Origin of the sequence: Sphingobacterium prati, assembly GCF_013167215.1 — a bacterium.
GTDB classification, from domain to species: domain Bacteria; phylum Bacteroidota; class Bacteroidia; order Sphingobacteriales; family Sphingobacteriaceae; genus Sphingobacterium; species Sphingobacterium prati.
The window spans coordinates 57,672-150,714 of record NZ_JABJWY010000038.1 but is presented as its reverse complement, the minus strand read 5'-3'; the positions used below and the strand labels follow the sequence as shown (position 1 = coordinate 150,714).

The following is a 93,043-nucleotide window of genomic DNA, read 5'->3' as shown; positions in this document are numbered from 1 at the left end:
GTTAATATATAGATGAAATTCTAAAAAGTGGTTCTTGGAATCCGCTCCATACGGATTCCAGAGAGAATAGAGCCCCAAACCGCGCCTATAAAAAACACTGAAATAAACTAAAAATGTAGTAAAACTTACTGGAAAAGTATTTTTGAAGTTGAAAAGACTAACATTACGAATTAAGCTGTATATTCGAATAAAAGGAATATTTAATCACCATCACCGATTTTGAACGAACTTTTCAAAATTTACCAACTTGATGCGAATGAAGCACTACGCATCCAAGAATCGAAAAATGAAATACACCACCATGATTTCGAAGAACTGATTATTGGTGTAAAGGGACAATTAAAACATTTCATCGATTTTAAAGCAGAAACCTATACAGCTCCTTTCGTGAGTTTTGTTACGCAAGGAAAAAATCATCGGGTAATACCTCTCCTTCTGGATCAAGAGATCGACTTTTGGGTTATTAGATTTAAAAGCGAATTCATTCCCGAAACGACCTTCCAGCTCTATGCCCATTTTCATGAAAATGCAACATTGACTTTTTTCCAGCCCCTTTGCTTTTCCAGGCTAGTCGTACTGTGCCAAATGATACAACAGGAAACACAACAACCCGTAATTGATTATGCTGTGATCAAGCAGTTGTTGAGTACTATCTTTATTATGATCGAGTCAGAACGAAAAAAACAATTTCCCGCCACCCAGCAGCAATTAAAAAACCAAAGTACAACGTTCAGCAGTTTTTTATCCATATTGGAAGACAATTATCGACGGCCGGAGGGCGTTAACTTCTACGCAGAAAAACTTTTTATGTCTGCCCGAAATTTAAATCTGATCTGCCAAAACATACTACAACAAAGTGTATCGGAAATCATCGAGACAAGAAAACTGATAGAAGCCAAAAACCTTTTGTTAACAACGAATAAGACCATCTCAGAAATAGGCTTTGAACTGGGCTATCGGGAAAAAGCTTATTTCACCAATGTTTTTAAAAAGAAAGCTGGAATGACCCCATCTGAATTTAGAAATGAGATTCAGAAGCTGGTTTCCGAATAATACAACAAATTGGCAATAAAATATTACCTTGCTCCCCCCCACACTACTTAATTTTGCAAGAACAATTAACGCTATTCGTATCATTCAAATGCGTAGAAAGGAGTTTATCAAAATTATGGCAACACTACCGCTATCAGGAATCGCAAGCCCCGCAAGTTCATTACGTAAATTTTCTACTGAACTTACTGCTACAGACAAATTTCCGGCTCTTTTTTTAGGACACGGAAGCCCAATGAATGCCATTGAGGACAATGAATTTGTCCAAGGGTTCAGAAAAATAGGACAAACATTCGAAAAACCGAAAGCAATCTTAGTCATTTCGGCGCATTGGGAGACACGTGGAACATTTGTAACAGCCATGGAGCATCCGTCTACAATCCATGACTTTGGTGGTTTTCCCCAAGCTTTATTTGATGTACAATACCCAGCTCCCGGAAGCCCCTCCTTAGCGCAGGAAACACAGCGCATCGTTACGAAAACGAAAGTTCATCTTGACGATAAATGGGGTCTGGACCATGGCTCCTGGTCTGTTGTCAGGCATTTATACCCCAATGCTGACTTCCCAATCATTCAAATGAGTATAGACTATACCCAACCGGCTTCCTATCATTATGCAATTGCACAAGAGCTGGCTGAACTTCGGAAAAAAGGTGTCTTAATTATCGGAAGTGGAAATATGGTCCACAACCTCAGAATGGTCGCCTGGGATAAACTTAACACAACGGGATATGCTTACGAATGGGCTACCATTGCCAATGATAAGATGAAAACGCTTATCCAGGATGGCAACCATCAGGCTTTAATCAATTTCAGGCAACAAGGAAAAGAATTCGATCTGGCAATCCCTACGCCGGAACATTATCTTCCATTAATCTATAGCTTGGCTTTACAGGAAAAGAATGAAGATTTACTTTTGTTCAATGATAATGCTATAGCAGGATCCCTTACCATGACTTCAGTAAAAATCGGTTAATGGAAAAAACATAGGATCTCTTGGGGATACTTTGATGACAGCAAAGAGATAGTTACATTTGTTTTTAGAATGCATAATAGCTTAATTTAAATCATGGCAACAAAACCTGTTATCGAAATCGAATACTGTCCAAAATGCAATTGGATGTTACGTGCAGCCTATATGTCCCAGGAGATCCTGAGTTCGTTCACAGAAAATATCCATGGAGTCCTGCTTATTCCAAGTGAAATTTCAGGCCGCTATACCATACGCATAAACGGGGAAGAAATTTTTGATCGAAAAAGAGCCGGACGATTTCCTGAAATAAAGGAACTAAAACAATTGATCCGTGATATTGTTGCTCCTGAAAAGTCATTAGGACATTCGGATAAAACTTCTTAACGGTCGTTCAATATAGCATAAATCGGATTTTATAAACTTCTTCTTCTTAGCACCTTTGTATAAACTAAATGGACAATCATGACTATTCAACAAGAAGTAGATTTTCAACGTATTGCCAAGGCCATACATTTCTTACAGGAAAATTTCAGAACTCAACCCACATTAGGGCAGATCGCTTCTCATGTCTACATGAGTGAAGCTCATTTCCAACGCATGTTTACCTCTTGGGCAGGTACAAGCCCAAAGAAATTCTTGCAATATATCAGTTTAAATCACGCAAAATCATTATTGAAAGAAAACAATATTGCAGAAACCACATTTCAATTGGGTCTTTCAAGTAGCAGCAGGCTGCATGAGCTGTTTATTAATATTGAAGGAATGACGCCCGCTGAGTACAAGAACGAAGGTGCCAAATTGCTCATTTCTTATTACTATTATGAAACCCTTTTTGGTCCTATCATTATCGCTTCTACCTCAAAGGGCATCTGCCATATTGCTTATGAGGAAGATAAAGATTCCGCATTCAAAACACTTCAAAAGCGTTTTCCAAATGCTAGCTTTATACAACAAATAGACCTCATCCATGAAAACGCACTCAAAGCATTAAATCCACACAACAATGACATTGGTCAGGTGAAATTGCATCTCAAGGGGACAGCATTTCAATTGAAAGTATGGGAAGCATTGTTAAAAATCCCCATGGGTAATTTAAGTACTTATGGTTCAATTGCTGCTCAAATTGGAAATCCCAAAGCTTCACGCGCAGTAGGTACAGCCGTGGGTAGCAATCCGATTGCTTATCTGATTCCTTGCCATCGGGTTATTCAAAACAGTGGTATATTTGGCGGTTATCGTTGGGATCCAAAGCGGAAGACGGCGATGATTGGTTGGGAGAGTTTGCATACCGCAATATAACTAACAAAACAGCAAGCATAAGATGGAACTCTTCGACAATCTTTTTGATGGAAACAAAAACATACTGCCCTACGATGGTACAGTTAACTACTACGGTAAAATACTAGATCAGGTGCAAGCAAATCATTATTTCGTCCGGTTAATGGATTCCATCGAATGGGTAAATGATCGCGCTATTATTTTTGGAAACGAAATCATTACCAAACGTAAAGTTGCCTGGTACGGTGAGCAGCCTTTTGAATATAGCTATTCCAATACCACCAAAAGGGCTCTCCCCTGGACAAAAGAACTTCTCGAGCTAAAAGCACTTGCTGAATTGAAAACACAGGAAACCTATAACTCCTGTTTATTAAATCTATATCACAACGGTGACGAAGGTATGGCCTGGCATAGTGATGGCGAAAAAGACCTGAAGAAAAATGGCGCAATTGCTTCGCTGAGTTTTGGAGCCGAGAGAAAATTTGCGTTCAAGCATAAAACGACAAAGGAAAAGATAGAACTCGTTTTAGGAGACGGTAGTCTCCTAGTCATGAAAGATCTTACACAAACGTATTGGCTTCACCGTTTACCTCCGACAAAAAAAATTTTTAGACCACGTGTCAATCTAACCTTCAGAACAATTGATAATTTTAAATAACACAGGCTTACCTCTATCAAAAAACTAACGTTATATTATAATACCTGCCCCTGAATTCACCAGGGAAATCGTGGCAAATAGCATCATGGCGTTATATATGGTTTTATTTGAGGACCCGATCTAGACTCAGGTCTATTCAATCGTAGATCAATAATCACCGATAAACTTTATCTCAATTGTGTCAATCTCCTATGATCTGGAGATTGACACAATTGATTACATTATTTTACTGCTTCCCACACATTATCTTTGGCAGTGTAGTCCATAAAAACGCCGCCATCCAACCTTATTTTTTTCACCGTCTTTGACGATGCCCAGGTGACCGTTGACTGTTTTTCATTTTGTTGCCAAATTGAAGGCGTCTGATGTATTGTTTCCAAAGTTCCGTCTGCATAAGTGATCAAGACATCGAAAGGAATTGCAAATCCTCCAATATTTGCGATCGATAACGTATTTTTATTGCCAGACTGCATAAAGCTATCCACTTTCAAATCAATATAATTATTGGTAAAGTACCAGTTCTTCCAAAACCAATTTAAGTTTTGACCAGCTCCAGCATTGATACTATAAAAGAAATCCCATGGTGTCGGATGCTTACCATGCCATAGATCCATATAATGATGTAACGCTTTTTTGAAGCCTGTATCTCCTAGATAATCCCGCAGCGCGATATACGATAATGCGGCTTTGATATAGGCATTATTACCATACCCCAGACCATTCAATTGTGAAGTCATGGTAATCAATGGCTGATCTTCTTCGGTAGACGGATCAAAGATATATCGTTTCACACGCGAATCTTTAAATAGCTCTTTATTCTTTTCGGCACCAATCTCCGCGTTGCCGATCCAAAATTCGAGTGCAGTAGCCCAGCCTTCATCCATATACCCATATCGGGTCTCGTTGATTCCCATATAGAAAGGGAAATAAGTATGGGCAATTTCATGATCCGCCGTCTGCCGGGCGTCAACAAAATTATCAGGCACACTTGAATCATTGATCATCATCGGATATTCCATATCGGCAAATCCCTGCACTGCCGTCATCGTTGGATAGGGATAGGTTACTCCAGGCCAGTTTTTAGAAAACCAGTCAATGCAGTATTGTTGCCAGCCAATGTATTGTTCAAAATCGGGGGTACCAGCAACATAGCTGGATTGTATACTAACACGTTTAGTTCCCAAGTCCACGCTGGCAGCATCCCAAATATAATTGTCACTCACACTGAAACAAAAATCAGGTACATAGGTCGCTTTAAATTTCCATTTGTTCCATTCCTGTTGAGCCGTCACTTTTCCTTCCTTCATTTCGGATGCTGTAGCAACATGTATCGCTACATCGCTTTGTTTGGATTTCTCAAAACGCTCCAAGATAGGTTGTTGCAAGACTTCTGCTGCATTCTGAAGCTCTCCAGTGGCCCATACAACAAAATTTTTAGGAACAGCGATTTCAAACTGATAATCGTTAAAACCATTATAAAACTCCTGTCTACCATTATGCTCCAAAATATCCCAGCCATTGTAATCATCATAGACAGATACACGTGGATAGGAATAAGCGCAATAGAACGTAGACGCATTGAGCATGCCATCGCGGTCACTCTCAACCGATAAAGGATACTCCCAGCTGATCGTTAGGGTCGCCACTGTCCCCGGAAGAATTTTCTGTCCAAAATCACCAAGTTTGACCGTTCCCCAATCGCCACTATTTACTTCATAAACCTGTCCGTTGAGCGTAAATGATTTTATTTTCAACCCCGAGGTCAAATAATCATCCGAGGCATAGTTAGCACGTACTGCATTGGGCTTATGTACATTGTTCACAAATCGGATTGCTAATTGTTTAAGTGTATCGGGACTGTTGTTGGTATATAAAATTGTCTCATTTCCACGAACAGTCCTCGCCACGGGATCCAATTGTACCTTTACATCGTATTTTCCAAAGTTTTGCCAGTAATTTTTACCGGGTAGTCCGGTTGTCGTGCGTGTACCTTTTTCAATAGCTTGCTTAATATTTCTAGGTGTATAAAGCTCCTGCGCTTGTGTAAAGCCTGTCATCAATAGTAAAGCCAAACTGCAACGATATATATTTCGTGTTATCATATCTCCAAATTAAATAATCAAAACTAAGATAAATTTATGCTTACTTCCAAGTTTAATTACGTGATTCTAACCTGCCGTCAAAATTGCCCACTACACATATGCGTATGCAAACCCTAGAACTCAAAGTAGGCAAATGTCCCCTCCACGGATATTAATCCTACCGATATCAGTTCTATATGGAATTAGCTTTATCGATTTAGAAAACATTTTAATATTTTTGACGTTTAGATGTAAGATAAACCCGAAGGTATGCAGCGACCATTACGTAATCACTATTTGTTCACTTTCTGTCTTTTAATATCGTGCTTTGTACTGATATCCAATACACTCGTGGCTCAATCCAATACTGAGATAGATTCGGCTTTCTTATATAACAAACGGCGCGATTCGATTTTAGCAAGCCAATATGATATATCGGACTTAATCGGCCGCATTATTCACCCCAAACGTAAAAAGGAACGATCAAGCAAACGTTCTCCGATTACGCTAATGCCGAATATCGCCTATAACCCGACGATTGGTGGACAAATCGGTGTAAAAGCCGTTGCGGGGAAAGTATTGGGCGATCCGAAAACGACAACCATGTCAATCGCCGCAACATCAGCGTCCATCACGACCAAAAACATCATGGTTTTCTACATTAGCCACAATGTATTTACCCCAAACAATAAACTAAATTTTCAAGGAGCTTTCGCTTTGGTCAAAATGGTCGCATTGGATGCGGGTTTGGGTATGACCCCACATGGCAAATGGAACAATGAAGAAGAGGAAATACTTGCGAATCCCGAACATGAAAAATATGGGGCTAAATACAATGCCTTTACGTTTAATGAGAAGGTCTACAAAAAGGTTGCCGATGGTTTGTTTTTAGGAGCTGGATTAGCATTCGACCTTCGTCGAAAGATAACGAGCAGTGGTCCTAATGGGAATATTACACCAAATACCATTTACACGGAAAAACATGGTTTTGCCCCAGATAGCTACAATTCAAACGGACTGTTATTAAATATGCAATACACCACCCGGGATAATCCCAACAGACCTTATAAGGGAATCTACTCGGACATTGGCCTGCGATGGAATACAACCTTACTAGGCAGTAGCAAAAGTGCTGTCCAACTCACGACTGACTTTCGTAAATACTTTAGTGTATCGCAATCCGATCCGGCACATGTGCTTGCATTCTGGTATTGGGGATCCTATAAGCTGGGGGGTGTTCTCCCCTACTTCGATCTACCGGGAACAGGAAGGGATGCCGCGGTAAGAACAGGCCGAGGCTATACAATTGGTTATTTTAAGGGGATATCTTTTGCCTACGCAGAAACGGAGTATCGCTTCCCAATTTTAAAAAACCGCTTTTTGAGTGGTGCTGCATTTTTTAATCTCCAAAGTGCAAGTGACGAATTAGGGACAAAACTTTTCGAAAGATGGCAACCTGGAGGCGGCGCAGGATTACGCGTCCTGTTTAACAAAGCCACCCGAACAAATCTCTGTTTGGACTACGCCATAGGAAAATATGGATCCCGTGGATTCTTCCTCGGATTGAATGAAGCGTTTTAATTTAATGGAAACCGGCGAGACTTCTTTTCTATAAAATCATTAAATTAGCCGATATTGTGGCTTCGCCTAAAATACGATAGACGGAGTCTCCCATTGAAGATAATTACGCATGAATTTACAGTCAATTTTTCTATACTTTTTGCTTTTTGGCTTTGCTTCCTGTCAGCAGACAACACAATCTAATCCTCAAAATATCCCGACAAAAGATAGTGCGGTCAACGACCAAAATCAGCAGGTGGCTGAAAGCCCCCGTACAGTGAAACCTCTACTTGATACGTCCATCTATGCTAATCCTCGGACCGAAGAAACGGCTAATCAGCAACGACAACAGCTCGTCAAATTAGCTGATGAAGGACTCTTTGAAAAATTACACCTAAAGTTGCTTAAGGACCTCGTAGAAAACCAAAAAAAATATTTCGAAAGCCATACAAACCTCGATTTGCTGGCTTATACAAGTGGGGATATCTTTAGCAACAAGGAAAATGATTTTGCATATGTCGCCTATAATAAAGAAAAATATCAAATTGAAATCATTCTTTTTGACCAGAAGAACAAACGATTTAAAATATTGTACCGGGATGTACATGTTTCCAATTTATTGCGACAATCCGATTGTTACTATACCAATGGTACAATAGATTATAGCATTGCAGCCGAATTGATTTATCAGGAAGACTATATCCGATCAAGTCATTCGAATTATTTGATCGATGACAAAGCATTCTCGGTTGAGAATATCGCAACAAATCATATTTTCGATCTGAAACAGGGATGCCTAAGCAAAGATTTTCCTACAAAAGCCATGGCAAATAGCCTGTGTATTCCAACAAGTTCGGTATATGCAAACTATCAATGCCTAAAATACAATAAGACTAAGGAACTTTTTGAAATTTACTTTACCCAAGAATTTGCGGACTAAGCCGGATCTAACCATTAGCCATGAAAAGAAATTACCTACTTGCCACACTTTGTCTATGTGGCAAATTGTATGCACAGACCACTGACAGTACAAACAATAGGCTTGAACAAGTGGAAATTAAAGCTTATTTCAATAAACAGCCCTTATTAAAACTAACCTCATCCGCGGCTGTGTTAAGCCAACAACGCTTGCAATCACAGCAATCGCCAGCACTTGTCTCCATTATGAACACAGTGCCTGGACTACGTATGGAAGAGCGGTCCCCAGGGAGTTACCGCTTGGCCTTGCGTGGCAGCATGCTTCGTTCTCCATTTGGCATCCGAAACGTAAAGATCTATCTGGATGACTTTCCGCTTACGGATGCAGGTGGAAACACCTATTTAAATCTAATCGATCCCTACACCATAGACCAAATCAATATTTTGAAAGGTCCTGATGGATCTATATATGGAGCAAACGCAGGTGGTGTAATTTCACTCTACAGCAAAGGCTACAATACCTTGACCAAGCCCGAAGTCAACCTACAGCTAACAGGAGGTTCGTACGGATTATTTCAGCAGCAGCTCAGTGCTGTGCTGCCCATCAATCAGACACAGCAATTGGCCGTCAACCAAAGTTGGACACGAAGTGATGGGTATCGACAACATGCATCTCTGGACAAAAAGAACATTCAGCTAAACTACAATTGGCAATATGCAAAACATTCGGAACTGAAATTCACAGGATTCTACACTGATCTGGGATATCAAACTCCCGGCGGCCTGACAGCTGTACAAATGGAGGACAATCGACGGCAGTCCCGTCCCAAGGCTGGGCCCAACCCAAGTGCGGCGGAACAAAAAGCAGCAATCTATGATAAAACAGTTTTCGGGGGCCTGAGCAACCAAACAAATATCAGTTCCAAATTAATCCTGTTTGCCAACGTATTCGGTTCGACCAACCAAATCAAAAATCCTTTTATCACAAATTATGAAAAAAGGGATGAGAAAAATTTAGGGACACGACTCTATCTATCCTATGTCGACCGGCTAAGCAAACAATTAAAGTATGAGCTCCAATTTGGTTTAGAGGCACAAAAAGGTTGGTATGATATAGATAATTATGATAATAATCAGGGGAATATCGGCAAGCCGCAAGCTAAAGATAAGTTAGAAAATAGCCAGCAATCATTCTTTGCACGAACACAGCTGGCTTGGCTGGAACGTCTCCAAGTCGAATTATCTATGGGACTCAATGGGAATAAAATCTCCTATCAACAGCATTATCCAGCAACACAAGAGGACAAAGCACACATCAATTTTGGGAATGCGTGGATGCCTAGGGCCGCTGTCTCCTACCTGGCCACAGCAAGCTTCGCTCTACGCGCTTCTATTTCAAAGGGATTTTCTGCTCCCACGATTGCAGAAGTGCGCTCATCCGACAATATCATCAATAAGGACCTCAAACCTGAGACTGGTACCAACCATGAATTTGGCGTTCGATGGCATTTATGGAACCGCCGAATTATACTAGATGCTTCGGCATATACCTACCAAATGAATAATGCAATTATCCGACAGGTACGCGAGACTGGAGCAGAATATTTTCAGAATGCAGGAAAAATAGATCAAAAAGGAATTGAAGCATCGCTATTAACCTATCTGATAACCCCTAGGTCTTGGGGGCTTGTCCGTAGTTTACAGGTCGGAAGCAATTTCTCGCTAAATAATTATGCTTTCAAAAACTATAAGGTCGGAGATAAAGATTATAGCGGCAACAAACTAACGGCGGTACCAAAAACGGTTTGGGTCAATACCTTAAATGTCCTCTTCCCCTATCAACTTCGACTAGATCTTCTGTCAAATTTAACCGCTGCGATACCATTGGATGATGCCAATACAGTTTATGCAAACCGTTATCATCTTTTGCAAGGAAAAATATCCTGGGGTAAAGCTATAGGCCATGGACATAAACTTAATATCTTTGTTGGCGCCGACAATTTGTTGAACCAAAAATATAGTCTCGGCAATGATATCAATGCCTTTGGTGGTCGGTATTTCAACCCGGCGCCATTGCGAAATTATTATGGTGGCATGAATTTTAATTTCTAATATCCGGTAGTATGGATTTTCATCAATATACCCTGACAACAATAGATTTCGCCTCAGTAAGCCGTTATTCTTATTTTCCCTGGATGGATATAGCCCTGGCCAATATTCAAATCAGTGTCGTAGAGATGGAATTCAACCAAGCTACCTTTCAAGTTCTCGAAAATTACACGAATTTTCAGGTAGTGGTTATTTACAAATCGCCAGTAACTTCGCTTTTCTGTAATTGTACGCAAACTGGTTTCTGTAGTCACCAGAAAGCAACCTTGACAAAACTATTCGGGCAAGAAAGCTGGTTGTCTTTTTTTGACTTTAACCGGTATCGAAATCTTCTAAAAAAGGCTGCAGTGCAATATGGCTTAGAAAATGAACCATTGTTGGAAACCTACTTTTCTGCCCATATTAAAGATGCTGATCTACAATTTGTCCTCAAAGACAAACATCTAACTTCCATAGATGATTTTGATCTTTTGGAGCCTCAAAAAAAATCTTCTAAACTTCAGAGCGAACAACAGCATAGTTTCATTGTGCTTACACGTAATCGCTATTATAAGCAATTACAGGTCCTGTTATGCCAGGCACCACAATCAAAATCGGGCATGCCGAAAAACCCTATTTCCCCAGTGGAAAGTCAATCACGCATCTGGCACACAGATTCCGTTGAAGAAACTCAGTTTTTTGCGGCAGTCAGCCAATTGGCCCAACCCTTCCAACAAGCAGATGCAGCTATTGGCCGCAGTCTACGGGCAATAGCAAAAAACCCTTTAGGCTTGGATTTTTACCTTCATGACTACGAAAAAGCAGAAAATATAACGGCAGCTTCCTTATCTGCAACTCAAATCAGTTTGAATAAAGCTGAGATCAGATTGCTTGTCGAACAGAACGATCCGTTCTATCGCATTAAAGGGGACCTCTCCATTCATGGGATTACTTACGAATTGCAACATCTGACTATTCTTTTTGATCACTTCATCTCCATCAAAAAGCACCTCTACCTCATCGAGAATACACGTCATCTTAAACTGATTCGTTTGTTTGGAAATAAAGGAAAGGAGCTGCGCATACACCGTAATAAGTTTAAAGCGTTCAATGAACTATTTCTGGAGCCTCTGGCCAATTCTGTAGCGTTAAATTTCAAGGATATTCCCAAAGCGAGTAAACCGCAACTGAAAGAGAATCTTTATTATCAAGATATGCAGGCGTTCATATTTCTGGAAGAGTCTGAAGACTTCGTCAACATCATTCCTGTCATGCGTTATGGCGACGTCGAAGTTCCTATCTTAAGTAAAAGAAACATCTTTGGAACAGATGCGAAAGGAACCCAATTTTTGGTAGAACGAAAAAAAGAAGCCGAAACGAAAGTCATCTCACTGCTGCTTAAGCAGCATGCTTTTTTTCAAGAGCAATTAGATGATGATAGTTTTCAGCATCTTTACCTACACCGTAAATATTTTCTGGATAAAAACTGGTTTTTAAATGCATTCGACGAGTGGCACAACCAGGGAATCCAGATTATTGGATTCAATACAATTCGTGACAATAAACTGAATCAATTTAAAGGTAAAATACAAATTGAAGTATTGAGTGGACAAAATTGGTTTAATGCCAACATTCAAGTCAAATTTGGTCCTAAAAGTGTTTCGTTGAAGAAACTAGAGAAAGCTGTTCGCAATCGTTCTCAATTTATCAATCTAGACGATGGTACACTTGGTATATTACCCGAGGAGTGGCTGGAAAAATTTGAGTCTTATTTTAATGCTGCTGAAATCATCGAAGATGAACTCATTCAGATTCCAAAATACAAGTTTAATGAAATCGACCAGCTCTTTGCTAAAAAAGATATCGACCAAGCTGTTTCCGTTGAGATCAACTATTTAAGAAATCAACTCTCTTCATTGGCAACATGCCCGCCGGTACTGTTACCTAATATTTTTGTCGGAAATTTACGTAACTATCAGCAGCAGGGGCTTCAATGGCTCAACTTTTTAGACAAATTAAATTTCGGAGCCTGCCTGGCAGACGATATGGGACTGGGAAAGACAGTGCAGATTCTCGCCTTTCTGGCAACGCAAAAAGCAAAAGGTATATCTTCACCAACATTACTGGTTCTCCCTACAACGTTAATTTTTAATTGGAAACGTGAAATTCAGCAATTCTTACCATCTTTTAACATACTGATCCTAGAGGGGCCAAACCGAAGCAAAATAACTGACCAGTTTGAGAAAGCGGATATTGTGCTCATTTCCTACCATAACCTACTGACTGACATCAATCGATTAAAGAAGCTAACCTTTAATTATATTATACTCGACGAGTCTCAACACATAAAAAATCCAGATTCACAGCGGTACAAAGCAGTAAATTTATTACGATCAAGAAATCGCATCATTCTGACGGGAACACCTATTGAGAATAATACAATGGATTTGTTTGCACAGTTATCCTTTATCGTTCCGGGCTTATTGGGAAATAGAAAGTATTTTAAAGATGTATACACAACACCGATTGATGCTTTTCACGATCGTAAAAGAAAAAATATACTGAAGGAAAAAATAAAACCTTTTATCCTTCGAAGAACAAAACAAGATGTATTGGATGATCTTCCTGCAAAAAATGAATTGGTGCTCTATTGCGAAATGAAAACTGCACAGCGGCGGATCTATGATCTCTATGAAAAGGAATTTCGGGAATTTATTTCTGCTAAAGATGGTGATGAAATCAAAAAAAGTCCGATGCATGTCCTTAAAGGATTAACCAAACTACGTCAGATCTGCAACTCCAGTAAATTGCTCCAAAACGAAGACTTAACATCCGCTGAAGATTCAGCGAAGATCGAAATGCTGCTAGAACAGATTCAACATAAAAAAGATCAACATAAAATCATCGTGTTCTCGCAATTTGTCCGCATGTTGCTGTTGATTAAAGAAGCATTGGATAAAAATGAGATCCCTTCACTAATCCTCACTGGCCAGTCCAAAAACCGGGGACAACTAGTCAATGATTTCCAATCAGATCAAGATGTGCGTGTCTTTCTCATCAGTCTCAAGGCTGGTGGAACGGGACTTAATCTCACTGCGGCAGATGTTGTCTATCTGGTTGATCCCTGGTGGAATCCGGCAGTGGAACAACAAGCGATTGATCGGATCTATCGCATCGGGCAACAAAAAAATGTCACTGCAATACGCCTGATCAGCCCGAATACGGTTGAGGATAAAATCCAAACACTACAACAGCATAAAAAAGAAATCAGTAGTACTATTCTTGAAGATGGTGGAAGTTTAGATGCTTTTTACCTTGATAAAGATTATTTACTCCATATTTTACGCTAGGGATAGATTATTGGTTGCTGCTATTTACAACCGTCGATCATTTGATAAATTGCTTTCTGTATTTCGAATCAATGATATATTTTATCCCTTTAGCATCCACAAAAACAGGTTTCCCGTCATATCGCTCGTCTGTCTGCTTGTCCAGTGCAACGCGATACAATCCACTCGAACTAGAAGATGAGTACTTTATATCTCCTCTATGTCTACTATGCACAACGACGATATTGGAAATCTCAACGGCGTGCCCATCCACTTTATCCATAGTCTGTTCTCTTTGGATAACCTTTGTACTTTTATCAACAGGTTCTTGTTCTAAGTTAACGTTACTATGCTGTGTATTTAATGGAAAAAAAGGGTCTATCCAACGATTCACAATAGGAAAATTTTGCTCCCAATTATTAAGGGAAGTAAGCTGCTGACCATTTACTGTACCCGCAAATACAAAAATTGGCAGTAAAAATAAGCACCGTCTAAAGAATATCAATTCAACTCTAAGCATATCTTTTTTACTTATCCCTCATTCACTTCCAAATAAAATGCCATATACCTATTCAAGTCATATCTTTAACATTTCTTTAACTATCATAGCAAATTTAGTTTGATATTTAACTGTTTTATATTTAACTTTGTAGTATGGAAAATGAAATGCACAATCCGGTAAAACCATTAGTGGATAATATCATTGCCTTAAGAACAAGCTTAAAACAATATTATATCCAGAAGATCAAGGAGCAACATTTGGATATCACGTATGAGATGTTACAGGTATTGGCTGCCCTTTGGAAAAAAGAACGTATGAATCAACAGGATATAGCTGTTGCTATACAGAAAAACAAAGCGAGCGTCACTCCTCTTCTAGACAATCTTTGCAAACGTGACCTCGTTAAACGTGTAAATGATCCCAATGATCGTCGGAACAATTTGATTGAGCTAACCCTAAAGGGCGACGCGTATAGAGAATTACTCACCCCTGTGCAACAAGACCTTTATAAGGCTATACTCAAAGAAATCACAGAGCAAAAAGTCTTGGAGATCACGGAAATTTTGGAAAAATTGACGGTTATTATCGATAAACAGTAACAGAAATAAAAATGAACGTATGAAAAACAATATTTTTTAATACGGGATGAATAGTAAAATAAGTCATGAATAGTTCAACACTAAGTGAAAAAGAAATTAAGCGAAGAAGAAGAATATGGATAGTCAATATTGCATCAGTCTCAGTTATTGTCATTTCGATTATATGGGGAATTATGGTTTTCTTTCACATCAACGAATCTGTTTATACAGATGATGCCCAAGTTGATGCCCATATTACTCCAATTAATTCGAGAATCAGTGGTTATATTAAAGACATACGCTTTGATGAACACCAAAAAGTACACAAAGGAGACACACTTGTCATCTTAGACGATTCGGAATATCGCATCTTGCTCCAGAATGCAAAAGCGAGCTTAGCCGATGCAAAAGCCAACAAGACAATATCGCAGTCTGGAATCGCCATTGCCAGCAATGGTACGACCATCGCTAATGCCAATATTGAGGAGATGAAGGCCCGGCTCGACAATATGGAAACCAATTACAAAAGATACGCAAGTCTAGTCAAAGACGAGGCTGTGACCCTTTATCAATTTGATCAGGTAAAATCGGAATATGAAGCCATGTCCGCAAAATATAAAGCACTACTTGCGCAACAACAAAATTCCAGACTCAGCACCCACGAGTCTGAACAAAAAGTATCCGTTAACGACGCTTCATTGCTAAAAGCCAAATCTGCCATTGACCTAGCCAAATTGAATTTGTCATATACTATTATTACAGCTCCTTATGATGGTGTATTGGGTAGGAGAAATATCGAAGAGGGGCAACTTGTGCAAAATGGTACACCGTTGGTCAATATCGTACGTGATGAACAAAAATGGGTGACCGCAAACTATACGGAGAGCCAAATGAAAAACATCGTACTTGGAGGAAAAGTCAACATAGAAATTGATGCTTTACCGGGGAAAACATTTGAGGGCGAAGTGGCCGCAATATCGGAGGCCACAGGATCCAAATATTCTGCTGTTCCCGTTGATAACTCTACCGGAAACTTTGTCAAAGTACAGCAGCGGATTCCTGTCCGCATCAATTTTACAGCGTCGAATTCAAAACGGGATATCGATTTACTCCGTGTGGGTATGAACGCTATTATACGTGTTAAATAAGTCATGAAAGATCGTATTTTTAGGAACTGGTTAAACTCAAAATGGGAATTATTCTTTTTATTCCTGCTCAATATTATATATTCCTTCAATAACGGAATCCCATCGGCTGTCAATACCTATGTTGTAAATGGCTATGCAGGTATAAGTGCAGACCTAAGCATGGCAACGTACTGTTATTATGCAGGCATGGTCTGTGCGATACCACTGGTGTTTCGGTTAATTAAACTTTTTCCCAAAAAAACAATATTGATTGTTTTCACAATCGTCATCCTTTGCTCGAATGCAATTTTGGAACATGCCAGCAATGGTATCAATATCTGTATGGCTACATTTTTTATTGGAAGTGCCAAGATTATCGTGACCATGTCCATTATCGGTGAGATGATTCCTTTTCTAATGCCGCGCGGAGAACGTTATCAACTTTATGCCATCTATTATCCGATAACAATGATTATCCCCGCTATTGCGAATTACATCGCGACTATTTTTGCTGCAAAATTCTACTGGGAAACGGTATTTCTGTTTCAGAATATATTGTTGGGCATTGGTCTATTGATTTGCATTATCTTCATGAAATCCCCAGCATTTAAAAAAGTACCTCTTTATCAGTATGATTGGTTTGGAAGCATATTACTTTGTATTTCCCTGCTGAATTTAGCTTATTTCAGTACTTATGGGCTAACACAAAACTGGTTTCATTCAAGATTAATTCTTCTTACTGGAATAGCAACAATTTTCTTCTTTGTCCTTTTTGTAAATAGGAGTACGCTAATCAGAAAGTCGCTCATGAACTTTGATGCTTTTTCAACTCGAACCTTGCCCATATCTGTCGGAACGATCTTTCTATTTGGCATTTTCTACAGTTCCACTTCCTTATATACATCCCTATTGGGGACTACACTCGGTACAAACCCTTCGGAAACCGCAAAGGTAAATACCTACGTTATTCCGGGATACCTTATCGGAGCGCTGATTTCTTATGTATATTTTAAGCTGACCAAAAAATGTAAATTCATTTTGGCGTTTTCTGCCATTTGTTATGCGCTATCTTCTTTTTTCTTTGCACAGATTGTCGGCCTACAGGTACATCCCTCTCTATTTTATCTCCCGATGATCTTAAGAGGAATAGGTGTCATTACATCATACATTGGCATAGGTGTCTATATGGCAGGTAATATTCCAAACAAATATTACTTATCTGGATTGGTCTTTCTGATCTTGACACGTTCCTTCTTAGTCCCCGTTGTGTGGTCCAATACGATAGCCAATTGGTATTACCAACAACAGGTAATCAAGACAAGCGATCTCGCTAGCATAATAGATAAAACAAATAGCCTGGTTTTGCAATCAGCCAATATCGGTAAATCAGTACAAGCACAAGCTTCTTTGCTTGCCATTCGGGACAGTTATAACGGGTTGTTTATCGTAGGATTAATCTTGGTATTTTTAATTTTGGTTTTTCCTTATCACTCCTCTCCAACCAGACGTATTTTCAATTGGAAAAGAAAAAATGCCACAAAAGAAGCTTTACAGATTCCGGTTGCTTAATCTTAACTGATATAAATCTCTGTAATATATCTAAATACGACACGTTGCGAAATTGAATATTTATCAAACAAAGAACGTAGGTCATCATATAAATTTTTATTCTCCACTCTTTCTTTGGGAAAATAAGAGGATGATTTCACCCTTCCCAAGAACGATTTCAAATCGAATACTTGTTGGTTAGGCAAGCATACCTTGGTCATTGGTCTATCAGCGAAAAAACTTCGAAGGTCGTCTTCAGTTATATTTCTTTGGCTGACAGATTGATAGCTGGGAATATGATTAAGTAAAAACTGTTCATACTCCTTCTGGAAAGCATCTTCTGGGTCTCGTTGATTCCAAACCAATACAATATGACCATTTTTTGTAAGAATGCGCTTAAATTCCTTGTAACAGGCAGTTCGATCGAACCAATGAAAAGATTGCCCAGCAAAAATTAGATCCACACAATCTGATTCAATGGATGTGTCTTCAGCGGTGGCATTTAATGCGATTAAATTCCGGTATGTTTTAAAATGATGAACCAAAGATTCACGCATTTGACGATTGGGTTCGACAGCGAAGACATCATTTCCATTTTCTAAAAACAACTGGGTCGATAAACCTGTACCGCTACCGATATCGGCTATTAGCCATTTCTTATTCAAACCTATCCTTTCCTGAAGTATTCGAATAATCTCTTTTGGATAATTAGGTCTAAATTTTTCATAATCCACCACCCTGTCTGTGAATCTTTCAATACTATTTTTGTTCATATTAGATTGTATCATAACTAATCTATTATATCTTCATCTCTGAAACTATAATATCCATTATCTGTAAAAATCAGGTGATCATTCACCCTAATATCCATAATTCTTGAAGCTTCGACAATTTTTCTCGTCAGTATCCTGTCGGCATTACTGGGTTGTAAAGTACCGGACGGATGGTTGTGAATGAGTATGATGGCATTCGCTTTGACTGCGAGGGCATTTCTTAGAATGACCCGAACATCAACCGGCGTAAAATCATTTCCACCACGGCCAATAAGCTGTTGATCCAACAATTTGCATCCTGTGTTCAAATAAAGCGTCCAAAACTCTTCGTGTGGTAAATCCTGTAGGATTGGTTTCATAAAATCATATACTCGTTTACTGCTATTTAGAATTTTCTTTTCGTCTGTTGGAGATTCCTTCTTGCGCCGTGCTAACTCCAATGCTGCAATGATAGCTATCGCCTTAGCTTCTCCAATACCTTTATATCTGCTCAATTCATTGACATCCATCTTTGAGAGTGTATCCAAGCTATTGTTGGCATCCGCTAAAATACGTCGGCATAGTGCCACTGCGCTTTCTTCCATAGAACCTGACCCAATCAAAATCGCCAATAATTCTGCATCTGAAAGGGCCCTTCGTCCTTGATGTAATAATTTCTCGCGGGGACGATCCGCCTCGGACCACTCCCGGATAACTAATTTATGTAAATTTGACATTGTAGTTAACTATAATCGGCTCGCTCACATAAATATAGAAAATATTTCGCATTATTTTTCAGCTCATAGCAGTACAAATTGCCAATATGGAAAAAATGGAGAATGCGAAGTACTTCACATTTCAGTCTGAAACCTTATCTTTGTATTTCATAAAAATTTTTGAAACATGAGTAAAGCGATTATTAAAACAGAAAAAGGCGACATGACTGTGCAATTCTACACAGCTGATGCTCCAAATACAGTAGCAAATTTTATTAAACTTGCTAAATCAGGCTATTATGATGGTTTGGCTTTCCACCGTGTTATTCCTGATTTTGTTATTCAAGGTGGTTGTCCAAATTCACGTGAAGGTGCTGCAGGTATCCCTGGAACTGGTGGCCCTGGCTATAAAATTGATTGTGAGTTAACTGGTGAAAATCAATACCATGACAGAGGTGTATTGTCAATGGCACACGCTGGTCGCAATACAGGAGGGTCTCAATTTTTCATTTGCCACAGCCGTAATAACACAGCTCACTTAGACCGTAATCATACCTGTTTCGGAAAGGTAGTCGAAAATGTTGATGTGGTAGACGATATCAGACAAGGCGACCGCATTTTATCAATTGAAGTAATCGAAGATTAATTCTTGGAGATTTAAAAAAAATTAAAATGAATTTAAGAGCATTAGTATCTGTAACTGGCAAACCAGGATTGTTCAAATTGGTTGGACAAAACAAGGGTGGTTTTATTTTAGAAACCCTTGATCAAGCAAAAATTAAGACAGTAGTAAGTTTGTCTTCGACAAAAATGGCAACATTGGAGGATATCACTATTTATGGTGAAGAAGAAGAGATCCGTCTTTTAGATATATTCGAAACAATTAAAACGAAAGGATTGACGCTACCTGACACGAAATCAGATGGCGCTACCTTGAGAGATTTCTTCCGTGAAGTTGCTCCGGGCCATGATGAATCTCGTGTATATACGTCAGACATTAAAAAAGTGATTACGTGGTATAACATTATCAAGGAATTTCCTTTATTTGAAGAAGAAGCACCGGCACCTTTGGTATAACCTAATATAACCAAAGTAGCTAAAAAAAAGGAGTTGATACGATCAACTCCTTTTTTTTAGCTACTTTGGTAAAGCGTAATTTCGTAAAAAAGCCCCGGACTTTGTCTCCGAGGCATACAATTTAAAATTATCTTCAAGTAATTTTCTAACAGTTGACTAGTGCCCTCTCGGCTCAACGTCAACACGCTTGATATCCGCACCTAATTTACGTAAACGTTCTTCAATATCTTGATATCCACGTTCAATCTGTTCAATATTATGGATTACTGATTTTCCTTTCGCAGATAATGCAGCGATCAATAAGGATACTCCAGCTCTGATATCAGGAGACGTCATTTCGATACCTCGCAAAGAATGGGATTTATTCATACCGATTACTGTAGCTCGATGTGGATCACACAAAATGATCTGTGCGCCCATATCTATTAATTTATCGACAAAGAACAACCTACTTTCAAACATCTTTTGGTGAATTAACACATTGCCCTTCGCTTGTGTGGCTACGACTAGAATGATACTCAATAGATCTGGTGTAAATCCCGGCCATGGGGCATCCGAGATTGTTAAGATCGAACCATCAATAAAGGTATCAATTTCGTAAGAATCCTGTGCGGGAATAAAAATATCATCCCCTCTCAATTCAAATTGAATACCCAAACGGGAAAATACCGAAGGTATTACGCCCAATTCCTGAAAACAAACATCTTTAATAGTAATTTCTGAACCAGTCATTGCCGCCAATCCTATAAAAGAACCGATCTCAATCATATCGGGCAACATACGATGCGATGTCCCACCAAGGCGTTGTACACCCTCAATGGTCAGTAAATTAGATCCAATGCCTGATATCTTAGCCCCCATACGATTCAACATTTTACAGAGTTGCTGCAAATAAGGTTCACAGGCCGCATTGTAAATTGTTGTTGTTCCTTTGGCCAATACAGCAGCCATAACAATATTTGCCGTACCAGTTACGGAAGCTTCGTCCAATAAGATATAATTACCTTTTAGTTCGGTAGCATCAACATTAAAGAAGTGCGTAGATGCATCATAGACAAATTTAGCCCCCAGTTTTTCGAAACCCAAAAAGTGTGTATCCAAACGTCTACGTCCAATTTTATCACCTCCTGGTTTTGGAATAGCTGCCTTGCCAAAGCGAGCCAACAATGGGCCTACAATCATGATCGAACCCCGTAAGCCTCCCCCTTTTTCTCTAAATTCTGAAGATTGAAAATATTCTATATTAATATCTTTCGCTTCGAATACGTATGTATCCTTATCTATACGATCAATTTTAACACCCAATGCGGCCAATAGGTCAATTAACTTATTGACATCTTTAATATCGGGAATATTACTGATAGTCATTGGTTCCTCAGTCAGCAAAACTGCCGACAGAATCTGTAAAGCTTCATTTTTTGCTCCCTGTGGAATAATCTCTCCCTTTAACGGTTTTCCACCGATTATTTCAAATGCATTCATTTATATAACTAAATCTTTATTACAACAAAACCCGCTTCACCTTTGGGTTTCCCAATAGTATGGAAGACAGTTCGGGCGTTTTAAAATCAACAAAAATGTATCGTAAAAAAATTGATGGAACTATCTGGTTAACACTATCCGATCAGGTCGGATCCGACTGACTGATCGCACAAACTGTTACCGATAAGCAGCTCCATACCATAAATAAAGAAGGCAATTGTAAAGAAATCTATGAATCACTTCGCAATTGCCTGCTTCTTAATTTAAGAAATTAAAGAACTAGCCCCTTTTATTATTATTGTAATTATTTTGAGGTTTTCTATTTCTATTGTTGTTATTATTGTTATTGCTATTGCTACCAAAATTATTACGCTTCATGTTGTTATTGTTATTTGACATTCGAGGTTTGCCACTACCTCCGCCTCTTGACTGATAACCTGAAGAGTTACTGTTGTTATTGCTATTATTATTGTTATTTCCACTTGAGTTGCCTGATGTAGGACCTTTGACACGGTTTCCTGGAGGCGGAGTTTTAAAATCAAGTTTGGTCAATACCGTACCTTCAGGTAGGGTTAATTGATATCCCGACAATTCTTTCAAATCCTGAATAATCAACTCATCGGATACTGAATCTTTATTCCAAGTGACATAAGCCATTTTCATAAAATTGGCAATACCAATCACCATCTGTTCACGCCTAGGCTCGTCCGTCACCTTCAACGCCTTGTCAATCATTTTTTCAACCGTAAATCCATAATGCTTGAATTTGATTGAATGTTGTGGATAGCCTAAGTGCTCAACTTCATGTTTAACACTTTTGGCTGTGGCGATCGGATATGGCGAGTCAATATCAAGCTTAAAATCAGAGATAATCTGAAGGTGATCCCAAAGTTTGTGCTTAAAATCAGAAACGTCTCTTAAATGTGGATTTAACACCCCCATCATGTCAATCACGATTTGAGCATGTTGATTTCTTTCTTCCTTTGTGGGTAAAGTACAGATGTAATCTACCATATTTTGCACATTGCGGCCATATTCTGCAAGGATCAATTTTGGCCTAGTGCTGTTGTAGTCAAAGTTCATATAGCTAATATAAGTACCTATTTAAACGGTTAAGATCTCGTTTTGGTATTTTATTATTGAATTATTCTAAGTTTTGCAAATTTAAGCAACAATTGTTTCTGTCCCAACTCCTTAAAGAAAATAGTTGCTTTTATATCTCCTTTGTTCCCCTCTAGATTGACAACCTTACCAAATCCAAAGCGTTCATGTTCAACTTCCATGCCGACTTGAAGATTTGACGTGTCAGAAGGAGCAAAACCCGCAGTAGGTTTGTGGGCTTTGGGCAGTATAGACGTTGTTTTAACCATTGCTTTTGGCTTAGGTTTAGAAAACGTATCATCACTGTCCTTTTGTTGCCATGCAATTCGTTCGCCTTGAAAACTGCCGGCTGAGGCGGAAGTTTGTCGTGGTTTAAAATCCAGGGCAAGACAAGCAGGATTCAATTCATCCAAAAAACGACTGGGTTCGCAATTATTCAACGTTCCCCAACGATATCGCGAAGTAGCATACGAAAGTAGTAATTTTTTTTCAGCTCTGGTAACAGCAACGTAAAAAAGTCTTCGTTCCTCTTCTAATTCTGATCTAGAATTCAAGGATAACTGAGATGGAAAAAGGTTTTCTTCCAAACCTACGATAAAAACTACCGGAAATTCAAGCCCTTTGGATGAGTGTATGGTCATCAACGAAACCGTATCTGCATTTGGGTCCTTATCGTTATCATCATTGGTCAATAATGCAATGTCCTGCATATAAATATCAAGACCGCGGTCTTCAATATCTTCCCGCTCAGAAAATTCTTTGATACCATTGAGTAGCTCCTGAATATTTTCATAACGAGCCAATCCTTCGACAGATTTATCCTCGTAGAGTTCTTTCAAGATACCACAATGCTGCGCAATATGCATAGCCGTATCAAATGCATTATTATTCTTTGCCAAGGCCTGAAAACTTTGTACCATTTGAGCAAATCCACCAACGGAAGTCGCACTGCGCCCGTCCAAAAACTGAGCAGCATTTGCGACAACATCCCAAATACGGTATTGATTCTGATCAGCAGCAATCATAATCTTTTCTATGGTCGTGTCTCCGATCCCCCGACGAGGGTAATTAATAACACGTTTTAAGGCTTCTTCATCATTGGGATTAAAGGTTAGCCGAAAATAAGCGATCAAATCTTTAATTTCCTTTCTTTGATAGAAAGAGGTACCACCATAGATTTTATAAGGTATATTGATCTTGCGCAAGGCTTCCTCCATGGCCCTTGATTGGGCATTCGTACGATAAAGAATAGCAAAATCTTTGTAATTGAGTCCTTTTAACGATTTTTCTTCAATAATCTGATCCGCAACGATCTTTCCTTCTTCATTATCTGAAAAAGCACGTGAAACCTTAATTTTTTCACCTTCTTCGTTATCCGAAAAAACATTCTTTTCGAGCTGGTTCTGATTATTGGCGATCACCGAGTTTGCCGCGTTGACAATCATTTTGGTGGATCTATAATTTTGCTCTAATTTGAAGATCTTCACATCTGGGTAATCCTTCTGGAAATTCAGGATATTCTGAATATTGGCTCCCCGAAAAGCATAAATTGACTGTGCATCATCACCAACCACACAGATATTTTCATTGACAGCGGCCAATCGTTTTACGATTAGATACTGGGAAAAGTTAGTATCCTGATACTCATCGACCATCAGGTAACGAAATTGATGTTGGTATTTGTGCAATACCTCCGGATGCTTGTTCAATAAAACGTTAGTCTTGAACAGGAGATCATCAAAATCCATGGCACCAGCGCGATAACAGCGTTGTGCGTAAGTCATGTAAATCTGTCCCAATTGCCCACGTCCATTTGAAATATCCTCAGCTAATATCGCCTCATTTTTATTGTATTCCTGGGGTGATATCAGGTTATTCTTCGCTTGTGATATCCGTCCGTAGACATGATTGACATTGTATAATTTATCATCCAGGTTCATCTCCTTTAGGATGGCACGCAGCAAACTTTTGGTATCGTCAGTATCGTAGATGGTAAAATTCCGGGGGTATCCTATCATTTCCGCTTCTACCCGAAGTATTTTTGCGAATACGGAGTGGAATGTTCCCATCCAAATATTTTTCGCTTCGCTTCCTACAACAGAAACAATACGCGCGCGCATCTCCTTGGCCGCTTTATTCGTAAATGTCAATACCAAGATATTGAATGGATCAACGCCTTTTTGAATCAAATGTGCGACACGATAAGTAATCACCCGTGTTTTTCCTGAACCAGCACCTGCAACAATCATGACAGGGCCTTCTGTTTGCTCTACGGCTCCTCGTTGTGAAGGGTTTAAACCCGCTAAATAATCCAAATTAACTCCTTAAATTTTAAAACCTGAGAATAGGGTATAAAAGTACAAATTTCCTCCCGATCACTAGGGCTATCACGCCAATATTTTTGCACAAAAAAATCCGACAATTCAAAATCATCGGATTTTTTTGCTATTCACTTATGTTTAATTTCTACTATTATAGTTTGGAGACTCTTTCGTAATAGAGATATTATGTGGATGAGATTCCCTCAAGCCAGCACCTGTAATACGAACAAATTGGGCTTCCTGTAGTTTTTCAATTGTAGCAGCACCGCAATAACCCATTGATGCACGCAATCCACCGATATACTGATATACGACTTCAGCTAATGTGCCTTTGTAAGGAACACGCCCTACAATTCCTTCTGGAACCAACTTTTTGATATCATCTTCTACATCTTGGAAATAGCGGTCCTTAGAACCTTTTTCCATCGCTTCAATAGATCCCATACCACGATATGATTTAAATTTACGGCCTTCGTAAATAATCGTCTCGCCCGGAGCCTCTTCTACTCCAGCAAATAAAGAACCTGCCATAATTGTGCTTGCTCCAGCAGCAATAGCCTTTGCGATATCACCAGTTTGTTTGATACCACCATCAGCGATCAATGGCACTCCAGTTCCCTTAAGCGCTTTAGCAACTTCATACACCGCATAAAGTTGTGGAACCCCTACACCAGCAATAATACGGGTTGTACAGATCGATCCAGGCCCGATACCTACTTTTACGGCATCGGCACCAGCTTCGGCCAAGGCCGTTGCAGCTGCACCGGTTGCGATATTCCCAACAATCACTTGCAATTCAGGAAAGGTGGATTTCACCAATTTCAATTTGTCAATAACGCCTTTAGAATGTCCGTGTGCTGTATCAATAGTGACAACATCTACGCCCGCTTTTACCAAAGCTTCAACGCGGTCCAAGGTATCTGGCGTAACGCCTACCGCCGCTCCTACCAATAAACGACCGTGACTATCTTTGGCTGCATTTGGATAATGCTTATATTTTTGGATATCCTTAAAGGTGATTAAACCCTTCAGAATTCCTTCATTGTTGACAACTGGAAGTTTTTCGATTTTCTCATTCTGAAGAATTTCCTCCGCTTTCACCAAATCCGTTCCTTCGGGGGCAACGACAAGATTATCTTTTGTCATGAGCTCATTGATCGGACGGCGCATATCTTTTTGAAAACGAAGATCACGGTTGGTTACGATACCCACTAATTGACCTTTTTCATTGACCACTGGAATCCCTCCGATCTTATGTTCCTTCATAATATTAAAGGCATCACCAACGGTAGCAGAGGCTAACAATGTAACCGGATCTTGGATCATACCGCTTTCTGAACGCTTCACTTTGCGTACTTCAGCAGCTTGTTCTGCAATCGTCATGTTCTTATGTAACATACCAATACCGCCCGCTTGCGCGATCGCAATTGCTAAATCAGCACCAGTTACCGTATCCATTGCTGCTGAAACCAATGGAATATTTAATTTGATTTTTTTTGTCAGTGCGGTACTCGTATCAACGTCACGTGGTAAAATTTCAGAATAAGCTGGAATTAATAAGACGTCATCGTAAGTGAGACCTTCTGCTACGAATTTTTGTGGATCTAATTGCATGGCAAATATGTATTGGGTTTTCTATTTGCCAGGCAAATTTAAGAAAAATAAGCAATATTAAAAAATAAAATACACAAATTACAATCCATAGACAAATTAGAACAATTATGAATTGCTGCCATTGTCTATTTTAGTGTGTTGCGCATTTTTTTTGGCAAGCTATTTGCTTTTGATAACACGAAAAGTTATTTTAATTAATGAAAATATAAAGAAAAGATAATTATGAAAAAGACATTACTCTCATTAGCTGCTGTTGCAGCATTAGCTTTCGGCGCGAACGAAGCAAAAGCACAATCACCACAACGCGCTGCTATCGGTGTTGTTTTTGATGGTACTGGTGGTGACCTGTGGGGGGTTCAATACAAGCAATCTTTTGGCGGAACAAACAATGGTCAAGCGCAAGTGATGTTTGATGACAACGTTGTTGCTGTAGGTGCTGACTATCAATATGCTAGACCATTCCGTGGTGTAAATGGACTAGGATGGTATGCAGGTATTGGTGCGCAATTGACATTTCTTGATGCTGGAAATGACGATATGACGCTTGTTGGTTTGAGACCACAATTGGGTTTGGAATTTAAAATCCCTGCTGCCCCTATCGGATTTCACGCAGACTGGAAACCAGACTGGAGATTGAATCATGGCAATGATTTCGATGCTTCAACTTTCACTTTCGGTATTAAATATACATTGAGATAGTATAAAAGAATTATAAAAAAAGGCCCTGCTCAGATTTGAGCAGGGCCTTTTTTTATAAAATAAATCCATTAAAAAATTTCTTTTTTTCAGCATTTCTTCTAATTTTATGCCTTTGACCTAAATGGCATAAATAAAGCTTTTCATTCTACAAAAATTTTATACCTTTGCCATTCTTGGTAAAGTGTGATTAAACAAGAACTAATTATCAATTACATAAACAGTATTTAACATTAAAATTAATACAATTAATAACAGACGATGCAAGGTAAAGGGCTGATTAAACTTTTAGTGATAGTGGTGTCATTAGCGTGTCTATACTCCCTATCATTTACTTGGGTGACCCGCAAGGTGGAGCAAGATGCTGAGAATTTTGCCAAAGGAGATTTGGCAAAAGAAAAGAGCTATCTAGACTCTATGGCAGGTGAAGTGGTGTACAATTTAGGTTTTGCGAAATACACCTATAGGGAAGCAAAAGCGAATGAACTGGCTTTAGGATTGGATTTAAAAGGTGGTATGAATGTTACCATGGAGATCTCATTGGATGAGTTGATCCGTAATCTAGCCAACAATCCAAAAGATGAGAAATTCAACAAAGCGTTGGAACAAGCGGTAGCAAAAAGCAAAACCAGTCAAAAAACGGTCGTAGCTTTATTTATGGAAGAATATAAATCCATTGGAGCTTCTACCCCACTTTCGACGTTCTTTTCTACAAAAGACAATGCTTCATTAATTAAACCAGGTGATTCTGATTCAAAAGTTGAATCATTCCTTCAAAAAGAAGCTGACAACGCCATTCAAAATTCGTACAAAGTACTACGTACACGTATTGATAAATTCGGTGTTGCTTCACCAAACATCCAGATTCAACAAGGTACAAACCGTATCTTAGTGGAATTGCCAGGTGTAAAAGACGAGAGCCGTGTTCGTAACCTACTTCAAGGTTCGGCGAAATTAGAGTTCTATGAGACTTACACCAATCAAGAAGTTTACCCTGTATTAGAAAATATTGACAGAACATTAGCAACTACTTTAAAAGCTGCGCCAGCTGCAAATAATAAAACCGCTGCTGACACAACGAAAAAGGCAGACGATTTATTGTCCAACTTAACCGGTGGTCAAAAAGACACGAAAGCTAAGAAAGACAGTGCAGCACTTAATCTAGGTCAGAAAAACCCATTATTTGAAATTTTACGCCCAGCTGTTTATATGGGCGAAAACCAGCAGATGGCACTTATGCCCGGTGCTATGGTTGGTATTGCTTCATTGAAAGATACCGCTAAAGTAAATGCTTATTTGCAACGCCCAGAAGTAAAATCAATTCTTCCAGGTAACTTAAAGCTCTTATGGGCTGTAAAACCAGAGCAAAAAACACCAGAGCAACTTTCCCTATATGCGATCAAAGCCGTCGGGGCGGATAATGGTGCTGTATTGACAGGTGACGTCATCACTGATGCGAATGCCAACTTTGATGAGAAAAACCAACCTGTTGTTGGGATGCAAATGAATAATGAAGGTGCACGTGAATGGAAGAAAATCACGGCAAAAGCTGCTCAAAACAGAGACGCCATTGCAATTGTCTTAGATAACGTAGTTTATTCCGCTCCATCTGTTAATGGTGAAATTCCAAATGGAAGCTCATCCATCTCAGGTTCGTTTACTGTAGAGGACACAAAAGATTTAGCAAACGTATTGAAAGCTGGCCGTCTTCCGACTACAGCTAAAATCGTTGAAGAAGCAGTTGTTGGTCCGACATTAGGGCAAGCAGCAATTGACGCAGGTATCAACTCCGCGGTCATCGGTATTATCGTTGTGATGATCTTCATGATTGCGTACTACAACACTGCAGGTATTGTGGCTAACATTGCTGTCTTGTTGAACGTATTTATTATCATGGGGGTATTAGCCTCACTCAATGCCGTACTCACGTTACCCGGTATTGCTGGTATCGTATTGACAATGGGTACCGCCGTCGATGCAAACGTACTGATCTATGAACGTATCCGTGAGGAATTGGGCCTAGGAAAATCAATTCGTCAGGCGGTTGCCGATGGTTATAAACACGCTTTACCTTCGATCTTAGATTCACAGATCACGACCTTCTTGATCGGTATCATCTTATTCTTGTTTGGTAGTGGTCCAATTTTAGGTTTCGCAACAACATTGATGGTGGGTATTATCACATCATTGTTTACGGCAATACTTGTCACACGTGTTATTTTCGAATGGATGCTGGAAAAAGATATCAAAATTAAAGTGTCTTTCCCTTGGTCTGCAAACACCTTGCATAATGCAAACTTCAAATTCGTTCAAAAACGCAAAGTATTCTATGCGATCTCTGTTGTAGCGGTCTTAATTTCCGCAGCTTCAATTTTCACAAAAGGTTTCAGTTTAGGTGTAGATTTCCAAGGTGGACGTACCTATACCGTTCGTTACGATAAACCAGTTGATCCGGAAGCTGTACGTAGCAATTTGGATGATATCTTCCAAAAAACAACGGAAGTCAAAGTATTTGGTGCATCAAACCAACTTCGTGTGACAACAACATATCATATCGAAGAAACTTCCGATGCGGCTGATAAAGAAGTATTGGATAAATTGAATCAGGGGCTATCTAAAGTAGATGCTTCCAACAAACATGAAATCCTGTCCTCACAAAAAGTAGGACCGAGTATCGCGTCTGATATCAAATCAAGAGCAACTAGCTCAGCAATCTTCTCTATTATCATCGTAGCGGCTTATATCTTAATCCGTTTCCGCAAATGGGAATACTCTGTGGGTGCAGCTATTGCAACCATACACGATGCCATTATTCTATTAGGTTTATTCTCCTTATTGGATGGTATTGTCCCATTCTCATTGGATATTGACCAACACTTTGTGGCGGCCATCTTAACGGTAATCGCATACTCGGTGAATGATACCGTGGTTGTATTTGACCGCTTAAGAGAGTTCGTATCCAAACCGAACGCGCACAATGAAGATCTTGGTGATGTAGTCAATCATGCCATCAACTCGACATTGAGTAGAACAATTATTACCTCATTGACGATCATTTTCGTTCTTGCAGTCTTATTTATCTTTGGTGGTGAGGTTATCCGTGGATTCTCTTTTGCCATCTTGATTGGTGTCATCGTAGGTACCTATTCTTCTATTATCCTGGCTGCGCCTTCTGTTTACGATTTGCGTAAAGGAAAACATTTAGCTGAGGGTAACACGGCTAAAAAAGCTGAAGTAGTAAGACCATAATAAAATTAAAATAGTATAGAAAGGCGTTCAATATTTGAACGCCTTTTTTTATTGCATTCAAATTACTTGTTGTACTAAATATTTTAAATATATTTGTCATACTAAATATTTGTATGCTAAACGAAAAATTCGACCGTTATTCCTTCATCCTGGATCAAACCGCCAAGAAGGTTAAACAATTTGCACAATCGTCTTTTACGGAAAAGGGATTTGACATTACAGTGGATCAATGGGCTGTCTTAAAGGTACTCTACGAAACCGAACAACTATCGCAGAAAGAATTAGCCAGACGATGTGGCAAAGACCAGCCCACATTGACGCGTATCGTGGATATTCTACTGAAGAAAGGTTTGGCCGAGCGTGTCATTGATGAGACAGACCGCCGGAGTCTCTATCTGCATTTGACGGAAGAGGGGAAACTTAAGGTTGCATCCCTGTCCCCTATCGTTGCAGAAATCAGGATGAAAGCATGGGAGAAACTGACGGAAAAAGATTTCGAGGATTTTACGAGAATATTAAATACGATTTATAACAATTTAAATATATCATAGCTATGACAAATACTGATATTTGCATCATTGGTGCTGGACCAGTAGGATTATTTGCTGTATTTGAAGCTGGACTTCTAAAAATGAGGTGCCACCTGATTGATGTGTTACCTCAAGTTGGCGGCCAATTATCCGAAATATATCCCCATAAGCCAATTTATGATATACCAGGCTACCCGAGCATTACAGCGCAGGAGCTCATCGATAATCAACTTGAACAAATAAAGCCCTTTGCACCTACATTTACGTTAGGTGAGCGTGTCGAACAAATCGAAAAACAGGATGATGGCTCTTTTATTATTTCCACAGGTGACAATACGGAAGTGCATGCACAAGTGATTGTCATTGCAGGGGGACTTGGTTGCTTTGAGCCCCGTAAACCCGAAATCCACGACCTGCATCTTTATGAAGGCAAAGGCGTAGATTATATGGTTAAAGATCCTGCAAAATACAAGAACAAACGGATTGTTATTGCTGGCGGCGGTGATTCCGCACTGGATTGGACTTATCATTTGGCTGATATTGCACAACAAGTTACACTTATTCACCGGAGCGACTCTTTCCGCGGTGCACCGGATTCTGCAGAAAAAGTTTTTAAATTGGCGCAAGAAGGAAAGATCAATTTACTCCTGTCTCATAATTTGAGCAATATACACGGCAATGGAACCCTCACTGCGATCGAAACAGTAAATAAAGAGAAAGAAACGACAGCAGTCGAAGCCGATTATTTTATTCCATTATATGGCTTGACGCCCAAACTTGGACCAATTGCTGACTGGGGACTAAATATCGATAAAAACGCGATTGAAGTAAATACCTTTGATTATTCGACCAACATTGAGCGCATCTACGCTATTGGTGATATCAACACCTACCCGGGCAAGCTTAAACTCATCTTATGTGGATATCACGAAGCCGCATTGATGTGCCAAAGTGCTTTTAAGTTTGTTTATCCTGATCAAAAATTGAGCTTTAAATATACAACCGTTAACGGTATAAATACATTTTAGTGATGGAAGATAATTTGATACAAGTAACCGTTATCGATCGTGATGGCACAGAAAACAGAATTGATGTCCCGACAGATATCAATCTATCACTAATGGAAATTCTAAAAGCATCTGAATACGACATACTGGCTACCTGCGGTGGTATGGCACTCTGCGCCACATGCCATATTGAAGTCGTTGAAGGCATAGAAAATCTTTCGGAAGCCAGCGATCAGGAATTGGATATGCTCGACACCTTACCTGATGCTGACGAGCAAAGTCGACTGGCCTGCCAACTTCGTCTTCATCCGAATAACAACGGTATGAAAATCAGACTAAAAGGTTCGTTGCAATAACAAAGTCATTGTGTATAAAATACACAATGACTTTGTTCGCTATACAAGTTTTTTTAGATCACCTTTTGAGCCGTAAAAGACTTAAAACCAAAACACTACAAAATATTTTATTAAAGGAATTAGCCTTATAACGATAAATTTCACAATGTATTGCCATAATAAATAAATATTTTTTAGCTTTTTGGTTCAAAATTTAAGATATTTGCAGCTTAATTCGATTGTACGAATTTTTACAACAAACTATTAAAAATATGCCAAGCAATAGTTCAAATAGAAAATTCCCCAGAGTAATCATTATTGGTGCTGGATTTGGAGGAATTGAAGTTGCTAAAAAGCTTAAAAATAAGGAAGTTGAAGTTCTCTTATTGGATAGAAACAATTTTCACACCTTCCAACCATTAATGTACCAAGTTGCTACGGGTACGCTTTCCGCGGACTCCATTTCCTTCCCGGTCCGAAAAATGTTCAAAAATCAGGATAACTTCCATTTTAGACTTGCCGACGTAAAAAGCATCGACAATGAGGCTAAAGTTGTTAAGACTGATATTGGAGATTTCGACTATGACTATTTGGTTGTGGCCACGGGTGCAACGACAAATTTTTTCGGCAATCAGCAGATCACCAAATATGCCCTGCCAATGAAAAACATTCAAGAGGCACTTAATATAAGAAGTTACGTTCTTCAAAACCTTGAAGAGGCTGTCATGATCGCGAATCCCGAAGATCGTAAGCCAAATTTAAACTTTGTAATCGTTGGCGGTGGCCCTACAGGGGTAGAACTTTCTGGTGCTATTGCAGAAATTAAGAATAATGTTTTGGAAAAAGACTATCCTGAATTGAATAAATCAGAAATGTCTGTTTACCTTGTAGAAGGTCTACCAAAAGTATTGGCCAACCTATCCGAAAAAGCGTCAAAAAACTCCGAGAAATATCTGAAAGATTTAGGCGTTGAAGTATTATTAAATGTACAGGTAACTGGGTACGACGGTAAAGCCATTACTTTCGCTGACGGCAGAAGCATTGAAACAAAAACAGTTATTTGGGGTGCCGGCGTTGCTGGCCAATATCCGGATGGATTCAAAAAAGAGGTCATCCAACGTGGCAATCGCATTCAAACAGATGATCAATGTCGCGTAATTGACATGCCAGGTGTGTATGCCATTGGTGACGTATCTGCATTTATTACAGAAGACCTACCGCGTGGCCTACCGGGTGTAGCACCAGTAGCACAGCAGCAGGGCGGATATGTAGCGAAACATATCCTTCAAACAATGTCCAATCAACCTACTGAAAAATTCAGTTATTTTGACAAGGGATCAATGGCTACCGTAGGACGTAACAAGGCGGTTGTAGACATGGGTAAGATTCATTTCAGTGGTTTCTTTGGATGGATGACTTGGATGTTTGTTCACTTAATGTCTATTTATGGGTTTAGAAATAAGTTGATCACATTTGTCAACTGGTCGGTCAAGTTTTTCACTAAAAACAGTGGTGTCCGTTTAATCTTCCATAAATTCAACAAACCGGCTCCAGAAGAACAAGCAAAAACGGTACAATAGAGACCAATAAATAAATTTGTAAAAACAGGATTAATCTGTTCTTCAATCAAAAACGAATGCCATTATTTTATTTAATAATGGCATTCGTTTTTCTTCCTTATCCCACTTCCAAGCAATGGAAACTTGATCGAAAAAAAAATTCGCATTCATCCCTTGGCTGTTTCCTTTCGTAGGACCGCCACCTATCATCCACAACATGCAAGCGCTTATATCAGCTGGCAAAGATTTCAAAAACACATGTTTATTTCACCTCGCAAATCGCAGCTAACAAAAAATAAGTTGAAGCAAGAAGTAACAATTCTAGATTATATTCGTTAAATTTAAGAACAGTTTTTTCCAGATAGAATTTACTTGCAGAATATAGTTTTTTTTGATGTAGAACCTCAAAAAGATTAATTTTTTTTGTGTAGGTTTGCATATTATTTTAAAATAGCTTAAGGATTAGCAAATGGGCTTATTTAATTGGTTTACGCAAGAAGTTGCGATTGACTTGGGTACTGCGAACACCCTGATAATTCATAATGACAAGGTAGTAGTGGATGAGCCTTCTATTGTTGCATTTGACCGCACCACTAACAAAGTGATTGCCATCGGTCGACAGGCCATGCAAATGGAAGGTAAAACACACGACAATATAAAAACAGTAAGACCTTTACGTGATGGAGTAATTGCTGATTTTACAGCTGCTGAACATTTGATCAGAGGCATGGTAAAATTAGTTAACAATGGTAAGAGTTGGTTTTTCCCATCGCTACGTATGGTTGTTTGTATTCCATCAGGCATCACGGAAGTAGAAAAAAGAGCTGTACGTGATTCTGCAGAAATTGCGGGTGCGAAAGAAGTCTATTTAATTCATGAACCAATGGCTGCTGCTGTAGGTATCGGTATTGATGTAGAAGAACCAATGGGGAACATGATTATAGATATCGGAGGGGGTACAACAGAAATTGCTGTCATCGCGCTGTCTGGTATTGTATGTGATCAATCCATCCGTGTGGCAGGTGATAACTTTGACTCCGACATTGTTCAATACATCCGTAGACAACATAACATTATGATCGGTGAACGTACAGCAGAGAAGATCAAGATTGAAGTAGGTGCTGCACTTCCGGAGTTGCAGGAACCTCCTGCTGATTTTGCCGTACAGGGTCGTGACTTGATGACCGGTGTTCCTAAACAGATCACTGTTTCATATACAGAAATTGCCCATTGTTTGGACAAATCAATTTCTAAAATCGAAGAAGCTATCTTAAAAGCACTTGAAATTACTCCACCGGAGCTATCTGCCGATATTTACCAAACAGGCATCTACCTTACAGGGGGTGGTGCCTTATTACGTGGTTTAGATCGTCGTATTCAAGCAAAAACGAAGCTTCCTGTCCATATCGCCGAAGATCCACTTCGTGCCGTTGTCAGGGGTACTGGTATTGCGCTTAAAAATATTGGCCGATTCAAATTCTTGATGCAGTAATTAACGTTCGATAATTAACAAGATTTTATTAAAGAGCGATATAATATGCAAAATTATTATATCGCTTGCTTATTATAAATACCCACGATAAAAAATGAGAAACCTTTGGTTATTCCTGAGACGATACAATGCATTCTTTTGGTTTATCCTATTTTTTGGATTCTCGTTATTTTTGATTATTACCAACAATTCGTTTCAACGCAATTCTGTATTAAACTCTTCCAACCGTGTGATCGGTAGCTTATATGCAAAAGTAAACTCCTGGAAAAGTTATTTACATCTGGATGAGACTAATGATGCTTTGGCCAAAGAAAATGCGCAATTGCGGAAAGACCTTCAGGCTTACAAATCGACAGATAGTATCAAAATTGGCCCCGTACCAGTCATAGATAGTAGCGAATTTGGGCGTTATCAATTTATTGTTGCGAATGTAATTAACAATAGTATTCATCAGAAAGCCAATACGATTACATTGGGTAAGGGCAGCAAAGATGGTATAGAGAAAGGAATGGGGGTCATTGCCCCGAATGGCGTTGTTGGTATTGTATTAAACGTTTCCCCAAATTTTTCTACGGTACAATCATTATTACATCCTGACACTCGTATTTCTGTCACCTTGGGGCATAGTGAAGTTTTTGGATCGCTGGTCTGGGGCAACAATATCGATTATCGCGCAGCAACAGTTAAAGAAATCCCTAATCATATTAAAGTAAACAAAGGAGATAAAGTCTATACCTCAGGCTATTCCGGCCATTTTCCGAAAGGTATTTTTGTCGGAACGGTTATTCAAACGGGGATCTCTTCTGGAGATGCATTTTTGGATCTACGCCTGCTTTTAAGCACCAATTTTTCTAATCTACAACACGTATATGTAGTAAAGGATTTATTAAGTAAAGAATTAAAAACTTTGGAGGAATCGACTAAGGACAATGGCTAGGATTCTAATATTTAATATCATTCGATTTATCGTCCTGATCGGGATGCAAGTATTTTTATTCCAAAATATTGGTTATTACAATCTGGCTGCGGCATTTCCCTATATTCTATTTATCTTTTTACTGCCAACAGGGACACCTAATTTTCTAGTTTACCTGATTGCTTTTTTAACGGGACTGACCGTAGATTCGTTTTACGATACACTTGGCGTCAATACTGCCGCTTGTGTGGCGTTGGCAGCCTTCCGCATTTTCTTTATGAAGATTACACTCGAAGTAGAGGAACGTGAATCTTTTCTTACACCAATGCTGGGATTGATGAATGTGAGGTGGTTTTTTTCCTTTATCTTTTTTGGTACATTGATTCATCATACATTCCTGTATCTACTGGAATCTTTCTCACTTCAGCATATTCAATATACATTACTTAGCATTGTTTTAAGTTGTATATTTACCGTAATTATCATGCTGTTATTTAGTATTTTATTCTACAAAAAGAAAGATCGGTTGTAGTAGATCGATGGATAGAAATTTATTTCTATGAATAGTTTTTTTGCTCGCAAGTACGTTGTTTCCGGAATCTTTGTCGCCATCGTCCTGACTTTGATTGCCCGTCTATTTTATTTACAGATTATCGACGACTCCTACATACATTCGGCGAATAGCAATGTCATGCGGAAGGTAATTGTATACCCCGCAAGAGGTGTTATTTTGGACCGTAAGGGGAAAGTACTGGTACAAAATGAACCTGTTTATGACCTGATGGTCACGCCCCGTGAAGTCAAAGAAATCGATACTGCCTTGTTTTGTAGATTAGTTGAGATTGATAAAGAAGGCTTTATCAAACGTATGGAAAAAGCCAGGGCCCATTCCCCATATAGAGCATCGATTTTTGAAAAACAATTATCCGTACGGACATGGGCACAGTACCAAGAATATCAATACCAATTTCGTGGATTTTATGTACAAAAACGAACTATCAGAAGCTATCCAGATAGTATTGCCGCTCAATTTTTAGGTTATGTCAGTGAGGTAAATGACAAAGACATTGAACGGTCTAATGGATTCTACCGTAGTGGCGACTATATCGGAAGGAGTGGTGTCGAACGATCCTACGAAGATCTCATTCGGGGGAAAAGAGGCGTTAACAATTTAATGGTCGATGCGCTGAACCGTCCAAAAGGTATATTTATGGAAGGGAAGTACGATACCCTAGCCGTTGCGGGTGAAGGCTTAGTCTCCTCCCTAGATAAGGATCTTCAAATTTTAGGTGAAAACCTCATGAAAAATAAGCTAGGATCCATTGTTGCCATTGAACCAGCAACTGGAGAAATATTAGCCTATGTGAGCAGTCCAAGTTATGATCCGAATCTTATGGTAGGTCGTCAGGTCGGCAATAATTACATGAAGCTACTGAATGATGAAACCAAACCTCTTTTTAACCGGCCAATTCAAGCGTCATATCCCCCAGGGTCAGTATTTAAAGTTGTTTCGGCATTAACTGCACAGCAGGCCGGGGTGATTGACCGCAATACCGTATTTTTCTGCCCACATGGCTATAGTTATGGTGGTGGACGAGGTTGGATGGGATGTACCCACTATCATGGATCAACGACCTTACAACGTTCTGTAGCCGTATCCTGTAATACATATTATGGATTTACCTACGCTAAAATGATCGATGGCCGCGGCCTTTCCGGACCTAAAGCCTATGATTTATGGCGAAATGCAGTTACACAATTCGGAATCGGACATAAATTAGGGATTGATCTTCCTGGAGAAAAAGCAGGTTTATTACCCACATCGGAATTTTATACAAAACGTTACGGCAATGACAAGTGGCGCTCAAGCTTCAATATCTCTTTGTCCATTGGGCAAGGTGAGATGGGTATCACGCCATTGCAGATGGCCAATATCATGGCCATCGTAGCCAACAAAGGTTTTTACTATAGACCGCATCTCATCAAAGGTATTGGCACGCAAAAAATTGCAAAAAAAGAATTTACCGAAAAGATCAGTGCTGGTGTAGATGAACGATATTATCCTGTGGTTATACAGGGAATGAGCGATGCCGTAAACACGCCCGAAGGAACAGCTTGGGCGAACCGTATACCCGGTATTGAAATGTGCGGAAAGACAGGTACCGCTCAAAATCCACATGGCGAAAATCACGCCGTATTTTTCGCATTTGCACCCAGGGAAAATCCAAAAATTGCGATAGCAGTATTTGTGGAAAATGCGGGTTATGGTGGAACATGGGCTGGTCCGATTGCCAGTATGATGGTCGAAAAATATTTGAAAGACACGATTACAGCACCAAAGTATATTCAGGACCGTATTTATAAGGCAAACTTCCTTCCCGCACCAAAGAAAATAGTGGATTCCAAAAATAAGGATGCCAAGAAAACGGATTCGGTCAAATCAAAAACAGATACGATTAAATCGAAACGTCAGACGGCAGCTTTAATAAAACCAAAGGAAACAATTGTTCACCATAGTGAGGTAAAAAGAAGATATGAATAATCAAAAAAATAGTTTCTTTGGAAAAATAGATTGGTTAACAATCATATTATGGTTATCACTATGCCTAATAGGACTTTTCAATATCCGTGCAGCTGTTTTTAATCCGGAGATGCCAGGTTTTTTCATGTTAGGAACCAATTATGGAAAGCAATCTTTGTATCTGATCTCCGCAATCATCCTCGGTATATCTATTCTGATAATCGACGCTAAGTTTTTCAGTTCTGCTTCACCAATATTCTATGGGATCACAGCCATACTCCTCGTCGTTGTGTTGGTTGTTGGACGAAATGTGGGTGGAAACCAGGCTTGGATTGATTTGGGTTTCTTCCGATTGCAACCGTCAGAGTTTGCCAAGCTCTCCACCTGTTTACTGTTGGCCAACTTTTTAAGTGCGCAGAGCAATAAAGCGCCCACCATGCAGACCTTGGCAATGGGTGCTGGAATTGTACTTTTTCCTGTATTCTTGGTTATGCTACAGCCCGATACTGGTTCAGCACTTGCTTTCTTTTCGTTGATTTTTGTATTTTACCGCGAAGGTTATGTCAACAATGAATTACTGATATTCGGAGGGCTATGTATCCTACTTTTTGTTTTATCCCTTCTATTCAATCCTTGGATCCTAATATTGATACTAGCTGCTATTATCGGTTTTTTCATGTGGAGCTTCCGGAAAAAGAGAAAGTATATCATCAATTTGAGTATTCTCTTCGCTGCCTGTACCGCATTTATATTATGCGTTGACTTAGTTTATGACCACGTACTACAGCCCCACCAACGTGACCGGATCGATATCATTCTAGGCAAGACCCAAGATCTTAAAGATAAAGGATATAATTTGAATCAGTCCAAAATCGCCATTGGATCCGGACAATTCTGGGGAAAAGGTTATTTACAAGGGACGCAAACAAAATATAACTTTGTACCTGAGCAAAGTACCGATTTTATTTTCTGCACCGTAGGCGAAGAATGGGGCTTTGTTGGTTCGGTAACATTGCTTGCCATTTACCTCACCTTACTTTTACGCATTATTCATATTGCGGAACGACAGCGCTCGGCCTTCGCGAGGATTTATGCATATGGTGTAGCTTCTATCCTATTTTTCCACTTATTTATCAATATAGGAATGACAATAGGTATTGTCCCGGTTATCGGGATTCCGCTCCCTTTTGTCAGCTACGGCGGATCCTCATTATGGAGCTTTACGATACTACTCTTTATTATGCTAAAATTTGATTCTAACAGAAAAGGAGTCGTTTAACTCGCCTGCGTTAGTGGATATTTTTTTAAATCCTTTCCAGTACCAGCTGAATAGCTTTTTCAACGACCGCTTCGGGATCCGATGAGAATTTTCCTGCTACCCTACTTGCTAAAATGGCGTTTATGGATACTGCCTGATGGCCAAGCATACTAGCCAGCGCATAGATCCCGGCGGTTTCCATTTCTAGGTTAGTCAAGCGGAGGCCGTTGTACTTAAATGAATTTATCAAGGGAATGAGATCCGGAATCGTGTTATCTGATCTTAGGGAGCGTCCTTGCGGCCCGTAAAACCCCGGCGCAGTCAGAGTCATTCCTTTTTGCAGGTCAAAAGCAATACGTTCTAATAAGCCCTTACCCGCACGTGCTACGTAAGGTTTTAAATTCAATTGGGGGAAATGTCGAATCAAAGAACTTTGTATATTTAGTTCAACCTCGTCATAAGGTTTTTGATAGTATTGCATCAGTGCATCAAACCCTATCCCATACGTGGAGGCGAGTATGCTTCCCATTTCGATATCCGCTTGTACAGCGCCTGAGGTACCGATTCGCACGATATCCAAAACTGTGAGCTCGCTCTTCAGCGTCTTATTCTGAAAATCGATATTGACCAATGCGTCCAATTCATTCAAAACAATATCAATATTGTCTGTTCCGATACCTGTCGAAATCACGCTCAGTCGTTTAGTGCCGATATATCCTGTATGGGTAATAAACTCACGTTTCCCTTTTTTGAGTTCTATACGATCAAAATATTTCGAAACCTTCGCGACACGGTCGGGGTCCCCTACCGTAATAATTGTTGTGGCTAAATCCGCTGGCAATAAATTTAAATGATAAATACTTCCATCTGGATTTAAAATAAGTTCGGCATTATTCATTATATTGTTCTTAAATAATTCAATTCACAACCTTCTATTTTTGAAAAACGTTCGACAACCCGGTTAACTTGCATTTTGCGTACCTCAAATTCCAGGTAACAATTATTGTCAAATTGTTGCTTTTCAATTTCCAGCCCCTCCTCTTTAATAATACGCATGACATCATTCATATTCAGGTAGTCAAAAGTTATCCCGTAGCTATCGTTAACTGTCCGTTCGATGATCTTAGCTTGATCCAATGCATCCTGAGTTGCCGATTTATATGCATTGATCAAACCTGGTACGCCTAACAGGGTTCCACCAAAATAGCGGACAACAACGACCATTACATTGGTGATATCTACTGAGAGCAGGGCATTCAATATTGGACGACCCGCAGTCCCAGAAGGCTCGCCATCATCGTTTACCCGAAACACATTACGATCTGGACTCAGTCGATAGGCCCAACAATGATGCCTTGCTTTCGGATGTAGGACTTTCACATCCTGTAATACCTCTTTTAATGTTTCCTCAGACCTAAATGGAAATGCATAAGCAATAAATTTGCTCCCTTTATCACGAAAAATTCCTTCGTAATTTGTATCGATCGTTCGATAAGTATCTTCAAATAAGCTCACAGATATGCGATAATTAAAACTGAAACAATGGAAAGAGCGATACCTAGGTAATTCAACCCAGATAGTCTCTCTTTAAAAAATACCACACCAACCAAAGCGCCCAGAGAAATTACCCCAATGTTCATTCCTGTAAAAACAATGGAAGGGTTTTCGGGTAGCGCCCGATGCGCTTTCATATAAAATAATATATTGCAAAAGTTGAAAGCACCCAAAATCAGGCCATAAGCTATGGCTTTGAAAGAAAAGAACTGCTTTTCAATCCAGATAAAATAGCCTAGTAATCCAAATGCAATCAGCATAGCCATGACAAATATAATAAACATCGAACTGACATAGGGAATCGTGACATGCAAAGCAACTTGCTTAAAGAGGATATCAATAATCCCCATCCCGATAAAAACAAGCAATGGATAGAGACTTCTATAGCGCATATCGGGCAAGTTTGTTATTGAAGCTGATTTGCGCCAACCAATGGAACATACGATCGCTAATAGGCCAAGCCCTATACCTAGTAATTTATTCCCTTGCAATCTTTCATCGAATACAAAAAATGATGCCAGTAGCGGTATAAACAAAGACAAGCGCTGCGCAACTTCTGTTTTTACCAAACCACTATAACGGATGGATAAAGCTATAAATACAAACATTCCAGGTAACAGTACCGCTAATGCTGTATAAAGCGGAAGCGGTAAGCTCGTCCAGCTCATTGACTCTATTTCGGGCTGCAGTATAAAATAAGTCAAAACAACTGCCATGGGATAATTCCATACGATCACTTGTTTTGTTTCTACGCCATCCTGTTTGGCCAATTTCAACAATACTGCTACAGTGACACTGCAAATAACACTAATTAGGACAAAAAACATCGTTCAGCTATTAATTAATTCCAAAGTCCACGCTTTGCTACCCGGGCCCTACGCTCTAATTTTATAAAAAAATCTGCATATTGCACATTAGGAGCTAAGGAATACGTTACGGCGTACCCCTGTTCCACCAGATCCGCGTTTACAAATTTCCCTCCAATATACACATAAGCCAGTAGTCTTCCATAACGATCCTTTTTCCCAACATCAAACACCAACTTAACATTTTTTCCGGTCAACATGGATCGCAGGTATTCTTTTGCCTCCTGCCCATAATAACCAACTTCTTTTCGGGCTGTTTTTCGTGTTTCGGGTGCATCAATTCCGATCAGTCGCACCCGCTCTCCCTTTTTACCACCACTTTCAATGACAAAGGTGTCGCCGTCAATGACGCGTTGCACTTTCACGTAGCGCTCCTCCCCTTTGTAAGAAAAACTTAAAAACAAGAAACAGATGATCGTAGCTGGTACCAAAAAATTCAATCGCTTTAGCATAAAATTCATATTTGAGCAAAGGTAATAAAATACTTTTTCAGCAAAAAACCTATAAAAAAGGCAATATTTTAACCATAAAATCGGCAATTTTTCATTAAAAAAAATACTAATAAAAAGACCAATTTTTCACCTATTTTTATCGTTAAAAAACCATGAAAAATACACACAAAAAACACATAATTAAATTATAACAATTTGAATATAAAATAATTAAATAATAAAACATCACAAAATACATTAAAAAAACATCTATTTTTAACACTAAAAAAAACGATAAAAAAACACTGTAAATGAGTTGTTTTTTTTATAAAAAATTATTTTTTTCTTTGATATTTCAAAAACATTCGTACATTTGAAATGTCAAAACAACAAAAGGATGAAGAGATCATATACATATTTCTATTTTAACTTCTTTTATTTTAAAAATAAGAGCCGGGATTAGATTGTGTATACATTAAAAATATAACAAGAAAGAGTCCCGGTTTAGATCACCGGGACTCTTTCTTGTTTAAGGGCAAAATAGCAACAAAAAAATGAGTTTAAAAATTGCGATACAAGGAGCAAAAGCTTCATTTCACGAGGAAGCCGCATTTAAATACTTTGGACGGGAAGTCGAGATTGTAGAATGTGATTCATTCAAAAAAACCTGTGAATTGCTTAAGCAAAGAAAAGTGGATTATATCGTTATGGCGATCGAAAATTCAATTGCCGGTAGCCTGCTACCAAACTATAATCTGCTTCGGGATTACAAATTCCATATCACAGGTGAAGTTTATCTCAATATTCAACAGAATTTGATGGTATTGCCAGGTGTTAAACTAAAGGATATCAAGCATATTGAATCACATCCGATAGCGATCCGTCAATGTGAGGAATTTCTTTCAGAGCTGGAAGGTGTACGTATTACAGAAGGATCCGACACTGCAGCTACTGCAAAAATGATCGCTGAACGAAAATTGACTGATACAGCTGCAATTGCAGGTACTTTAGCCGCTGAAATTTATGGGCTTGAGATTTTAGAGAAAAGAATCGAAACCAATAAAAAGAATGCAACGCGTTTTTTGGTTCTCTCAAATGAAGTGGTTGAGTACAAAAATGCGAATAAAGCATCTTTATCGTTCCAAACTGGAAATACGGTTGGATCACTAGCGACTATTTTACAATGTTTTGCCGAGCAAAACATTAACCTGAGCAAGATTCAGTCCATGCCTGTTATCGGAAAACGCAACGAGTATGACTTTTTTGTGGACGTTGAATGGAAGAAACAATCAGACTATGAAGCCGCAATCAGGAAAGTACTCAAACATAGTATCAATTTTAATATTATGGGCGAATACATCAAAAATGAGAAACTATAATCAACAATTTAATATTAGAAAATAATCAAACTTACCTGAATCTGCTGACAGGACAAATGACTTGCAGAACAAGCATGACGGCTTAACAGATTCAAATACCTTTAAAAATTTATTCGGATGAAAAATACATTAGAAATCACTCCTTTGAAATCATGGTTAGATACTGGAGACAAACCCTTAATTATTGCAGGCCCTTGTAGTGCAGAAACTGAAGAGCAATTGGTATCTACAGCGCATCTATTGGCAAATACTGGAAAAGTAAATATCTTACGTGCTGGTATCTGGAAACCACGCACACGTCCGGGTGAATTTGAAGGGATTGGTTCCATTGGTTTGGAGTGGTTGAAGAGAGCAAAAGAAGAGACCGGTTTATTAACAGCTACCGAAGTTGCTACAGCCAAGCACGTAGAGGAAGCTTTAGCTGCTGGTGTTGACGTACTTTGGGTAGGTGCGCGTTCGACGGCTAATCCCTTCACAGTACAAGAAATTGCTGACGCCCTACAGGGAGTAGATGTACCAGTTTTCGTAAAAAATCCGGTTAACCCAGATTTATCTTTGTGGATCGGCGCTTTGGAGCGTATCAATCGCGCTGGCATCAAAAAATTAGGTGCTATCCACCGGGGCTTCTCTTCTTACGAGAAAACAGCTTTCCGTAATGAACCGATGTGGGATCTTGCGATCCAATTAAAGACGGCTTGTCCTAATTTACCGATCATCAATGATCCAAGCCATATCTGTGGAAATCGTGAATTATTACCTTACATTGCACAAAAAGCAATGGACATGGACATGCAAGGTTTAATTATCGAATCACATATTGACCCCTCTGTTGCCTGGACGGATGCCAAACAACAGGTTACTCCAGCGGCTCTGGCGGAATTGATCGATCATTTAACATTACGTAAAGCGGATTCTGACAATCCTTCATTCGAGGACAAATTAGCAGAATTACGTAGCAACATCGATAAATTGGATGATTTAATTATTCAAAAAATCGGAGAACGTATGAAGATTGCTGAGAAAATTGGTGAATACAAACGTGATAACAACGTAACGATCTTACAGGTAAACCGTTGGGATGAGATTGTTCAAAAACGCACAAAACTTGCTGAAGCACTTTCTTTGGGCAGTGAGTTTGCAACAAAATTCCTAGAATTAATTCACAACGAATCTATCCGTAAACAAAATGCGGTCATGAATTCACAAGAACAACCTACAGCTGAAGCATAATGAAACAAGTCATCAAGCTGACGCATCCATCAAAAAAGATTAAAGGCACGGTTCAACTGACAGGATCAAAATCCGAGAGCAACCGTGCTCTTATTATCCAATCCTTGAGTAAAGGACAAGTTGATATCGCAAATCTTTCCGAAGCTGCCGACACAGTTACATTAAACCGTGTATTACAGATCGCTTCCAACCCGCAAGCAGGCTACAATACAATTGACATTGGTCCTGCAGGCACGGCAATGCGTTTTCTGACAGCCTATTTGAACCTTGTTCCCGGAAACTTTATTCTAACGGGAACCGAACGCATGCAACAGCGGCCAATTGGTATATTGGTTGATGCGATGAAAGAAATAGGCGCAGACATTCATTATGAAAAAAAAGCTGGCTACCCGCCACTAAAAATAGAAGGCGGATTGTTTCAGGGCAAGGACCGTGTCCGGATAAAAGGAAATATTAGCAGCCAGTATATCTCTGCGCTACTTTTAATCGCTCCAGCACTGAAAAAGGGGCTTACATTGGAAATCGAAGGCGAACTGACTTCCAGACCTTATGTATCCATGACCTTGGATATGCTAAAAAGTGTTGGTATACAGCACGAGTGGACAGCAAATGAAATTCATATTGCCCCACAAAGCTTTTCAAAAAGCACCATTTATGTGGAGCCAGATTGGAGTGCAGCCTCATATTGGTACGCTATTGTAGCCTTGGCAGAAGATGGCGCATCTATTGTCTTACCGGGACTAAAAAAAGACAGTTTGCAAGGCGATATTGCCATTGTTGATATTATGACGCATTTTGGTGTCCAATCCAGTTTTGAAGCCGATGGTCTACATCTTCAGAAAACGGCAATAGATTCGAAAAAAATAGTATTTGATTTCAAAGAATGTCCGGATCTCGCCCAGACGGTTGTTGTGGTTGCTGCCGCTTTAGGTCGCGACGTTTCTTTTACGGGTCTGGAGACATTAAAGATCAAAGAAACTGACCGAATTGCTGCACTACAGACTGAAATAGCAAAATTTGGCGCTGATTTGATCGAAGACAACGAAACCTATCACCTAAAAACAGCGCAAGTGTACCAGCCAACAGCGGTGACATTTGACACCTATGAAGACCACCGTATGGCAATGGCATTTGCTCCCCTTGCATTGGTTTTTGACCAGATCAGGATTGCGGAGCCACAGGTTGTCGAAAAATCGTATCCAGATTTCTGGAAACACCTACAGTCTCAATCTTTTATTATTGACTAATATTAAAAACCAGGAGAATACAACGATATGTCCCTGGTTTTTTCAACCTATATATACGTACTATTGACAGCCTTAATGACAACGAGGTGAACGCGATCACCGTAAAGGGCTTATACATAGTTTTACACGATCAAAATTGATAAAGTTGTATTTTACAACAGCGTTGTCATTGCATTTAAATGCAAATTTATCTAAGTTTATTGAAATTTAATTTTTATGGCAGGAAATTCATTTGGCGATTTATTCAGAATCAGCACTTTTGGCGAATCACACGGTAAAGCTATCGGTGTAATTATTGATGGTTGCCCCTCAAATATAACGATAGACGAAGAGTTTATACAATCTGAGCTGGATAAACGCAAACCGGGACAATCCCGGATTACCACACAACGAAAAGAAAGTGATACCGCCCAGATATTATCGGGTGTATTCGAAGGCAAATCGACCGGCACACCGATTGCCGTTGTCATACCAAATGAAGACCAACGTTCGAAAGATTATACGCACATCAAAGACATCTTTAGACCCTCTCATGCAGACTTCACCTACCAGATGAAATACGGCATACGTGACTATCGTGGCGGTGGTCGTTCTTCAGCCCGTGAGACAGCTGCAAGGGTTGCGGCAGGTGCAGTTGCAAAAAGCTTTTTAAAGCAATTTGGTATTCAAATTTTTGCCCATGTCTCTGGTGTGGGTACGATTGAAGCACCCAATTTAGATACAAAAGATCTTAACGCTTTACTTGATCTACGTGAATCCAATATCGCACGCTGTGCTGATCCGGCAACAGCCAATGAGATGGTCGAATTTATAGATTCGATCCGTAAAGCGGGTGATACGGTAGGAGGGCGTATTTCAGCAGTGATAAGGCATGTTCCCGTGGGCCTCGGAGAACCGGTATTTGATAAACTCCATGCTGACCTTGCAAAAGCCATGATGAGCATCAATGCTGTTCACGGTTTTGAATATGGGTCAGGTTTTGCAGGTTCAGAGTTGCGAGGTTCCGAACATAATGATATATTTGTAGCAGATGACCATGATTTAAATCAAGTGCATACACATACCAATTTCTCTGGGGGAATACAGGGCGGTATATCAAACGGTATGGATATTACCTTTAAAGTAGCATTCAAACCTGTTGCCACCATCATGAGAGACCAAGAAACAGTCGATATCCATGGCAATCCGGCCATCGCAAGTGGTAAGGGAAGACATGATCCTTGTGTTGTTTCGAGAGCGGTAATAATTGTAGAAGCCATGGCGGCACTTGTGATTGCGGATCATCTACTTAAACATCAAAGTTACAAACATGCTGCAAGATAATTATGTCGTAGGTGTTGACATTGGAGGCACTCATATTTCCGCCTGTATCATTGACACCAAACAATGGAATATACATTTAGAGAACGTGGTCAGAAACCACGTTTTTTCTCAAGGAGATGCTAAAACGATTTTACACACCTGGGCTTCCACAATACAGGAGATTATCCGTACCTCACCCACTGCTATTCAGTTCATTGGCATAGCAATGCCGGGACCATTTGACTATGAAAATGGTATTTCTAAAATGTTAGGTCAAAGCAAGTACGACAACTTGTATGATAAAGACATTAAAACCTTATTGTCTGCAGAGCTGGGTTTACCCCCTAATGCTGTTCATTTTATTAATGACGCTGCTGCTTTTTTACAGGGAGAAATATTTGTACAGAAACTACAAACTAATGCAAGAATACTTGGCATTACTTTGGGAACGGGATTGGGATCTGCAGTCTGGAACAAAGGCGAAAAGGCTTTCGATGCAGATCTATGGAATACACCTTACGAGGAAAGTATTTTTGAAGAATATTTGGTAACAAGATGGTTTGTCAAACGATTCAAAGAGGTCACAGGTAAGGATGTTACTGGATTAAAGGAAATTCTCGACAATCACCGTGAAACAACCGCATTCGCGACAATCAAAGATGAATATGCGAAGCATCTATTTGATTTTATGCGATTTTTCGAAGAAAAATACCAGACGAATATCTTTATTATTGGTGGCAACATCGCAAAAGCACTTCCTATCTTTATTGCGGATCGGGAAGAATTCAATAGATTTATCATCTACACAGCAATACTGGGTGAGAAGGCCGCAATGATTGGCGCTGCAAGTATATTCAGTTAGCGAACGAAGAGTAGGGTTACGAAAAGAACTAAATACCCATTCATTTAATGAATCGGGATATTGAAGTGGTAAAAATTAGAAGCTATCACTCTTAACGAGCACAATTAAAGAAATCACATCCGGAGAAATATCCATCTATTAAAACATAGATGGATATTTCTCCGGATTAGCTTCATGCATGATTGCATAAACAGATTCTACAACATCATCTGAGGATGGTTTGGAAAAATAATCTCCGTCCGAACCATAGGGTGGACGATGCGCTTTTGCTGTCAATGTCCGGGGCTGGCTATCAAGCAAATAATAACCGTTTTGTTTTTCAAGTATTTCTTGTAATATGAATGCGGAAGCTCCTCCTGGTACATCCTCGTCTACAATCAGCAACTTATTCGTTTTTTTCAGGGACTCGCTACAAAGCTGCCCCTTATCAAATGGTTGTAAGGTCTGTGCATCAATAATTTCAATAAATATCCCCAAACGCTCCAATTCGACCGCTGCTTCTTCAACAACGCGTAAAGTTGATCCATAGGAAACTACCGTAATGTCCTGCCCTTCTTTAATACATTCTGCATAACCAATTGGCACTGTAAATTCGCCCACATTCTCAGGCAAGCGCTCTTTGAGGCGATAGCCGTTAAGACATTCGACAACAATAGCGGGTTCATCTGAACGGAAAAGTGTATTATACATCCCTGCGGCTTGTGTCATATTACGTGGCACGCAGATATGTAGCCCTCTTAATGAGCCCAATAACACAGACATAGGGGAGCCAGAATGCCATATCCCTTCCAGACGGTGCCCGCGGGTACGGATAATCACTGGTGCTTTTTGCCCTGCAAACGTACGATAACTTAAACTTGCTAGATCATCACTGGCAACGGTGATACCGTAAATCAAATAGTCTAAGTATTGGATTTCAGCGATCGGTCTCAATCCACGAATAGCCAATCCTATACCTTTACCGATGATCGAATTTTCGCGGATACCAGTATCAAATACACGATGGGCACCGAGCTTATCTTGTAAACCAGCAAATCCCTGATTGACATCTCCTATCTTTCCAACATCTTCTCCGAATGCCAATAGGCGTTCATCCCGTTGAAAATTTTCCTCAAAACAGAGATTCAATACTTCTCGACCGTCTACTATTTTGGAGTCTTCTTTATAAATCGGCCCTACCGCTGGCACATTATAGGGAGAATCAATGCCATCCGTAAATAATTTTGAATTGTACCGCTTCTCGTTGACGTCCTGTTTAACTTTATACCAGTTTAAAAGTTCCTGGCGGCCTTCTATATGTCTCCCTTTCAACTCATGCAATACCTTCCGGACTTGTCCGTATACCTCTTTCAACGAAGGTTCTACCATCGACTGCAGTTTTTTTGCTGCAAAGTCTGCTTTTTCATTCGGAATTCGTAACAATAAATCTATTGCTTCTTTTGCTTCGATCCCTAGCGTCTTGATATAATCTGCCCATGCTCGTTTTTGTTCTTGACGAACAAAGTCTTTGGTTTCGCGATCAAGCTGATCTAACTCTTCATCTGTAGCAATACCCGAGCTTTGCATCCATTCTTTCATCTTCGCGATACAATCGAAATCTACCTCCCATTGAAGGCGCTCCTGGGATTTATAACGCTCATGGGATCCCGAGGATGAGTGCCCCTGTGGTTGTGTCAATTCGGTCACATGGATTAGACATGGAACATGTTTTTCTCTTGCAATATTTGCAGCTTGTTCGTATGTCTCACACAAGCCTGCATAATCCCATCCTCTGACCTTAAAAATTTCAATTCCATTTGTCAGCTGCTCCTTTTGGAAACCTTTCAGTATTTCAGAAATATCACCTTTTGTGGTCTGGGTCTCGTTAGAAACAGAAATGCCGTATCCATCATCCCAAATCGAAATAATTGCTGGAATCTGATGCACGCCTACAGCATTGACTACTTCAAAGAATACTCCCTCTGATGTTGCAGCATTTCCGATCGTACAAAAAACAACTTCATTTCCTTTATCAGAGAAATAGGATAAATAATCCAAATTTCTATTTTGTTTATATAATTTAGATGCCAGTCCTAGGCCCAATACCCGCGCCATCTGTCCACCTGTTGTGGATATATCCGAAAAGGAGTTCTTCTGAACGGTTTGATCAAGCCAACTCCCCTGGTCGTCCAAAACCCGTGTAGAGAAATGACAGTTCATTTGTCTACCAGCGGAAGAAGGGTCCGCTTCAACATCGGGGTGTGCATACAATTGAGAGAAAAAATGATAGACATCACTGATGCCAGAAGCAAATATAAATGTTTGGTCACGGTAATATCCCGACCGCCAATCTCCATTTCTGAAGACTTTAGCCATCGCAATTTGTGCCAATTCTTTTCCATCGCCAAAAATACCAAACTTCGCCTTACCGGTAAGCACTTCTTTACGTCCCAATAAACTCACGTAACGACTCTCCAAGGCAGTTCGATAATCATTCACAATAATCTTTTTGAACTCGTCAAAGCTCAAAGTGGAAATAGATTCATTGTTTTGGTCAAATGCAGTATCAAGCATATTCTTTTTTGTTTCAACAAATTTAACAAAAATATTATTCTATATAATTGGTGTTTGTCAAATAAATTGACAATCAATAGTTCGAATTTGAAATACAATATTCTAATTTCTCAAATTAGTACTTTTTGATAAAAATTCCTAATTTTTGCGGATTTTTAATTATTATAGCAGGAGATTAACATATAACGTTATAAAACTATAGTTCAGTAAACCGTCTGATGTTAGCTATAGGATCCTGACAGATCTCCGTTTTAATTTAATTTTTATTGTGAACTTTTCATCCCTACAACTCAACAAGCATCTTGCTTCCAATCTTGAAAAACAAAAGCTAAATACGCTTACTGCTGTCCAAGAACTGGCGATTCCTGCTATATTAAATGGCAATGATTGCTTAGCTATTGCACCTACGGGAACCGGAAAAACGGAAGCTTTTGCTATTCCCCTTGTGCAACGGTTATTAGAAAAAGAGCAAAACGAACACCCTTCCGTCCTCATTCTACTTCCGACACGTGAGCTATGTATCCAAACAAAAACTAGAATTGTTAAATTGATCGAAGGGACCAACATTAGCGTCGCTTGCTTTTATGGTGGTGGAACCTACGAAAGCCAGCTCGCAGCCTACCCTAGCGCTCAGCTAATTCTGGCAACTCCGGGCAGGCTCCTTGACTTTCTGGAACGGCAAGTTATTTATCTGAAAGCGATAAACACCTTGGTTATTGATGAATTTGATCAATTACTCGACTTGGGATTCGAAATGGAAATCAATAAAATTCTGCATATGCTCCCAGCGAAGAAGCAGACTATTTTTGTCTCTGCGACGCGCACATCAGAAATGGATAAAATAATCCACAAACGGCTCAACAATCCAATAGAGATCGTGGTAAAAGATCATATAATAAAAGGGAAAATAAGTGAATATGTTTTATATGTTGATAAAAATGACAAAAAAAATCTTATTCGCTACCTCCTTGAAAACAGGATCAAATCACAGGCTATTGTCTTCACACGAACAGTACATGCTGTAGAGCGAATCGAAACAGACCTGAATCGAAATGGCATTTCGGCTCTCGCGCTATATGGCGACAAGTCACAACAACAACGGGAAGAGATTGTCAACAAATTTAGGAACAAAGAAAATAGGGTATTGATTGCAACCGATTTACTGGCAAGAGGTATAGATTTCCCAAATCTGGAAGCGATTATTAATTATGAAGTGCCCGATTCTCCGGAATTATATACGCATCGGATCGGAAGAACGGGGCGTTCCGATATGGACGGTACCGCCTTTACACTGTGTGATGCCGAGGATAATGAAAAATGGATCAAGCTACAGCTATCCTTAAATAAACAGATTCAGATTGACGATCAACACCCTTTTTTATTGAGCTGGGAAAAAATGCTGTCTAGCAGTCAGCACAACAACCGAAAAGGGCAATCAAAATCAAGAAAACGTCGTTAAATTATAATTATTCTTTTACTTTTACCTGCAATTAACAAAATCACAGTCCAAAATGAGTACAATACATTTATTTGACGATAGTAATAACGCGAATGACAACCGGTTAGGAGATCTAGAAAAAACCATCATCATTAATAACCTAATGGAAGTTCCTTTTGGAGAGCGGGACGAAGTATGGCGCGATACCTTCTTAAGCAACATAGCGGAGTGTACCTTAAAGCTTGCGGAAACCGAAGTTGTGATCGGTCCCGACGGATTTCCTTATTTTCAGTTAGAAAGTGTGCCCAAAGACCAAAATTTCCAAGCGTTTGTTATCAAAAATCGTTTAAAAGACTTTGTATTACCTAAAGGTTTTGGTATTGCCATCAATACGCAAAATGAAAATCCTGATTGGATCTTTACATATGGCGATTTAGTCAATTATTTTTTGAATGAAGAGTTTTACACGGACGAGAGCATCTTTTCACAAAAAAATGAACAAACTACAATTGGTACAGACGAAGAAATATTAGTGGGTCAACCATCAGAAATCATCCTACCACAGCATGTCCGCACACAACTCCGTGATTTTTTGGATTATTATGGCGTAAAGAATGCAAAAATTATGCTGATCGCACGTAATTATAAAGACGAGGAAAAAGTGTCTCAAGATTTGGTCTTTAATATTGTCGCTAACCAATTTAGGACCGAAAAAGAATTCACAAATATCATGGAAGCAATCGGCTGGTTCTTACCAAGACATTATTCCTATATCGGATTGGATGAGTTTGCTATTGAGAATGGCTTCATGCCGCTATAAAGAAAAATTTCATTTATATAACTACAGAATAATAATGTTTCCATTTAACGTAAGAGTGTACGGAATATTGATTAACGAAAAGCAGGAAGTGTTGATCAGTGACGAAAGAACGGAAAATGTTTCATTTACCAAATTTCCGGGCGGAGGACTAGAGTACGGAGAAGGTCTATTGGAGGCTCTAATTAGAGAATATCAAGAAGAATGCGCATTTGACATCGCCGTTGTTAAACATATTTACACAACTGATTTTTACGAAAAATCGAGCTTCAACGATAGTCAGATTATATCAATTTACTATCAGGTCAAAAACACGTCAGCCATTCAGATCCGAACGACCTCTAAGGCTTTCGACTTTGATCTGGATCAGAAAGCTGAAGATAATAAACGTCAATCTTTCCGATGGGTCTCGTTGCATACACTATCGATAGAAGATCTAACTTTTAAAACAGATCAAGTTGCTTGGACAGAATTTTTGAAAACAATCAAATGATAATAATTTTTTAATTTTCGTCAATTTTATTTGTATTTAAAAAATAAACACATATCTTTACGTAAACCAATGGAAATACTTTGTTTTTTTGAAGTATTGACCTTAATAATTACATTTTATTATTTTTTTGATATCTCGCCAAGACGAGATAAGTGAAAGGGAAAGTGATATCAAACAGACATTGGTTTATTGAATTTGTAAATTCCTAGTCCTATAGGTTTTTTAATAGTTAGTGTGATTTTATGGCGATACTCCCCGTATCGCCTTATTTTTTGTCTTTTTATTCATCATTTTGCACGCTTTGACCGCCATCATCGAGGAGAATAGCTATGATTCCTATTTGAAAGCAACAAAAGAGGCAAAACATAAATTTTTATGCAATACATCGATATCTCTAAATCCGACTTTTGCCAATAAGTCAAGCTGATAAACCAACGGCCTTGGCGTGTCTTCATGTTCGATATAGGCAAAAACATGATCGCGATACGTTTCGTTTTGCAAGTTGGTTAAATATGCTCCATATTTTTCCCGATAGATCAATTGTTGGAGCGGTGCACTATTTTGTTCGATTAAATCGAAAATCCATACACTTCCTCCTTTTTTGAGTAGTCTAAAAAGCTTGCGGAATGCATTCTCCCAATCTTGATCGTCTCTCAAATGGTGTAAAACCGCTGTAGCAATGATAACGTCAAATTTCCCCTCGGAAAGATTGGCTTCCCGAAAATCCCCTTTGATCTGATGCACTACCCCATTTGTAAGTGCCCCAACACGTGCTTTAGCGCGATCTAACATAGGCCAACTCAGATCAACCAGGGTTATCGCTGGATTGGTACTGACTTTCTGCAGCAACTTCACATCGTAATTACCTGCACCGCAACCGATATCCAATACTTGTTCGAGATTCGGATAAAGAGATGAAATTGCATCTGTTATAAGTTCCATATTCCATACAGCATCCAAGGTTGTCGCCTGACCTGTGTCTAAATTAGAGAAACGTTCGACATCCTTGTCAAATCGCGTTTCAATTTCCTGTAACGTTGCCTTTTTCATAGCTAAATAGTAATTTTTTGAGCGCAAATGCGCACTCTGTTTTGATGAATACATAGCATATCCGGATTGTTTTTGTAAAACGCCTCAGGCTTTCCTGATAGGATATCATATATAAATTTTTAATTATTTAAAGGTAGGATTAACTCGAATTCATTAAAAATATTTATTTTGTCATCGATTCATACCAAAAAAGTATTAATGGAAATCCGACACCTTATATATTTCAAAACAGTAGCCGAGGAGCTTCACTTTGGAAGGGCCGCCGAGCGTTTATTTATGTCCCAACCCCCCTTAAGTAGACAAATTAAAGACCTTGAAGATGAGCTGGGTGTCATTCTTTTCTTTCGAACGAACAAAAGAGTGGAACTTACTGAAGCCGGCAAATATTTTTTGGAAGAGGTCGTCGAAATACTCCAAAATTTGGAACACAGCAAAACGATCACCAAACAGATTCATAATAATATTTCAGGAGAATTTAAATTAGGCTACATCAGTTCTACCCCCAAACAAATGTTGGCGACGGTATTAAAACAGATCCAGCAAAAGTTCCCCTATCTTAGGGTTAGTTTGTTTGAAACATCCACACAAAAACAAAAAGCCGCTTTGGAAAACGGGAAATTAGATCTCGGAATTATGCGCGCACCGATATACGCAAGCGAACTCCTTGTCACTCCCCTGTTTGAAGACCCCATGGTCATTGCTGGATCCACAGCAATAGACTTTAAGGATATCAATTTTTTTAACGAAAATTTCATCTCCTTCAACCAAAAATATGCTTCTGAATACCATCGCTTGACCATCAATACCTGTAACCGTATGGGATTTGAGCCCAAGATTGTGCACCAGAGCAACTCAATGTCTTCCATACTCGAACTGGTATCACAGGGATTAGGACTGGCTGTTGTCCCGGCATCTACGATAAAACAATACCCTCATCTGAAATTAAAGATCATGAAACTGGACGATATAGATAGCAAAACTGAAGTCGTTCTGGTTTCCAATATAAAAAGCAAGAACAGCGCTCTCGGAGAATTTATACAATGTATTCAAAAAGAATACCTTAAATTTAATAAAGCATAATAACTTAACCGAACTACCTTATCTAGATTCAGTCAATGAAAAAGATCATCATTTCCCTTCTGCAATTAACGTTATTGCTCCCCGTACTATTGTTCGGACAGCAGTCTTCAGCAATTGATCAACGATTACAAGCAATAATGCAACGCTATCAAGCGGTAGGATTGAGTGTTGTACTGGTCAAAAATAACCAGATTGACTTTCATAAGAACTATGGGTACAAAAACATAAAAGACAAAACCCCGTTGCAGGACAACGATGTTTTCAGGATCGCTTCTATATCGAAGTCATTTACCGCCACCTCATTTATGCAGCTCTTAAAGCAAGGCAGCTGTTCTTTAGACGATGATTTTGGCGACCTAATTGGTTTTCCGGTTAGAAATCCAAACTATCCTGAAGTAAAAATTACCCTGCGGATGATACTTTCCCATACTTCAAGCATTAATGATAAAAACGGTTATTTTAATCTTGATGTGATCAATCCCTCCAAAAATCCGAACTGGAAAAACTCATACAATAGTTATACGCCGGGCAGTCAATATCAATATTGTAATCTAAATTTTAATATGGCAGGAGCAGTACTAGAAAAATTGACACAGATACGTTTTGACAACTATATTTTCAAAAACATCCTACAACCCTTACATCTTTATGGAGGCTATTGTGTGGACTCGCTGGATCATTCGAAATTAGTTCCCCTGTATTCTTTCGACGAAAACGGTAATTTTATGGAAGAAGTAAACGCTTATGCTCCGAGGCGCGATGAACTTGCTACTTATCATTTGGGGGCTAGCACCCCTATACTCTCGCCAACTGGGGGGATGAAAATATCAGCGCTTGACCTAGCCAAATATATGCTCATGCATATGAACTATGGCACGCGTGGCACAAAAAAAATAATAGATAAAAAGTATGCAAAGATCATGCAAACAGCTGTTAACCAAGAATCAGGCTATGGTCTTGCGATCATGAACAATAGCAAAATTATTCCCGGTATCACATTAACAGGGCATACAGGGTCAGCATATGGTTTATACAGTGCCATGTTTTTCAATCCAGCAAAAAAATATGGATTCGTAGTGATCACCAATGGCTGTAATGTCCCAGATAATGAAGATTTTAACCCGCTGCTCAAAGACTGTATCCGGGCCTTATATGATTATTCTCGAACGCCTGGCACATGAGATATAAAAATACCCCCAAAAAGTCTCTAATTTTTTGGGGGTATCAAATTGCTTAGCTCTTGATTTATTTTTTCTTCTCAACCCAGTTTACAATTGCTGGATCCAAAGGATTGGTTGCTGAGCGAAAACGATGGGCCAATTTGCCATCTTCATCTATCAAAAACTTTTCAAAATTCCATTTGATATCACCGGTAAAATCCGGATTATCCTGTGTAGTCAGATATTTAAATAAAGGCGAAATCTCGTCCCCCTTGACGTCAATTTTTTCTGCCATTAAAAAATCTACACCATAATTCTGCTCACAGAACTCCTGAATCTCAGTATTCGAACCCGGCTCCTGTTGGCCAAAATTATTTGCCGGAAAACCAATGATGACCAATTTATCACCGAAAGTCTTATGTAACTCTTCCAAGTCCTTATACTGTTTCGTAAAACCGCATTTAGAAGCTGTATTCACAATCAGTATCTTTTTACCTTTGAAATCAGACATTTTCACTTCCTGTCCATCCAATGTCTTAAAGGTGAAATTATAAATTTCGGGATTGCCAAATAGCATTGACATATACACCATAATAGTCGCTATAATCATATTTATCTATATTTAAAGACTCAACAATGAGTTACTCTCTCTTTCCAATACTGCATGGAACAATTCGTTAATCGGTGATTTTAAGATTGTTCCCACCTTAATCTGATGCGTTTCGCACACTTCACGTAATAATAGGTCGAAACTGTAGGCAATAGAACCAACAAAGTGGCACTCGTACTGATTGTAATCAGCGTAAGTCAAAATAGATGCCTGAACGAACTCTTCAAAACCACCTTTTACCAGGTCAATGATAAATGGATGGGTAATATTATCTGACATAAATGGCGCAAAAGATGCTAAAAAAGCGTTTGGCCGTTCTTTCTGATAAACGTTTTTTATAACTATCTCCTTATTTATACGGTATTTCACAGCAAACTTCTCATTCAAATCTTTTGGCATCCGCCCGTATAGAAATAAACGCAGCAGTTTTTTACCAAAGTAAGCACCGGAACCTTCGTCACCCAGAACGTAACCATTACCATTATGCGAAGTCATTAGCTCCTCCCCATCGAAAAAGCTCAGGTCTGATCCTGTCCCCAATGTAGCTACATAGCCTTTTTTATTACCACAGGTTGCCAAAGCACAGCCGAAAAGATCATTCTCAACAGCGATATAGGCATTTTCAAATAAAGGAGTCAATGCGTTTGAAACCATTTCACGGCGATCAGGGGTAATACAGCCCGCTCCAAAAAAATAAAGCTCTGTAACCTCGTCTGCATAGGGTATTATTTCTGGTATTTCTTTAATAACCCGCGTGATTTCTTTTTCATTAACGAAAAAAGGATTAAGTCCATTTGTACTGAAGGAAATAGGTGCACTATCTGGCAATTCCAATTTCCAATCTGACTTTGACGAGCCACTATCAACAACTAAGATCATACAAATTCCTGATTATTTTCCCTTATAAACTAGTGTATCAAATATACAAAAATTACGTCCAAACTGAAACGGCGATTCTTAAAGAAAATACGTATCTTGGATTCCTTATGTAATATCTTACAATCCAATGATTTTTTTTTTATTCAATCAAGATAGGAGGATTTAATGAACTATTAAAGGACCAACAATACATTTTTTGTTTGATTAAGCATAAGATACTTTTAATTTTGTAAAGCGCATACTAAAATCATCTTTCATGGATAGTGACCATTTAAATATACCCACAATAAACTTTGAGGTATCATTTCCAGAAGTACAAGCTCATTACATCAACGTAAAAATGAGCATTAAAAAACTAAATCAACCCTATGTTGATCTAAAAATGCCAGTTTGGTCGCCAGGCTCCTATCTAATTCGCGAATATGCAAAACATGTAGAGCGATTTAAACCTGTCGACACCAATGGAATCCCGATTGCTTTCCGCAAAATTTCAAAAAACACCTGGCGCGTTACAACAGACGCATTGAACCAAATAGATATTTGCTATGCTGTATATGGTTTTGAGGTCTCGGTTCGTACAAACTTTTTTGACAGTGACCATGCATTTATTGTTCCAACAGCTACCTTCCTTTATATGGATGGTTATATCAACATTCCTTCCAGTATCACTATCGTACCAAAGGAGGCATGGAAAAATATATCAACTGGACTGGAACAACTGACACAGCATACGTTTCATGCACCAAATTTCGATGTTTTATACGATAGCCCGATTGAGGTAGGAAACCATGATAGCTGGAAGTTTCAAGCTGCTGGAGTAGAACATGAGTGTGCCATGGTAGGCGGAGGATCGTACGATAAAGCGCGTCTTACAAAGGACATTACACGTATTGTGGAAGAAGAAACCCGTATTTGGGGATCAAATCCCAACAAACGTTATGTCATCATCACCCACAATTATCAATCCGGTGGTGGCGGTCTTGAACATCTCAATTCTACTGTCCTAGGGGCAGCAAGAAACGCTTATCGAAATGAAAACAGCTACAAAACATATCTTAGCCTCGTCGCCCATGAATATTTCCACTTATGGAATGTAAAGCGATTGCGTCCCAAAGCATTGGGGCCATTTGACTATGATACCGAAAACTATACCACTGGTTTATGGATCATGGAAGGGTTCACCTCTTATTATGACAATTTAATCATTAAACGATGTGGATTCTACGACGAGAAGGAATACCTTGCATTGTTGGCAAATGATTTCAATATTGTGCTAAATCGCCCAGGACATGAGATACAGTCTGCGGCAGCCGCTAGCTTTGATACCTGGATTAAATATTATAGACCCGATGAAAATGCCATTAATTCATCCATTTCCTATTATAACAAAGGGGCAATGCTTACAGCCTTATTGGATATCAAGATAATAGCGGCCACAGATGGCAAGATAAAATTGGATGATATCATCCGCGCGGCTTACGAAGAGTTTTTCCTAAAACTCGATCGTGGGTTTGAAGAAAACGAGTTCCAGAGTCTTGCGGAACGTATCGCAGACACTTCGCTGCAGGATATATTCCAAGCGGCTCACGAGGATGGCGAACTCGATTACAACGCTTATTTTAATTTGGTGGGATACGAAATTGTGGACACCAACAAAGATAATGATACATTAACTTTGGGCTTCACGACCAACAAAACAGATGGCTTAATCAGCGTTGCAACTGTTGAAAAAGGAACTGGCGCATATGATGCTGGCCTAAATGTCAGAGATGAGCTAATTGCGATCAACAACATCAGACTCGACTTAAAGGACAAAGAGATCGATTTCGTCACGCAACATGCTGCAGAAGGAGACATGTTGAATTTCCTGATCGCAAGAGATGGGCTCATCCGGGAAATACCAGTCCAAATTAGAAGAAATAATAAAAAAATCTATGAGATCCGCCAACTGAAGGATCAAACATTCTTACAGGAACTGTTGGGAAAAATTTGGATGGCATAATTTGAATAACTACAGACTATTGCACAGTAAATATGACCCTATTTATGGCTTAAACAGAAAGAGCAGAACTATAGTTCTGCTCTTTCTGCAATTTAGAATTTATATCTTACCGAAAATCCTATCGGATCGAATATTTTGATGCTCGACTCATTCAAAAAGTCAAAATAGGGTTTTACATCCAATGAAATCTGAAATGGGGCCTGCGGGATATTATATTCAATTCCCAAAATACCATCTATACTTAAATTAAGATGCGAATCAAATGAATGACGTTGACCATCTATAATTTTATCTTTTTCTTTATAAGACCCGATACTTCCACCAAAGCCATAGTACCAATTTAAACCGGCTGTTAAAGGTTTGTAAATCTCATACAATCCAACGACACGAAATCGACGGAAATCGGAATTGCTTTGAATACTCATTATACCTTCCAAGGCATGATTCGAATTAAGGGTATGACGATAAGTAATGCCTTGAGCAGAACCAAACCGCCCACCAATCGCACCTCTATTATCCAACTGAGCTACAGCTTTATTGGATAGCGCACCAAACATCAGCATTCCACCGATAGCCAAAAATATTTTCTTCATAAAAATTGTATGCGTTATATTCTCCTTTTATATTATCAAAAGTAATAATTACAGCTATAACGACACAATGTTTAATTTGTTATGACATTAATCCCAATATCTCCAAATTATTCTGATATTTTTTTTATATTTAAGTCAATAGTGGTAACCAATAAACTCAAGTGATATGGGCAGAATTTTTGACTTTATAACCTTATATAAAGAAAAATACGCAAAGGACATTATGGTGGCCGGGAGAGACTCTAATGGCGACTGGAAAACTTACTCCACCAAAGAATATACAGAGGCAATCGACACCTTGAGTAGGGCACTCCTCAAATTGGATCTTAAGAAGGGCGATCGTGTGGGGATAATGTCCGGTAACAGACCAGAATGGAATTTGGTTGATTTTGCCTGCAACCAAATAGGACTTGCAACCGTCCCGCTCTATCCGACCTTATCCGCTCAAGATCTGTCATTTATTGTCAACGATTCGGACGTCAAAGTATTATTTGTAAGCAGCAAGGAATTGACGGACCGGATTGAGCAAGCGATTAGGGAACATGGCATACAACCGCGTGTGTATACCTTCGACCGGATTGAACACCACATTACATTGGCCGACTTAATTGCTAGCGCAACAGAAGACAAGACCGATCTATCATCCCATCGCGATAATGTCAATGAAGAAGATCTTTTGACGTTGATTTATACCTCCGGTACCACTGGCCGTCCTAAAGGCGTTTACTTATCGCATAAAAATGTCTATAGCAATGTCACGGCCTGTAATTATTTGATACGGGAGGATTTCAAGACGGCACTTAGTTTTCTTCCACTATGCCATATTTTTGAACGTATGGTCGTGTATATGTACTATTCAAAAGGTATCAAAATTTACTTTTCAGAAAACTTAGACAATGTGGTAGCAGATATCAATGATGTAAAACCAGATGTCTTTACCACGGTACCACGTGTACTTGAAAAGGTTTATGACAAGATTATTGAAAAAGGTAAAGCGCTAACTGGGATCAAAAAGAAGCTATTCTTCTGGGCAGTAGATTTGGGGTTAAAATTCCAGGAGCCCGAAAAAAACGGTGTATTCTACAACTTTAAGCTGGGTATCGCTCGCAAACTGATCTTTTCCAAATGGCAAGAGGCATTAGGGGGGAATATTAAAATTATCGTTTCTGGTGGAGCAGCTCTTCAAGAGCGCCTGGCGCGTATTTTTTGGGCTGCTGACCTGAAAGTGCTTGAAGGTTACGGTTTGACCGAAACATCCCCAGTGATCGCCGTAAACTCTTATTTACCAAATGGACTGAAGTTTGGCACAGTCGGAAAACCCCTTAAAAACCTTGACGTAAAAATTGCATCAGATGGTGAGATCCTTGTAAAGGGACCAAGTATCACAACGGGATATTATAAAAACGAGGAAGCGACTAGAGATGCTTTTGATGGGGATGGTTTTTTTAAAACTGGTGACATTGGAGAAATTACCTCGGATGGTTTCTTAAAGATCACAGATCGAAAAAAAGAGATGTTTAAAACTGCTGGCGGAAAATACATAGCGCCACAGTCCATTGAAAATAAATTGATGGAATCTACTTTGATTGGTCAGGTGATGGTAATCGGTGAAAATCGCAAGTTTCCGAGCGCATTAATTGTACCTGCCTTTGATGTGCTTTCGAAATGGGCTACTCAGAAAGGAATATCAGCGAGTACAAACGAAGAAATCATTAAAAACTCCGAAGTCATTCAAAAATATCAGGAGGAAATAAATCGCTTATCAGCTAACTTTGGCCATTGGGAAGTCATCAAGAAATTTATTCTTCTTCCAAAAGAATGGACGATTAGTGAAGGTCAATTGACGCCCAAATTAAGTTTAAAACGAAAAATCATTTTAAAAGAGAATGAAGTTGCCATCGACAGATTGTATATGGATCAGCATCAGGAATAACAATTTGCACGATTATTGGAGCGGATAATCTTATTATGAAGCACGTAACACTAAAGGATCTATTTACATTCGTATACTGGAAAAATATTTGGCAAGTCATGATTGACGCCTTCAATGGTTTCAATGACGACAAATGCATGAAGAAAAGTGCATCCCTGGCCTATTACACGATCTTCTCGATAGGCCCGTTGCTTATGATTGTCATTTGGTGTATCGGTTTCTTTTATGGTGAACACCTTCAAAGCGGCTCCTCTGCCCAGGATGAGGTGCTCGGAGAAGTCATGGTCCTTTTCGGGCAAGATGTGACCACCCAAATTCAATCTTATCTTCAGAAAATTACTTTTGAAAATAAATCCAACATGGGTATTACAATCGGTATCGTCACGCTGGTTCTTTCCTCGACGACTTTGTTTGTCGATATCCAAGATTCCATTAACAACATCTGGAGAGTCAAGCCCAAACCTAAGAAAGGATGGTTAAAATTGATCATCAATAGACTAATTTCCTTTTCCATCATTCTTGCTTTAGGCTTTTTGTTAATTGCTTCGTTAATGATAAATGGAGTTATCGTCGCAGTAACCAATTTGGTCATGACCTATTTCCCCATCATACCAATTGCCCTGATATCTTGGGTAAATACAGGTATTACATTTTCCATTATCGTTATTCTTTTCGGATTTATCTTTTCGTTTTTACCTGATGCCAAGGTAAAATTGCGTGATATACTAGGTGGTGCTATTTTCACCGGTCTCCTTTTTATGTTGGGGCGCTACGGTATATCGCTTTATCTTAGTCTTTCTGCTACAGCTAGTTTTTACGGAGCTGCGGGGTCTATTATCGTGATGTTGCTATGGATCTATTATTCAGCTGCGATACTTTATTTTGGCGCAGAGTTCACTAAATTTTATGCCATTAAATTTGGGTCAGGTATCGTTCCATCTGCGTTTGCTGTCGCGATTGAACAAACTGAAAAAGTAAAGAAAATGGGCCCGGACGCAGAAGCACATATAGGCGACACGATCCAAGTATTAAAATAAAACTATGGTCTTTTATCCTTTTTCCCGCTAATAGAGCCATCTATACCAATTACATCAATCACTTTATCACCAATCTGGGTGATGTCTGATTTTAGTCCAATCATCACCGTAAAAATATTGACTGGCGTATCCTGTATCTTTCTAAAATTGTGCAGATAACCTAACTCCAAGCCAAGGAAAAAGCCATTGAATTTATAGTCCGCTCCTGCACCGAGTTTACTTGAGAGGTTAAAATGATTTTTATTTTCCATTTTAACTACTTTCTCATCGATCATAACAGTGGCACGCGGTTCGCTGGTCAACCCTACTCCTGGACCAATAAAACCGTAGACATTTAATCGCCGCATCTGTTTTCGCAAACCACCCGAAAATGCCAATGTATAGAAATTCGTATTCGCATCTTCAATGCGATAGGCAAAATTCGGATCAGGCAGACGCTGTTTGTATTTGAATGACAATGTATACAGGGTCGGGGATACAAAAAACATAGAATTTTTAAGGGAAATATCCAAGCCAATACTACCCGAAAATTTGGGAGATAATATATCTTTGGTTTTACCTATCGGAAACCCCATTCCAGTTGTCCCCCAATAGTAAACTTTCCGATAATGTATCGTGTCTACCCCATCCTGAGCATACGTGTTAATGCTAAACAGAGAAAGAAGAATGACAGCAAGAAAAAATCTTTTCATTAATAAGCGTTTAATACTGAATAAGAACAATATTAAACGCATAATGTTCAAGGAATTTAAAATATTCTAAAGATAGCTTTTGGATTGCGGACCTTGATTAAATAATAAGTCGATGATGCTCAAATCCGGATAAAAACCGTTTTTATCCAAAAAAACCTGATAATATTCTTTCGGAGCCAGCAATACACTTTCCTTTTTTGGATGTATCGCCTCTCTATAATCAATTAAAGAAGAACCACTTACAGCATATTCCTCTGTAAAAGAAAGTGTTCTTTTTAGTTTAATGGATTTTAATATAAGTTCCAACTGTGCGACATTAAAGTCAAGCAGATAATCAAACTTTTCATGATAAAAGCGACTAAAATCATCTTCATAATATTCAAAATACGCTGAGCTTCTATAGGCTGTCTGAATACTTAACCAATGCAAGCGTTGCCAGTCAAATTCATAACTTATCCGGATATCCTTCATTGGAACCCGATCCTTGTTGCCGTGTTGGATCGGAACGATTAAATCCTGCACTCCGTTTGCAGAAGCAATGCGCGCCCGTGTACGATAGCTCTGCTTTTGAAAATGTTCATATTTTTCGATGACAACAGGGAGATTATTCTCCTGTATGGTATGAAAATACGATATCGGCGGAAGATAACATGCTGGAAGTAATAACTGCGATTCCATAAAAACTGATGATTTTTGTTATAAGTGACGCAAAAATAACTTAAATTAAGGATATTTGTAAAATACTACTGGGAATTTTAGCTATAGCATGAAACAAAAAGCGTTAAACGCATTAATCTATATTATCTCTCTTCTTCCCTATTGGTTTCTATATTTGATTTCCGATGGGCTGTATTATATTCTTTATTACATCATTGGATATAGAAAGAATATTGTATTTCAAAATTTAGCGAATGCTTTTCCTGAAAAGAACGAGGCCGAACGACTAGCAATCGCAAAGAAATTCTATCGTTTTTTTCCAGACCTACTTGTGGAATCCATCAAATTAAAGACGATTACAGCGAACGAAGTCAGAAAGAAGATGACTTTGGATAATGAGGAAGAATTAACGCGTCATCTTGATGCTGGAAAAAATGTCATTGGTGTCACTTCTCATTATGCTAATTGGGAACTGGGAATTCACCGTTTGAGTTTGATTACGAATTTCCCGACATTGATTGTTTATAAGCCGTTAAATAACAAAGATATTGACACTGTATACAATACAATGCGAAGTCGCTTTGGGGCTGAAATGGTTCCGATGAAACAAATTCTCAGGCATATTGTAAAATTGAAAGGACAACCTAATGTTAGCATACTGGTAGCCGATCAAACGCCGCTGTATTCTGATTCTGATTATTTTATCAATTGGTTGAATCAAGAAACACTGGTTTACACCGGAGCCGAACGCTTATCAAGAATAAGCAAAGCTCCTATCGTATATTGTCATATTGGACGGAAGAAAAAAAGGGGCCAATATTCTTGTCAGTTTTTTACGTTGGTAGAAGACCCTTCGGAATTTACCGAACATGAAATAACCGATTTGCACAATAGATTTGCAGAACAAATGATTCGTAAAAACCCCGAATATTGGCTTTGGTCACATAATCGCTGGAAAAGGAAACGCAGAAAATGAGTAAATTACCAAAAGTAGCTGTTGTTATATTAAACTGGAATGGCCGTTTCTTCCTGGAGAAATTCCTGCCTTCCGTGTACAACAGTTCTTATCCAAATATTGAGTTTGTTATCGGTGACAATGCGTCGGATGATGATTCTGTACTATTTGTCAAACAATACTACCCTGCCATTACTATCCTTGAAAACGACAGGAATTATGGTTTCGCTGGTGGCTATAACAAAGTCTTGGAACGCGTGGATGCAGATTATTACGTTTTGTTGAATTCGGATGTAGAAGTATCGCAAAACTGGATAGAGCCCGTCGTTAGTTACATGGAAAGCAATCCGATTATCGCTGCTGCACAACCCAAGATCCTTTCCTATCATAACAAAGACAACTTTGAACATGCCGGTGCAGCTGGTGGCTATATCGACTATTTTGGTTTCCCATTCTGTAGAGGAAGAATTTTGCATGAAGTGGAAGAAGATCATGGTCAATACAATCAGGAATCCGAGATTTTCTGGGCTTCCGGAGCAGCACTTTTTATCCGGGAAAAAGCATGGAAACAAGCAAATGGTCTAGACGAAGATTTCTTTGCCCATATGGAAGAGATAGACCTATGTTGGCGCTTGAAAAAGATGGGCTATGCGATAGGTTATTGTCCAACATCGGTTGTTTACCACGTCGGTGGAGGCACGCTAAATGCTAGCAATCCTAAGAAGACTTATCTGAATTTTAGGAATAATCTGGTCATGCTGCAAAAGAATCTGCCTTTAGGACGGGCCATTTGGATAATTTTTCTACGCTTTTGGTTCGATTTTGCTGCGCTGATAAAATTTCTAATTGATCGCAAGCCGAAAGATGCATGGGCGATCAGTCGCGCGCATCAGTATTTCTTCCTAAATATTTTTAAAAATGCTAGAAAACGAAAGAAATACATGGCTATAGAAAATCAGAAAGGACAATACGACAACTCCATCATTATTGATTTTTACACAAATAATAAACATAAATTTTCGCAATTGAACCCTAAGGATTTCAAATAAGGCCGTTAAATTCCGTAGTATAAAGTGCACAAAAACGCATATTGAAAATAAGGCACTGTGCATAAGAAGATTCTTTATTAATTTTATTTAAACGTACTTTTTATTTGTAATTTTGCAACATGTTGACGATGGATATTGAAAAAAAAATAAAAGACTTAACAGCAGAACTCAATCATTATAACTATCAATACTATGTATTGGCAGATAGTCTTATTTCAGATTATGACTTCGATCTCAAGCTAAAGGAACTCGAAGCACTGGAACGTCAATATCCAGAGTTTGCTGATCCTAACTCACCTACACAACGTGTAGGAGGAGACATCACCTCCAAATTCAAAACAGAAAAACACCGTTGGCCCATGCTTTCCTTGGGCAATACCTATAGTCAAAATGAACTATTTGACTTTGATCAACGAATCCGCAAGATCATTGGCGATCAGTTTGAGTATGTGTGTGAATTAAAATTCGACGGTCTTTCCATTAGCCTAACTTATGAAAATGGACTGCTCAAAAAAGCAGTTACCCGTGGGGATGGAACTCAAGGTGATGTGGTGACAAATAATATCAAAACGATTCGCTCCATTCCGATTAGACTCAAAGAGGGCGACTATCCTAGCCAGTTTGAAATCCGGGGCGAGATATTTATGCACAAATCTGCGTTCCTTCGCCTGAATAAAGAGCGTGAAGAGAATGCGGAACAAACTTATGCCAACCCGCGCAATTTTGCTTCGGGCACAATAAAACTTCAGGATTCCGCAGAGGTTGCCAAAAGACCCTTGGACTGCTTTCAATACTTCCTGTATTGTGACAATAGAACAAATTTATTTCACGATCATTGGAACAGTTTAGCACATGTGAAACGCTGGGGTTTCCATGTCTGTGAACATACAAAAAAATGTAGTTCACTGGCAGATGTTTTTGAATTCATTGACTATTGGGATACCGAAAGACACAATCTTGGATACGAAATCGACGGCATCGTAATCAAAGTAAATGATTATGCTCAACAGGAAGATTTAGGTTTTACGGCAAAGAACCCAAGATGGGCTATATCCTACAAGTTTAAAGCAGAACGCGTTGAGACTACGCTCAATGCCATTAGCTATCAAGTCGGTCGTACTGGAGCAGTTACCCCCGTAGCAAATCTCCAACCGGTACTATTGGCCGGCACCACAGTCAAACGCGCCTCATTGCATAATGCCAATGAAATTGCACGTCTGGATCTACACCAGGGAGATACCGTCTATGTAGAAAAAGGAGGCGAAATTATTCCTAAAATTATTGGCGTAAACCTCGAAAAAAGGTTACCCGATACTGTAGCTTTTATCTATCCGCACAGTTGTCCGGAATGTGGAACAACACTCGTTAGAGAAGAAGGCGAAGCCGTTCATTACTGCCCCAATGAAACAGGCTGTTCACCACAGATCGTCGGTAAAATGCAGCATTTTATTGGCCGTAAAATGATGGATATTGAGGGCATGGGTGATGAAACAGTAGAAAGTTTCTTTAAAAAAGGACTGTTGCACAATATTGTGGACATCTATGGTCTAAAAGATCATCAAGAAGATTTGCAGCAACTAGAGCGCTTTGGGCAAAAGTCCATAGACAATATGCTTGCTGGCATTGAAAAATCAAAAGAAAAGCCTTTCGAGAAAGTGCTATTTTCTTTGGGCATACGTCATGTTGGCGAAACTACCGCAAAGAAGTTAGCACAGCACTTTAAAAATATAGATGCCCTTGCTCAAGCTTCTACCGAAGAAATCGAGGGAGTTCAAGATATCGGACGCCGTATTGCTGAAAGCGTTAGAGAATATTTGGACAACCCCATCCACCAGCAACAGCTCATTAGTTTAAGAAATTATGGCTTAAAGTTGGAAATTGAGGAAAGGGAAATTATTCTGGCCAGTGAAAATCTCAGTGGCAAAACTTTCTTGATTTCAGGTGTATTTGCAGATTATTCCAGGGAGCAACTCGCAGAGCTAATCGAGAGCAATGGTGGAAAGATGCTTTCCTCCATTTCCGCAAAATTGAATTATCTCGTTGCGGGAGACAAAATGGGACCTTCTAAACTAGCTAAGGCGGAGAAACTGGGTATCCCAATGATTAATGAAAGAGATCTATTAGACCTTATTCATTCCAAATAGGATTTTTAATTAAATATATATAAATACAAAAACAAGATGAACGAGCTTCACGGCGCAGGAGTAGCATTGGTCACTCCTTTCAACTCAGATGAATCTGTTGATTTCGAGGCATTAGGTCAACTAATTGACTTGCAAATTAACGAGGGTATGGATTATTTGGTTTCTTTAGGTACAACTGGAGAAGTTGCCACATTGACTAAAGAAGAACGAAAGCGTATCTGGGATTTCACTGTCAAGCGCGTGAACGGTAGGCTCCCTCTGGTTGCTGGCATAGGTGGCAACAATACCGCAGAGATTGTAGAACAGATCAAAGCTTTCGATCCGACTGGTTTCTGTGCGATTTTATCCGTATCGCCTTATTACAACAAACCCACGCAGGAAGGAATTTACCAGCATTATAAAGCTATTGCGCAAGTTTCTCCTTTACCTATTATATTATATAATGTGCCGGGCCGTACGGGCAGCAACATGACCGCACAGACGACATTACGTCTGGCCAATGATTTTTCAAATATCATAGCGATAAAAGAGGCTTCCGGAAATTTTGCCCAATTTAGTGAAATCTTACGGGATAAACCTGTGGATTTTTTATTGATCTCTGGTGATGATCCCGTTACCTTGCCTATGATGGCACTTGGTGCTGCAGGTATTATTTCTGTAGTCGGAAATGCATTTCCAAAACGAGTGGCGACACTGGCAAAATTATGTAAGGAGGGAAAATATAACGAAGCGAGAGCCATACATAATGATTTACTCCAGATAACTGATCTTTGTTTTGTCGAAGGAAATCCTGCTGGTGTTAAATACATCCTTAAAAGATTAGGCATCGGCGATGATATTTTACGCCTACCATTGGTGAATGTAAGCGAAAAAACACAAATAGCAATAAAAGAAGAAATGAGCAAATTAAACTAAGCAGGTTAATTTGTGGCTACAAAAAAAGTTTAGATCTCCCTAAAGATCTAAACTTTTTTATTTTAAGGCGTTGCAATATAACAATATAATACCTACCTTTGCACTTCCACAAATGTGGAATTTTAAATAACAAAATTAATTAACAAAATGCAACAGTACGAATCTGTAATCGTTCTTACCCCGTTGCTTTCTGAAGATGCTGCGAAAGAAGTAATCGCAAAGTTTAAAAACATCTTAGCAGAAGGCGGAGCCGAGATTGTCGCTGAAGACAATTGGGGTTTGAAAAAATTAGCGTATCCAATCCAGAAAAAAACTACTGGATTTTATCACTTAACTGAATTCAAGGCTCCAGGTGAATTAATCAACAAATTAGAGGTTGAATACAAACGTGATGAGCGCATTATGCGTTTCTTGACTGTAAGTTTAGACAAACATGCTAGAGCTTACAATGAGAAAAAACGTAGCGGTGCATTCAACAAAAAAGCTGAAACTAAAACTGAGGAGGGCGCAAACTAATGGCTAACGAAAATATCCAATACGTAACTGCTCCTAAAGTAGAGGACAACCGTAAAAAATACTGTCGTTTCAAAAAGAATGGTATCAAGTATATCGATTATAAAGATGCTAACTTCTTGATGAAATTTGTAAATGACCAAGGTAAAATCTTACCTCGTCGTTTAACTGGTACATCTTTGAAATTTCAACGTAAAGTAGCTCAAGCTGTTAAACGTGCTCGTCACATCGGTTTGTTACCTTACTTAGCTGATGCAATTAAATAAGGAGGACGATAGAAAATGGAAGTAATTTTAAAACAAGATATCAAAGGCTTAGGTGAGCAAAACGATATCGTTAATGTAAAACCAGGTTTCGGTCGTAACTACTTAATCCCTCAAGGATTTGCTATTCAAGCGACTGAATCTGCAAAGAAAGTTTTAGCTGAGAACATTAAACAAGCTCAGTTCAAACAAGATAAAATTAAAAAAGACGCTACTGAATTAGCAGGTAAATTGGAAGCTGTAAAACTTTCAATCGGTGCTAAAGCAGGTGAATCTGGTAAAATCTTTGGTAAAGTAAATAGCATCCAAATTGCTGATGCATTGAAAGCAAAAGGTTTTGATGTAGATCGTCGTCGTATTACATTCGAAGTTGAGCCTAAAGAAGTAGGTGAATACATCGCTAACTTAAACTTACACAAAGAAGTTAAAGTTCAAGTTCCTTTCGAAGTAGTTGCTGAATAATTTCTTATTATTTGGTACCAGATAAAGAAGCGGCTATCCTTTGGATAGCCGCTTTTATTTTTGAACCTTACCTTACCTTACCTTACCTTACCTTACCTTACCTTACCTTACCTTACCTTACCTTACCTTACCTTACCTTACCTTACCTTACCTTACCTTACCTTACCTTACCTTACCTTACCTTACCTTACCTTACCTTACCCTAAAAACAAAAACTCGCGCTGCTGAGAACAACGCGAGGCATAATCTAGGGTATTTGAAAGGGAAAATCTTTATCTATATCAAATATCAACGGAAAACTACACATAAAGTAGACAACACAAACAAATGATCACTTTTATTCCGTTTTGATATTCAAAAGAAGCAAAAATTATTTGTTTTTCAAAATAAAATGACATTTTTTATGAAAAAAATTACAAAAACAACAAAAAACATAAAATAAAACAGTATCAAACACAATAATTCATATACAAATGGTATGAAATAGAATTTTAATGATAAAAAATACAGCAAAAACAAGCTAAAAAACGTAAACGAATAAAAAAAAGACCTGAAATAAAATTATTTCAGGTCTTTTTTTTTGAAAAACAAATAATTACACTAATTGTTTCTCTAATTTTTCATTTAAAACTGATTTTGGAACTGCTCCAATTTGTTTATCTACGATCTCCCCATTTTTGAAGAACAATAAAGCAGGGATATTACGGATACCATAACGAACTGAAATTTCTGGATTTTCATCTACGTTTACTTTTCCTATCACAGCCTTACCTTCGTAATCTTTAGCTAATTCTTCAACAACAGGCCCCACCATACGACAAGGACCACACCATTCTGCCCAAAAATCAATTAATACGGGTTTGTCCGCTTTCAAAACAACTTCTTCAAAGTTGCTATCTGTAATTTCTAATGCCATAATCTTTAATTTTATAAACCGAAGTTATATTTATGATACTACTTAATTGCTAAAATCAATAAACAAAGATAGTAACAACTGTCAATGTAATTGTAATCTTAATTACACAAAATACAATCCAAACTAGTTCAATCGGTAATTTATACCCTCAAACTTATCAATGCAATCCAAAAACTCATTTGTGAGATTTATTTTTAGACTCTTAGCTGGCATTTCGACAGAGATTTCATCCTGAGGATCCCAGATTTTAAATTTCAATTGACAATTTGGCACGACGCCTTCAATCTCATTCTGCGCCAATATATCTTTAATCCCATCTAAGAATTCTTCGTTCAGTTTCGGCAACGGAACATTAATTGTAAAACTTTTCGCCATCTTTTCACGAAGCTCAGACAGCAACTGCACGCTCCTCAACTCAAATCCCCAGTTTCCAACTTGCCTAAAACGTTCTTGAACGATTCCGCGCAACTGGACAAAATAACCTTCCTGCAAGTATCCTTTTAACTTGACATATTCTTCCCCAAACACAGCCATATCGTAAGAGTCGCTGTAATCTTCGATAATAAAAGACGCAAATGGTTTACCATTCTTAGTCAGACGGTGGTTTGCCGAGGCTATAATTCCCCCAATAACCAATTCTTTATTTTTAATACGGTTAAATTCCAGCAACGTCTCCTCGTCAACTTCCGGAGCTTTCGCTTTATTAATCAACGAGAGATCTGATACCGGATTATGGCAGAAATGTTCGATCTCAAAACGATAGGTATCCAATGGATGACTCGTCAAATAAATACCGATGACATCTTTCTCGTATTTTAGTTTTTCGATCAATCCCCATTGCGGGCAAGCTGCCAAAACAGGTTCAGGTAACTCAGCAGCTTCACCTGCACCAAATAAACTTGCCTGTGCCGAATTTTCATTTTCTTTATAACGCTGTCCAAACCGGATTGCTTTTTCCATACCCGTTGAATTATCCTCGGAATGAAAATACTGCGCACGATGTGTGCTTTCGAAGCTATCAAAACCACCAGCATAGGCTAAACTCTCAAAAGCTTTTTTATTGACAGCACGTAAATCTATACGCTTAGCCATATCAAAAACAGACTTGTACAATCCAGATTGCCTAGTTTGTACAATAGCATCGACAGCACCGGCACCAACCCCTTTGACAGCGCCTATACCAAACCGAATAGCCCCACGTTCATTTACTGTAAATTTATAATAAGATTCATTTACATCGGGTCCCAATACCTCCAAGCCCATACGTTTACATTCTTCCATGAAAAATGTAACTTGTTTGATATCATTCATGTTATTGGAAAGCACCGCAGCCATATACTCTGCCGGAAAATGTGCCTTTAAATAAGCCGTCTGATAAGCTACCCACGCATAACAGGTCGAGTGCGACTTATTGAATGCATAACTGGCAAAAGCTTCCCAGTCGGTCCAAATTTTTTCTAAAACTTTGGCGTTATGCCCTCGTTCCTCTGCCTGTAAAACAAATTTAGGCTTCATTTTGTCAAGTACAGCCTTTTGTTTCTTACCCATCGCTTTACGCAAAACGTCGGCATCACCTTTCGAAAATCCAGCTAACTTTTGAGATAAAAGCATTACCTGCTCCTGATACACCGTGATGCCGTAGGTTTCTTTCAAATATTCCTCACAAGCATCTAAATCGTAGACAATAGGATCTATCCCATGTTTACGCTTAATAAAACTCGGAATATATTCAATTGGTCCAGGTCGGTATAAAGCATTCATCGCAATCAAATCGGCAAATACAGTTGGCTTTAGATCGCGCATATATTTTTGCATCCCGGGAGATTCATATTGGAAAACGCCGATTGTTTCACCGCGCTGGAAGAGTTCGTAAGTCAATACATCGTCTATTGGAAACTTATCAGGATCCAAAACGATTCCATGACTTAACTTAACATTCTCAACAGTATCTTTGATAAGTGTCAGGGTTTTCAGCCCCAGAAAGTCCATTTTCAATAGACCAGCACTCTCAACAACATGGTTATCAAACTGAGTCACATACAGATCGGAATCTTTTGCCAGCGAGACAGGAACGAAGTTCGTAATATCATCCGGAGTGATGATTACACCACAGGCATGAATACCTGTATTTCTTACAGAGCCTTCCAGTACGCGTGCTTGGCGAATCGTTTCCGCTTCAAGTCCAGCCCCATCAGCTATTGACTTTAACCGGTTCACAGCCTCGATCTCTTCTGTGCGCAGTTTCTCCTTCAAACCAGCATCATCCAGTGTAAAGATTTTGGAAAGCTTCAGATTAGGGATTAATTTAGCAATTTCATTCGCGTCTCCCAAAGGTAGATCCAATACCCGCGCGGTATCTTTAATGGAGGACTTCGCCGCCATCGTGCCATACGTAATAATTTGTGCCACCTGACTAGCACCATATTTATTGATGACATATTGCATGACCCGACCACGCCCTTCATCATCAAAGTCAATATCAATATCGGGCATGGAAACACGATCGGGATTTAGAAAACGCTCAAATAGCAAATCATATTTTATGGGGTCAATATTTGTAATGCCGAGGCAATACGCGACAGCCGAACCAGCAGCAGATCCCCGACCTGGTCCCACTGAAACGCCCATATCACGGGCAGCGGCAATAAAATCCTGTACAATCAGAAAATATCCGGGATATCCTGTTTTTTCGATCGTTGCCAATTCAAAATCCAGACGTTCACGAATATCATCCGTTATTTCCTCATAACGTTTCTCGGCACCAACATAACATAGATGAGCAAGATATTTATTTTCCCCTCTTTTTCCGCCATCCTCATTATCCTCTGCAACTTGAAATTCCTCAGGAATATCAAATTTCGGCAAGAGGACATCCCGGTTCAGTTTAAAGATCTCTACCTTATCCACAATCTCCTGTATATTAAGAATCGCTTCTGGTAAATCTTTGAACAGGGTCTTCATTTCCTCGGAAGATTTAAAATAATATTCCTGATTTGGCAAACCAAATCGGAAGCCCCGCCCTCTACCTTTTGGTGTAGAAAGCTTCTCACCATCTTTCACACACAACAGAATATCGTGGGCATGCGCATCTCCTTTCTTTTCGTAATAGGTGTTATTTGTCGCTACAACTTTAATAGCATATTTACGGGCAAACTTCAATAAGGTTTGGTTTACACGATCCTCATCTTCCTGTCCATGCCGCATCAACTCCAGATAGAAATCATCTCCAAAATGCTCTTTCCACCATTGTAACGCTTCCTCCGCCTGGTTCTCACCAATATTTAGCACCTTGCTGGGCACCTCTCCTTGCAGGTTTCCCGAAAGCACGATCACATCTTCCTTATACTGTAGAATAAGGTTTTTATCTATACGGGGCACATAATAGAATCCCGCCGTATAGGCAAAAGAAGCTAACTTGGCCAAGTTATGATACCCCCGTTTATTCTTTGCCAACAATACAACCTGATAGCCATTATCCTTTCTGGTTTTGTCTTTATGGTCTTCACACACAAAGAACTCACAACCGACAATAGGTTTTAGGATTTGGCCCGTGGGCTCCTGCCCGTTTTCCAAAGCTTCGGCGTTTTGTGCTTCCACCTCCTTATTATGCCCGATCACCCGGGAAACAAATTCAAATGCCCCCATCATATTACCATGATCGGTAAGTGCAACGGCAGGCATATTGTCCTTTACAGCGGCCGAAACTAACCGATCATATGACATGGTCGACTGTAGAATAGAAAACTGCGAATGGTTATGCAAGTGCGCAAATTTCGCTTCTTTAAGAGCGGATAACATATCGGCATCCACCACAACACTGACCTCGTCCGGTGTCGCCCGTTTTCTGATCTCATTAGAAGCTGCCTTTAGATTAATGTGTTTAAGTCCGACGGTAGGAATGGGACCAGGATTATTTGTCTTGAAATCAACAAAATAACCTGTATCTACCTGAAGTTCCTCGGCAGTAAACACTTCTCTTCTGACTAACTCCAAGAAACAACGCGTTGTTGCTTCAACGTCGGCAGTTGCATTATGCGCCTCAGCAAATGGAACCCCAAATAAATAGGAGTGTAATTCAGTCAGATTAGGCAGTTTATATCGGCCACCACGTCCACCGGGAATTTTCAACAGTTCGGCCGTGACTTCAGTACAGGTATCCAAAACCGGCATATTTGCCATCTTAGAATCTACACCATAACGATAAAACTCACAGCCCATGATATTGAGGTCAAAACCGATGTTCTGCCCGACAACAAATTTCGCTTTATTTAACGCAGTATTGAATTTTTCAAGAGCAACCTGTAGTGGCACCCCCTGTTCTTCAGCCAATGCGGTAGATATACCGTGTATTTTTTCAGAGTCATAGGGTATATCAAATCCATCGGGTTTAATCAAAAAATCCTGATGTTCGACCAAATTTCCCATCTCATCGTGGATCTGCCACGCCAGCTGGATACAACGCGGCCAATTATCCGTGTCCGTAATTGGCGCGTCCCAACGCTTCGGCAAACCCGTTGTCTCTGTATCGAAAATAATATACATAAATCTCTAAACCTCTTTAATACAATATATTAAATGTAATCATATTTACATTTCTTTGAACTTGAAATTTACGAAATTCTTAGGGAACATTCTGTCAGATTTTTGCGAAAAATAACAGCATAAAATCCGGCTTTTATCGACGACAGCAGATGTCCGGCATCGCCAAATCCACAATTCCAAAAAAATAATTCGCCCAAATCGTCTACAGATCTTAACGGTGGCTCCCGCAGGTATTTGGATCATTTGACAGCCATTCGGAATGACTGCTTTTTAAGTATCTTCAGAGGTTTAGGCAAAAGCAGAGTATTTCAAAAAAGCTTAGCTGGCAAAAAGCATTCGATCCCACACAATCATAACAGCTATTTAATATTGTACCTACTACACTATCCCAGTTATTTATTATATTTGAATTTGACTCCAATTTCTATGATTAAAGCGATTTTTTTTGATATCGATGGGACATTGTTAAGTTTCAAAACACATCAAGTTCCCGACTCCACACAGCAAGCATTTCAATTATTAAAAGAAAAAGATATAAAAGTTTTCGTTTCTACCGGCCGGTCCTTTAACCAATTGGGACATATCCGTTACCTTGACTTCGACGGTTTTATCACGTTCAATGGCGGATACTGCGTCACCAAAGATGAACAGGTTATTTATAAAAATAATATTATCCAAAAAGACATCCGTTCATTACTTGATTACGCGAAGCATCATCCCCAACTCACGTTTTCATTTATGTCAGACAAAGAGATCTCCTTAAATCAGGTGACGCCCGAAGTGCTGAAGATGTATCAGCAAGTTAACGTAAATACCCCGCCGATACGCAACTATGAGAATAACTTTGATCTGGAATCCGTCATGCAGATCAATGTATTTATCAATCCGGAACAAGAGGCTGAGTTTATGGAAAATGTTATGCCCAACTCGGTTGCTTCCCGATGGACGCCCATTTTTGCCGATGTTAACCCAATGGGGCAAAGTAAAAAAGTGGGGATCGATGTCTTTCTGGAACATTTCGGCATAGCGCTTTCCGAAACCATGTCTTTTGGTGACGGGGGAAATGATATTACGATGCTTGCCCATACACAAATCGGTATTGCTATGGGAAATGCAAATCCTGAAGTAAAGGAAATCGCCGATTATATTACCGATGATGTTGACAGCAACGGTATCTGGAATGCCTTAAAACATTTTGAGGTCATCTAGAAATGAATTGTGAGCGTAGCGCGACAGGTATTGCTATTACTATTAAATAGCAAGCTATGCCGTTGTGGAAAAAGATATTCTAGCCTATTTCGAAAATCTTCAATTAATGTATGCTTAAATTGACCATCCAAGTAATGATTCACACGATGGCTGACCTCAAATAGCAAGACTTTCGATGATCCGGAGAGACGGATTCGGATCGGATGGGAAGACATACCATTATATCCATTGGCTACCGCATGTTGGACCATTGGGAATAAGATAAGGGGCGGCACCATGACCTCATTTTCCGACTGAAAACGATTTTCCCATTTCAATAAAAAACCTGCGGGCATCGATATTTTGACTACTGCAAAATACTGACTCAATAGGTCTAGTTCAGCTTCCATGGACTGGTATTTCTCCAGCTCCAAAAGCAATAGCTTTTTTTGAAATAGGATATATTCAGGCATCGATACAGCTCCTTCCGCAAAGGTCCTTGCCATTAGAAAACGATCGAATTGACTGTTCACAAACGATAATCTATTAGACAGTGCCATTGCTTCCTCGTTTCTTACAGACTTTTTACGTAGAATACGGTCGATTATACTTGACATTTCTTAAATTGCTTTAGAATAGACAACAAAAATAAGGAAACATTATGTCAAATATTGCAATAGTGATTGAAGAAAGAGCCGCAGATATAGGCAATTTCTTGGTGGGGAGACTACTTCCTTTCAGACAAAAACGTATGGTTGGCCCGTTTATATTTATTGACCATATGGGACCTGACACGATTTCTGAGCCTCACTTCATAGATATTGCCCCACATCCTCATATCGGATTATCCACGTTGACTTACCTCTTCGAAGGAAGTATTATGCACCGCGACAGTTTGGGAAATGCGGTCGAAATAAAACCTGGAGCAGTCAACTGGATGACAGCCGGAAAGGGAGTAACTCATTCCGAGCGTACGCCGGATTACCTACGGTCTACACAACATGATCTCCATGGTTTACAGATTTGGGTGGCATTACCAAAGCATCTGGAGCAGATGGAGCCCAACTTTGTTCATATTGAGGAACCGCAGCTTCCGCATTGGACCGAAGGCAGTGTCAGCTATCGTCTGATTGCAGGTGAGATTAACAATCATCGCTCGGAAGTCCCGGTGTACAGCCCCCTATACCTGATCGAAATTAAAGCAGAACAGGATTCCAGCATTAAATTGGGCGAACATCTATATGGCGAAAGTGGATTATATATTCTTCATGGGTCAGTGCATGCAGAAGGCCAGGAGTTTGGTCCAAAACAAATTTTGATAGCAAAAGATGCGAAATTATGCGAATTCGAAATGAGTGCTGGCACGAGCCTATACATCTTTGGCGGCGAACCTTTTCCCGAACAAAGATACATCGACTGGAATTTTGTCGCTTCAGACATTGAAACCTTAAAAATCGCCAGAGCCAAATGGGAAAAGCATGAATTCCCCAAAGTTCCAGGAGATGATGGCTATATCCCAATCCCCCCTGTAAATCCAATGCTAGGTCAAAGGAAGCCTTAATAAAATTAAAATAGTTTATAAGGAAAAAAGGCTGGAAATAAATTTCCAGCCCTTTTTTTCTTCTTCATTAACCCCTGCTAATGTCCTATGCCACTGACTCCACCAGAAACAACAAGTTTCATCGCATCGGTAGGTGACATATCCAGTTTTTTAACCTTATCAGCACTAATAATAACCACCTGCCCAGCAAAAGAATAAGAATATGGAAAATAAACCATTACCTCATTTTCAAGGCCAATACTCTTTAAATCATGCTGCGTCAGGAAACCGATTTTCTTGAGACCAAACTCATTTACAGTGACGAGTACTGGCTCATTAAATTTTTTAGCATCCCCCACAAAGGCTTCTGTAAAATCTTTTATTGAGGTATATAAAGTATTTAAAAGTGGTATTCTTTTTATCTGATGATTGATCCAGACTTTGATCGGATCTGTCACAAAATTCGTAAATATCAGCCCTGCCAGAACAAGGATAAGAATCACCGTTAAAATTCCAATTCCCGGAATATACAATGGGTGTCCCTTTTCATCCTGTAAAAAATGTTCCGTCAGATTCAGTGCGGAGTCAATCGATGCGAAAATCCATACGATCAAAAAGACTGCACCAGCCAAAGGTACCACAACCAGAATACCTCGAATTAAATAATTAATGAATCCCCTGAATAATTTGCGAAGCATGAGTTTGTAAATCAAATATATTTATACAAAAATGCAGAATATCCTTTTATTATTCATAAAAATATACTCTTTTTACCCGTTGTGAAATGCTCGTCAAAAGCTCGTAAGGAATCGTTCCGATCGATTGCGCAGCAAGCTTAATATCCGGATAAACAATCACATCATCCTCTTCGGCCACTTCGATCTCTGTTACATCAAGCATACACATATCCATACAAATATCACCTATCGTTGGTACAAGGCAACCATTGACCATCATTTTGCCTACACCGTTCCCAAAACGCCTGTCGTAGCCATCTGCATAACCAATTTTTATCGTTGCTATTTTGCTATCCCGAAGCAAAACTCCATGTCGGTTATACCCCACAGTCTCTCCCGCAGCCAAGTATTTTATTTGGGTCACATTGGTCTTCAAACTACTTACTTCCCAAAGCGGAAGATCATGTCGTTCAACATCAATTCCGTAAAGTCCGATTCCGAGCCGGACCATGTCAAAATAAGCTTGCGGCCATAGTTCGATACCAGAAGTCGCAGCAATATGCCGTAAAAATGAATAACCAAGTCCTTCTTCTAGGCGTTTTGTACATTGATCCAAGAGATCGATCTGTTGCTGAGTGAACACATTGTCTTCTTTATTTCCCGCGGAAGCCAAATGGGAAAATGCCGACTTTACCTGCAGAATCGCGTCAGCGTTTAATTCCTTTATCAATTTATCTACTTCATCTGGCATAAAACCAAGACGATGCATTCCCGTATCCACTTTGATATGAACGGGAAAGGATGAAATCCCTTTCCCTTTCAAGTAATTCAAGAATGAAGACAGAATTCTAAAGCTATAAATTTCAGGTTCAAGGTTGTACTGTACAATAGATTCAAAGGTATTTTCATCGGGGCTCATCACAACAATAGGGACTGTTATTCCAGCACCCCTCAGATCGACACCTTCGTCGGCAAATGCAACGGTAAGATAATCTACCCTATTGAACTGCAAAAGATTAGCAATCTCAAAACCGCCACTCCCATAGGAAAATGCTTTGACCATCGACATCAATTTCACATGTTTTGGCAACAGCTGACGGTAGACATTCAAATTATTTTCCATGGCGTTCAAGTTTATCTCGAGCACAGTATCATGTGATTTTGCCACCATCAAGCGGCTGATTCTTTCGAAATGAAACTCCCTTCCCCCCTTCAGTAGAATCGTGGAGTCCGCAAATTGGATAGACCTAATATCTTCCAAAAATGCACTAGTACTGGCGTAGGACACCGATGGAACATCAAATTGATCAGCTACTTGCGTGAGCACCTCCCCGATCAAAACCAACTGATCTAAACGGTATTCCGAAAGTAAACGTTTCAATTTCAACAAACTTTTCTCATCCGTTATACTTACACCAGGTAGATCGGAAAGAATCAGGACTTTTCTTGGATGCTGTCCCTGTTGATTTAAAAACTCGAGCGCAATTTGTAGGGCATCCAAATCGTTACTATAGGAATCATCAATAATGGAACTGTTTTTCTTCCCTTTTTTCAACTCAAGTCGCATGGCAACGGGTTGTAGCTCCTTAATTCTTGACGCGATTACCTCCCTTTCGTAGCCGAAACGCAACATAATAGCAACACAATTGATCGCATTTTCCACGTTCCCTTTGTCGACAAAGGGCACTTCAACAGCAAACGTACGCCCACCATAGAAAAGAGTGACTACCGTAAATTTATCATCGACCTGTTTAAGCGAATAGACCTCCAATGAAAGCCCCTCGTCATATCCCCACGAAAACTTTCGAGGACGGTAAGGTAATTGAACATGCTCTACATAGCGATTAGGAAAGACCATGGTCTCAACGTCCTTGAAAAGATTTATCTTTTCGTAGATCTTTTCTTCTTTCGAATCAAAACCAGCTTTATGGGCTATTCCGATGTTTGTCAGCAGGCCAATTGTTGGTTTTATCATATTTTCCAGCTTTACCATTTCACCCTTCTCAGAAATTCCTGCTTCTATAATCGCAAGATTATACTGATCGGATAATCCCCATAAGGAAAGCGCTACTCCCAATTGCGAATTGTAACTTTTGGGACTCCGGTAGATTTTATATTCTGGAGACATCAGTTGATATAACCATTCTTTAACTATTGTCTTCCCATTGCTCCCGGTAATCCCGATAACAGGAAAGTTAAATTTTTGTCTATGAAAAGCTGCCAATACCTGCATAGCTTCAAGGCTGTCCGATACCCATATCAGATTTGCATCCGGAAATAACTGTTCCTGTGCTTCGTCAATTTGTAAGACAAAGCTTCTCACCCCTTTATCATAGGCTTCTTTGATATAGTGATGCCCATCCCTGCTTTTCTGCAGTGCGAAAAATACACCATTATCAGCCTGAACAATCTTGCGACTATCATAAAATAAATGCTGAACTAAAGAATTGGGATCTGCGATAAACGTGCGATTAGGATGTAAAATTTGGACGATTTCCGATATTTTGTACATTCTCCTGATATTTTGATTGGATCAAAACTGAACATTTTTTTAGTTATTTCATATTATTTTTGAAATTTTGACAATATGTTTGAAGAAGATAATAGAAACAAGAAGATATTGACACCACGTCAGGCTCAATTGAAGGCAGAGAGCTACTGTGCCTATCAAGAAAGATCCCAACAAGAAGTACGGGACAAACTTTATGGCTGGGGATTACATGAGATGGATGTCGAAAACATTATTGCAAATTTAATAGCTGAAAACTTTCTAAACGAGGAACGTTTTGCGATAGCTTATTGCAATGGTAAACTTCGAATGAAAGGATGGGGAAAAATTAAAATTAAACAAGCTTTAAAAGGAAAACAAGTCTCTGAGCAACTGATAAAAATTGCATTTAAACAGATAGACCTGGATGAATACGAGACCATATTGGAGAATATTATTGACAAGAAAATCCGCGAGGTTAAAGGCAAAGATGCTTTTATCATGAAGAACAAAGTGTATCAATTTGCTTTGTCCAGGGGATTTGAAAGCGATTTAATTTTTTCCATACTGAATTCAAAGGAGTTATAAAAAACCACAAAATAAAGTAAACAAATATTTTGCAATATTAATTTTTCGCTCTATATTTGCATCACCAAAAAGGAACACGAGGTTCTTTTTAAAGTTGAAATAAAATTCCATGCGAAAATAGCTCAGTTGGTAGAGCACAACCTTGCCAAGGTTGGGGTCGCGAGTTCGAATCTCGTTTTTCGCTCACCTGCCTAGGTGGTGGAACTGGTAGACACGCAGGACTTAAAATCCTGTTCCCGTTAAGGGAGTGCGGGTTCGATTCCCGCCCTAGGTACAAGAAAGCTCATCAGTCGATGAGCTTTTCTTGTTTATGGCAACAGATACAGTAAAAACCCATAAACCAGACTCAAAAGTATAAGCTGCAGCATTCCGATCCGATATCTAAACAGGAGGAAAATTGAAACAACCACCCAAAGTAGTGCTTTCCAATCCAAATCCACCCAACCAAACGCATTAGGAAACAAAATCCCCTTCCCTAGATAAAACGCCAAATTAACGATAACCCCCACCACTGAAGCTGTTACCAAAGAAAGTACGTATTGGATGGCCATATTTTTTTGAGAGCGTTCGATAAGTGGAGCTCCGATAAAGATCAATGCAAAATTCGGTAAAAAGGTAAAATAAGCTGTCGCTGCAAGGCCTATCGCAGCCATTGCATAAGAATGATCAAAATGATTGAATCCAGCCATAAAACCGACATAGGCCAATACAATCACTAAGGGGCCTGGTGTCGTCTCGGCCAAGGCAAAACCATCAATCATTTGCGTTTTTGTCAACCAAAGAAATTTCTCCGTAACCAAATTTGCCACATAAGGAATAACAGTATAGGACCCACCAATAGTAAAGTATGCTGATTTTGTAAATAAGAAAGAAAGCTCCTTCCAAAATGTAGCATCGGGCATAAACAGGTAAAGCGCAGTAAATGGGCCTAACCACAGCAGAAAAAAAGCAATAAATTGAACACAAATCTTACGCACAGAAACTGATGGTACTATCTCCAGGGAATTAATGTGATAAAACCGTTCCTTATCGTCATCTTCTTCACGTTCAGATTTAACCTTCGCGTCTTTGGATTTTAAGAAATAAAGTAAGAATCCTAAAATAATAACTCCAAAAATAATCCAGGGCATGGGGACTTTGACAAAATAAGAAAGTAGAAATGCAAGTAAAGCTACTGTATAATGCCATGTACCCAATAATGACTTTTGTCCGACCTTGTAAGTTGCAAACAATATAATCGCAAGAACCGCAGGTTTTAAACCCGAGAATAAAGCGGATAGAAATGCTGAATGACCGAAATAAACGTATACGAGACTGAGGCCAAATATGATACACAAAGAAGGCAAAATAAAAAATAGTCCTGCCAATATCCCCCCCTTTAAACCATGTAACTTCCAGCCAAGATAAATTGTCAATTGATGCGCTTCTGGGCCAGGTAATAACATACAGGCATTCAATGCCTGAAAAAATTTTTTACCACTCACCCACTTTTTCTTGTCCACCAAGAAATCATGCATAATTGTTATATGCCCTGTCGTTCCCCCAAAACTTATCCAGCCTAGTATGAACCAAAACCGAATTGCTTCCCGAAAACTAGGTTTAAGCGATTCATTTTTTTCAATAGGTGTACTTTCTTCCAAACTTATGCTAAAATTTATATTTTGACCACTCCGATTACAAGATGGAGGTATGGTATTGGGACTCCATTCATTCCTTAAAGAAGTTGGGAAGCTGTCAATAAGGCATAAAAAAAGCGATATATCGATAAAATATCTCGCTTTTCATTCAGGAAAAAGGATCCCGATAATTTTATTTTTTATCCAAGATTGTTACTTCTACTCTTCTGTTTTTTTGACGTCCCTCTGGTGTTTTATTGTCACCCACAGGGTTTGATTGCCCAAAACCTTTAGCTGTAATACGGGACTCCTGTACGCCCGAATCTACCAAGAATTTCTTTACGGATGCAGCACGTTTGTCTGAAAGCCATTGATTATATTCGACAGTACCAGTAGCATCGGTATAGCCATCAACTTTAATTTTATTATTATTCTCTTTCAAGATCACAGCTAACTTACTTACTTCAGTCTTTGCCTTTTCAGATAAATAGGAAGAATTTGTTGGGAACAATAGATCCGACGAAATACTGAATTTGATTCCCTCATCAGTCCTTTTCGCATCATTAAAGTCCTTTTTCACATTTTTCAAACCATCATCCGTTCCATCTTTTGTGACAACAGCTCCAGGATTTACTACGATAGCCTGTTGTTTACAAGAAAATAATGATAAACTTGCAGATACAGCTAATAGCCCCAAATTAATTTTTCTAAGCATCGTTTTTAACGTATTTATTGTCGATTTAAGCAGTGTAAATATAAGGAAAAAAGTCCAAAAAAGGTGCTTCTTTACCTGCACAGGATCGTAACAAATCTATTTCTTCAAATATACCGTATCCAATGTCTTTTTAATTTCAGGAATCTGTTCATACAATTTCCAGATCATCCCCGAATTCGCATTTTCAATCATTACCGCTATTGTCGCCTGATTTCTCGCCCGGTAACTTTCAGAGACGTCATTGTTTTTAAGATCGATCCATGCCCTGAATCCATATTGTGTGAACAGGACATCAGCGTACTCCTCATAAAATTTACGTAAGGCTTTCAAACCTATTTCTTTTTCGAATGGATAAGAAGCTATTGATATTGCTGGATTAACAAGATACCCCTCGTAAGCATTATCGGCTTTTTCGACACCCCAGATATCCGTAAACCTGGTACCGATATTCAATTCGTTATCTCTCCTTTTATGAGCAAGGATATAATCCGATAAATACTTTTTATAATCCACAAAATTATCCACTTTTCCATCGGGATTCATGATTAAAAACGGCCTATACACAGACATTAGTGATTCAGTCAGATTGCCCCCTGCAATGCTCTTGGCGAAAATCACCTTATCATCCGAATAAATGGAAACGGGTGTATTTCCCATATTACCGATCAAGGGATTGCTACTTATCACTTGCGCTAGAGAATCATTCAACTTCGTTTTTATCTCTGGCGCCAAAACACTCAATTCATCGCTTAAGTCTATTCCTTCTGTATGTTTGGTCGCAAATCCATTTGTATAAGCCGACGTGGCTAACGGATGCGTTGGAGACGACATTGCAAGCACATAGGTACTTAGACTCTCATTAAATCCACCGAGCGGACAAGATCTTGCGGTACTATCTATAGGCGACCATTTGTTCCAAAGCACATCTGGATTATTCCAGTCTGTAAAATAGTTCCAATTTATCCTTTCCCATAATGCTGTAATTGATTTCCGTAATGATTGCTCCTGCGGATCATCCTTGGTAAAGTACTCCCGGGCAATTAATAATGACTCCATCAAATGCGAAGTTGCCCTTACATCATAAGTTGGTACAGAATCACGATAGAAAGGCACTCCGAGTCTTCCGTCATAAAAAGCAGTAAAGACACCCTGGTGATTTTGCGCGGCACTCAGAAATTTCACCATACGTGTCAACCGGGATAACAAGGCTTGTCTGGATATCAAGTTATTTTCAGCTGCGACAAGCAAACCTAAAATGGCATAGCCTGTTTCATTTGTTGAAACAATAGCTTGACGATTGCCACGGTCAGGGAGATACATACCACTATTTACATCATAATTATCAATAAAATAATTTACGTGAGCATTCCGAATAAAACTTAACATCTCCGTATCGGCCGCTTTTTTGGTTTGTATTTCTTTTACATCTGAAAACGGCGACTCTACATAGTTAAAATCAACCCAGGCAATTTTATAATAATAGGTTTTATTATACTCATTCACACGATCGAGACACTTCTGCACATAGATCGGTAAGACTGCAATAGGCTGATAATTAAGTTTATCTTCTGATCGATAAATTTTCACGTAGCGGATGCTCGGGGTTAATGGGAGTTGCCACACAAGTTCAACTTGTTTGTCTACCGCACCTATTTTAGACAAAATAGCAGCTGATGATAACTTTACCTTAGGGTAGTTTCTCGGCAAGAACTCGATCTGATCAATAAAAAGCTGATGTGTAATTGCACTGGTTCCATTTTGTTCAAGCAGCAACGAGGACACCGCCTTTCCAATGGTAATCCCTTCAAATTTTGATACTGGAATAGAGACATTGAGCCAGGTATCGTACGCAAAGTCGTCAATATAATGGCTAATATCCAATGAATTGCTTCGCAAATCATGTTGTTGCAGGGCAACTTTAGGCAACTGTCCCTTTTCAGTATTGCTTTGGATAAATAATTTAAAGGTTAAATGATCATCCTTAGCAATCATATACTGAAATTTCTGCTTATCATTTAATATACTGGCCTCCCATTTTCCATTGGGAGATGAAACATAACGCAAAGACAATGAGTTCCCAGGTGTAAAAAACAAACTATCTGAAACCGGGAGGCTATGGTTCACATTTTGTATCCAAGATTCTCCTGTATAATGTGCCATACTTTTCGCGTAGCTCCCATTGATTATACTATTATCAAATAGCACCTCCGGATAGCTTTCCGATCTTGCAAGTATGGGCAAAATACACAGGAAAAGAAAGTAAAAGTATTTTTTCAGCATAAGTCAACATTTTTCATAGGCTTACAATCAAAAACTAAGCCACCACAATGATTATAACGCAAATGTAACAAAGGATTTCCAATGATATTGTATGCTCAAATTTTAATTTCGGAAAAAATGCGCTAAATTAGCCCCTTGAATATTTTCATAAAATAGATATATGAAAACCACGTTTGATTTTGAAAAGCCAATTGCAGATTTGCAATTGCAGATTGAAAAGGTAACACAAGTTGCCGAAAAAACCCAGGTGGATATGAGCGCAACCGTTCGTGAACTTGAGGAAAAACTTGCTTCTACGGAAAAAGAAATATACAGCAATTTAACGGGTTGGCAGAACGTTCAAATGTCACGGCATCAGGATCGTCCACAGACCTATGATTATATCGAAGCCATCTGCGATGAATTTATTGAATTGCATGGTGATCGCACGGTAAAAGACGACAAGGCGATTGTAGGTGGAATGGCCTCTATCGATGGTAATGCTGTCATGATCATTGGTCATCAGAAAGGTAAAAATACCAAAGAGCGTCAATATCATAATTTTGGCATGGCCAATCCGGAAGGTTACCGTAAAGCATTACGCTTGATGAAAATGGCAGAAAAGTTTAATAAGCCAGTCATTACATTAATCGACACCATGGGAGCTTACCCAGGTTTAGAAGCTGAAGAGCGGGGGCAAGGGGAAGCCATTGCACGCAACCTTATGGAGATGGCCGTACTTAAAGTTCCGATCATCTGTGTGGTTATAGGTGAAGGTGCTTCTGGTGGAGCTTTGGGTATCGGGGTAGGTAATCGTGTATATATGATGGAACATACTTGGTATTCTGTTATTTCTCCCGAATCTTGTTCATCAATCTTATGGAGAAGTTGGGATCATAAAGAGAAGGCTGCAGAAGCATTAAAACTAACTTCCACTGATATGTTGGGTAATGGCTTGATCGATGGTATTATTCCTGAACCATTAGGTGGGGCACATCAAGATCCTGCAAAAGCAGCGGCTAATCTGAAAGAGCAATTATTGAAAGATCTAGCTGAATTGACAGCAAAGGACAGCGATACATTGATCAAAGAACGCATTGACAAATTCAGCAATATGGGCGTTGTGACAGAATAATGTCGTCTCCATATTTCTCAAAATATAGAAAAGTCGGCAAGGTATGCCGACTTTTCTCATTTAATAACGTTGGATTTTCACAAAAAAACAAACATAGCTCTCATAAAATCGCTCGATTTACAATCAAATTGTATTAGTATTAAACAAGATTCTATTCTTTCTAAAAAAATAATAGCGTAATTCATACGCAGTTATAAAATATACAAATAAAAAAAACAAAAACATTTGGACACAATCAGATCTTTTTATACCTTTGCATCACTTTCAAAAACAGAAAGGATTCCGTAGCTCAGCTGGTAGAGCAATACACTTTTAATGTATGGGTCCTGGGTTCGAATCCCAGCGGGATCACAAAGAAAAGCTAATCGCAAGATTAGCTTTTCTTGTTTAAATGTTTAGGATTCGAACGAAGGGTCGGCCGGGTTCGATCCGATGGAGGCTCAAGGATGTGCACGATAACTGCGGGGCCGAGCCAATCACAGCGGGATCACTTTTTATCATGTCTCAGGATGAGCTCCAAGAACTTAACTGTCTCCGTCCCTACAATATTTTTTGCATGAAGTTCTACTGTTTGCTTTCCTTTCGGCAAATCTATTTGGCCAATCAATATCGAATTTCCACGGCCACTTGTAGGAGATGATGGGTCAATTAAGAAATTGATTTCTTTCCCCCCTATTTTTAAAATCATCTCCCCTCCCGCATTTTCCACATCCTTTACATAGCGTATTGAGACGTCAAAGCCCGCAGGTTCCAATACATTGATATCCCATCCAAGATATTGCTCACTGTTTTTCCATCCAGAAACATAATAACGATCCCTTTTACCATCCCCAAATTTCATCGGATCCCCATATTGTCTTGCATAGAAAGACAACAACCTATTTTGTGCAATATTAGGATCAACAAAAACTAGCTCATTGGTATCAGGTGCGACGGTATCCTGTTTTAATTGGACAACAATAACTTCGTCAGCCAGATCGTCCGCTATTTGATCCAATGGGATATGAAGTCCTACAGCATCTGAAATATAGTTTTTGATTCTCCTCTTTGAAGACAACAGTGAAATAGATTTAACTCCCATGGTAAGTCCGCCTACGGTCAATTTATCTCCTTTTGGCTTATCAAAGATATGCAAATACAAGATACTACCTCTTTTCGTAATCACTCCCCATTGTTGACGAGGTAAAGGAGATGGATCTACATTAATGACACTTTCCTTATTCTTTGCCATCCATGCCGCTATCCCTTGCAAAATGGCAACATCAGGCGAATCAATACGGCCATCGCCTTTGGGACCAATATTCATCAGGATATTCCCTCCCATTGCTGTGGCTTTTGCCAACAATTGAATAAAATGCGCTGTTGGCTTATAATTCTTGTCTGTTGAGGAATAGCCATACGAATCATTCGTTGTAGGAATAGCCTCCCAATAAGTTCCTGCAGAAACCGGGTAGAACTCTTCCGGTCGATCAGCAGTATTCAAATAATCACCATAATTCTTGTCACCGGTACGGGCTAATCGTCCGTTAACAACAATAGAGGCATCAGTAGCCCTGATTGCCTTCAGAATTCTTAAATTTTCGGACAGAGGTAACTTATGCGGTGTATCAAACCAAAGCAAGTCGGGATGATACTTATGGATCAGTTCCGTTATTTGCGGAATTGCCTTTTCATCTACATAACGTTTTGCTTTAGGCAACCATTCCGGATGATTGTCGAACCAATTTGCTCCCCCCAGCAACTTATCCCCGCCCGGGTTAGTATAATCCCAGTCATTTCCTGGCGCATCGGGGTGCTCCCAATCGAATGCATGCGAATAGTAAAACCCAAATAATAGACCATGCCTCCGACAAGCTCTAGCAAGTTCTGCCAGTGGATCTCCCTTTAATGCGGTACTCTTGATCGCATAAGCGCTGGCATATTGCGAAGGATACATGGCAAAACCATCGTGATGTTTAGCCGTAATGATAAAGTATTTCATACCGGCATTTTTTGCCAGGGTTACCCATTCTTCTGCATTAAATTTTTCAGGATTAAATCTCGCTGCAGAATCCAGGTATTCCTGACGGGGGATGTGCATGACGCGCATCAAATGCTCCGCATATCCACCACCTTTTTTCCCTTTCCACACATTACCATATTGCGAATAAACACCCCAATGGACAAACATGCCAAAGGTTGCCTTTTTCCATTTTTCAACACGCTCTTTTTGTCCTGTTGCAGACCACTTCCACCAACCAGCTTCTGCAGCCGATATTGCATTTATATCCCTTGTACTAGGGTCATTAAACATGTCCGCAGCTTCGTTTCCCTTATTAGCGTCTCTAACTTGCCCTTTGACCGAAATTGTGGCAACCGAAAGTATTAAAACAAGGCAATACCTGATATTTATCATAAATTTAGTATTATAATTGTCTTCCAAAGCCGAACCTTCTGCTCGGAGGAGCGCAACCGTTCAACAGAAATAATGTATTCCAGCTTCAAAAATACCTCAAAAAGCCAAAAATAAAGTGTAATTTTTGTTCATATTAGGGGAATAGATACGCAAAGTCAAAAAAAATAAAACCTATTAACTCCAGGGCTGTTTACTTCATATTATAAACTTAAGAAACATGAACAATTACCGAGATCATCGGCATGTTGAAATACGACCGACAGTCAATACCCGTGAAATCCTTATCGAAATCACCAAAACAGTCAGGATATTTTAGAGGCAGTATTTATATTTGTTAAAAATTTAAAATTATGGAAAAGCTAACCGCTAAAGCAAGTATTCAGATCCAAAAACCCATACGTGAAGTTTTCGAAGCTATAGTTGATCCGAATAAAATGAACCATTATTTTATTAAATCTTCAACCGGCCGCCTGGAGTCCGGAAAAACCATAGAATGGACGTT

79 protein-coding genes and 3 tRNA genes (1 of these 82 running past the window's edge) are annotated in these 93,043 nt (G+C 39.2%); 54 read left to right on the top strand and 28 right to left on the bottom strand.

The features are described 5' to 3' along the window. Window positions 1–219: 219 nt before the first annotated feature. The 5 genes from HPC41_RS20120 to HPC41_RS20100 all read left to right on the top strand — a co-directional run bounded on the left by HPC41_RS20120 (window position 220) and on the right by HPC41_RS20100 (window position 3,959). Window positions 220–1,053, top strand: coding sequence for a helix-turn-helix transcriptional regulator (locus tag HPC41_RS20120; protein ID WP_172395899.1), 834 nt, complete (start codon window positions 220–222; stop codon window positions 1,051–1,053). 115 nt (window positions 1,054–1,168) lie between these two features. Further along, a complete protein-coding gene (ygiD, locus tag HPC41_RS20115) occupies window positions 1,169–2,026 on the top strand; it encodes a 4,5-DOPA-extradiol-dioxygenase (RefSeq protein WP_216660838.1) in 858 nt (285 codons plus the stop codon). Window positions 2,027–2,119: 93 nt separating this feature from the next. Then, entirely contained in the window at window positions 2,120–2,407 is a 288-nt protein-coding gene (locus HPC41_RS20110; RefSeq protein ID WP_172395897.1) for an Rdx family protein, read from the top strand. 78 nt (window positions 2,408–2,485) lie between these two features. Beyond that, complete coding sequence (locus HPC41_RS20105; protein ID WP_172395896.1) at window positions 2,486–3,322, top strand: methylated-DNA--[protein]-cysteine S-methyltransferase; 837 nt, start codon at window positions 2,486–2,488, stop codon at window positions 3,320–3,322. Window positions 3,323–3,344: 22 nt separating this feature from the next. Beyond that, window positions 3,345–3,959 (top strand): alpha-ketoglutarate-dependent dioxygenase AlkB family protein, encoded by a 615-nt coding sequence (locus HPC41_RS20100; RefSeq protein WP_172395895.1) that lies wholly within the window; start codon window positions 3,345–3,347, stop codon window positions 3,957–3,959. A gap of 221 nt (window positions 3,960–4,180) precedes the next feature. On the opposite strand, the gene HPC41_RS20095 is transcribed toward HPC41_RS20100, so the two are convergent. Continuing rightward, window positions 4,181–6,061 (bottom strand): M1 family metallopeptidase, encoded by a 1,881-nt coding sequence (locus HPC41_RS20095; RefSeq protein ID WP_172395894.1) that lies wholly within the window; start codon window positions 6,059–6,061, stop codon window positions 4,181–4,183. A gap of 249 nt (window positions 6,062–6,310) precedes the next feature. On the opposite strand from HPC41_RS20095, the gene HPC41_RS20090 reads away from it, so the two are divergent. From HPC41_RS20090 to HPC41_RS20075, 4 genes are all read left to right on the top strand, one after another. Beyond that, on the top strand, window positions 6,311–7,621 hold the full coding sequence (locus HPC41_RS20090) for a BamA/TamA family outer membrane protein (protein ID WP_172395893.1): 1,311 nt from the start codon (window positions 6,311–6,313) through the stop codon (window positions 7,619–7,621). A 109-nt stretch (window positions 7,622–7,730) separates the two neighbouring features. After that, window positions 7,731–8,540 carry a hypothetical protein gene (locus HPC41_RS20085; protein ID WP_172395892.1) on the top strand — a complete coding sequence of 270 codons (810 nt, stop codon included), beginning with the start codon at window positions 7,731–7,733 and terminating at the stop codon, window positions 8,538–8,540. A gap of 20 nt (window positions 8,541–8,560) precedes the next feature. Then, entirely contained in the window at window positions 8,561–10,630 is a 2,070-nt protein-coding gene (locus HPC41_RS20080) for a TonB-dependent receptor (protein ID WP_172395891.1), read from the top strand. Window positions 10,631–10,641: 11 nt separating this feature from the next. Beyond that, window positions 10,642–13,956 (top strand): DEAD/DEAH box helicase, encoded by a 3,315-nt coding sequence (locus tag HPC41_RS20075; RefSeq protein WP_172395890.1) that lies wholly within the window; start codon window positions 10,642–10,644, stop codon window positions 13,954–13,956. A 37-nt stretch (window positions 13,957–13,993) separates the two neighbouring features. On the opposite strand, the gene HPC41_RS20070 is transcribed toward HPC41_RS20075, so the two are convergent. After that, entirely contained in the window at window positions 13,994–14,455 is a 462-nt protein-coding gene (locus HPC41_RS20070; RefSeq protein WP_172395889.1) for a hypothetical protein, read from the bottom strand. A 134-nt stretch (window positions 14,456–14,589) separates the two neighbouring features. Here HPC41_RS20070 and HPC41_RS20065 point away from each other — a divergent pair, with 134 nt between their 5' ends. From HPC41_RS20065 to HPC41_RS20055, 3 genes are all read left to right on the top strand, one after another. Continuing rightward, window positions 14,590–15,036, top strand: coding sequence for a MarR family winged helix-turn-helix transcriptional regulator (locus HPC41_RS20065; protein WP_172395888.1), 447 nt, complete (start codon window positions 14,590–14,592; stop codon window positions 15,034–15,036). A gap of 65 nt (window positions 15,037–15,101) precedes the next feature. Continuing rightward, complete coding sequence (locus HPC41_RS20060; RefSeq protein WP_172395887.1) at window positions 15,102–16,163, top strand: HlyD family secretion protein; 1,062 nt, start codon at window positions 15,102–15,104, stop codon at window positions 16,161–16,163. A gap of 3 nt (window positions 16,164–16,166) precedes the next feature. Next, window positions 16,167–17,711, top strand: coding sequence for an MFS transporter (locus HPC41_RS20055; protein ID WP_172395886.1), 1,545 nt, complete (start codon window positions 16,167–16,169; stop codon window positions 17,709–17,711). Between the two features lie 2 nt (window positions 17,712–17,713). On the opposite strand, the gene HPC41_RS20050 is transcribed toward HPC41_RS20055, so the two are convergent. Both HPC41_RS20050 and radC read right to left on the bottom strand, forming a co-directional pair. Further along, entirely contained in the window at window positions 17,714–18,463 is a 750-nt protein-coding gene (locus tag HPC41_RS20050) for a class I SAM-dependent methyltransferase (RefSeq protein WP_172395885.1), read from the bottom strand. A 17-nt stretch (window positions 18,464–18,480) separates the two neighbouring features. Further along, window positions 18,481–19,179, bottom strand: a complete 699-nt coding sequence (gene radC, locus HPC41_RS20045) for a RadC family protein (RefSeq protein WP_172395884.1) — start codon at window positions 19,177–19,179, stop codon at window positions 18,481–18,483. Window positions 19,180–19,345: 166 nt separating this feature from the next. Here radC and HPC41_RS20040 point away from each other — a divergent pair, with 166 nt between their 5' ends. Further along, window positions 19,346–19,804: a peptidylprolyl isomerase gene (locus HPC41_RS20040; protein WP_172395883.1), complete on the top strand. Its 459-nt coding sequence runs from the start codon at window positions 19,346–19,348 to the stop codon at window positions 19,802–19,804. Window positions 19,805–19,830: 26 nt separating this feature from the next. Further along, window positions 19,831–20,235, top strand: coding sequence for a DUF5606 family protein (locus HPC41_RS20035; protein WP_172395882.1), 405 nt, complete (start codon window positions 19,831–19,833; stop codon window positions 20,233–20,235). 156 nt (window positions 20,236–20,391) lie between these two features. Here the strand turns inward: HPC41_RS20035 and murA are convergent, their stop codons facing one another. The 4 genes from murA to guaB all read right to left on the bottom strand — a co-directional run bounded on the left by murA (window position 20,392) and on the right by guaB (window position 26,753). Further along, window positions 20,392–21,717, bottom strand: coding sequence for a UDP-N-acetylglucosamine 1-carboxyvinyltransferase (murA, locus tag HPC41_RS20030; RefSeq protein WP_172395881.1), 1,326 nt, complete (start codon window positions 21,715–21,717; stop codon window positions 20,392–20,394). 279 nt (window positions 21,718–21,996) lie between these two features. Further along, on the bottom strand, window positions 21,997–22,800 hold the full coding sequence (locus HPC41_RS20025; RefSeq protein ID WP_172395880.1) for a DUF4290 domain-containing protein: 804 nt from the start codon (window positions 22,798–22,800) through the stop codon (window positions 21,997–21,999). Window positions 22,801–22,853: 53 nt separating this feature from the next. Next, on the bottom strand, window positions 22,854–25,133 hold the full coding sequence (locus HPC41_RS20020; protein ID WP_172395879.1) for an ATP-dependent helicase: 2,280 nt from the start codon (window positions 25,131–25,133) through the stop codon (window positions 22,854–22,856). Between the two features lie 144 nt (window positions 25,134–25,277). Continuing rightward, window positions 25,278–26,753 carry an IMP dehydrogenase gene (gene guaB / locus HPC41_RS20015; RefSeq protein ID WP_172395878.1) on the bottom strand — a complete coding sequence of 492 codons (1,476 nt, stop codon included), beginning with the start codon at window positions 26,751–26,753 and terminating at the stop codon, window positions 25,278–25,280. Between the two features lie 222 nt (window positions 26,754–26,975). On the opposite strand from guaB, the gene HPC41_RS20010 reads away from it, so the two are divergent. The 11 genes from HPC41_RS20010 to rodA all read left to right on the top strand — a co-directional run bounded on the left by HPC41_RS20010 (window position 26,976) and on the right by rodA (window position 40,337). Beyond that, a complete protein-coding gene (locus HPC41_RS20010; protein ID WP_172395877.1) occupies window positions 26,976–27,452 on the top strand; it encodes a hypothetical protein in 477 nt (158 codons plus the stop codon). 258 nt (window positions 27,453–27,710) lie between these two features. Then, entirely contained in the window at window positions 27,711–30,698 is a 2,988-nt protein-coding gene (gene secDF / locus HPC41_RS20005) for a protein translocase subunit SecDF (protein ID WP_172395876.1), read from the top strand. A gap of 113 nt (window positions 30,699–30,811) precedes the next feature. After that, entirely contained in the window at window positions 30,812–31,249 is a 438-nt protein-coding gene (locus tag HPC41_RS20000) for a MarR family winged helix-turn-helix transcriptional regulator (RefSeq protein WP_172395875.1), read from the top strand. 2 nt (window positions 31,250–31,251) lie between these two features. Beyond that, window positions 31,252–32,256, top strand: coding sequence for an NAD(P)/FAD-dependent oxidoreductase (locus tag HPC41_RS19995; protein ID WP_172395874.1), 1,005 nt, complete (start codon window positions 31,252–31,254; stop codon window positions 32,254–32,256). A gap of 2 nt (window positions 32,257–32,258) precedes the next feature. Continuing rightward, window positions 32,259–32,591, top strand: coding sequence for a 2Fe-2S iron-sulfur cluster-binding protein (locus tag HPC41_RS19990; RefSeq protein ID WP_216660837.1), 333 nt, complete (start codon window positions 32,259–32,261; stop codon window positions 32,589–32,591). 251 nt (window positions 32,592–32,842) lie between these two features. Beyond that, window positions 32,843–34,150, top strand: coding sequence for an NAD(P)/FAD-dependent oxidoreductase (locus tag HPC41_RS19985; RefSeq protein WP_172395872.1), 1,308 nt, complete (start codon window positions 32,843–32,845; stop codon window positions 34,148–34,150). Between the two features lie 448 nt (window positions 34,151–34,598). Continuing rightward, window positions 34,599–35,621 carry a rod shape-determining protein gene (locus HPC41_RS19975; RefSeq protein ID WP_028071379.1) on the top strand — a complete coding sequence of 341 codons (1,023 nt, stop codon included), beginning with the start codon at window positions 34,599–34,601 and terminating at the stop codon, window positions 35,619–35,621. A gap of 94 nt (window positions 35,622–35,715) precedes the next feature. Continuing rightward, on the top strand, window positions 35,716–36,558 hold the full coding sequence (gene mreC / locus HPC41_RS19970; RefSeq protein ID WP_172395870.1) for a rod shape-determining protein MreC: 843 nt from the start codon (window positions 35,716–35,718) through the stop codon (window positions 36,556–36,558). After that, entirely contained in the window at window positions 36,551–37,069 is a 519-nt protein-coding gene (locus tag HPC41_RS19965; RefSeq protein WP_172395869.1) for a rod shape-determining protein MreD, read from the top strand. The genes mreC and HPC41_RS19965 overlap by 8 nt, the downstream gene beginning before the upstream one ends. Before the next feature lie 27 nt (window positions 37,070–37,096). Continuing rightward, window positions 37,097–39,079, top strand: a complete 1,983-nt coding sequence (mrdA, locus tag HPC41_RS19960) for a penicillin-binding protein 2 (RefSeq protein ID WP_172395868.1) — start codon at window positions 37,097–37,099, stop codon at window positions 39,077–39,079. Beyond that, window positions 39,072–40,337, top strand: a complete 1,266-nt coding sequence (gene rodA / locus HPC41_RS19955; protein WP_172395867.1) for a rod shape-determining protein RodA — start codon at window positions 39,072–39,074, stop codon at window positions 40,335–40,337. The genes mrdA and rodA overlap by 8 nt, the downstream gene beginning before the upstream one ends. Window positions 40,338–40,362: 25 nt before the next feature. Here rodA and HPC41_RS19950 read toward each other — a convergent pair whose 3' ends face one another. Genes HPC41_RS19950 through HPC41_RS19935 form a run of 4 tightly spaced genes read right to left on the bottom strand, consistent with a single transcriptional unit; the run spans window position 40,363 to window position 43,197 of the window. After that, window positions 40,363–41,214, bottom strand: coding sequence for a nucleoside phosphorylase (locus tag HPC41_RS19950; RefSeq protein WP_172395866.1), 852 nt, complete (start codon window positions 41,212–41,214; stop codon window positions 40,363–40,365). Beyond that, a complete protein-coding gene (locus HPC41_RS19945; RefSeq protein WP_172395865.1) occupies window positions 41,214–41,831 on the bottom strand; it encodes an IMPACT family protein in 618 nt (205 codons plus the stop codon). Before HPC41_RS19945 ends, HPC41_RS19950 begins: the two co-directional genes overlap by 1 nt. After that, on the bottom strand, window positions 41,828–42,697 hold the full coding sequence (locus HPC41_RS19940) for an EamA family transporter (protein ID WP_172395864.1): 870 nt from the start codon (window positions 42,695–42,697) through the stop codon (window positions 41,828–41,830). The genes HPC41_RS19945 and HPC41_RS19940 overlap by 4 nt, the downstream gene beginning before the upstream one ends. Before the next feature lie 14 nt (window positions 42,698–42,711). Further along, window positions 42,712–43,197 (bottom strand): thermonuclease family protein, encoded by a 486-nt coding sequence (locus tag HPC41_RS19935; RefSeq protein ID WP_172395863.1) that lies wholly within the window; start codon window positions 43,195–43,197, stop codon window positions 42,712–42,714. A gap of 524 nt (window positions 43,198–43,721) precedes the next feature. Here HPC41_RS19935 and HPC41_RS19930 point away from each other — a divergent pair. From HPC41_RS19930 to HPC41_RS19910, 5 genes are all read left to right on the top strand, one after another. Beyond that, window positions 43,722–44,546 carry a prephenate dehydratase gene (locus tag HPC41_RS19930; protein ID WP_172395862.1) on the top strand — a complete coding sequence of 275 codons (825 nt, stop codon included), beginning with the start codon at window positions 43,722–43,724 and terminating at the stop codon, window positions 44,544–44,546. A 117-nt stretch (window positions 44,547–44,663) separates the two neighbouring features. After that, complete coding sequence (locus HPC41_RS19925) at window positions 44,664–45,776, top strand: chorismate mutase (protein WP_172395861.1); 1,113 nt, start codon at window positions 44,664–44,666, stop codon at window positions 45,774–45,776. After that, window positions 45,776–47,023, top strand: a complete 1,248-nt coding sequence (gene aroA, locus HPC41_RS19920) for a 3-phosphoshikimate 1-carboxyvinyltransferase (RefSeq protein WP_172395860.1) — start codon at window positions 45,776–45,778, stop codon at window positions 47,021–47,023. The genes HPC41_RS19925 and aroA overlap by 1 nt, the downstream gene beginning before the upstream one ends. A 216-nt stretch (window positions 47,024–47,239) precedes the next feature. Next, window positions 47,240–48,346 (top strand): chorismate synthase, encoded by a 1,107-nt coding sequence (gene aroC, locus HPC41_RS19915; protein ID WP_172395859.1) that lies wholly within the window; start codon window positions 47,240–47,242, stop codon window positions 48,344–48,346. Then, window positions 48,333–49,187, top strand: a complete 855-nt coding sequence (locus HPC41_RS19910) for an ROK family protein (protein WP_172395858.1) — start codon at window positions 48,333–48,335, stop codon at window positions 49,185–49,187. Before aroC ends, HPC41_RS19910 begins: the two co-directional genes overlap by 14 nt. 138 nt (window positions 49,188–49,325) lie before the next feature. Here HPC41_RS19910 and HPC41_RS19905 read toward each other — a convergent pair whose 3' ends face one another. After that, window positions 49,326–51,740 carry an alpha-ketoacid dehydrogenase subunit alpha/beta gene (locus HPC41_RS19905; RefSeq protein WP_172395857.1) on the bottom strand — a complete coding sequence of 805 codons (2,415 nt, stop codon included), beginning with the start codon at window positions 51,738–51,740 and terminating at the stop codon, window positions 49,326–49,328. 268 nt (window positions 51,741–52,008) lie between these two features. On the opposite strand from HPC41_RS19905, the gene HPC41_RS19900 reads away from it, so the two are divergent. The 3 genes from HPC41_RS19900 to HPC41_RS19890 are packed head-to-tail and all read left to right on the top strand — an operon-like array spanning window position 52,009 to window position 54,488. Further along, complete coding sequence (locus HPC41_RS19900) at window positions 52,009–53,199, top strand: DEAD/DEAH box helicase (RefSeq protein WP_172395856.1); 1,191 nt, start codon at window positions 52,009–52,011, stop codon at window positions 53,197–53,199. A 52-nt stretch (window positions 53,200–53,251) separates the two neighbouring features. Further along, window positions 53,252–53,998, top strand: coding sequence for a hypothetical protein (locus HPC41_RS19895; RefSeq protein ID WP_172395855.1), 747 nt, complete (start codon window positions 53,252–53,254; stop codon window positions 53,996–53,998). A gap of 34 nt (window positions 53,999–54,032) precedes the next feature. After that, entirely contained in the window at window positions 54,033–54,488 is a 456-nt protein-coding gene (locus tag HPC41_RS19890) for an NUDIX domain-containing protein (protein WP_172395854.1), read from the top strand. 336 nt (window positions 54,489–54,824) lie between these two features. Here HPC41_RS19890 and HPC41_RS19885 read toward each other — a convergent pair whose 3' ends face one another. After that, the gene (locus HPC41_RS19885) at window positions 54,825–55,592 is read right to left on the bottom strand and encodes a class I SAM-dependent methyltransferase (protein WP_172395853.1); all 768 of its coding nucleotides are present in this window, start codon (window positions 55,590–55,592) and stop codon (window positions 54,825–54,827) included. 144 nt (window positions 55,593–55,736) lie between these two features. On the opposite strand from HPC41_RS19885, the gene HPC41_RS19880 reads away from it, so the two are divergent. Then, a complete protein-coding gene (locus tag HPC41_RS19880; protein ID WP_172395851.1) occupies window positions 55,737–56,618 on the top strand; it encodes a LysR family transcriptional regulator in 882 nt (293 codons plus the stop codon). 35 nt (window positions 56,619–56,653) lie between these two features. Then, a complete protein-coding gene (locus HPC41_RS19875) occupies window positions 56,654–57,799 on the top strand; it encodes a serine hydrolase domain-containing protein (RefSeq protein ID WP_172395849.1) in 1,146 nt (381 codons plus the stop codon). Between the two features lie 64 nt (window positions 57,800–57,863). Here HPC41_RS19875 and HPC41_RS19870 read toward each other — a convergent pair whose 3' ends face one another. Beyond that, entirely contained in the window at window positions 57,864–58,388 is a 525-nt protein-coding gene (locus HPC41_RS19870; RefSeq protein ID WP_172395848.1) for a glutathione peroxidase, read from the bottom strand. A 12-nt stretch (window positions 58,389–58,400) separates the two neighbouring features. After that, entirely contained in the window at window positions 58,401–59,267 is an 867-nt protein-coding gene (locus HPC41_RS19865; RefSeq protein WP_172395846.1) for an N-acetylglucosamine kinase, read from the bottom strand. A 256-nt stretch (window positions 59,268–59,523) separates the two neighbouring features. On the opposite strand from HPC41_RS19865, the gene HPC41_RS19860 reads away from it, so the two are divergent. Then, window positions 59,524–61,269, top strand: coding sequence for a M61 family metallopeptidase (locus HPC41_RS19860; protein ID WP_172395844.1), 1,746 nt, complete (start codon window positions 59,524–59,526; stop codon window positions 61,267–61,269). 92 nt (window positions 61,270–61,361) lie between these two features. Here HPC41_RS19860 and HPC41_RS19855 read toward each other — a convergent pair whose 3' ends face one another. Next, window positions 61,362–61,862: a hypothetical protein gene (locus HPC41_RS19855; RefSeq protein ID WP_172395843.1), complete on the bottom strand. Its 501-nt coding sequence runs from the start codon at window positions 61,860–61,862 to the stop codon at window positions 61,362–61,364. A 166-nt stretch (window positions 61,863–62,028) separates the two neighbouring features. Here HPC41_RS19855 and HPC41_RS19850 point away from each other — a divergent pair, with 166 nt between their 5' ends. Next, complete coding sequence (locus HPC41_RS19850) at window positions 62,029–63,795, top strand: AMP-dependent synthetase/ligase (RefSeq protein ID WP_172395841.1); 1,767 nt, start codon at window positions 62,029–62,031, stop codon at window positions 63,793–63,795. Between the two features lie 35 nt (window positions 63,796–63,830). Next, window positions 63,831–64,832, top strand: a complete 1,002-nt coding sequence (locus HPC41_RS19845) for a YihY/virulence factor BrkB family protein (protein ID WP_172395839.1) — start codon at window positions 63,831–63,833, stop codon at window positions 64,830–64,832. 2 nt (window positions 64,833–64,834) lie between these two features. On the opposite strand, the gene HPC41_RS19840 is transcribed toward HPC41_RS19845, so the two are convergent. Then, on the bottom strand, window positions 64,835–65,524 hold the full coding sequence (locus HPC41_RS19840; protein WP_172395838.1) for a hypothetical protein: 690 nt from the start codon (window positions 65,522–65,524) through the stop codon (window positions 64,835–64,837). A gap of 66 nt (window positions 65,525–65,590) precedes the next feature. Further along, window positions 65,591–66,202, bottom strand: coding sequence for a WbqC family protein (locus HPC41_RS19835; protein WP_172395836.1), 612 nt, complete (start codon window positions 66,200–66,202; stop codon window positions 65,591–65,593). 88 nt (window positions 66,203–66,290) lie between these two features. Between HPC41_RS19835 and HPC41_RS19830 the strand changes: the two genes are divergently transcribed. The 8 genes from HPC41_RS19830 to HPC41_RS19795 all read left to right on the top strand — a co-directional run bounded on the left by HPC41_RS19830 (window position 66,291) and on the right by HPC41_RS19795 (window position 72,688). After that, on the top strand, window positions 66,291–67,157 hold the full coding sequence (locus HPC41_RS19830) for a lysophospholipid acyltransferase family protein (protein ID WP_172395835.1): 867 nt from the start codon (window positions 66,291–66,293) through the stop codon (window positions 67,155–67,157). Continuing rightward, a complete protein-coding gene (locus tag HPC41_RS19825) occupies window positions 67,154–68,185 on the top strand; it encodes a glycosyltransferase family 2 protein (protein WP_172395834.1) in 1,032 nt (343 codons plus the stop codon). Before HPC41_RS19830 ends, HPC41_RS19825 begins: the two co-directional genes overlap by 4 nt. Before the next feature lie 119 nt (window positions 68,186–68,304). Next, window positions 68,305–70,329: an NAD-dependent DNA ligase LigA gene (ligA, locus tag HPC41_RS19820; RefSeq protein ID WP_172395832.1), complete on the top strand. Its 2,025-nt coding sequence runs from the start codon at window positions 68,305–68,307 to the stop codon at window positions 70,327–70,329. A gap of 36 nt (window positions 70,330–70,365) precedes the next feature. Beyond that, window positions 70,366–71,244 (top strand): 4-hydroxy-tetrahydrodipicolinate synthase, encoded by an 879-nt coding sequence (dapA, locus tag HPC41_RS19815; protein WP_172395830.1) that lies wholly within the window; start codon window positions 70,366–70,368, stop codon window positions 71,242–71,244. 147 nt (window positions 71,245–71,391) lie between these two features. Further along, the gene (gene rpsF / locus HPC41_RS19810; protein WP_077437454.1) at window positions 71,392–71,760 is read left to right on the top strand and encodes a 30S ribosomal protein S6; all 369 of its coding nucleotides are present in this window, start codon (window positions 71,392–71,394) and stop codon (window positions 71,758–71,760) included. Beyond that, entirely contained in the window at window positions 71,760–72,023 is a 264-nt protein-coding gene (gene rpsR / locus HPC41_RS19805; protein ID WP_028071347.1) for a 30S ribosomal protein S18, read from the top strand. Before rpsF ends, rpsR begins: the two co-directional genes overlap by 1 nt. 15 nt (window positions 72,024–72,038) lie before the next feature. Continuing rightward, the gene (gene rplI / locus HPC41_RS19800; protein ID WP_172395828.1) at window positions 72,039–72,482 is read left to right on the top strand and encodes a 50S ribosomal protein L9; all 444 of its coding nucleotides are present in this window, start codon (window positions 72,039–72,041) and stop codon (window positions 72,480–72,482) included. Between the two features lie 11 nt (window positions 72,483–72,493). Then, window positions 72,494–72,688, top strand: coding sequence for a hypothetical protein (locus tag HPC41_RS19795; protein WP_172395826.1), 195 nt, complete (start codon window positions 72,494–72,496; stop codon window positions 72,686–72,688). A 389-nt stretch (window positions 72,689–73,077) separates the two neighbouring features. Here the strand turns inward: HPC41_RS19795 and trxA are convergent, their stop codons facing one another. Beyond that, a complete protein-coding gene (trxA, locus tag HPC41_RS19790) occupies window positions 73,078–73,398 on the bottom strand; it encodes a thioredoxin (protein WP_172395824.1) in 321 nt (106 codons plus the stop codon). Between the two features lie 123 nt (window positions 73,399–73,521). After that, window positions 73,522–77,940, bottom strand: coding sequence for a DNA polymerase III subunit alpha (gene dnaE / locus HPC41_RS19785; protein WP_172395822.1), 4,419 nt, complete (start codon window positions 77,938–77,940; stop codon window positions 73,522–73,524). Window positions 77,941–78,366: 426 nt separating this feature from the next. On the opposite strand from dnaE, the gene HPC41_RS19780 reads away from it, so the two are divergent. Then, window positions 78,367–79,149: a Cof-type HAD-IIB family hydrolase gene (locus tag HPC41_RS19780; RefSeq protein WP_172395820.1), complete on the top strand. Its 783-nt coding sequence runs from the start codon at window positions 78,367–78,369 to the stop codon at window positions 79,147–79,149. On the opposite strand, the gene HPC41_RS19775 is transcribed toward HPC41_RS19780, so the two are convergent. Beyond that, window positions 79,146–79,745 (bottom strand): hypothetical protein, encoded by a 600-nt coding sequence (locus tag HPC41_RS19775; RefSeq protein ID WP_172395819.1) that lies wholly within the window; start codon window positions 79,743–79,745, stop codon window positions 79,146–79,148. The genes HPC41_RS19780 and HPC41_RS19775 overlap by 4 nt on opposite strands. Before the next feature lie 44 nt (window positions 79,746–79,789). Here HPC41_RS19775 and HPC41_RS19770 point away from each other — a divergent pair, with 44 nt between their 5' ends. After that, window positions 79,790–80,689: a pirin family protein gene (locus tag HPC41_RS19770; RefSeq protein ID WP_172395817.1), complete on the top strand. Its 900-nt coding sequence runs from the start codon at window positions 79,790–79,792 to the stop codon at window positions 80,687–80,689. 77 nt (window positions 80,690–80,766) lie between these two features. Here the strand turns inward: HPC41_RS19770 and HPC41_RS19765 are convergent, their stop codons facing one another. Then, window positions 80,767–81,366: a DUF502 domain-containing protein gene (locus HPC41_RS19765; RefSeq protein ID WP_172395815.1), complete on the bottom strand. Its 600-nt coding sequence runs from the start codon at window positions 81,364–81,366 to the stop codon at window positions 80,767–80,769. 49 nt (window positions 81,367–81,415) lie between these two features. After that, window positions 81,416–83,857: a bifunctional UDP-N-acetylmuramoyl-tripeptide:D-alanyl-D-alanine ligase/alanine racemase gene (locus HPC41_RS19760; protein ID WP_172395813.1), complete on the bottom strand. Its 2,442-nt coding sequence runs from the start codon at window positions 83,855–83,857 to the stop codon at window positions 81,416–81,418. A 75-nt stretch (window positions 83,858–83,932) separates the two neighbouring features. Here HPC41_RS19760 and HPC41_RS19755 point away from each other — a divergent pair, with 75 nt between their 5' ends. The 3 genes from HPC41_RS19755 (at window position 83,933) to HPC41_RS19745 (ending at window position 84,695) form a co-directional block, all read left to right on the top strand. Then, complete coding sequence (locus HPC41_RS19755) at window positions 83,933–84,421, top strand: regulatory protein RecX (protein ID WP_172395811.1); 489 nt, start codon at window positions 83,933–83,935, stop codon at window positions 84,419–84,421. A 111-nt stretch (window positions 84,422–84,532) separates the two neighbouring features. Further along, window positions 84,533–84,605: transfer RNA gene (locus tag HPC41_RS19750), tRNA-Gly, on the top strand. A gap of 5 nt (window positions 84,606–84,610) precedes the next feature. After that, window positions 84,611–84,695, top strand: a tRNA-Leu gene (locus HPC41_RS19745). A gap of 34 nt (window positions 84,696–84,729) precedes the next feature. Here HPC41_RS19745 and chrA read toward each other — a convergent pair. The 3 genes from chrA to HPC41_RS19730 all read right to left on the bottom strand — a co-directional run bounded on the left by chrA (window position 84,730) and on the right by HPC41_RS19730 (window position 89,032). Then, on the bottom strand, window positions 84,730–86,061 hold the full coding sequence (gene chrA / locus HPC41_RS19740) for a chromate efflux transporter (RefSeq protein WP_216660836.1): 1,332 nt from the start codon (window positions 86,059–86,061) through the stop codon (window positions 84,730–84,732). Between the two features lie 169 nt (window positions 86,062–86,230). Beyond that, the gene (locus HPC41_RS19735) at window positions 86,231–86,752 is read right to left on the bottom strand and encodes an OmpA family protein (RefSeq protein WP_172395809.1); all 522 of its coding nucleotides are present in this window, start codon (window positions 86,750–86,752) and stop codon (window positions 86,231–86,233) included. 96 nt (window positions 86,753–86,848) lie between these two features. After that, on the bottom strand, window positions 86,849–89,032 hold the full coding sequence (locus HPC41_RS19730) for a glucoamylase family protein (protein WP_172395808.1): 2,184 nt from the start codon (window positions 89,030–89,032) through the stop codon (window positions 86,849–86,851). A gap of 160 nt (window positions 89,033–89,192) precedes the next feature. Between HPC41_RS19730 and HPC41_RS19725 the strand changes: the two genes are divergently transcribed. Continuing rightward, window positions 89,193–90,146 carry an acetyl-CoA carboxylase carboxyltransferase subunit alpha gene (locus HPC41_RS19725; RefSeq protein ID WP_172395806.1) on the top strand — a complete coding sequence of 318 codons (954 nt, stop codon included), beginning with the start codon at window positions 89,193–89,195 and terminating at the stop codon, window positions 90,144–90,146. A 278-nt stretch (window positions 90,147–90,424) separates the two neighbouring features. Next, a tRNA-Lys gene (locus HPC41_RS19720) sits at window positions 90,425–90,497 on the top strand. A 136-nt stretch (window positions 90,498–90,633) separates the two neighbouring features. On the opposite strand, the gene HPC41_RS19715 is transcribed toward HPC41_RS19720, so the two are convergent. Beyond that, window positions 90,634–92,541 (bottom strand): alpha-L-fucosidase, encoded by a 1,908-nt coding sequence (locus HPC41_RS19715; RefSeq protein WP_172395804.1) that lies wholly within the window; start codon window positions 92,539–92,541, stop codon window positions 90,634–90,636. 350 nt (window positions 92,542–92,891) lie between these two features. Between HPC41_RS19715 and HPC41_RS19710 the strand changes: the two genes are divergently transcribed. Further along, window positions 92,892–93,043: the 5' portion of an SRPBCC domain-containing protein gene (locus HPC41_RS19710; RefSeq protein WP_172395802.1), read on the top strand. The gene runs 304 nt beyond the window's last position; only the first 152 of its 456 coding nucleotides appear in the window; it begins with the start codon at window positions 92,892–92,894; the stop codon falls past the right edge of the window.

Excerpts from the sequence above, each read along its gene's own strand:
- ygiD (WP_216660838.1), top strand. The coding sequence starts at position 1,169 with ATGGCAACACTACCGCTATCAGGAATCGCAAGCCCCGCAAGTTCATTA.
- HPC41_RS20040 (WP_172395883.1), top strand. The coding sequence starts at position 19,346 with ATGAGTAAAGCGATTATTAAAACAGAAAAAGGCGACATGACTGTGCAA.
- HPC41_RS20100 (WP_172395895.1), top strand. The coding sequence starts at position 3,345 with ATGGAACTCTTCGACAATCTTTTTGATGGAAACAAAAACATACTGCCC.
- murA (WP_172395881.1), bottom strand. The coding sequence starts at position 21,717 with ATGAATGCATTTGAAATAATCGGTGGAAAACCGTTAAAGGGAGAGATT.
- HPC41_RS19940 (WP_172395864.1), bottom strand. The coding sequence starts at position 42,697 with ATGTTTTTTGTCCTAATTAGTGTTATTTGCAGTGTCACTGTAGCAGTA.
- HPC41_RS19885 (WP_172395853.1), bottom strand. The coding sequence starts at position 55,592 with ATGTATTCATCAAAACAGAGTGCGCATTTGCGCTCAAAAAATTACTAT.
- HPC41_RS19950 (WP_172395866.1), bottom strand. The coding sequence starts at position 41,214 with ATGAATAATGCCGAACTTATTTTAAATCCAGATGGAAGTATTTATCAT.
- HPC41_RS20060 (WP_172395887.1), top strand. The coding sequence starts at position 15,102 with ATGAATAGTTCAACACTAAGTGAAAAAGAAATTAAGCGAAGAAGAAGA.
- HPC41_RS19775 (WP_172395819.1), bottom strand. The coding sequence starts at position 79,745 with ATGTCAAGTATAATCGACCGTATTCTACGTAAAAAGTCTGTAAGAAAC.
- HPC41_RS19985 (WP_172395872.1), top strand. The coding sequence starts at position 32,843 with ATGCCAAGCAATAGTTCAAATAGAAAATTCCCCAGAGTAATCATTATT.
- HPC41_RS19760 (WP_172395813.1), bottom strand. The coding sequence starts at position 83,857 with ATGTACAAAATATCGGAAATCGTCCAAATTTTACATCCTAATCGCACG.
- aroA (WP_172395860.1), top strand. The coding sequence starts at position 45,776 with ATGAAACAAGTCATCAAGCTGACGCATCCATCAAAAAAGATTAAAGGC.
- HPC41_RS19890 (WP_172395854.1), top strand. The coding sequence starts at position 54,033 with ATGTTTCCATTTAACGTAAGAGTGTACGGAATATTGATTAACGAAAAG.
- HPC41_RS20065 (WP_172395888.1), top strand. The coding sequence starts at position 14,590 with ATGGAAAATGAAATGCACAATCCGGTAAAACCATTAGTGGATAATATC.
- HPC41_RS19850 (WP_172395841.1), top strand. The coding sequence starts at position 62,029 with ATGGGCAGAATTTTTGACTTTATAACCTTATATAAAGAAAAATACGCA.
- HPC41_RS19825 (WP_172395834.1), top strand. The coding sequence starts at position 67,154 with ATGAGTAAATTACCAAAAGTAGCTGTTGTTATATTAAACTGGAATGGC.
- HPC41_RS19730 (WP_172395808.1), bottom strand. The coding sequence starts at position 89,032 with ATGCTGAAAAAATACTTTTACTTTCTTTTCCTGTGTATTTTGCCCATA.
- HPC41_RS20110 (WP_172395897.1), top strand. The coding sequence starts at position 2,120 with ATGGCAACAAAACCTGTTATCGAAATCGAATACTGTCCAAAATGCAAT.
- dapA (WP_172395830.1), top strand. The coding sequence starts at position 70,366 with ATGAACGAGCTTCACGGCGCAGGAGTAGCATTGGTCACTCCTTTCAAC.
- HPC41_RS20075 (WP_172395890.1), top strand. The coding sequence starts at position 10,642 with ATGGATTTTCATCAATATACCCTGACAACAATAGATTTCGCCTCAGTA.
- HPC41_RS20050 (WP_172395885.1), bottom strand. The coding sequence starts at position 18,463 with ATGAACAAAAATAGTATTGAAAGATTCACAGACAGGGTGGTGGATTAT.
- HPC41_RS19925 (WP_172395861.1), top strand. The coding sequence starts at position 44,664 with ATGAAAAATACATTAGAAATCACTCCTTTGAAATCATGGTTAGATACT.
- HPC41_RS19765 (WP_172395815.1), bottom strand. The coding sequence starts at position 81,366 with ATGCTTCGCAAATTATTCAGGGGATTCATTAATTATTTAATTCGAGGT.
- guaB (WP_172395878.1), bottom strand. The coding sequence starts at position 26,753 with ATGCAATTAGATCCACAAAAATTCGTAGCAGAAGGTCTCACTTACGAT.
- HPC41_RS20055 (WP_172395886.1), top strand. The coding sequence starts at position 16,167 with ATGAAAGATCGTATTTTTAGGAACTGGTTAAACTCAAAATGGGAATTA.
- HPC41_RS19845 (WP_172395839.1), top strand. The coding sequence starts at position 63,831 with ATGAAGCACGTAACACTAAAGGATCTATTTACATTCGTATACTGGAAA.
- dnaE (WP_172395822.1), bottom strand. The coding sequence starts at position 77,940 with ATGTATATTATTTTCGATACAGAGACAACGGGTTTGCCGAAGCGTTGG.
- mreC (WP_172395870.1), top strand. The coding sequence starts at position 35,716 with ATGAGAAACCTTTGGTTATTCCTGAGACGATACAATGCATTCTTTTGG.
- HPC41_RS19735 (WP_172395809.1), bottom strand. The coding sequence starts at position 86,752 with ATGCTTAGAAAAATTAATTTGGGGCTATTAGCTGTATCTGCAAGTTTA.
- rplI (WP_172395828.1), top strand. The coding sequence starts at position 72,039 with ATGGAAGTAATTTTAAAACAAGATATCAAAGGCTTAGGTGAGCAAAAC.
- HPC41_RS19880 (WP_172395851.1), top strand. The coding sequence starts at position 55,737 with ATGGAAATCCGACACCTTATATATTTCAAAACAGTAGCCGAGGAGCTT.
- HPC41_RS19835 (WP_172395836.1), bottom strand. The coding sequence starts at position 66,202 with ATGGAATCGCAGTTATTACTTCCAGCATGTTATCTTCCGCCGATATCG.
- HPC41_RS19935 (WP_172395863.1), bottom strand. The coding sequence starts at position 43,197 with ATGAATTTTATGCTAAAGCGATTGAATTTTTTGGTACCAGCTACGATC.
- HPC41_RS19995 (WP_172395874.1), top strand. The coding sequence starts at position 31,252 with ATGACAAATACTGATATTTGCATCATTGGTGCTGGACCAGTAGGATTA.
- HPC41_RS20085 (WP_172395892.1), top strand. The coding sequence starts at position 7,731 with ATGAATTTACAGTCAATTTTTCTATACTTTTTGCTTTTTGGCTTTGCT.
- HPC41_RS20035 (WP_172395882.1), top strand. The coding sequence starts at position 19,831 with ATGAATTTAAGAGCATTAGTATCTGTAACTGGCAAACCAGGATTGTTC.
- rpsF (WP_077437454.1), top strand. The coding sequence starts at position 71,392 with ATGCAACAGTACGAATCTGTAATCGTTCTTACCCCGTTGCTTTCTGAA.
- rodA (WP_172395867.1), top strand. The coding sequence starts at position 39,072 with ATGAATAATCAAAAAAATAGTTTCTTTGGAAAAATAGATTGGTTAACA.
- HPC41_RS19870 (WP_172395848.1), bottom strand. The coding sequence starts at position 58,388 with ATGATTATAGCGACTATTATGGTGTATATGTCAATGCTATTTGGCAAT.
- HPC41_RS19780 (WP_172395820.1), top strand. The coding sequence starts at position 78,367 with ATGATTAAAGCGATTTTTTTTGATATCGATGGGACATTGTTAAGTTTC.
- HPC41_RS19840 (WP_172395838.1), bottom strand. The coding sequence starts at position 65,524 with ATGAAAAGATTTTTTCTTGCTGTCATTCTTCTTTCTCTGTTTAGCATT.
- HPC41_RS19910 (WP_172395858.1), top strand. The coding sequence starts at position 48,333 with ATGCTGCAAGATAATTATGTCGTAGGTGTTGACATTGGAGGCACTCAT.
- HPC41_RS19965 (WP_172395869.1), top strand. The coding sequence starts at position 36,551 with ATGGCTAGGATTCTAATATTTAATATCATTCGATTTATCGTCCTGATC.
- HPC41_RS19725 (WP_172395806.1), top strand. The coding sequence starts at position 89,193 with ATGAAAACCACGTTTGATTTTGAAAAGCCAATTGCAGATTTGCAATTG.
- HPC41_RS19715 (WP_172395804.1), bottom strand. The coding sequence starts at position 92,541 with ATGATAAATATCAGGTATTGCCTTGTTTTAATACTTTCGGTTGCCACA.
- mrdA (WP_172395868.1), top strand. The coding sequence starts at position 37,097 with ATGAATAGTTTTTTTGCTCGCAAGTACGTTGTTTCCGGAATCTTTGTC.
- HPC41_RS19875 (WP_172395849.1), top strand. The coding sequence starts at position 56,654 with ATGAAAAAGATCATCATTTCCCTTCTGCAATTAACGTTATTGCTCCCC.
- HPC41_RS19865 (WP_172395846.1), bottom strand. The coding sequence starts at position 59,267 with ATGATCTTAGTTGTTGATAGTGGCTCGTCAAAGTCAGATTGGAAATTG.
- ligA (WP_172395832.1), top strand. The coding sequence starts at position 68,305 with ATGTTGACGATGGATATTGAAAAAAAAATAAAAGACTTAACAGCAGAA.
- HPC41_RS20095 (WP_172395894.1), bottom strand. The coding sequence starts at position 6,061 with ATGATAACACGAAATATATATCGTTGCAGTTTGGCTTTACTATTGATG.
- HPC41_RS19895 (WP_172395855.1), top strand. The coding sequence starts at position 53,252 with ATGAGTACAATACATTTATTTGACGATAGTAATAACGCGAATGACAAC.
- HPC41_RS19860 (WP_172395844.1), top strand. The coding sequence starts at position 59,524 with ATGGATAGTGACCATTTAAATATACCCACAATAAACTTTGAGGTATCA.
- HPC41_RS20070 (WP_172395889.1), bottom strand. The coding sequence starts at position 14,455 with ATGCTTAGAGTTGAATTGATATTCTTTAGACGGTGCTTATTTTTACTG.
- HPC41_RS19930 (WP_172395862.1), top strand. The coding sequence starts at position 43,722 with ATGAGTTTAAAAATTGCGATACAAGGAGCAAAAGCTTCATTTCACGAG.
- HPC41_RS20000 (WP_172395875.1), top strand. The coding sequence starts at position 30,812 with ATGCTAAACGAAAAATTCGACCGTTATTCCTTCATCCTGGATCAAACC.
- HPC41_RS19990 (WP_216660837.1), top strand. The coding sequence starts at position 32,259 with ATGGAAGATAATTTGATACAAGTAACCGTTATCGATCGTGATGGCACA.
- HPC41_RS19855 (WP_172395843.1), bottom strand. The coding sequence starts at position 61,862 with ATGAAGAAAATATTTTTGGCTATCGGTGGAATGCTGATGTTTGGTGCG.
- HPC41_RS19975 (WP_028071379.1), top strand. The coding sequence starts at position 34,599 with ATGGGCTTATTTAATTGGTTTACGCAAGAAGTTGCGATTGACTTGGGT.
- HPC41_RS20105 (WP_172395896.1), top strand. The coding sequence starts at position 2,486 with ATGACTATTCAACAAGAAGTAGATTTTCAACGTATTGCCAAGGCCATA.
- HPC41_RS19770 (WP_172395817.1), top strand. The coding sequence starts at position 79,790 with ATGTCAAATATTGCAATAGTGATTGAAGAAAGAGCCGCAGATATAGGC.
- HPC41_RS19905 (WP_172395857.1), bottom strand. The coding sequence starts at position 51,740 with ATGCTTGATACTGCATTTGACCAAAACAATGAATCTATTTCCACTTTG.
- aroC (WP_172395859.1), top strand. The coding sequence starts at position 47,240 with ATGGCAGGAAATTCATTTGGCGATTTATTCAGAATCAGCACTTTTGGC.
- HPC41_RS19755 (WP_172395811.1), top strand. The coding sequence starts at position 83,933 with ATGTTTGAAGAAGATAATAGAAACAAGAAGATATTGACACCACGTCAG.
- HPC41_RS20080 (WP_172395891.1), top strand. The coding sequence starts at position 8,561 with ATGAAAAGAAATTACCTACTTGCCACACTTTGTCTATGTGGCAAATTG.
- rpsR (WP_028071347.1), top strand. The coding sequence starts at position 71,760 with ATGGCTAACGAAAATATCCAATACGTAACTGCTCCTAAAGTAGAGGAC.
- HPC41_RS20010 (WP_172395877.1), top strand. The coding sequence starts at position 26,976 with ATGAAAAAGACATTACTCTCATTAGCTGCTGTTGCAGCATTAGCTTTC.
- HPC41_RS19830 (WP_172395835.1), top strand. The coding sequence starts at position 66,291 with ATGAAACAAAAAGCGTTAAACGCATTAATCTATATTATCTCTCTTCTT.
- HPC41_RS20025 (WP_172395880.1), bottom strand. The coding sequence starts at position 22,800 with ATGAACTTTGACTACAACAGCACTAGGCCAAAATTGATCCTTGCAGAA.
- trxA (WP_172395824.1), bottom strand. The coding sequence starts at position 73,398 with ATGGCATTAGAAATTACAGATAGCAACTTTGAAGAAGTTGTTTTGAAA.
- HPC41_RS20090 (WP_172395893.1), top strand. The coding sequence starts at position 6,311 with ATGCAGCGACCATTACGTAATCACTATTTGTTCACTTTCTGTCTTTTA.
- secDF (WP_172395876.1), top strand. The coding sequence starts at position 27,711 with ATGCAAGGTAAAGGGCTGATTAAACTTTTAGTGATAGTGGTGTCATTA.
- radC (WP_172395884.1), bottom strand. The coding sequence starts at position 19,179 with ATGTCAAATTTACATAAATTAGTTATCCGGGAGTGGTCCGAGGCGGAT.